Consider the following 108,510-nt stretch of genomic DNA (forward strand, 5'->3'; position numbering starts at 1 on the left):
ACTGGTTACGGTAGCAGTTGCGGCAAGTTCGGCTGCACTTGTAGTATATGCCTTGAAAAAGAAACAAGCAAATAAAAAGAAAATAGCCATTCATTTCATTTAAGTATTGTGAAACATGAAGCTTCAAACGATTAAACTGACGAAGCTTTAACAACACACTCGCTTAAACAAATAAAAGGAATAAATACCTTTAGTATATTAACTTGTATTTAAAATATACAAAATACAAAAGAGCCTCGTTCAAATTGAACGAGGCTCTTTTGCTATACTACCCATAAAGTATCTGTAAATGATTGGCAGATACTGAATAATCATTAATTTTCACTAGAAATAGTTGAGGAGATAAACCTCGATTCGTTTTTTTGTATCTTTGAGCCGATTTAGGTCTAAGATATTTTATAGCTTTGGTGTAGTGTGAACCTATACGTTCATCCATAGAGGACAGACAGATAGGTCTCTCCCTGCGAATCGAAACATAGCAATATAGATATCTCACATAACTTATATGAACTAAACGTTGTTTATGAACAAAAAACAGATTCCTTTAATACTACTTATTATATTATTAGGACTTATTGCCCTCATTATATATCTTCTTAAATCGGAGACGAAAGCAGAAGAACGCACCATTGTATCTCATGCAATTGTAGTGCAGCAAATAGAGGAAATGGGTAAACTGGAAGTTGTAAAATACAACATTCAAGATATGATGGAATACGAAAAGGTTCGCAAATGGCTTCCCAATTCCAGAGCAACACTAAAAATTGTAGGTGAAGTGATAGGTTGTGTAGACCTCACTCTGATAAACGAAAACGACATTGTAACGAAAGGCGACTCGGTAAGCCTCATGTTACCTATGCCCGAAATATGCCATTACAAAATAGACCATTCGAGATCGCGCATATACAATATGGAGTATGGTTTGTGGGAAACATCGGAACTGGTAGAGGACGCCTACAAAAAAGCCGAAGATCAAATCTATCAGCAAGCACAAAGCATGGGGATAGAAAAAGAAAGTCGCGAGAATACAATAAAGGTACTTACACCTATACTCAGAGGAATGGGTTTTACCAAGATATACATCGGATTTAAATCGCCCGACGGACGTTCTAATTCCGAGCAATCAAAAATAAGACTCAACTAAAGTATCAAATCCGTTTCTGAGTTAAGCCATTAAATAATATAAACAGTGTTGCTTCTCACGGTTATAACAATCTCTTATTGTTAGACTTGACAAAGTAACAAGAAGGTCTCGGACCTTAAATAAGTTTCGCCCGATATATGCTGCAAATAACATTCCCCGCATGGGACAGAGAACTCTTTCTCTACCTCAACAGTAAACATACACCATGGCTCGACCCCATTATGTATCTAATAAGCACATACACAGTATGGGCACTCGTGTGTATATCTATTATTGTATTCATGGTATACCGAGACCGTATAATGGGACAACGTGCAGCCGTGTTTATGCTTATGGGAATTGCCATTAACAGCATTACCAACAATATAATTAAGGTGCTGATTATGCGTCCGCGCCCATCACACGAGTTAGATCTCCAAGATATCATTCATCAATTGGGCGATCCCGATAATCATTACAGCTTCTTTTCGGCTCATTCATCCAATTCTATATGTCTGGCATTATTTTCGACCCTATATTTCAAGAATAAGTATTACGGAATCGTTATTTTTGCGTGGGCAATGACCGTTGCATATAGCCGTATCTATATAGGCAAACATTATCCTATTGATATTGTATGCGGAATATTATTCGGGCTGCTCAGCGGATGGTTCTCTGATTGGTTATATCAGAAATACCGCCACAAAAAACTTAATGGGGCTAATATCGTATAATGAAGAAAACTTTGACTCTCTTTTATTTACTCCTTATAGTTGCTTGCGTTAACGCTCAAAGCAATTATAAATATGCTGTGGTAAATAAAAAAGGCGAAGTTATAGTTCCTCTGGGCTACGAAAAGATAGACGTTTTCAAAAACAGACTTGCCAAAGTAACCAAGAAAGATAAAGTAGGAATCATCAATACTAAGGGTAAAGAAGTTGTACCCTGTCTGTATGATGAGATTAAAGACTTTGAGGATGGAATGGCAATAGTATCGAAAGGAAATCGCTTTGGAGTTATAAATACAGCCAATGACACCATTATACCCATCAAGCAAATTTCGGTAACCAACTACTATAAAGGAACTTTTTTGGTATACGACAATTACCTCTTTGGCGTTATAGACTCTACCGGAAAAGTAACCGTCCCCTTCACCAAATCCATAGGCTTGCCCTATTCTGGCGGAAAAGGCTATATCATAACCACTCGAATGGATAAGAGCGAGCAAAAGATTATTGACCGACACAACAACGAAATATACTCCTTTCCAGGTCACAGAGTGCGCGATATGAACGATGGCTACCTTGGCATCTGGGAGAAAAAAGCAACCGATCAGGCATCCATATACCTCAACCTCAAATCGCCGACACCATACGTTACCTATAAAATAGTAGACATAGAGGGAAACGTAATAAACCCATCACTTACGATAGAACAAAATCAATTCTTCAACGGAGGCTTTTCCAGAATATCGGAAGATCGCAAAGTAGGAGTCATAGACATACAAGGTCGTCTGAGAGTACCTTGCCTATACAGTCGCATCTTCGATTTTAAAGATGGTTATGCAAAAGTAAAGCAGGATACTACCTTCTTATACGGATTGAATAGATACGGAATAGTAAACGACAGAGGAGATATTATCGTACCATGTATATACGATGGCTTAGGCGAACTGAAGGAAAACCGAATGGTAGCATTTCTCAATCAAAAATATGGCTTCTTGAACAGACAAGGGCAAGCAGTTATACCTTTTAATTTCGATCTGGCTCAAGATTTCGAAAATGGATACGCCATTGTCTCTAAGAACAACAAATACGGGGTAATTGGTATAGATGGCAAAATAGTAATTCCACTTATCTACGAACAAATAAAAAGGATCGACAATGCTCTTTTCGCAGCAAGCAAAAATCTCAAATGGGGTATTATAGATACAAAGGGACAAACTCAAGTAGAGTTTACATATAAGTCAATCATGCAACTATCCGATTCGGAATACGTAGCAGTTCAACAAGATAATTATTGGGGAGTAATAAACAAACAAGGACAACAAATTCTACCCATTACTTACAACGAAATAGTATCCTACTCGGAAGGTATGTTTGTAGTAAGCTTCTATCCATCTAATTTTAAGGAAGAATAAGTAAAAACACTAAACCTCCAAAATGGGGTAATAACCCCATAAGTGCCCACTTTTCTCACATTTAACTCTTATTCTCAGCTATTTCTCTAAAAAGTGAACTTTTTCCTGAACTTTTATTTTCGAGTTGTGTTTATAACTTAAACAATAAGTTATCGTATATTTTAAATAAAAGAATTGAAGAAAATGAAAAAGATTTATGTATTAGCAATTGCATTGGCAACAACATTATCATTCGTTGCTTGTGACGGAGCTAAAAAAGATGCTGACAAAGCAGGCGCTGATGTTGAAAACTCACTAGAATCGGCAGGAAATACTATCCAAACGAAAGCTGACAGTTTGAGAGATGCAACTGATGCATCGATAAACAAAGCGGGTGAAAAAATAGAAGAAGGCACTGAGCAAGCTAAAGATAAAGCTGGCAACATCATAGACAAAGCTAAAGATGAAACCGGAAAAGCTGTTGACAAAACTAAAGAAGCAGTTAAAGACGGTGCTGACAAAACAAAAGAAGCTGTAAAAGATGCTAAGAAAGATGTAAAAAAAGAAGCATCTAAATTAGAAAACAAATTGAAATAAAGTTCTCTAACACTTCAAGATAGAATAAAAGCCTTCGAGGAATTATCCTTTAAGGCTTTTATTTTTTACGATCTATTGTTAAAATTCTTTGTAAACAATTGCGGCAAATGCGTTGTTTATATAAGAAATGAGTATATTTGAATTTAGTAAACCGATTAGTATTAACACGATAAAAGAATAAAAACTATGAGGAATTTTTTATTAGGATTAGTTATAGGTGCAGGCGCTGTATATGTTGCAGCTAAACTAATAGACGACGAGAAAAGAAAAGAATTGTACGACGAGTTTGAAAAAGCTACTGACGAAGCTAAAGAAAAAGTTAGACATGGTGTCAGATATGGTAGAGGAAAAGCTCTACGCATGGGTGTACGTGCAAGACAAGAGGTAAGAACCGGCAAAAAGAAATTGAGCCAAGCTGCAGGTGATATTGCAGGCAAACTATCGGATGAATTAAGTGAGTTTGAAGAAAAAGCAAGAGCCAATTCTTAAAACTCGGTAATACTACAGATACAGAAAAAATGCAAGACGGGAAATCCATCTTGCATTTTCTGCATAACACAATCTATTTACTTCAATACACCTACTATGATACTATCTATATTAATTGGGTGCTCTTCATCAAACACCATTGTTATTATCTATTAGCGTGGCATCGCACCTTGATAAAAAAGGTATTCGCGCACAGCAGACAGCGGTATGGAATCACTAACGCTACATGACAACGATCGATAATACTTTGCCTGATTGCCCGCAACTGTGAGACCAAACATGGTATCCTGATTTATAACGAGCTGTCTTTTGGTGGTTTGTTTCTTATTCAGAAATAATATTCTACGGCGTCCTTCGCCTTGCATTTCCTGTTTCGCAAGAATAGGAACTTCGGTCATATAGTCACGGCTATCAGTATACAAGTTTATTTGATACCTATATTCATAAACCGGATATCTTTTATTTGTCTCGATCATAGGATCTGAAGAGTGAGTGACCATGAATGATGAGTTATCCACATAATAGCCCTCAACAGCTATATAGGCATTTCCTTTCATCAACGATAAGAGATCTGTTAAACTTTGCTGATGTTTCTCCTGACAAAAAGCACTTAAACCAAATAAACAAAAGAGTGCTACAAATAATACTTTACGCATGATTTTCCTTGATTAAATATGTAAACGGTTAAATAATATCTATGAATAAGTTAGTTAGGGTGTTTGATTTTCATTTTATTATTTAGTAGATAGAGTAAAAATAGAGAAAGATTCCATAAATTATTCACAAAACTGATCAAATTTTACACAATTTAACTCTAAAAGGAGAGAAAATCATTATAAAAAAATGAGCCTCCACACGGAGGCTCATTTAACTTATAGATAATATTTATTTTAACGATTACTTCACAGATGGAGCAAAAGCAAATGCCAATGCGGCTTGATCGGCAGGTAATCCCTTAGGAACCGACACTTCTATACCCTTAGCTGTTTTTTTCCAGCTCACAGGTTTACCTGTTTCTAAAAATATTACTTTAGATCCCTTTACAGGCTCATTTGCACTCCATACAATTGTTTTAGGTAGAGGTTTGCCTTCTTCTAAGCAAGCAATGGCATATATTGTCTTACCATCTTTACTTTGCGTAAACCAAGTAGACTCGTCACGATAATTGGGAGTTATGCGTGTATTATAAATAGCTTCGCCATTCTTAGTAGTCCACGCACCTATCTTCACCAAACGTTGAGAAACCTCATCAGGAAGCGTACCATCAGGTTTGGGTCCTATTCCCAGCAAAAGGTTTCCGCCTTTGGCAACAATCTCTACCAATGTATGAATAACCTTTGCAGGTGTTTTATACTGATCGGTAGGAGTATAACCCCAATCCCAACCTAAAGTAATACAACTTTCCCATGGGTTATTGAGCTGCATATCTGGAATACCACGTTCGGGAGTCTGATAATTCTCAAATTCTCCGGGAACAGTACGATCTACAACCAACAAACCGGGTTGATAACTGCGAGCCATAGCCGCAATCTTAGGCATATCTATATCCTGCGATCCTTTGTATGCACGTCCTTGACGTTCGGCATCCGATGGACGAGCGGGACGTACCCAACCTCCATCGAGCCAAAGAATATCAATATTTCCATAATCGCCATTCATCAATTCCTGAATCTGGTTATACGAGAACTCTTTAAACTTATTCCAACGCCATTTATTATTCTCTATATTATAATTAACGTTTCTGGTTGGTGTAGCATATGTGTCCCACCAATAATATTGGCAATGCCAGTCGGGCTTAGAATAATATGCACCAATCATATAACCCTCGTTGCGAAATGCATTGAATACTTCTTTTGCGACATTGCGACGCGGATCGTTCTTGAAAGCACCATTGGCTATCGAAAAATCGGTCTGTTTAGTATCAAACATATTGAATCCATCGTGATGCTTAGTTGTAAACACGGCATACTTCATCCCCGCTTGTTTACCATATTTTGCCCACGAAGCCGGATCGAGTTTATCTGGTTTAAACTCATTTATAGTATTCCAGTACTTGCGTTTGTAAGCATCATAAGTAATGGTACTGTCACGAGGAATCCAATCTTCTTCCTCAGCACATATCGACCACGATTCTACAATTCCCATCTGAGAATACAAACCGTAATGTATAAGCATACCAAATTTTTGATCTTGCCACTTGTCCAATTTCTCAAGGACTTTTTCGTCAGTAGGAGCCGTATAAGTCTCCGATCTGCCATGAGCATACGTCTGGGCAGATGCCGTTGATACCGTCAGTGCCGACAGTAAGAAGAGCGATAATACTTTGTTTTTCATCAATAGAGTATATTATACTTATTATATAATGATTATTAGTTTCGAGAGGATATACAACAAAAATAACGATATATATCTTTTAGCACAAGTCCTAAACCCTAAGCAGACTATTATCAATCAATGTATTTAGAACATATACAGTCTCTTATCAAAAATAAATAGAATTATTATTTTACAACATCTATGTATACCTATTATATAGGAGTAACGGCAAATGCTAATGCAGGCTGATCAGCAGGCAAACCGCTTGGAACTGATACTTCAATACCTTTAGCAGTCTTTTTCCAGTTCACAGGTTTTCCGGTCTGTACAAATACAACCTTGCTACCCTTTGCCGGTTCGTTTCCCTTCCAAACAATTGTCTTGGGTAAAGCCTTACCCTCTTCCAAACAATGTATAGCATATATCGTTTTACCATCTTTACTTTGGGTAAACCATGTTGTACCGTCATTATATATAGGAGTGATTCGCGTATTATATATTGCCTCTCCATTTTTAGAAGTCCACTCCCCTATTTTACTCAAACTTGTGGCAGCACCTTCGGGCAAAGTTCCATCGGGAGCAGGTCCTACTCCTAATAAAAGATTACCACCTTTAGCCACAATCTCACTCAAAATAGCTATAACCTTGTAAGCACTCTTGTATCTGTCATTTTTCACAAAGCCCCATGCACCACCCAAAGTGATACAACTTTCCCAAGGATTGCTCAATTGCTCTTTAGGAATACCATTCTCGGGTGTTTGATAATTTTCGTACTCTCCAGCCACAGTTCTATCAACCACCAACAACCCGGGCTGATAACTGCGAGCCATTGCTGCAATCTTAGGCATATCTATATCTTGCGATCCTTTATAAAAATCGCCTTCGAGACCTTTATCTCCTTTTTTCGATGGACGAACCCATCCACCATCAAGCCACAAAATATCCATACTACCATAATCGCCGTTCATCAATTCCTGAATCTGATTGTAGGTATATTCTTTGAATTTATTCCAACGCCATTTATTTGCATCTAAGTCGTAACTCGGGTTACGATCGGGCGTAGAATATCTGTCCCACCAATAATATTGTGAATGCCAATCGGGTTTAGAATAATATGTACCTATCATAAAGCCCTCGTTCCGAAATGCACCGAAAACTTCTTTGGCAACATTACGTCGCTCATCATTTCTAAAAGGACCTTTAGCAATAGAGAAATCACTATACTTCGTATCAAACATATTGAAACCATCGTGATGCTTGGTTGTAAATATAGCATATTTCATTCCTGCAAGCTTTCCATACTTCGCCCATGAAGCAGGGTCTAACTTAGTTGGATTAAACTTATCCATAGTTGCCCAATAGCGACGTTTGTACTCATCGTAAGTTACTGTCGAATCGCGATTGATCCACTCCTCGTTACATAATGTCCACGACTCTACAATACCCAATTCGGAATAAAGACCAAAATGAATAAGCATACCAAACTTCTGATCCTGCCATTTATCGAGTTTCTCTAAAACCTTAGAATCTTGCGGATATGTGTAAGTTTCAGACTTTCCATGCACAAACGTTTGTGCTGATGCTGGCAAAAGCACTGACAACGAGAATAAAAAAGGGAGTAAAATTTTGTTTTTCATTTAATTTATAAAAATATTTAAAATTAGAGGTCCAAGATTAGGCATATGTAGCCAAACAAATATACTTATATATATTATTTATTGCAAATAGCCTATTGAAAAACAAACAAATTAATTGATTATAAACAAATTACCCCACAAAACAGAGTGGGTAATTTATTTGTTATATTTTTTTCACAAAATAGTTGATCTTTCTTAGTTTTTTATATTACATTTGCAGTCGAAAAGGTAATTATTCACGGATTTTTGTCAAAAAACAAAAGAAAAAAAAATGAAAAAGATTGTTATGATCGCTTTTGTTGCTGCAGCTACTCTATCGTTTGCTGCTTGTAACACTAAAACTGAAGGTGCTCAAGGTACTGACGCTGATTCAATTAAAGTAGAAACTCCTGCTATCGAAGAAGTTGTTGCTGATACTACAGCTCTAGGTCAATTCGAAGCATTAGTAAACCAAGCTCTTCCTTTAGCTGAAAAAGTACAAAAAGGTGATGCTGCTGCTACTGAAGAATATGCTAAAGTTTCTGCTGAAGTAGCTGCTTTAGGTCAAGAACTTCAAAAAGGTCTTGCATCTATGACTCCTGAGCAAGCTGCTAAATTTGCTGAACTAGGCAAAAAATTCTCTGAAGCTGCTCCAGTTGCTGCTGCTAAATAATATAGCAACCGCTGCTTAGTCATTCAAAAGCGAAGCAAAAAGACAAACCCTTTAGTAATCCTAGAGGGTTTTTATTTTGTCTATTTCTCATAATTTTTATTTATCAAGTAGACAAAAAAATAGCCACTGCATTGCAGTAGCTATTTTTTTATTTCTAAAACCTGAAGTTTTTTTCTTCGATTAGAATTTGAATCCATAACCAAGAGCAACAACCATACAATCAGCATCACCGAAAGTATATTTGATCTCTAAGTTAGCAAAACGATTACCGCCTAATTCATATCCTGCACCAGCTCCTAAGTTGAAACCCCAATCAGTAAAGCCATTAGAGCCTCCTGAACCTGCATTTCCTGAATAACGATTGTTTTGCATAGCAATACCCGCTAATGGATAAACTGATAATTTCTCATCTACATTAAATACATAATGTACGTTCACGTTAATATCAAGTCCTGTAACTTTGTCTTTTGGAAAAAAAAACATAACGTCCGGAGCTAAACGAATGTTTTCGGCGATAACATATCTACCTTGAACACCCAACATGAAACGCTCTGCATTACTTTGATAACCGATATTTCCGATAAGAGATTTCTCGCCTTTTTCACTTTGAGCAAATGCGCCTAATGTACTGGCTACAAATGCTACTGCTAATAATAGTTTTTTCATAAGAATTCAATATTTTTGTAAAAATTGATACGGCAAAGCTATGTAAAATATGTGAAAAAGCAACACATCCTGATAATAACCGAGTAAATTATATAGCTAAAAATGTTAAAAGAAGCTCAATCTCATTCTGTTAACATCTAAAAAAAATGTTACATTTGCTTTTAAACTACCTAAAACCTCAAACTTATTAAGAGAATACTCCTCTTTACAATAATTGCAACACTATTTACAGCATGCGATAATGACGATAACGATAATTGACACACTACTTATAAATTAAAAACCTATTAATAAGACATTTACTTTATGATATACAAAAGCGCCTCCAAAGAGACACTTTTGTAGTATTCATAATTATTAATTGAAGGACTTAGTAAGTAATAAGCAATTCAGATCGGCACAGGACACCAGGCAAATAAAAAATCCTAAAACCTTATACTTTTCTGATCAGCTTTAGCTTTGTTTTGTTTCTCCCCGTAGGATCGTAGCCTTCAACAGCAGCTACGTAATATAGGTCTCCGTTCAGTTTTACTAATTTAGTGCCATCCATCTGCTCATACTCATCGGGATTGAGGTAACACTCCACATATGTATAGTTACTATCATCGGTAGCAATAATACTAAAGTAAGTATTTAATATAGAATTGGGATTATCATAATAATCGAGATTCAGAACATCTTGTTTATTTAATGTATTCTCTAACTGGGGCAGCATCAATTCTATTTTCTTATCGGTATTCTCCCATACTATACCTACATTATCAGGAGTATCGTTCTTATACCAAAAACGTTGTGAATAATTAGTATAAAGTTTCTTCATCATTTCCTTATCATCCTTACCATCATCTGTTGCCCAAATCTCCTTGTGGCTGATTACTGGAAGCTTTAAAGGTACAGTACTAGTGCGGGTTACAATATTTCCTTCGGCATTCTTTACCTTTGTTTCAATCACACGCGTTATATCTTTAAACCAATTATAGGAAAAGTTAGAAGTTTGAGTAACCACTTGTCCATCGATATTCCCAGTGATAAAACTTCCTCCCCCATCTTTATTACCCTCTGATTTAACGTAGCCTTCTTCTTCCTTATTTATTTTAAAACCGAGTTGAAATTCAGAAGGCAATCCCAATGGTTGATTGGTTCTTTGTGCAATGCTTGCTTTTCCATCCAAATCAATCACAGAGGCTGCAGATGCAGTCGATCGAGTTTGTTTTACATTCAGTTCAAACTTACCATCTTTGGGCTGCGTCAATTCCAAATTAAAGGCTGTACAAAAATTATCTAACCACTCATCGATCTTTTGTTCTGATGGCAGAAATTTGACCAGATTTATTATATCTGTTTTAAAGTCTGAAGACTCGTCCCATTTCATTTCCTTAGTACCCGTACCATTATTATCGACCGTTATCCAATCATAATTACTTTTAAAGGGCTGTACTTCCAGTGTAAAATCAATATCATGTACCATCCAACCATGATCAGCACCCTTAGAACGATGACCTTGATCGCTTACTGTCACAAGCGAAAGGTGTTCTCCTTTTTCTAACCATATTATCTGATTAAGGTATCCCGTACCTTTATTATTATCCGTATTGGTTATAAAGTTAGGGTTTTCTGTTTTTAATAACTCAACTGCAAATTTCTTTGATTTTCCCCATTCTCTATTGGTAGTTTTCGCCTCAACACCTGTCTCAGCATCATACTCTTCTCCTATGAATTTAGCATAGCCATCAGCATTTATAGCTGAATAGATTTTATTCTTTTGCGAATATTTTTTATCCCAGCTCCATCCATTCTTTATTGCTAAAATCCGACTATATGCTGGATAAGGACTATCGAATCGTCCTTCAGCTAAATTAAAAATAGAATCTACGATGAATCTTGTTTGACTACCTTGACTACCAAGCTGTTTTACTGTATAGGCAGTATCTCCCCACCTAAAACCTCCGATTAGTAATTCGTTCTGCAGAGGATCTATCATTTGTACACAGCGTTCACTTGGCATCGGAAAATAGAGTGAGTTATTCTGATTCATCTCCTGAGGCAGATTGTTCTTATAAAGAACTCCATCAAGTTTAACATCAGTTATATCAATACCTTCACCAAAATCTCTTAATAATTTCACTTCGTACCTACTATTTGTGAAATTATTCATCTTAGCTTTTCCTGGTCCTTTGTCTAAATGATTATTTTCACCTATAACATACACATTACCATCGTCTTTTTTCACATCCTGATCTGACATTCGTAGAGTAAGAGCCACATCCAAATTAATTTTATATAGCCCCGATTGTGGTATAGTTATATGAATATTCTTTTTGTTTGAATCTGTTGTTTTGAAGCTTATAACGTTTGTACCATGATCTTTTATACTCAGATTATCCAACATAGAGCTTTGTAATAAATTTGCTGTATAGATATCCCAACGCGACTCCTCTCCATCTCGATTTTCATTCCTATAGAAGTACTTCTCAAAGTAGTCCGTATCCTCTATTCTTTTATAATTAGTCCATGAACCTCCGATCTTAAAATGTCCCAAGTGTCCCCAATTCCATTCCTGCTGATAAGTTGTCGGGTTTTGATACGACATATATAGATTCTTCAGACGATCATCTTCAAAAGCACTACCTCCTATATTAGAAGAATCATTTGTATTATTTTTGAATATCCTCTTGATTGTTTCAAGACAATTGATAGATGGAGGAAAATCTTCAATACCTAAGCGCACGTATTTATCCCAGATCGTTTTTCCTGAAACCGTACCTTTATCATCCGACTCCACTTTGGGTAATAAGCCATACAACGGAAGAGGAAAAATACAATCGGGAATATCCTTATCAGTGTTATACTTATTCAGCATTTCAACCATACTTAATGGGTTATTGGGATTGGAGGGATCGCTAACATCCAATTCCCAAGCACCTTCTATCTCGCTCATTTTCTTTTCTCCAAAAATTTCCTTTATGGTTTTCTTGGCAGGAACTACCAGATTTCCCTTATAATTTCCATCAGAATCTATTTCACTGAGTTTAAATCGACCATCGAATATCCGAATACTATCAACATAAAGCTGTGCTGTATAATTGTGATTAAATTTGTTCTTAACTTCTTCTACATTAGCATATCCAAAGATGGCATCATTAGATGATGTAGCAGGAATGGTGATCGAATAACTGTATTGTGCATCTTTCGTAGTAATTTCGGCAGGATTGATAAGTACTCTATTGAGGCGCACACCCAACTTGTCGGGACTTTGTATATCGCAAAGTTTCTTATCTATGTAAAGTTCTATATTAGTCATAATGTATTTGTTTTTCTTTTGGCAACAACCTTACTTTATCTGAGTATTATATGTGTCTGTATAGTGATATTTCATTTCTACCTGATACAAATCGTCAGTTGTATTGTATTTGAGAGTCATATCATCTACTATTATGTAGCGTTTCGTTTTAAGCTCGTATACAGCACGTGAAGCACTCATTTCGCGCAGCCAATCTACAATATCGCTCGTAATGGGTGAAGTTTGTACCACTTTCTGTTCTTGCACACTTTTCATAGCTACCGATTCTATTTCGGTTCGAAGATTAGGATCGGGCTGTAATGTTTTATAGATAGTTGATCCTGCGGTTTTAAATTCGGAAGAGAAGCCTCCACCGAAATTCATTGTATCCCATCCTCCCAATCGATTGAGAAAAGCAAAGTCGTTGACCTCATTGATATCTTCCGGTAGAATACGGAACGAAAGCGGCGTTGATATAATCACTTCGGATTCGTTTAAGCCCAAAAATGTACTTTTGTGCCATCTGCATAAATAAACATCTATACGCCCCACTGTCTTACCGTTATATATGGGCAAAAACTGATCGAGTTGAAGCAAGCCCGTATTCACTTGGCTAAAATTACTTTCTTCTTGACCTTTAGATGTATATTCTCCTATAAATCCACCCATTTGAGTATACAGTTTATAACGTAATCCTAAGGACGGAACCAAATTGTCTGTTCCTCCAACCCTCAAAGTAGTCCACTGATAATTATGTATGAAATTGAAATATTGCTTCTGCCCTTTAATATGTGTACGAGTGAACCTATTTGTCAACGGTTTTATTTTCGTAAACTCCCTCATATAAAAGTCTTGTGAAAAATCGATAGTGTAAGAGTTACCGGTATCATCCACTCCCAATGTCGAAGGATTCAGAGTATAATCATACCCATTGAGGATATACAAAGGAGAGGAGTAATAAAATGGCTGATTAATTTTTCCGTCAGTACGTTTGGCTATAAACCGATAATTGGTCATCGTTTCAGCATTGCTCCAAAGTTGAAACTCTTCCTCTTCAGGCTCGAGTTCCAATTCGGAAAGAAAAGTAGGCGAATAGTTTACCTTCTTACTCAGCAATGTACTTAAGTCGAACCATAATGGTTTTCCGAAATAAGACTTTGAAAGCGTAGTTAAGTATTTTCCCATATAGTTTAAAGAATCTTTACTGCCAGGTAGAACCTCATGATCAGTATATACATCCAATTCAATCTGGTACTCTCCAGTTCCATAATCGATAGTATCAGAAGACGAAGAAACACTTACTGAAGATGTTATAAAAGAGTGCTCATCTTCGGGAAGTTTACTGAACAAACCAAAATCTGAGCTAAATGATACTTCATAAGGAAAAAATGCCTCAGCAAATTCTCCATAAGACAACTCTATATACCCCTTTTTAGTATTTAGAACAACATTGAAGATCTGAAAAAATGGAAAATAATTTGAAAGAAAAACAGCTAGGCTTGCTAACGTCTTTTGGTTGCATTCATCCCAAGACAAACCTGTTTCTTGTGGTCTGTATACCACTATAACCTTCTTTTGATCAACCTTTTCATCAAAAAAAGCACCTTTCAAAGTTGGGGAAACAATAGTTCCTGTTATAGGGAGGGTATAAAAGTAACTTACAATATCAAGCTCTATCATCTCATCAGTAAAACCCGTAATATCTACTCTTATTATATGATCTGGAACCTTGCCTGAAACGTGCCTTTTTCCATGCTCTATCGAAAAGTCATAAAGGCTGCCTGTTCCTTTAGATAAGATTTCTATCTGATGCCCAGGTTTTACAACATTCTCATTAACTTCAAGATCGAATATAGTAATCTCAAAATTATTCTTAAAAAACGGATTTTGCATGAAGCACTCTTTGAGGTTTGATGCTGTAATAGCTAATGCCTCATCTTTAGATAAAACGTTTCCATCCAACATCTCGCCCTCTCGTGCAACATAAAAAGTTTTACTATCTACTTTAATACGATCATAAGTTCCTTGAAAAGAATAGGTATCAATCGAAGAATTACTTCCCGTTATCTCCAGATATAATAATTCTTGCGCTAAAATTTCCAATTTATCAATAGCAGTCTGCGAGCCATCAAAGTCTGCTCCAAAAGCCGTTTCTTTAATTTCGATCACAGCCCTCATTTTTTGATCTCTGTCCTTATTTCCTTTACTGCTGAACACTACAAAGTTCGGATTATTAGCCAGAGTTATCGAATTGGGCTCAACTACCGAAGCAATCTCTTTATTAGAATAATATGCCATGCTCTATCTTTTATTTGATAGATAAAAAAGGGCAAAGTCACAGCTTTTTCCTACTAAATAGAGTAGTATAGAACCACTAAGCAATTACATATCAAAAAAAAAAGGAGCATCCCTAAAAAGAGACACTCCCTGTAACAGTGAATATAGGTCTAAGACCTCTAAAACAGAAAACCACATATCAATCCTTATGCAGCTTTTCTTTCTTTTGTTCTACCAAATAAGCTATCAGCAAGCCCAATCCACCGAAAAGAGAAACACTTGCCAAATAAATAATTGCAACCGAATCTTTGATATTATCTCTTACGGCATAGTCATAGCTTGCAAATTCGGGGCTTAAAGAATTTGTCAAAGCCAACTCGAGAAAGAAAGCTACCAGTAAACCCAAGCCTACACCCACCAATAACAGACTGGCTCTAAGAGGCCAAGAGGAAGACAGTTTTACTTGTGGCTGTCCGCCTAATATGGGTAGGCTAAACTTATTGGCAAAGACCGACGGATCGACATTGCTTTGCAGCTTTTCGATAATAGCCATTCTTTCGTTGCGACGAACAAACAACTCAAACAAACGGTATATACCTAAGGTAATAATACCGATAATACAAATGGGAACTAATACTTGTTGCATATCTTATACTTTTAAATTCGTTAAACATTTTCTTGTTTGCTTATTTTGACGCAGCATATAATGAAAGGTTACAAAAATAGTAGAATTATTTTTTCTGAAAATTTTCTGATTACATTTGTAACCTATGTGACACTGATACGTCATACAAGCATGACAAGTTTTGATGACATATATTATGTCCGTTTAATCAAGGATGGTGATACAAATGCCTTTGTTCATATTGTACGCCGATATCAGAGAATGGTATTTACCATTGTCAGCAAAATTGTCACCAATACACAGGATGCGGAAGACATCACTCAGGAGATCTTTATCAAAATATATCAATCACTCAGTAAATTCAGAGGAGATTCAGAGTTTTCAACGTGGCTCTACCGTATAGCCTACAATACAGCGATTACGGAGGTGAGGAAAACCAAACGAGAATTTATATCTTTTGATGATATGGCAGAAAAACTTCCCGATGCTGAGCTATCCGATAATCTGGATGAGTTGCATACCGAAGAAAGGCTTCAATATCTAGACGAGGTATTAAAACGCCTCAACCCAGAGGATGCTTTATTGATTACCCTCTTTTATCTTAACAACCATAGTGTACAAGATATAAGCACGATAAGCAACCTGAGCCAAGCCAATGTAAAAGTAAAGTTACACCGTATACGAAAATTTATGAATTCAGAAATAAATAAACTCATATCAAAATGAAAAAGCAAGAAACAGATCGCCTAAGGAGCTTATTTCAAGATATGGAATTGAGCAACCCTTCTACTAGTTTCGAAGACCGTTTGATGCAACAAATACATCAAGTAGCTTCTGAAGCCAAGACTAAGAATGCACTTAGAAGCAAAATATATACAGCCATTTCAATAGCGGGAGGAATAGCCGCCATAGTAGCTCTGCCAATTATCGTATTTTATTTTACGATGGGAGATACTGCGATGCAATTACCTTCGATGGAGGTAGATTTCAGTATGCCTCATTTCTGGAAGATGGATCTCAATCCGCTAACTGTATTACTACCATTTGTAGTTTTGGCACTCTTGATGGGTGATACACTTATCAGAAAACATCTATCGGACAAGAGGCATCACAACACATAATAGCTCAAACCCCAAAGAACTAATACGTCCCGAATCTATAAGCAAAGGCTTTAGGGATGCAGGATTTCACAAATTTGACTTTGGAGTCATCGGAGGTGTTGGTGTAGAATACAATCAATACCTTTTGAATATAAACTACGAGGCTGGTCTATTGAATCTTATGAGTGGTTTATATGACGGAGGTAATCCTTCTTAGAAAAACCAAAACATCACAATATCCGTAGGCTATTTTTTCAAAAAAATAACACACATTCAATCTAAAAGAGTATCAACACCTTAGAGAGTATAATTAATTCTGGGGTAATGCAAAGAAGCTATCCAGATGAGTATTTGTTAGTGTAATATATTCAGGATTGTCAAAAACAGTACGCTTTTCGGCTTTGTTAGTTGCTAAAGAGGTAATTATACCCTCTTGTGTGTAAATTTTCTCAGTTTGTCTTATGTAATCTATTGTAGATAAAAGTTCCAGAGCAAAAGATGAATAGAATCCTGATAAAAACTCTTTTGTTCTCTTACTTATATCTTTATATACCTTATTGTCTGCTAAGTTCAAATACTCTGTCACGTTTTTCTCGGTAGACATGTGCAAATTTAACTCTTGAAACGGAGTGTCCATTAACGAATTATATTCGCCAATATAACTACCATTGAGGTACTTAAATACATGCTTTACTTTTCCTGAATACGGACCATAATAATCGTTGCAAAAATCGAGTTGAAATTGATCAAAAGCACCAAAGCGTTGCAAGAAATAGACAATCTTTTCTGCCGCAAATTCAGAGATAAATTCTCCCTCCTTCACCATATCAAAAAGTACGTCTAACATCATTGCCCTTGCAGGAGTCAATTTAGCACGTTCCTTATCAAGAACTTGTTTTACCTCTTCATTGGGTTGATATACAACTACCTCGCAATCTACATCCGACAAATATTCTTCTATCAGATCCTTTACTTTACTCCACTGCAAACCACCATTGCCTGCACCTAAGGGAGGAACACTTATCGACTCTAGTCTGCGTTCCTTTATTAGTTTAGTCAATTCAATAAGCCCCAAACGGATATAATTATACTCGGAAGGATTTCTCCAATGATCTTTCGTTGGAAAATTGATGATTATTTTTCGCCCAATTTGAAGATGTTCTTCTTCACAAACCAAAAGTGTACCAATTGTTAAAGTCTTGTTATCACATGCGTTTTTGTAAATTTTGAAATTATTCGGAAAGTACTTCTTAAACTGTAAGGCAATCCCTTTCCCCATTACCCCCACAGTGTTGACAGTGTTAACTATCGCTTGAGATTTACTCTCAAACATGTTTCCGTATACATATTTAATCATATATCAAAAATAATATCCTGGCTCCACTCGTATCTTGTTGTCGTCAATTCCCGATACAAATAGTTTGTCCTTAATACTAGGACTATAAACTACATATTCGGTAATACAAGTAGCGGGAATATCTGCACCGACCAAAAATTCGGCTTCCTTTCTCCTCCTCAAGTCGGTGTTTTCACTTCCCCCCCAGCCGTTGTCTGTTATCGCATCCCAATCCAATAACCCTCTAATCTTGCGAATCCTAGTACTATCATAGAAATTGCTTAATCTACTGAAAGCATGCCCATTGGTAAACCAAAATTCTAATTCGGCATCTATTATCTGCTGTACTGTTGATATGCAGTAAACGATGCGTCTCGGATCAACAATTTCGGTTCCATATCCTTTCTGTATTGCATAGAGCATAGGCATTCTAGGTGCAAAATGAAAAGGAATATAATCAGTCAAAGGACGTCCACTCGGAAGCAGACGTTCTTTGCGTTTATCAATAATAGCATTATTACCTATAGGCACATAATTTTCATTACTGTCCGGAGACGAAATATGCGTTATTCCTTTTTCTGCAATATGCTGAATATTATCAAAATGTGTGACCCTAAACAATGGAGTCTTATCTAATCTTAAACGAGCCAACTTTATTATTATTACTTTGACAGCAAAGATAAATCAATTTTATATAATTATTATCTCTTTAATTCTCAAAATTGAACTCGTTTCATTCAAAATACAATTCACCGAAAAACTGAGGTTGATGGAAACTTGGGCTTGGTGTATCGATAGTTGTCCAGGAAACAAAATGAGGCACAGTAAGCTTATCGCCACATTTAAAGAAATTTCCTTTTACCTTTAAACCATCGAAAGTAGTTATGTTGCTTTTCCAAAAAGCTGAAGAAGGAATAACAAGTGTCAATGTCCAATCGAAACTACCTATCTCCTTCTCTCTATTGGCAGTCCCCAAACTGGGAAGCCTCAAAATAGATTGCATAACCTCCGTATGTGCATGCTCGGCATGTCCTCCAAATACTCTGTAACCCAGCAAAGCTTTGCCAATACAAGTAAACTCGGCATTGTAGTAATGCTTATTGTCGAACGAAATGAACATTTCCACACACGAATCGGTCCACACCTCTCCATTATCGGCCGTTACAGCCGCCAATATTTCGTTTTCTTTAACTCTATATTGCAGCAATATATTGTTGCTATTGTGTGCAATGGTAAAAGCAACATCGGGTTTTGATGGATATGTATCGGGCCAATTAATAGTCTCTATTTTATTTATCGGCAAGCTTGCCATCTGCTTAGCTACCGCCTCTATATCAGACGCATCAATAGATTGCTTTGGTATTTTTATCTTATTCATCTTCAAATATTATAGTCAATAATAATTCAGTAAACCTGTAAAGATAGTCTCTCTGAAACTGTCTTTACAGGCTACCATTTTAGTTAGATTCTTATTTTCTAAGAGCCGCTAGCTCAGAATTTACAATCTCACACATCTTATTGTAGTTTTCGTCCAACGATTGCAATAGCTTGTATTGACCGCGTGCACGAACCAGATTGTGAGTATCATTCTTCACCTTGTAATAATTATCACCATCGATATAATCCATCAAGAAGCGAAGCACTTGTTCGAAAGTGATATACTTAGCCGAGAATGCAACATTTTCTGCTTCAGCAGGAGTTAGAAAACTAACCGTTTCTGCCAGATAGCCTTTAGTATAAGCTTCAAATATATCCATATCAACATATACTTTGCTTAAGTCCTCTTCGTCCTCAAAACCCGCAGCATTAGTATATGAACGGATGGCATCGCCATAATCGTTCAAACAAATACTATTCAATACCGTATCGAGGTCTATTACACAAAGCACCTTTTCGTTCTTGTCGAACAAGATATTGCTGATCTTAGTATCGTTATGAGTTACACGAGTAGGAAGTTCGCCCGATTCGGCTTTTGCCCAGAATGCAAGCATTTCTTCTCTGCGGCTTTCAATCCATGCCACCTCTTTCTCAACTTTAGCTTTACGTCCTACGGGATCTTTTGCTATTACCTCATCCCATTGTTTGAAACGGAATCGCATATTGTGAAACCCTGGTAGAATATCTGTCAAAGGCTCTTTCATATCCGAAAGCATGGCTTGGAACTGACCAATACCGCGTCCGCCCTGCTCAGCCAATATAGTAGAATCAGCCTTCTGATAAGTTATCGTGTCTTCTATAAACAGACATGCAGCCCAATACTCGTCCTGCTCATCGTGATAATATAGTTTACCGTCTTTTGTAAGGGTCACAGTAAGAGCTTCACGCATTGGATCGCCGCCTTGAGCTACTATTTTTTTCTTCAGATGTGTAGTTACCTTATGGATGTTCTCCATCATGGCAGGTATATTCTGAAAGATATTTTTGTTTTTGCACTGCAAAATATAATTGGGACTCGATCCCTCTGTTTCTACGAAAAAGGTATCATTAATGAGACCTTCTCCCAAGGAACGGATTTCTTTAACTGTTCCTTCAAAAGCGAATTTTTCTCCAATAGCAGAAAGGTTTGTCTTCATACGAATAAGATTTAAGTTTTAATTGATTCGAGCCATAAATATACATATTTTTTAAAGATGGACTGATCATATTACTTATCTCAATCGTTAAAAAACACTTCGATTTCCCTAATTATAGCCTCAAACAACTCATCTGCCCACTCATTTTCGAACGATTTTTCTATCTCCTCTTCCAGCATAGCCAAAATAGGTCGGGGAGCCATTCCCTGCTTTCTTATCGTCTCGGCAATAGCATACAAAACATCATTGGTGGCAGGTATTCCCTTGCGTAGTGCCCAGTCTCTTAAGTCCGATATGGGAGGGGCAACTGCCGAATCGGGCTTCCTCCCGTTTTCTATGTAATCAACATAATCATTGAAGATAATTCTAAAAACAGGATTGCCCGAAGTCTCAACCGTACATCTAGCCTCGTCCTTCAATGCACTATTTTTCAATCCGTTTTCGTCTAAAATAAGATGAACAAGCGAAAGAATATCTTCGGCAATACTATTCAGTACCTTTACTATTGCCTCATTCATCGTTTAGACGTTTTAAGATCAAATACGGGTAGTTTATTTATAAATGTTTCGCAGGTATTGGCAGTTTTCACATCAAAGCTGTTTAAGATGCCCTCTGCTTCGAAGTCTTTCAAAACATCGAATTGTTCTTCAATCAAACACAAGTCCTGCATATTACGTTGAACAAAATCAACCGTAAAACGGCATCCGCAAGCATTGTTATCGTAATAGTTCCGAAGAGTAAGGTATGACCACGTAGGAAGTATAGAAACGGGAACAGCATTGTCGTACTTAATGCGTTCCAAGATATTAAGCCCAATAGAGAAAGCCAGATTTTGCAAGTTGGCAATCTCGCTATCATCCTTCGGCACAAAAAGTATAGAGAAGTTTGCCGTATTCGAAAAAGTATTTGCATTATTGCGACCCGTCAACGGATCTTCGAGCCAGAAAAGCGGATGTGCCTCATTGCCCGACCCTATTTCGTAATTACGATTGTAGTAAAATGAACGGATTGTTTTGTGTTCACGTGCTTGTCGACGAAACATTTCGATAATACTGTTAATCATATAAGTAGTTTTATTGAATAGATAAATCTGACGGATATTGTTATCTTTAGACCTTATTTCATGTAATTTCGATTCAGATGCACACCAACACACAGCAACCTCTACCGAAACCTTATTATTTTGATGTATTAGACGGACTAAGAGGTACGGCTGCCATTGTTATTTTGGTTTTCCACTATCTGGAAATGATTTACCCCAACAAGGCTGACAATATTTTAGGACATGGCTTTTTGGCTGTCGATTTTTTCTTTTGTCTGTCGGGCTTCATTATCGGTTTTGCATATGATAAACGACTGCCACAAATAGGTGTGAAAAACTTCTACATCAATCGCCTCATACGTTTGCATCCACTTGTTATTCTTGGTACAGTAATCGGAGCGATCGGTTATATCTTCAACCCTTTTGGAGATGGAGGCTATATTCTCGAATGGAAGCTTATCATTCCTGCATTCGTTGGGTCTTTACTCATCATCCCCACCCCTTTCCTTACGGGTAGAGCAGGAGCCTTGTTTCCTTACAACACCCCTGCATGGTCGTTATTTCTAGAATATCTAGCCAACATAGTATATGCACTTGTATTGATTCGCCTCAGCAAAAAATGGTTACTTGCTTTAGCAGCAGTCAGTACCATCTGGTTACTGCATACAGCACGCTCGGCGGGTTGGCTCATCAATGGATGGGACGGGTCAACGTTTCTCGATGGGTTTCCCCGAGTAAGCTTTTCGTTCATAGCAGGCTTATTGATATTTCGCTTCAATCTGATCTGGAAAAACAAGTTCGGTTTCCTACTCCCCTGCGTTTTACTCGTCGGTGCATTCCTATATCCGCATTCGCTAAACGATTGGTTTAAGGAGTCACTACTAGTAATCGTAGCCTTTCCACTTATAATCAGCATTGGTGCAGGAGCCAGAGTTAAAGGGCGGATGCAAAGCTTTTGCAAGCTCATCGGGCGTCTGTCCTACCCTATTTATATGACGCATGTTACAACCGTCTGGATATTTACCAATTATTACAACAAATACTCTCCCACGGGAACCAAACTTGCTGTTATAGTTTCGGCATTCATTATTTTCAATTTAATATTTGCCTATATCATTGTCCGATTCTATGACGAACCGATACGTGCATGGCTTACCAATAAACGAAAACATAAGAGTATCAAGCCTTAAACACCATCTCTTATTTCAACCTTTTACTGACAATTGTTTAAAACTGGCTGTCAAACCCGAAAAATTTATATATTTGTAGAATTAAAATTAGTGTATGTATACTATTTCAATACTAAAGAAGGAGTCCGTTTCGTAAACAATCTGTATCTCATTTACAGGTTGTCCTTTCGTTTATTCCCGAATAATCTTTTGGGAATAGTTCATTCTATTTAATTATCAAAACTGATGTTTCGTATCATGCCAGGCTGTTATCAGAGCCTTTTGGCATAATATGAATAAAAACGAAAAATTATGAATAACGAAAATAAATCAATTCACGAATTCGACTTCAACTTAATCTGCGAATATTTCTCCAATGTAGAACGCCAAGGACCCGGAAGTCCCGAAATAACCATAAAAGCTTTAAGCTTTATAGATAATCTCACATCAGAATCGCGTATAGCCGACATCGGCTGCGGAACGGGTGGACAAACAATGGTGCTGGCACAACATACATCGGGAGAGATTACGGCTATCGACATCTTCCCTAAGTTTATAGAACAGTTCAACATCAATGCCACTCAATTGGGTTTCAACAACAGAGTGAAAGGCATAGTTGGTTCGATGGACACTCTTCACTTCAAGGATGAAGAGTTAGACCTGATTTGGTCGGAGGGAGCAATCTACAATGTAGGATTTGAACAAGGTATAAACCAATGGCACAAACTCTTGAAAAAGGGAGGCTATTTAGCAGTTACGGAAGCATCGTGGTTCACTGACGAACGCCCCACTGAGATTAACGATTTTTGGAACGATGCTTATCCCGAAATAGATACAATTCCTAACAAAGTAGCACAGATGCAGAAAGCAGGATATATTCCCGTTGCCACATTTATACTACCCGAAAATTGTTGGACAGAACATTTCTACATGCCGCAAGCCTCTGCACAGGAAATCTTCCTGAAGAAGCACGCAGGCAATAAAACAGCTGAAGATTTTATTACCAATCAACGGCACGAGATGAAGTTATATAATAAATACAAGGCTTATTACGGCTATGTATTTTATATAGGTAAGAAAATCTGAACCATTTAACAGAGGGATTGTTTCTTTCATGGAAACAATCCTTTCTTAAGTAAAACTATTTATCGAGACACCTCAATATGAACTATCTGGCACATGCATATTTATCGTTTAATAATCCTGAACTACTTGTCGGAAATCTCATTGCCGATTGTGTAAAAGGTAAACAGATAAACGATTTTACGGAAGGCATTCAACAAGGCATACACCTTCATCGGAAGATAGATGAATACACCGATGCACATCCCGTTATCAAAGAAATACAGAAACTATACACCCATTCGGCAGGAAGATACAATGGAGTCTTTCTGGATGTAACATTCGACCATTTTCTGGCAATAGATTCTCTCAACGAACCGTCCGAAGGCTGGCAAAAATTCAGCGAATGGTGCTATCTTCAAATAGATAATAATATTGACGAAACACCACACATTTTTCAGCGCTTGTTTTCGTACATGAAAAAAGAAGACTGGCTCTATAACTATCGTCATAAATGGATGATGCAGCGAAGTTTTGAACGCCTCACTCAGCGAGCCAAATTCTTACCCGAAGATGCCAATATATACGCTGCTTTCGAGCAGAATTACAAGGAACTTCAAGCAGGGTACAACACATTTTTTCCCGAACTAAAGCAATTTGTAGAAAAAGAACTTTAAGCTATTTATCTATCAAGCGGACATATTTTTTGAAGCACGGATACTTTCGGAGTGCGAAGCGTGAATAGACTCGATGAAGTCTATACGATTTGAGGCAACCGAGCGAAATTGAGTATATCGTTGGTCCACAACCCGTTATTGCTCTATTGAAACATCAATAACCCGGCAAATAACCCAACAAACAGCCCACTTATCGAACTGATAAGAAAGCATTTAAACAAAACTATATCCTAACAACAAATGAAAAAATAACTCTCGGCTAACCTAGCGGTAACCCAAACTTTAAGAAAGAAAAGAAAGAGGAAGAAAGAAATACTATTTCCCCCTATAATCCCCCAAAGGGATAAGTTTTCGTTATTGAAAAATAGCATCAGCTTGCCAATGGTTTATCAACAGCCGATTGGCTCAGAAAAAAGAAACGCCTTGCATCAACATCGAGCAAAGCGTTTATCTGGTGTAGTATTAAGAATTAGTTAGTTATCTAAAATTTTCTTCTTTTCTTTTTCATACTCCTCAGCAGTAATGATATTGTCATCCAAAAGCAGTTTGAGACTTCTCAATTCTTCTGCTTTTGTTTGGCTTACAGCACCCGTATCTTTTTTAACTTCCTCTAGTTTTGTACCACTCAGAGGAACCATTTCGTAAGTACGTTCGGGTTTGTATTTCATAGTCCACAAGAACGGAACCAATACAAATACACCCCCAATAATAGCACCTACATCAGCTTTTTCACTTCTCGAAAATCCGGCATAAAAAGGCTCATAACCTTCTTTTTCTAATTTAACAGAGGTAGATGAACCTACAATTTTAGTATCAGTGTAATGATATGGAGTTGTTCCCACAGCTTCGCCATTTAGAAAAACTTTAGCTCCCGATGGTGATGAGTTGATTACAGTGGTACTGGAACAACTTGCTAACAGTAAAGAACCTGCTAAGATAAGAGACATTACTCCTACGTTGTGTTTTTTCATTTGCTACAATTTAAGTGTGATTACATTCTATACGAGATGGCAAATATATCAATTATTTTAACTATTTATCTCTCTTTTTTATTTTCGCTGAAATAATTCTCAATAATTTCTAAACCAAATGTAAAAACCAACCAAACAGCTCACTAAAAACTACCATAAACAATTAATCAACAATATATTACAAACATCCAAACTCTCCACTATCGAAACTTTTATTTCACAACCCTTAAACCTTAACCCGATAGAATGGTCTATATTTGTAACAAGCAACATAATAACCATTAACAACTTTCGAATCATGAAAACAGACCTGTACACCAAAATCGTACTTACAGTAATTGCCCTATGTCTCACCGTAAGCCTGCTAAAAGAGTTCGAAATCATATCCTCAGCCAAAGCAGATGTAGCAATAACCGCCCCCAATCCCATTCCAACATCTACACAAAGTAGCGTGATCGATGTGAACATTGTTCAAGTAGCTGGTTATGGAGTACGTTCGGAACCCTTACCCGTTAAAATAAGAAATTAACAGATAGTTAGTAGCTATCTGCCGAGCAGCATTAGTCTTTCGATTGATGCTGTTTTGTTTTAGAGCCTCAAACCCTCATTAGTGCCATTTTATCTATAAGAGAAAAGAAATATGGCAGGTTCTAGAGAATTTAAAATAAAGATAGATGGTATTGACAAAACCATAACCGATATTAAAACGCTTCGGGAAGAACTCGATAAAAACTTAGCTGCATCAAACATAGAGGAACTAGAGCATAATCTCAAAGTTCTCGAAGAAGCTTACAAATCGCTCAACCAAACGGAACGCGATTCGGCTATAGGTACGCAACTATTAGGTGATATTCAGCGATACAATACAGCCCTTCAAGAATCGACAATAGCCTTAAATGATCACAAGGAAAAACTGAAAACCTTCACAATCAAAATTGACGGTGTAGACAAAACGATAACCGATATCACTACACTTCGCGAAGAACTCGATAAGAGCGCCAATTCGTCGAGTGTAGCAGATTTAACCCATAACTTAAAGACTCTCGAAGAAGCTTATAACTCGTTAGACCGAGCTGCACAAGAAGGAGATACCGGTCAGAAGCTATTACAGGATATAGAAGAATACCAATCGACCCTAAGAGCTTCAACCTTTGCCCTAAGAGAACAAAACGAAGAAGTTGAAAAAACATTTGCCCTACGCGAAACCGAACAAGGTAGTATAGAGCAACTAAAACTGTTAATAAAACAACTTACCGAAGAATACGAGGGATTAAGCGAAGCTGAAAGAAAGGTTAGCGGTACAGAACTTATTAGCCGCATACAAATGCTACAAGAAGAGCTATCGAACCTCGAAACAATGAGTAAAAGCCATTTAGCAATATTCGGTTCTTTGGGTGAGACTTTAAACACTATCTCCGAAGGATTCACCAATGCAAACAGCACAATCAGTTCCTTTTCGAGTATTCTTTCGTCTAGTTCCGACGTTCTTAAGTTATTCGGAGTAGAGAGTCGCACACTTACCCAAGCAGTAGAAAAACTCGGCGAAATTACCAAAACCGTCAGCACCATTCAGTCTCTTTACACTCAACTTGTATCAAAAGACTCTATTGTAATGAAAGCCGCTGCGGTAGCAAAAAATCTCTTTACAAAAAGTACACAAGGTAGTAGCGTTGCCCTTAAAGGATTCAAGGCTGCCCTGATCTCTACCGGAGTCGGAGCTTTCATTGTATTATTAGGATATCTTATTGCCAACTTCGACGACATCAAAAAACAAATTGGAGGGGCTACCGGGGGCATGGACAGGTTTGATGCCATTATGCGAAAAATAGAACCCGTTATCGCCGGAGTAGGAAATGTACTAGTACAGTTTTTATTGAACCCTATCAAACATATTATCAATGCAGTAGAGGGTCTGATTAATATAATTGACATTTTCAAAGAACAAGGTACAGCAGGTTTCAAAGACGCTTTTAAAGAGATTGGCAATACTGTTGAAAGAGGCGCCAAGATACAGATGGATTCTATGAATGTTGTGAAAAATTATGAAGAGGCAGCCACCAAAAGCAGAATAGAATCAGCAAAAGAGAGTACTAGAAAGATCTTAAAGATGCATTCAGATACCACGCATATGTATATCGAAAATATGGAAGCTCAAAAGGGCGCCGATTGGAAATATACTAAAGATGGTATAACTATGTATGATAGCTACTTCGACTCGTGCCTTGCCATGTACGAAAAAGATTCGGAGGATTACAGAAAAATTCAACTCCAAAAATGGAATTTTTTCAGAGAGGTGGAAGAGCGAAAAAACAAACCAAAAGCATCAGCCCAACCTAAAAGAGAAGAGCCTGACACTTATCTCGATGACTTGAAAAAAGTACAAAAAGAAACAGAAGCGATCTATAAGTCAACAGAAGAAAAGCAGATTGAGCATTACAAAAACATGGCTGCCAACACCAATACGAGTGATGCTATTGGTTTTATGGAAGAGGCTGCAAAAAAAGAGTCTGCTCTCCAATTGAAAAAGAATCAGGAGGAAATAGATGCTTTGACTGAGCATCACCAGGAAATGCAGAAAAAGTATAGAGGGAATGCCGAGAGACTTGCCGAAATAAACGAATCTTTTGCTTTGCAAGAAAGAGCTTTGAAGGAAAGGCAGTCAAAGCAGAATTTAGAGCTAGCCAAAAAACAAGGTGAAGAGCTAAGAGCTATAAAAGAAAAAGTGGAGAGTGCTGCCATACAAGGCGAACTAGAAAGAAACGACCTACTGATTGCAGCCCAAAACAAATTTATTGAAGACAAGAAAAAAGGAAATGAAGACCTTCACAAAGATCAGGTAAAGCGCAACAAACTTGGGCTCATAGATGTAAGTGCAACAAAGGAAAACTATGCTAAAGCATTAGCTGCTGACCAACAATATCTTTCGGATCTGAATATAAGCCATCTGGCTAAAATGAAATTACTAAAAGAAGAACAAGATTTAGTAAAAGAAAACAGCAAAGAGTGGAAAGACATACAAGATAAAATGTCTGCCGAACACAAAAACTATGCAGACGAAAAGAAAGAAACCGAAGATAGGATAACCGACAATACCGAGAAATCAACAAATCTTCAAAAAGAGTTCTACAAAGAGTTGCATGATAAAATGACCGAAACATGGGGCAGTATAAACGAAGCTCTGACTTCGGCTTGTGAAATTGCCAATTCGATCATTCAACAACAAATAGACGAAGCCAAAGTAAAGCTAGAGGAGGTCACCAAACAGTACGATGCCGTTGTTGAAAAACGAAAGGAATGTCAGGACAAGATAAAAAGTCTCGAAGAGGAAGCCTCATCTGCTTCGGGAGGACGTGCCATTGTTATTCAAGAACAGATTGCCCGCCAGATGGAAGCCAATCAAGAATTAGCTAAACAAGAGCAAGACTTGGCTAAGCAAAAAGAAAAGCTGGAGAAAGACATTGCCAAGAAAGAAAAGCAGGCAAAAAAGATAGAACTAGGTCAAAAACTTGTGCAAAGTATTGCAAACACAGCTTTTGCCGTAGTTCAGGCAATGGGGGCAGGACCTTTTATCGGACAAATAATGGCTGCATTAACAGCAGCTGCCGGTGCAGTGCAAGTTGCCATTATCACACGTCAGATGTCGAAACTCGAAGATGGAGGTTTGCTTAACGGTAAACGTCACTCACAGGGAGGAATGCGCATCGAAGGAACTAACATAGAAGTAGAAGGCGATGAATTTGTAGTCAATCGAGTATCTACACGTAAAAATCTGGGATTGATTGACTATATCAATAAGCAACGCAGAGAGCTATCGCCCGACGATCTGAGTACCTACTTCAATCGTACAGGAAAAAGCAGTTCGCCGCTACAACATAGCATGAAACACATGTATGAACAAGGCGGACAGCTCACGAATCTCGAAGTAGTAGATTCGGCAACGGCTCCCGACAACAGTAAAATTCTGGAAGCAATTTCGCAAATCAATTTCCAACCCGTAGTTTCGGTCGTCGATATTGCCAGTGCACAGAGCAATATAACTCATGTAAAAGATATAGCAGGGGTATAAAACAACCTTACAGTTTATCCACTAAAAAAGACAAAAGGAGGCAGCTTTCAATAAGCTGTCTCCTTTTCTTATATTCTTTATTTAGAAATTATCTTCTATATATAACTATGCTACGGGTCTGAGGCGGATATACTGATCGAGCCCTGCATAGTTGCCCTCGGCAGCCCAATAATCTCTGTTACTCAAAACAGCCATATAGAGATAACTATCGGTACTCCAATACATTTTGTCGTTACCCAACGGTATCCAATTTTTGATGTACATACCTATCATAGGGTCAATGTAGCGTCTATTGCTCACCTCATACAAGTCTATATATGCAGCCCCTTCGAACGAGTCTACATCTACACTGACAATGTATCTTTCGTCAGCCGACAGATAAGGAAAATTGGCAAAAGTCTGCACCGTGCGTCCACCGTTCTTATCTACAAAGAAATAATTCCAGTCTTCCCAGTAAATACCCGATATAAGATAAGCATTGAGTGCTTTAACCTGCCCTACATAGCTATACTCTTTATGATGCTCACCATCCGAAAGATTATCGGTAAGAGTAACAAACGCCCCATTGTTACAAGGCAAGCGTAAGATTCCTTTCGACTTCTGAATGGAAGTTGTATCGAGTGTGAAATACTGAACGGCCGAACCTTTGTTTTTCAGAAAAGTATCTTTGTCGATTAGCTCGATCACAAAAAAGTCAGCCAACTGCGTACCCCCATCATAATCGGTGTACAAATCTTTTTCAGTCAGAATATGTTTTTTGATAAATTGAATGGCTTGATCTTCGTCAACCGTCTGTGGAACGGTATCAATAACCACTACTGTATCGGCGGGTATATTTTGCACCTGCTCGGCATTATTCGAAGGATTTTTACAACCTACCATCACAAGCGTTACCGCAACAACTAAAACCTTAGTCCTCATAGCTTTATTTTGCAAATTTTTGCATTACTATATAACCTAAAATATCCTACTAATCTCACTACCAAATACTGATTTATAAAATCGCCACAAAGATAGTGAAGTTCACTTCACTTAGCACACTTTAACATAAAGATTTTCAAAGAATAAAAACACTTTATAAAGAGACGGTTCTGTTAAACAGAACCACAAAGCTATCAATCTATATAACCCTTTACCGTTAATGCATTTACTACTACTCTATCAATTTGATTACTTATCAGGCTATCAAGAGTATACTTATCTATACTACCGTTAAACATAGAGGGTAATACTTTTTGAAGCACCAAAGCGGGATTGTCTGGAGAAAAAAGCATTTTGCCGAAGTTACCGGCTTTACTAAAATACAAGAAAGACATCTCTTCGCTCTCGGGAAAACTAACTCCAAAGAAGAAATAAAAACCGCTCAACGACCTTAACATTCCCGTACCTATCTTTTCTACAAAATTGGCATAACCATACTTAGTCAGTATCTGTGGCAGAGTCATTATAGCCTCCTCTTCCTTTTCGCTGAATATTTCGAACAAACCGTCGCCAATTTTAAATGCTCCATGATTACACAACAAATCGACAAGAGCATCGGGTACTCCTGCTTCATCCTTTTCCTCAAATTCGGTTATATAGCGTTTCGATACCTTTCCCGTAGGACGATACGCATACGCATTGTTTTCTGCAAAGCGGTACGAATACTCTTTCTTCGAAAAATAACTCTTCATCTCTGCTTCACGAAACCGTAAGAACCTGTCGATAGCTTGTTGCCATGTTTCGTTTTTGGTTCCTAAAAAAATTCTATAATCTTCCATTTCCCAAAATTCATCTGTTATATTAAAACTATAACAAACAAAACCTCTTTTTGTTAATCAAGATTTTGAGGTATTACACCTTTTTACTATTTAAGTAAGTATCAACCGAGTTGCAACTCTTAATCAGACCATTTATATAAGCGATTAATTACTCATTATCTTCTTTTTGCTGTTCATCGAGAAGAAGTTTTCCCCAATCATTCAAAGCCCAAAGTATATCGACCAAAGGCTTGGCTATATCCGTCAGACTATACTCTACACGAGGAGGCAGTTCATTAAAAACCTCTCTCTTAAGAAGTCCATCGGCTTCCATCTCTTTCAACTGTTCACTCAGTACACGCCTGTCTACTTGCCCTATTCCTTTCACAAATTCGCTGGGACGTTTTTTGCCTTGACTGAGTTGCCAAAAGATCGGTATTTTCCATTTTCCGCTGATTGCATTTACAGCAATTTCCAACGTACACACTTTTTCTTCTATCGTAGGTTTCTTTGTTTTCATAAGATTGACTTTTTTATCCCTATGCCATAAAAATATCCCGTATTGCAGACCACTCTTTTAATTCGCAGTTTTGCAACGAAATAATATAGAACAGAAATGATAAATTTAAATAATCTTCTCCACAATCTAAAACTTCAGCTATCGGCACAATTGCCCGAAGCCATAAATACAGCATTTGAAGAATCGATCCACGATCTGAAAAAGCAGAGAATAGGCGAATCGGCACATAAGCCGGGAGATACCCTCCCCTCTTTTACACTGCCAAATACGAAAGGCGAATTAATCAATTCTGATCAATTACTATTAGAGAATGATAAACTAATTATTGCATTTTTCAGAGGAGGATGGTGCCCCTATTGCAATCTCGAACTGAAAGCTCTGCACGATGTGTTGCCTCAAATAAAGGCTAAGAAAGCAGCTTTAGTGGCTATTTCGCCTCAACTGATCGAAAAAAGTGTAAGTATGTCTGCTGATAACCCTTTCACATTCGATATACTTTGGGATAAGAATAACAAATACGCTAAGGAGTTGAATATAGCCTTCGACCTACAAGCATCTGTCGTGCGTTACTATCAACAATTGGGTATCCATTTAGGAGAATATAATGGGAATGAGGAAAACAGCCTCCCGATACCCGCAGTATTTGTGATGGATAAAAACAAAACCGTTACATTCTCTTTTATAGATGCTGATTATACCGAGAGAGTAAATATAGAGGAACTGTTGAATAGCTTATAAACTATCAATCCTTTTTTACTACTTTAGTCAAAAAGTTACATTTTAGAAATTCTTTCTTTTATATAATTACATGGAACAAAAACGAAAGGGAGCCAGATCGTTCAACGATTTATCGCAGGAAATACTCAATCAACTGAATAGTGGAGAGATAGAAAGTGCAAACCTCACCGAATGGCTGGCTGTAAATCAAACCCTATTATTACAGAATCTGCTTCAACAACATAATAAAATAGATTATCTAGAGCCTATACTTGCCGAAATAGCCAAACTAAAGAAGCAAACTACCAACACTCTAAATGAAACGATAGGTGTAGGCTTATTAAATGAAACGTCTAAAAAGAATGATTCTCAATTCTTAAAAGATATATCTTCGCACACCTCCGACACTGTACGTTGTTGGATTACTTATACCATTGGGCTAAATTCAGAACTATCTCTATCCGAAAAACTAGAGCAGATACAACCTTTTGCAGCCGATACGCATTTTGGAGTAAGGGAGATTTCGTGGATGACTGTTCGACAATCTATTATTGCCAATCTGGAAGAAAGCTTGCAAATATTTACCAAATGGACATCTTCGGAGAATGAAAATGTAAGGCGATTTACCACCGAAGCCACTCGACCTCGTGGTGTGTGGTGCGAGCATATAGAAGCGCTGAAACAGAATCCCGAATTGGCTCTGCCCATTTTAGAGCCACTAAGGTCTGACTCATCCAAATACGTTTGCGACAGTGTTGGCAACTGGCTCAACGATGCAAGCAAAACTCAGCCTCAGTTTGTTATCGATCTTTGTAAGAAATGGGAGAACGAAAGTCCCACCAAAGCAACCGCTTATATTGTAAAGAAAGCAATGAGAACTCTTAATAAATAAAACAACTCCGTTTACTCAATATTCACCGTCCATCCCTTTTGCGTTGCAATCGCTTTATCGCAAGTAGCATCGCCCGCATTATTACTCAGCGTAATAGTTCGAGTATCGGACTTAGCTGGTGGCAATTGCTGAAACATTGCATTGAGTGCCGTTGCCGATAACAACGGATTATTGGATAAAGAAATAGTATTTAATATAGCATTATTATCTAATGTAATACGAGATAAGCTATCGCATTGCGAGATTGTAAAATTCTCCATTGCAGGCAGATTGCTGAAATTTACATTTTTCAGACCCGATGTAGTTATATTTACCGATTTCAACACTTGTCCCACACTCGAAAATTCTTTCAAATGGCGGCAATTAGTCAACCTCAATTGGTTGATAGGCTGCCCTACACTATCTATCGAAATATCTAACCTCGTAATTTTAATCGCTCTGAAATTGACCGTATAATTACCTGTCGAAGCAAAAGTATATCTCAGCGGTTTCAATGGCGGTGCATCTACCACAGCCGAATCTCTATTTACAAATTCTGTAATCTTGCTTCCATCGCCCCAATTCACAATCATCTGACTGGCATGCACGATAGGTGTAAAAACCAAATTTCCCGAAAGAGCAACCTCTACATCTGTCTCTACGATTTGAGCATCGTGATCGAGAATGTATAAGAATGGCGAATAGTTATTTTGCTCACAAGATGTAACCAAAACAACCAACAGAAATAAGTAAATTATCTTATGCATAAATCATCATTTTTTGAACACCAAATATACGGCAGCAATCAGAAATAGAAAAGCCAGAATATGATTCCACTTAAAAGCCTCGTTCTTGAATACTATAGTTGTAAATACCATAAATACTGTAAGACTGACTACTTCTTGAATAATTTTTAGCTGAATCAGCGAAAAAGGACCTCCGTTTTCCTGATAACCAATCCGATTGGCAGGTACTTGAAAACAATACTCAAAAAAGGCAATTCCCCAACTGATTAAGATTACTCCCAACAGGGGCAATGCAGCAAACCACGAAAAATCTTTCATCTTCAAATGCCCATACCAAGCAATAGTCATAAAAACATTAGAAGCAATAAGCAATAGAACCGTATAAACTGATGACATTCTTTTTATTATAAATACCAACTAACTAAAATTATCGGAGCAAAAGTAAGTAATAGGAATTAGAAGTAAGTGTTTTATGCACAAATTTATTTACAATAAAACTTATCTTTGCGGCAAGATATAAGATCTAAATAAAAATATGAAAAAGATAATCTCACTACTTATTATATTATACTGCTTTGGATATACCGTAAAGGCGGCGGCTGACACTAAAGCTTTTGAATTGGTCACTCCTACTAATCTCATGGTAGACAACAGTCTATATAATAAAATTGAGTTTATCGACAGTCGATCTTTTAATGATTATCTGGGCTTTGTACAAACGTCCATATTCAATTATCAAACTCCTGTTGTTGAAGAAACGTCCTTAGAAAAACAATTAAAAAATGTATTCCAACAAATCACAACACAAAACGCTCAAAAAAGAACACTCCTCTTTCAACTAAGGCGATTATATTTCAGCGAAATTACCAAAAGTGCCAGCGAAACCGGCTATTGCCACATACGCTACAATCTATACGAGAAAAAGGACAACAGATATTACTTTATCAGCATGCTCGATACATTGGTAACCGTAAAAGCAATAGATGTTACGAGCAAATTACTCAACAAAGCATCTAATACAATAGTTTCACAGATAGCAAACAGCCTTACTCAAGAAGCTAATCCTAATCAATCGTACTCTATGGTTGATGTGCTTAACATCAATTACTTCGAAAAAGGAAACCTCAAATTATACGGTATCCATCAACTAAAGGACGGGCTTTACAAAGACTTTAAATCCTTTGCAAACCAAACACCTAAAGAGGTTGCAATAGAACCTTATTTTGAAGATAGCCTTTTAGTATCGTTCAAAGCAACAGATATTAAGACTAACAAACAGATCAAGTTTAAAACAGACGAGGTGTATGCTATTGTTATAAACGGGCAGGCATATGTATCGAATTACAAATGCTATGTACCTATTTTTAAGAAAGATGGAGAGTACCAATTTATAAACAAAGGAACGATAAGAAACAGTACCTTTTTTCATACTGTTGGAATACCAAATCCGAATAAGAAATTTAATTTCGGAAAATACTTAACAACACCTATGTATCTGGAAAAAAATCGTATAGCAGATGAGCCCATCATCATGACAGTAGATCACTTAAGCGGCGAATTTATACCAACTCCCGAAAATGCGAGTTTTTATTATTATTTTAAGTAACTAAAATTAAAACGATAAGCAATCGTCCTACATAAGCTGATGACATTCTTTTTATCACAAATAGCAACACTAACTTTACTTATTGGAGAAAAAGCAAGTAATTGACTCTAAAAAACACACCTTAAATAGCCAATAAAAAATTATATCTATAAGAAATAGATAGTAAAAGACTTCATATTTGACTAAAATATCAACCGCGGAATTTTATATAAAATTAAACAAACATCCCCAATTTTACATAAAACTAAGAAAGCAAGACTCAAAAACTTAAAAACAAACACTTTAGGTTCGAATATCTAAATTAGAACCCACTCATTTTTCTAGGTTAAAAACATATAAAACCGAAAAATAAAAACACTAAAGCCATTAACTATAAACAGCTTGCAATAACGAGAATCGTCAATTGCTATTTTGGGACTTTATTTTGCGGCATTAAGAAGTTACTATGTTTAGGTTTACCATACTTTTGCCCTGACAACGAAATATGAGATATGCTTATTATGATCTAACTCTTCATATAATCGAATAGTCTATTTTTATTATAAAACCCTATTAAAGTATTTTTTATGAAATTTCGTACACTACTAACAATCTCGGGAATTTGCTTATGTTCAACTCCCATTATTAATGCACAAGAGGCTCAGTCACCATGGACATTCGGAGTTAAAGCCGGAGTTAACTTATCAACCTTCAAGTCCGACGGAACGACTTTAAGTAGTATGGATGGAACAACCGGTTTTAATGGAGGTGTAACCGTGGAGTATGCTTTGCGTAATAATTTCTTTCTGCACTCAGGATTGGAGTTTACAACAAAAGGAGCTGATTATTACACAGCAGGTCCTTTGAATTCTATTCTTCCCGAAAATGGAGATCCTTATTGGACTTATCGCTCTATCAGTGACTCGCGAAGATTCAAATATCTTCAATTACCATTAACCTTAGGATATAGACTTCCAGTATCTAAAGATGTAAATATAGCCTTTAATGCTGGAGCTTATTTGGCAATCGGACTTTCAGGAAAAGGCACACAACAAACATGGGTAACTAATATATATGCTGATGGTGAAACAAACACCACTTATGAAGAAGGTAAAACAAGCAAAAAGGGTGATGCTGATTATGGCTTAATAGGGGGAATTGGACTAGAATACAAGAAATTCTCACTAAATGCAAATTACGAATACGGATTATCTAGCCTTGCTACCGCACGAAATTCGGAAGGTATTAATATGGGAGAAACATGGAGAAACAGAAACCTAACATTCTCAGTTGGATATAAATTTTAAATAAACTATTTCGTTTCTTACCAAAGTTGCATCTATATCGGTGCAACTTTTTCATTTTAGAAAATTGGTCAAATCAATTGGTCTTTTGTAGCTCAAACCAATTTGTTGGGTCTCCTTCGTAATCAAATACTCCTGTAAATTTAAATCCTAACTTTTTCAAAACATTTATTGAGCCATCATTCTCAGTATGGGCAGTGGCATATATAATATCAAGACCTAAGTTTTCAAAGCCATATTTCACTATCGAAGTGGCAGCTTCTGTAACGTAGCCCTTCCCCCAATGCTTCTTTTTTAAACGATAACCCAATTCATAAAAATCGGAGTGATTATTCAATGGCTCGCTGAAATACTTCAAGCCAGCCCATCCAATACACTCACCCGATTGCTTATCTACAACCGCCCAACGAGCTATACCATTCTTTTTGTATTGTGCTCGAAGCATTTCTATTACTTCTACAATTTGCTCTTTAGACTTTACAGGTTTATTATCTATGTATTTATGCACCTCGGGATCAGAGTCCATTTCGAACAAGTCATATACATACTGAGAATCAATTTCCCTTAAATACAATCTTTCGGTCTCTAATATATACTTCATTTATTCCTATTTATCAATATAATACTACTTATTCTCTCACGCTTAAACCATCACAAACCACGCTAATATGGCTCGTCTCTTCGCTTTTGGAAAAGCTAAATAAAATCGGCAAAGTATACTTAAGATCAGCAACCTTTCCGTCGACCTCCCCCGGAGACCATTTAGGCATGATAGAAATAATTCTCACTGCTTCCTGATCACAACTTGGGCTTAGACCCCTCACCACTTTGATACTCTGAACATTTCCTTCTTTTGAAACAATAAACTGAACTACAACCCGACCCTCTATTTTCTTCTTAAGTGCATCTTTAGGGTAGATTAAAAACTTTTCTATAAATTTCATCATTTCATCAGTACCCGTTGGATAAGCAGGCATTTTAACAACTTGGGGAGGATGCTCTATTCCTCGCATTACATCCAACCTATAAGCTTGTGCTTGCAACTGAATTGCAGTAAAGAATAGCATTATTAAAAATAATAGCAAGTACTTTAGTTTTTTCATCTCTTTCTGTTAGTTTAGTTAGTTTGACAAATATATACTAAAATATTTTCTTTCCCCGAAAAATAAGTTTTGGTTTTATCTATAAGTAAAATCAAGCACTTATGAACATACCCGTTTACAACTGTCTGATAGACGAAAACACAGAAGATCAAAGCGGTATCTATGCCATTTCGTTTGTAGATGTACCCGCCAACGAAATAGACTTCATTACATTAGCCAAACAGCCTAAAGAGGAAAAGCTAAATCGTGATTCTAAAAAGCAAATACTCACAGGAGCAGTACTCCGTCCCGATCAGTTAATATATCGCAACGACAACAGAGGCGAATATTACATCCAGTTTTCGGCAGATCAAATCGAAAAAATTGCACAAAAAATGATGCGTACAGGCATCGCTTTACACAATACTACACACCAACACCAAAACCCTCTGGAAGGAAATTATCTGACCGAACTGTGGATTGTTGAAAATCCGAAACATGACAAATCTCAAGCTCTCGGCTTTACCGACTTACCGAAAGGCACACTTATGTGTAGCTATAAAATCGCTGACAAAAATTATTGGGATACGCAAGTGATGACAGGAAACGTCAGAGGATTTTCTTTAGAGGGTTTCTTCTTTCAGGAAATAAAGAAAAACAAAATTAATAAATCAGTTACTAATCAAAATCGAAATGAAAAAATGAATCAAAGAAACAAGAAATCGGGAACATTACTATCTCGTATCTCACAGTTCTTTCTCGACATTCAGGCAGTAGAAAAAGCCGATGCTACAACAAGCGGAGTAGCTTACGTAATTTTCACCCTAGCCGATGGCAAAGAAGTATATATCGATGCCGACGGATTTGCAACACTCAATGAAGAACAACTTCCGGCTGGCGAACATCCTTTGGCTGACGGAAATATACTGATAGTTGACGAGCAGGGGCAATTTCTCGAAACCAAAGAAGCGTCTGCCGAAACTTCGGATCCAGCACAAGCAATAGCTCCCGAAGCATTAAGAAGAGCGTTCAGACAAAAATTCGAAGACAAAGCCATCGCCAAACCACAAGGAACAGTATCAGAAGGTACTGAATCAACAGAAATTTTGAAACAGAAAATTGCAGATCTCGAAGCTAAACTATCAGAACTTGCCGGATTGGCCAAAGAAGCAAACACAGAGGTGCAAAAGCTTCGCAGTCAAACACCAAGCAGCATGCCTGCCACAGCAATGGCCGCCTGCCGCAAATTGTCTGAGTTGAAACGCTACGAACAAATGGCACAAGCTCTTTCTATGACAATCAAAAACCGTAAATAAGGTATTCTCTATTGCTTTGTTGAGCGCAAATGCTTTAGACTGTTTATAAAACAAATTTAACAAACACATTACAAAACTTCAATTTAAAACAATATGGCAAATATGTATAATATTTCACCTCTTAGCTATCAGCCAAGTACCAATATGGATTGGTTTACGAAAGCACTATTCGGAGGTCGTTTGATCGAAAACGGTAAAATCGATGTCATCACAGGTGTAAAAGAAAGCACATTTCTTAACCTATTAAACTTCGAACATACTCTATTACAACCCGATGGTCGCGATTGTGCTTGGACTCCCGAACAAGTATTCAAGTTGAGCGAAAAGGAAGTAAAAATCAAAACATACAAAATCAACCTTGAGCAATGCATTGACGACTTAGAACGCAAACGTATCAATATCATGCTTAAACCGGGTGCAAAAAACACCGAATTGCCCGATGCTCTTGAAGAAGCTACGATGCAAATGCTTGCTGCCGAACTTAGCTCTGAGATAGAGTCTAAAATATTCACAGGAGACAGCTCAGTAGACGTTAACGATTTTGATGGTGCAGTAACCGTTCTATCAGCAAGCACTGAAGCTGTTAAGATTACAGGTTCGGCTCTTACAAAAGCAAACGTAATCAGCGAAATTGAGAAAGTATATGATGCCATTCCTGAAAATGTATTGGTAAAAGGCTTAGAATTCGACACAGTGAAAATATATGTTGCATACGAAACACTACAACGTCTAAAGATGGCTCTAGCCTCTGTAAGCAATCAAGTGATAGCAACTGCCTTTACTATCGAAACCGAAGTACTTCGCTATCTTGGAGTAGAAATAGTTCCTGTTAAAGGTTTGAATAACAAAACTATGATTGCTGCCGACATTACCAACTTCTTATTGGCTACAGACTTGTTGAGCGACACCGAAGAAATCCGCATCGGACAATTCCCCGCTCCTCACGACAGCAAAATCTTCATCGACGGACGCTTACGTCTAGGCTTTGTAATTCCATTCGAAGACGAAGTAGTATTCTACAATTAAGGTCTGTACCTATTTTCAATAAAGTTCATTAAACAAAACTAGTATACACAAACAAATACACATAAATTATGTCTTGTAAATTAACAGCAAACATTACAAAAGAAAACTGCCAATATCAAGTAGCAGGTATCAAATCAGTATATTTAATCAATTTGGATGCAAACCCAACATTCGAGTTTAAGAAAAATCCTGACGGAACTACAGCCGATAACAAAATTATCAGTAAGATTACTCTTGATGCATCGGAGTCTATCTACAAAGTAAATTTCGTGGAAGGCACAGCTTCATTCTCTGACGACTTAGCAGTAAACGGAAACGGTGGAAAATACCGCACTCACACCGTTAACTTCACAGTAAGCGAATACGACTACAATACCATGAATCAAGGTGATGCACTAAGCTTAGGCAGATTTATTGCTATCATTGTAGACAAATCGGGTCGTTCAATCGTATTAGGTCGCAACAACGGACTAAGTGCAACTTCATTCAACTACGCTTCGGGTGCCGGAGATGCCGACGCTAACGGATGGACTACTGTACTTGCAGGAACTGAATTGGAGATTGCAAAATTATTGGAAGATGAATCGGTTATCACTCCAGTTGCTCCAACAGTAGTTGTTACTCCTTGATAAACAAACGGAGTTTAATTCTATAACAAACAAAGGAGCTGTCCGAATGGGACAGCTCCTTATTTTATATATATCGATCAGATTTTTTATTTCTTGATCATCTTATGTGTATATGATTTATCTCCAATTTGAAGTTTCAATACATAAGTTCCGCTTGCTAAATGACCAACATTGATAGATGAACCAACATTAGCTTGTTTTAACACCATCTTTCCATTTGTACTGTAAACCTGAACTTCTGAAATAGATGCTCCAGACTCCAGATAAAGAATATCTGTTACAGGATTTGGATAGATACTTACTGGGCTGTTATCCAACTCTGGAGTTGCAACTTGCAAACTTCTTGTTGAAGGAACTAAGTCTACACCTATATCATTATGAGGTTGGTAAACACCTTGTTCATTATAGATAGGTGCCCATAACAAAGGATTAAATTGTGCAATGTAAACTATATCATCCACTGATTTTACGGTTCTTCCTCCATTAGGAGTTTCAATAAAATGCTGAACATATAATCCACGAATCAAGCCATTTGGCAATTCGCTATATCCTTCGGGAGCAGCTTCATTTAAACCTAATTTAATTATATCTAGTTTTAAATAGTCTCTTATGATAGTCTTAGCATCTAGTTCTGGATGTAAATTCGCCGTTTTCCAAATACATTTAACAATATAATCATCCGAATTCTTTACTGTTCCATAAGGGCTTACTCCTTGATAATTAACTCTATTAATATAGAGTTTATAACCTAGTTCCTCATTTGTCAATCGTCTTGTCAAACGTACAGTCGACCAATGATTTACTTTTATGTAATGCATTTGTGGAGCTTCAGCAATATCAAGGCCGCTCATACTTAAATTGAACGCAGCTTTTTGATTTAGTCCGTTAAAATCACCCGCTACTACCGGAATATCCTCTTGATCATCTTTCCCATCATGGTTAAGGTGCATCACACCTGGTCCATTAAATCGCGATCCATTAGGAAGAAGATTAAATCCGTATTTATTAGTATTATTGGGATCGAAGCCGTTAGTCTCATAATTCTTATCCAAAAAGTTTACTGTATTACCATAAGAATGGTAAAACCAATCGAAATAGTTTTTGGGTTGAATAACAACAGGTGGATTATTTCCGTTTGAATTATATCCGTACGAAAGGTATTGTTTAACTTCATCTTTTGATACATTTCCACACATACCAATTAGTTGTAATCCTCCAGTGATCCATGCATCTCCCCAGCTTGTTGCTGTAATTGAAGTTACTCCATTTACAGACTCTTGCATTTTGGCATTATACAAAATATATTCATAAGCTCCACGACTATAGTATTGCCCATAATATTTATTAAAATCTGATACGCTTACTAAATCTGTATAAAGAGGGTCTCCATGGTATTGGAACATTCTGTACCATGTATGAGAGTTATTGATGTCATCAGCTGTTACTTGCTTGCCATCTACCGGTTTATAAATATTTCTATCCATCCAATAGTACTCGCCAACTCTCACACCTGTGTAATGTGTAGTATCTGAGTTTAAGTTAAAAACTAAATCAACTTTATTAGGTATAAGACTATATTTAAAAGTTACTGTTTGACAATCATTACTCAACATAATACTTACTCTCTGTTCCTTTATAGAACTAGGTTTGTATTTACCTACAGGATATACCTCTGTGATAGTGTAATCACCCTGAGGCAGGTTCTCTAATTTAAGACCATCAGCTGTTAGAATATACTCTTCTTGAATACTATCTCCTTTTATGCTGTACTTTCCACCAATAAGCTGATTGTTAGAGTTACTATCAATAGCTTCAATGGTCAGACAACCCGCAACAACTTCTTCTGGTTCACCTAAGACTACCGACAATGGCAAACGATCTACCAAAAACGATTTATCAGTCAAACGCTCTACATACACATTATTTCCGTCTATAACTTGATAAGGAATCAGATTATATTTTGCATCAGCTAAGGCGGTTGGAACTTTACATGTAAAGATATTTCCTTCCACCGATTTCGTTACATCACTTACCAATAAACCCGTTGTTGGATCAAACAAACCAATTTTAATATCTGTGGCTAGGCTTGTTGCATATCTCACTAATACTTTAAAGCTTTTATTGGTAGCTATTTCTAATAGGTCTTCTTGTCCCGTACTTATTTGAAGATGATTATTCAGTTCTGCTGTTACACCTGTAAATGGAGATCCTGCCCAATTGTTTTTTACTGTTATTAGTAAACGATCAATTATATGTGATCCAGCCTTACGCGAGATTGCTTTTACTTCACCTTTCTCTAAAATATAAGGTTGGATTAAATAGCTTCCGCTAAGTAAGTTTGTTGATACTTGGCAAGTATATCTATTATTACTTTTATTACTTACAATATCCTCTATAAAGGTTCCATTACTAGCATTAAACAAACCTAAGCGAACTTCAGACATGAAGTTAGCATAGACATCGACAGTAAATTTCTCTCCTGTTTTTACTTGATAAAGGTTTTCTTCTGTTGATTTTTGGAATACCAAATTATCAATAAGAGATACTTTATATTCTTCAATTAAAAAATCTTTCCATTGTGCTGCTGCTTGGTATAATTCAACACTACCTGTAGGCACATAAAGTGTGCACGCTACTTTATCTACACCTGTAAATACATTTGCTCCTAATGCAGGAGGTGTAGGGTTTAAAGACACAAGAGTCTCCAATTTTGTGCAGTTATAAAGTCCATTGTTTCCAATTAAGCTAAGAGAATCAGGAAAAAAAAGATTTGTAACCTGGGCTCCTGAAAAGGCAGAAGCTCCGATCGTTTCTAAAACGGGGGGGAGATCAACAGTACCTAAGAACCAAATAAAGGTTCCATCATTTATTTTTTTCAGATTTAAAGGAAGAATAACATGTAAGGTGCTTTGGTAAAAACATTCTACACCAAAGTTCACTAATGAACTACATTGCGATAAATCAACACCATTCGTTATTTTACTTCGCTTAAAAACCTCACGTCCCATTGTCTCCAGTTGACTACACGAAGACAAGTCTAAACGATTAAAGATGGAACTATTAAAAGCAAAAGAATCAATCGTTTTCAGACTGGAAGGTAATATTAGCTCGACCATATTAGCTCCGGAAAAGGCAGAAGCTCCGATCGTTTCTAAAACGGGGGGGAGATCAACAGTACCTAAGAAATAAATAAAGGTTCCATCATTTATTTTTTTTAGATTTAAAGGAAGAATAACATGTAAGGTGCTTTGGTAAAAACATTCTACACCAAAGTTCACTAATGAACTACATTGCGATAAATCAACACCATTCGTTATTTTACTTCGCTTAAAAACCTCACGTCCCATTGTCTCCAGTTGATTACACGAAGACAAGTCTAAACGATTAAAACTGGAACTAGCAAAAGCAAAAGAATCAATCGTTTTCAGACTGGAAGGTAATATTAGCTCGACCATATTAGCTCCGGAAAAGGCATAAGCTGGAATAGTAGCGTTTACAATTTCCACTCCAGACATATCTAATACCTTAAGTACAGACATTTGCTTGATTGTTGTAAAGTCGGCATCATTAATTGTACCAGTAATGGTAAGATCGGTTACTTTTGTTTTATCATCTCCCAAGGAAACAGATAATGTTCCGGGAGTAGAGACATCAATTGTTTTTAACAATTGAGCATGTGAATACGTTAAACTCAGAAAGATACTGAGTAATGTTAAAAAAAGTTTGTTGTTCATCTTTTTTTGTTAGTTAATAAAATAGGAATGAGTTATTAATAGAGTTTTTTCAGCCTAAAGAGTAAAAATAAACAACAAACAAGGGGAAATTCGTAAAGTTAAAATAATTATTGAAACGCGACCTTTTTGTGTTAATTTTATGCAAATATAACATTTAAATCTAGAAAAACGCTCTTTTCCTTCTCCTTTAAAATTCAAAAAGCATAAATAGTTATGAAAAAGAACAACTTATTTATAATATAAATCTCTACTTTTGCAGTAATAAACATTAAATACAGATAAGATGGAATTACCTAGATTTTTGATCGCCGACAACGAGGAGTATCCCGAAAATACTTATGTGCTACATACCGAAAAACCTCGTTTTATTCTAGATGTAGATAGTGAAGAGTTTGAGATTCTTGATGGATCGGAAGTTGAAGAAGAAGCTATGCAGGATTTGATAGAACAAGCTTTAGGCTTTTATGAGGCTGAGCTAGACAAATACGACGAAGAGGACGAAGATTAATGCCTTAGACTCTTTTTTGCTCAAAATACAAAAGACCTTCTACTCTAAAGGTAAAAGGTCTTTTTTATTGTATATAAGTTGAGTTTATTGGTTAGATTCTTTATGCCAGATATAGATTGCCAAAATACAGTTCCATTCATAGAGGACTGATTGAACCATAAAAATATAATTACCCGACATCAGATTTAACACAAACCAAATAACATTGGAGGTAAGCCACATATACCATGCCCAAGGTTTCCGCAAAATCATTATCATTTGAGACAAAATTCCCACTACAAAGGCAAGGATATTTAGATAGAGAAGTAATGGCTGATCTTGACTAATTAAGCCCCATTGCGAACCATATAGATACAAACAAACACAACCAACTATACCCGATATGATAGTAAAAATGACGAACCCTTGATTAGTCGCTGTTGTTTTCACCCTCCCTTCTTCATCCTGATTCTCTTTTTTAGTCCATGTAATAAGTCCTACAACATGAAAAAGCAGATAATATCCTGCACTAAATACTAATCCTATATTGCGGAATTGAAGTTGAGAATACATTTCGCCCAGATTGGCGGTTATACCCAAAACATTTCCTGATATTGGCTTACGAAAGGCTAAGGAAACTACTGACAGATATCCCAAGAGAGCGGTTATAGAATATATAGCAACATTAGAAACCGTATCTTCACCTCTAGCCAATATACCATAAGCTGTATATGAGGTAAGAATAACAGCAATAGCAAACCATATTTGAGTATGCCTTACGCTTCCTTTGCCTGTCACATAATCGAGAAATACTACGATTCGTCTCATCTCGTTTTATTATATATTCAGAATTTACTTTTTGCTGATATAATCCTGCAAGGCTTGTACATACGAATTAAAAGCTGCAATACCATTTTTGGTTATTTTACAAACAGTACGAGGTCTTTTACCATCTATAAATTTGCGGACTTCAATGTATTTGGCTTCACTTAGCTTCTCGATCTGCACGCTCAGGTTACCTGCTGTTGCCCCCGTCTTTTCCCGAATGAAGACAAAATCGGCTTCCTCAACCGACAATAGTAATGATACTATTGCCAATCGTAATTGAGAATGCAATAACGGATCGAGTTCTTTAAACATTAGATTCTGCTTTTCGATTTAGAATATGTCCGGGAATAACAAAACCTAAAATCATGGATACTGATAATATAATAAACTCAAAATCAATATTCTTGATGAATGAGTATTGTAAAACGCATAAAACTGCTCCCAACCAAAAGATACAAGCTCCATAGAAATAAGGTTTGAAGCGGTACACTTTTGCTGTAACAAATAGAGCCAACCCAACCATAATCATTATTATAGGAGTAATAAACAGGTATGGAATATATGTATTCCAATTAATGGCAATAAAAAATATAGAGCAGATAAATAATAGGTTCGATATAAAGAAACCTAACCAGATAAAGCCTACAACCCTATCGAGATGGGTAATCACAAGTGCTTCTTTAGCTTTTCGAGACTCATTCCAATAATTACCAATAAACACAGGTATTGTTATAAGCCATACATAATTAGCATAATAAGCGGGCTCTAGAACTTGCAGAAGAATAAAATCTGATATTGCCAATATAGCAATTACGTATCCCCACAATATAAAGCTGTTTCCTGCTCCTTTTCTAAAATTATTGCGTGCCTGAGTAATCATTTCATTGATTAACTTCAAGCTATCTTGTTCATTAAAGTTATTTTCCATTGTTTGTATATAAGTAATTTCGTCTCTTTACTACAACTTTTTACAGCTATGACAATAGCTTATTACTGTGCTTACCAAAGCTATAAAAAGTCTCAGACTTTAATAATGTATAAAGATATATATTTTTGAATAGTGTAAGATAGGTTTATAATCTTATTGACACTTTGTGAGTAGCATTGTCAGAAAATTCTTTCCCCAATGAATTTCGCTTGTTAAGTTTTTCTTTTCATTGTAAAGGGCTTCCGATTTCTTTAATTCTCCACAATAATCTTTACCCGATTGCAAAAACGAAGGTAAGTTTTGCTCAAAAAAGGCGAGTAAAAAAACAGGGCGGGGATTACTGGCATCCAATTCTATTGCTTTCTTGTAGTTAGACATTACATCGTTATAATACTTTGCACCGTTTGTTGCAGGGTCTGTCACAATCAAAGCACTATAATAGTATCCCCATAAGGTACTTAGTTCCGATTTGTTTACACCTTTGAGCTTTTCCAACTGATTTAATCGCTCTTTAGCCTCAACTAACAAATTAAGATTATCTTCTGATTGGGGATTAAGGTATATCATTTCCAGATTATTATAAGCCACATAATAAATAGGTAACCATTGGTCGGAATACTTTTGAGCAATACGATCAAATTGATTACGGACTTGTTTTATTGAACGAATAGTTTTTGCTGTATCCATTTTAGTAATGGCATTCTCCAGACCTTTAGTATATACTTCATCTGTAGATTGAGCAGATAGAGATATAGTAAGCAAAGTGAAAAAGAACAATAAACTGATTTTTAAACTTTTCATAATTAAGTGTTTTTGTTTGATTTAATTCAATCATGTTTTTATTTATACGATAATACAGAGGTCTTGAACCTCAGAATGTAGATGGGTCATAAGCCGTTTTCCCTCCAAGCGTTATAAAAAGACCGATTACAAAGAATTGGTTTCTATCCGATTGTATAGCTACTCTATCGAATTTTCCGGAACTATTTTTTTGAGATGAATAATTATATCCAAATACATTGGAACGATTCAAGACATTAGAAGCCGATGCATACACAATCACCTTTTTATGGGCCAGATAGGTTACACAAAAATCGAGACTATTATAAGGCGAAGTTTCAGAATTCATAATTCCCGCTTTATTAGGATTGTGATAGGGGCGTCCACTTGCAAACCGATTAGTTACTGCCCATATCGTTTTATATTTAAATAGGTTATATTTCAAGGTAATAGAAGCATTATGCTGAGTCACATATTCGGGTGTAACTTTCTCGGTATATTTCAGAAAGCTACGTTTCGAATTATTATACGAATAAGCAAGTGTATATTGCCAGTTCTTCAGGAATTGAGTATCGCTAAAAAACAAATCTACACCGTTGCTAAAACCTTTACCTGAAGCTTTGTAGTTGTAATTACTTCCAGTCACTAGGTTATCGTATGTTTTGTGATAAAGCTCAGCTCGATATACTTTGTTTTTAGATTGATGATGTACTCCAAAAAGAAAATGCTGACAAATTTCAGTCTTCAACTCATTATTATACAGGAGATAATCTCGATCTGCTAACTGTTGATATTTACCATAAGTAGCCAAGATAGTATAATCATTGTAAGCATAGCTAAGAGATATTCGGGGAAGTACATTCCATGATTTATTTATAGAAGTATATTCTAATCGGGACGATATGTTCAAAAACAGATCAGAGGCTAGTATAAAATCATTCATCACATATAGTCCGTTTATAGAATGGTCGATATCCGAACTAAAGGTTGCAGTGTCGGCATAAGAAAAGTTGTATGCTCTTATCATCGACTCAGCTCCAACACCCAATTTATAGGTATCGCTAAAGCGTTTAGAGATTTTTGTTTTTAAATGTAATTCCGATTCTTTCATCCCTACCCTGTCTTCGGCAACCAATCCGCCCATTATTCTTTTATCATTTACAGAAAGTGCTGCTCCTGAGAAGAAATTGAATCCTGATTTTGATTTCGTTCTAAATGTTGTATTCAAATAGGTATTGTCTTCATTGAAATTAAGATTTCGTTCATTGGTCGAAAAGTTATTCTTTGTGACTCTTTCAAATCGGGTTTTATCATAAGCGAAATAAGTTTTAAGAACCGAATTTTCTCCTATATTGAATCTTAACTGATTTTGTGCCGATAATGTAGAGTAAGGTTTAATCCATTCCCCACGACCTCTTGAATACAGAAAATTCTCATAAGGTCCCAAATTGGTATAATCCACATTAAAAGAGGCTGAAGATTGTGCCCACGATTTAGTTCCTCCTGCGCCTGCACCCACATTTAATATACTAGCTCCTAGTTTTGAAACACGACTTTCGTCCTTAGTTGATAATGGTAGAATACTAGACAGACCTTGAGAATATTCGGAAGAATAACCTCCTAGTTGAAAGCTGATTCCATCAAATAAGAAAGGTGAATAGCGACCTCTGGCAGCCGTATTTTCGGGTGTCGAAGAATATGGATTCAACACATGCATATCATCTATGTAGGTTTGCGACTCTCGGCTTTCCCCTCCCCGTACAAGCAATTTACCATCTGTTCCTGCCGCCTGTACTCCAGGCAAAACAGACATTGCTTTATACAAATCGCCATCTGATCCGGCAACAGTAACCAACTCAACTGCACTTTTGAGATTATCGGGAGAGCCTCCCTTTAATTGAAAGCTACTTGCTGAAACTACAACTTCTGATAATACTTTAGCGTTTGGTTTCAATACTATTATAAGTTTATCTTGTTGTGGTATGTTTATTTCTTTGCTATAATCTTCATACCCGAGTAAGGTTGCCTTTAAAATGACTGTTCCAAACGCTGATGTTTCTAATTCAAACATTCCATCTTCTTCGGAACTTGTTCCATCTATAGTTCCTGCTATTGACACATTCACAAATGCGAGTGGAGCATTATTCTCATCACTGATTAACCCTTTGACTGTATTTTCTTGTCCGTATAAACTCATATAGGCACTAATAAAAATTAATTGTACGAGGCAGATATAAATTATTTTCATTGCTTGTTTTTCAATTTCACTCCACAAATATAAATAAGTTTACATTATAAACTATATTAATATGTAAATAATTTTACACACCACATATCAAAAACAAATGAATTTATCTATACAATAAAAAGATGGCCTATAAATTGACAAAAGGTATCGATAATGTTCCAGAATATAATTTAGGGGGAATATCAAATATTTGGCTACTTAACATAGACGATTTTAAGGCATATCAGTTTCGAGATGATAGCTTATATAATTCAGGCTATGTAGATGAAGTCTATAAAAGCAATCCCTTTATCGAATTGGGGCGTGTAGACGAAACCAATCTAAAAGAAACAATAGGAAACGGAATATACAAACAAGAACTCAACACTTTTGTTCGCACGTTGAGCGAAGAGACTTTGAACTGGCTTCAATATGCTATGCAGGGAAGATACTTGGTTATTTTCCGAACAATGCACGATCGCTTTTTCACTTTTGGATCAGATGGAGGGGCAAAACTTTCCTACTCAGCACAAACCGGACAAATGGGTGATGTAAATGGAACAACGATCAAACTAGAAAAGAACTCTATCTATCCCATGTTCGAAGTTAATGGTGATACTTTAAAGACAAAGGTGCTAGGCAGTGAGTTTCTTTCGTATATAACTACCGAAAAAAGCGATATCATAAATACAAATTACTTAATAGAAATTCCATGAGTAACAATCTTCGAATTATTAAAATCAGCGATCTGCCAGACAGCAGAAGCGTAGAATCAACGTACTTTTTCGGATACGACTCCGACCCCAACAAACCTTTAAATGAACAATCTGTCAAAATTCCATTTTCGGCTGTTGCCAAAGCTTCGAATGAAAGACGGATAGGTATTGTTATGGAGACCAATGAGCAAGTCATTCCTATTGGCGAAAAAATGAAAATAACAGAAGCCAGAGGCAATAATCTGGGCAGCTTAAAAATTAAAGCAAATAATTCTTCTACTAATTGGACTCCAGTCCCACTAAAGGATAATACTATAAGCATAGACCTCAGCAGTTATGTAGATGCTGGGGTTGATGCTTTGATTCAGATAGAAAGAACTAGTACTGATAACACAGCTACTGTTTATTTATTCACTAAAATATTAGAATAACAATTATGATTTACGAAGTAAAACAAGCAAAAAAAACATACAAAATCGATGACCTAAAGCCGTTCAATCAACAATCGCAAGAATTTCAGTCCGCTTTTCATGAAGCCGAGAAAATAACAGCTGATGGAATTTTCATGGTCGAATTTGACAATGCAACAGCATCGCTATTCACCAAATCAAATAGAGTATTAATATCATTAAATGAAATAGAAAATGAAAACATTTGATTGGAAAGATAGTTATGTAACAAATGGAGGAGCAAATATAGCTGGTTATGCTAAATATATTTCAATACTTGGTACCCAAACGGGAACAGGAACTAGGGAAAATCCGTATCCAGCAAATAAATCACTAATTAATAGCGACGCTAATATGGTATTAAGCAATGGCTTATTTCAAAATTTATATTTATATGCTATTCCGTATATCGTTGGTCAATCAATAGAATCAACTATAATAGATCCATTTAAAACAACAGATAATCAACTACATGGAATAAATTTAACATGGAAATCAGTTACAACAACTAACCCTAGCAACTTAAAGATGAGTGTTTACGGAAAGAATTGCATCTATGATAATTTGCGAGTATTATCTAGTTCTGGTAACCCCATTCCACAATCACCAGCAGAAAAAGCTGTTATTAACTGTATACAAAAAGGCAAAGCATATGTAAGAAATATAATTGGCAATCCTGTCAACTTTCTATTCTGTGTACAAAATACTTTCGTTGATTGTGTTATGGCAGAAGAAAGTTATTATGCAATATTAACTGGAAGTTCCTTATTTAACAGGTGTACTTTTAATATCGACCAAACATCTTTAGTAGCAACTACTACAATAGCTCAATATAATGGATTTAATAACTGTTTATTTAAAATTGGAAATGAAACAAATGCAACATCATTAACAGGTAATACAGAAAGTGAATTAAGAGCGAATTTTGTTGCTCGCTGTGTTTCTCAAGGATTAGAAGTACCAACTATAAATGATTTTGGAACTGACATAGCTGCTGGTCGCTGGATTTTCAGCAAGACATCCGTATCGGGAGACTATATTACTATAAAAGATAGTGAAATAGATAAATTCTCCAAAACAAGAGGTATATATCTTGGACATTCAGATATAGCCCAAAGAGTTATCCCTATAACTACAGCCTTAAACATACCAGCTTCTATAAGTGCTGAAATGCCAAAAGAAAACGTAGTAATTCAAAATGACTCTATTTCTTTAAATATAGCCGATGTAACACAGAGAACAGAAGCTTACGTTGATAGCAAAATTATTTGGCTTGGAGGATTATGCAAATTAAAGGACTTAAACATTATACATAATCTACCTGAGTTCGCAGGGATATCACCAGATAGCTCTTATGGACTTGCTAAAGACCCTACCGAAAAAAATAAGTTACAACCCAGTACTCATTATATTGTAAGATCAAAAAGTGGATATAATGCAATTAGTTCTATAAGATACAATAACGTAGTATATTCATCTTCCGTATTATTACGAAAAAATGTCTTTTTAACCAGTAATATAACACAACAACCTGCATATACGGATGAGAGTGGACAACCAGAAGTATTTCAGGTGCTTGATATGTCAAATCAAAAAAGTATTCAGGCTCGCTTAATGCGTGAACTTCCTACTGCCACAATTACATCTGGCAATTTACAAAAAGATTATTGGTATTTCGTAGAACCCACAAATTTGAACGACTTAACAGGGTATGTTACCTACAAGCAAACTAAAAGACCAGCATTAGATTCTTTCTTGGCTGACTCAACAGCAACTTTTGAAACGACAGCCAATGTTCGCTTGCGAAGATGCTGGAAACAAGATTATAATCACAGCACCGAAACTACAGACAAAGCCTTTTGGGAAAATAAACAAAAGCCTTATTATTTCGATATTGCGAGTAATGATCTTAGATGCTTGTTAAAAGATAGTAATCCACTTTCTGTTGAAATGGCAGTAGGTGAGGATGGGAAATATATTGCATCTGGTCATGTTGAGTTTTATAATGCAATAACAGGAGCAAGTGGTATAAAAATACCTCCATATGATATCATTGTAGGATCATTCTTACAATTAAGAATACCAATAACAACTATAAACCCTATGTAATATGGCAGACTTCGACAATGGTTTACCCCCTCTAAACACGGATCTGACAGGTAAAAGAATCTCTAATATAACCTTAGATAGTTCTGAATATAAAGCAGCAGAGAGTCAGAGGATACAAACCATAAGTATAGATACTGATGAACCTAAAGAGCTAGAACCACAATCGATAGAGTCTATTACTATAAATACAGAAAAGGTAGAAGGCAATGTAAAACCATACTCTATTAATAATATAGTACTCGCTACCGAGCCTGAAGGTAAAAACATCGTTCTATTTTACTTATAAATATAAAGACTTCAGGTTAAAGATCCATTGCAGAATAAATCATAAACTTGTCTGCAACCTCAATTAAAAACTGTGTCGAAGTAAATTACTCTTCTCGGCACAGTTTTTTCGTTAAAAAAGGCGTAAGGCCACACCCCTATTTTATCTATAAGGTAGAAATATAAACCTATATAAATATGACACAACTTTTAATTAATTCATTTCTGAACAAGGATTATGAAGTACTAACTATCAAACTAGAACTAGTTATCATTATGTGGGTAGTTGTACTCATAGCCATTATCATAGACCTCATATCGGGACTACGCAAAGCTACTCTTTTGGGAGAGATACATACTTCATATGGATTTCGTCGTACGGTAAGTAAAATGGTACAATATTATGGACTATTATGCTTTGCTTTTATGTTCGATGTACTAGCATCCTTAGTATTACCACTATCTTATTTTTCGATGTTAGCTAGTTTCTTTCTGGTATTTATAGAAGCAAAATCGGTATTGGAAAAAGCTCAGGATAAAGACAGACGAAAAATAAATGAAAGCATAAAAGACCTAGTAATACTCATCGAAAATAAAGACAATCTACTGAAAGGAGTATCAGAAATACTCAAGAATTCGGAAAACCATCAAACAGAACAACATGATACTAACTAACGATCAACTAAAGAAGATGTATCCATTCTCGACTGAGAAAAACAGGTTGAAATATTTACCTTACCTCAATCAATTCATGCCACTCTTCGAAATCAATACACAAGCCAGAGCAGCTGCATTCTTAGCACAAATTGGGCACGAATCGGGACAGCTTTTCTATAACGAAGAGATAGCTTCGGGCAAAGCTTACGAAGGCAGGCTTGATCTTGGAAATACAGAAAAGGGTGATGGCATAAAGTTTAAAGGCAGAGGGTTGATTCAGATAACAGGAAGAGCCAACTATCAAAAGCTAACAAACGAAATAAGAGGACTACCCTTAGGTGTCGATTTTGTAGACCAACCCGATCTACTCAAAGAACCCGAGTATGCTGTAAAATCGGCTTGCTGGTGGTGGCACAATCGTAAGCTAAACGAGTTAGCAGATGGTGATTCTGAAGCCAACTTTAAACGAATCACACGCATTATTAACGGAGGTTATAACGGATACACAGACAGATATAAAATATGGCAACGAGCAAAACAGATTCTAAACCAATGAAAAAGCAAACTCTATACATAATATACGCACTCATCGGTTTCATATCCGGATTTATAATTGGTAGACAAACCTCGCAATCAGAAGAATCTATTAAATACATAAAAGGGGAGACGATAGAGAAACTAGTAGAAATACCAATACCCTACGAAATAGAAATACCTTCAAAACCCATTTATTTATACAAACAGTCGGATACAGTATTCAACACTATTACAACAGAAGTAGATACCAACGCAATATTAAACGATTGGATAATAAAACGAAGCTACAAAAAAAATCTTTTTGACAATCAACATGGAACTTTAGCGATAGATGCTTCCATACAATACAATCAATTACAATCACTTAAATACGAGTTCACCCCTATACAAAAAGAAATATCAATCAGAAAAGAGCAAGTGTGGATGCCTTATACAAGCATATCGTACAGCACATTGAACTATATAGGTATGGGCGGAGGTATTTTTTATCACAATCTGGGCTTAGGAGCCAAGTATGTAACAGACTTTAAGCAGAAAGGCGTAGAGTTTGAACTAAAATATAAGTTCTAAAAAGTCTACAACTGTAACTGAATAAACTGTGTCAGCAAGCTATAAGTATTAACTATAGTTTACTGACACATATTTTATGCGCGAATTTAATTCAGAGAAACACTGCAAAAACATGTAACCTTTTTAATCTATTGCGTCTTATTTAGAAAGAGAACTAATTAACTGATATTTGCAATGAAGAAACAAATTATACTATCGCTGATTGTCTTAACCATCGTTTCTTGCGCCTCAAATATTGCTTATGGACAAGATAAAAAAAGTGAAACCTTAATTCATGAATCTATTCGACTTGAAACTGATAAGATTTTAGACAAGTTAATTGAAATTAGAAGAGATTTTCACAAATACCCGGAAGTTTCGAGTGAAGAAAAGAGAACACAAGAAGTTATAAAAAAACATCTATTAGAATTAGGTTTTCAAGTTGAAACAGACATCTACGGGTATGCCATTGTAGGCATTCTAGAAGGAGATAAAAAAGGAAAAAAGATTGCTTGGCGAGCTGATATGGATGCTTTACCGGATAATTCTCCTGATAATGTTGATTTCAAATCTATAATACAAGGTGCTAAACATAGTTGTGGGCACGATGTGCATCTGGCAATTGCATTAGGAATAGCAGAGGTTCTTTCAAAAAACAAAAGCTCTTTACAAGGAACAGTCTATTTTATTTTTCAGCCGGAAGAGGAAACCTTTGAAGGTGCAAAAGGTATGCTTGACAATAAATTGCTCACTAAATTTGAGATTGACGAGATTTACGGACTTCATATAATACCATTACAAGTGGGACAAATAATGGTAAAGCCAAACGAAATGTATGCCTACCAAAAAGAAGTAAGAATAGAACTTAAAAATACGCTATCCCAAGAAGAAACAAAAGAACTTGCAACAAAGATCCGCAATTCATTAGTTAGAGCAAAGGATGGAAGTAAGCCCTGGGAACTCCAATTGCTTGTTGACCCTGAGATTGGATTGGCAAGCCCGAACTCTATTTTCAAGGACTTTCTGATTGCAGAAGAAAATTTTAGAATTCATTCTGAAAATGACAAAATACAGATTGATGCTCAATTATATGAAACAGATTCAGCCAGATTACAGAATATCATTCCTATTATAAAACAAGTAATTAAAGACCAAAAGTATTCTTCTCAATTACTTTCTGTTTCATTTATAAGAGGAAATCCAATTGTTATAAACGACCCTAAACTGACAAATGCTTCCATAGATATACTCAGCAATATTTATGGAAAACAGATTGTTGCAACGTGCTATGGACAAGTGCCTTATTCCAATGACGACTTCGCCTATTTTCAACAAAAAATACCCGGAGTTTACTTCTTCCTCGGAGGTTCTAATTTCGAAAAAGGAATTATATCAATGCCCCATTTTCCTAACTATGGAGTGGATGAAGAGTGTATCAAAATTGGAGTCAAAACATTTTCGTCTTTGATATTCGAGAGACTGCAATAAGAGGCAGTCTTATATCTATCTCACAAAATACAAACAGCAATTCAAATAGTATCAATACAGTATAAGTATCAATTTTGTCTCAACAGCCTTCAATAAAAAGACATATATGAACAAAAATAATTACACCATAAGCTACACTAAAAGCTTTGATAGAGTAAGAAGTATCTCTATTTCTTATCTGAAATGTCTTTTTTTACTGTTCCTCTTAGTATCATTCAATGAAGTAAAAGCACAATCGCCAGAGATGATTACTGAAAATATCAGCTTTAATAGTGAGGGAGTCACATTGGTTGGCACAATCTACAAACCTCAGCATTCGCATGCAGCCGTAGTTATTGTACATGGGTCTGGTCAGGAATCTCGCACGAAGGGTTTTGCATCACTTTTGGCTAAAAATGGAATTTCGGTGTTAACCTATGACAAACGTGGAGTTGGCGAATCGGGAGGAATTTATGCAGGTCCCGAAGTAGGCACCAATAACATCGATTCGGCTAACCTCACCCTATTAGCTAAAGATGCAAGCGCCGCCATAAATGTACTTCATCAGCAAAACAAGGATGTACCTATTGGTTTAGTTGGTTTTAGTCAGGCAGGGTGGATTATTCCTATTGCCGCAAACAACAATTCGCTTGTAGATTTTATGGTATTGTTTAGTGGATCTCTGGTCCCAACTCTTGAACAACTTCGATTCCAGTTTTTCACGGAAGGAAAGCCTAATTTTTGGGACAACCATACCGAAGCTGAGGTACGCGAACATGTACGGGATGATGCCGATCGTTATCAATTTGCAAACACCGATCCTTGCGATGCCCTCTGCACACTTTCTATTCCGGGGCTTTGGCTTTTTGGTAACAAGGATGTGCAAATACCAGTCGGATTATCAATGGAGCGTCTCAACGCACTCAAGGCGCAGGGGAAGCCTTACGAATACTGCTTATTTTCAACATTAGGTCATAACCTTACATTTTCTGACTCTACTGAACCTATTAACATTGCTATTCATTGGATTAAAAATAGACGGCATTACATAAAAAACAAGTAACAGTAGAAACTAGAAAGTCAACTTTCCTTATTTATCCAATATAAACCTTTGTTCTTTCACAAACAAAGGTTCTCAGCTAAAACGATTTAGAAAACAATCAATTACAAACTAGCACAAGAGTTAAATCAGTATATTTCTTTGGTGATTCGAATTATTTATTTACATTTGTTAAGGTTTAGGATTTATCATATTTGAGCTATGAAGCAACTTATTATCATCGTGTTATTTTTCTGCTGCATAACAGGCATTTCTGTTGGTGGGAATTATCATGGCTCTCCTCATCCTGAATTCTTGAATCCTACTTCTAAGGATGGTAATAGGTATTCCTATGTTATATCCACCACGAGCGAAGCTATTCTTATTTCTTCTATTCCAGAGGGTTCGCATATATGGGTATTTAATCCTTCGGGACAAAACATCTACAATAAAGTAGCAAAAGAAAGTTTTGTTACAGTGCCTATACGCTCGAAAGGTGTTTTCATTATCAGAATAAAATCCTCTAAAGAAATCTATACAACTAAGGTTATTGTAAAATAAGAGAAGTTATAAACGTCATCTACTTTTTAACTTTTTAGTAACCTTATTTTCATTTTTAAGTGAAATTCTTAACTTTTTAGGCTGTTATTTTTCAAGATAGCCTCCCTTCCTTTTGTGTCTTTTTTCATAACTTTACATGAGATTAAACGACGCATAGTTTCTCGTTTTTTATTAAAAAAATAAAAGCTTTTAAAGCCTGAAACCTCGCATCTATCATTATACGAAAAAAGCATAAAACAATGAATGTGAAAAAATTTCTTACATTTCCTCTCTTGTTGGCAACCTTCTCTATTTTTGCCCAATCGGGAAATCAGACTCAAGTAAACCGTCCCAAATTAGTAGTTGGTATTGTAGTAGATCAAATGCGTTGGGATTACCTCTACCGATACTATGACAGATACAGTAACAATGGTTTTAAACGTATGCTGAACGAAGGTTTCACGTGCGAAAACACCATGCTCAATTATGTACCATCCTATACGGCAATCGGGCATAGTACTATTTACACAGGCTCGGTTCCTGCTATACATGGCATAGCAGGCAACGATTTTATAGTACAGGCTACGGGGCAATCGCTATATTGCACACAAGACGATAATGTAAACAGTGTAGGCACTAAAGACAAGAATGCAACTGCCGGAAAAATGTCGCCCTTTAATCTGAAAGCCAGCACCATAACAGACGAATTGAAACTTGCTACCAATTTTCGTTCCAAAGTAGTAGGTGTTTCTATTAAAGACAGAGGAAGTATACTTCCTGCAGGACATGCTGCCAACGCTGCTTATTGGTTCGATGGAGAATCGGGGAACTGGATTACAAGTACATGGTACATGGACGATCTACCCAAATGGTTGAAAGAATTCAACAGCAAAGAAGTAGCTAAAAAATATCTCGATCAAAATTGGAATACCCTCTACCCTATTGATACTTATGTACAAAGCACAAGCGATGATAATATCTATGAGGAAACATTCAAAGGCATCGATAAAGTAAAGTTCCCAATTAAAACATCCGATCTGGTAAAAAAGAATGGCTTGGGACTTATCCGCACCACTCCTTATGGCAATACATTGACTTTGGATGTTGCCAAATTAGTAATCGAAAACGAACAAATGGGCAACAATCAAGTTACCGACTTTCTCGCTGTCAGCCTATCGTCACCCGATTATATTGGACATCAGTTTGGACCCAACTCGGTAAAGGTGGAAGACAACTATCTACGTCTGGATAAAGACTTAGGTGACTTTTTTGCATACTTAGATCAGAAAGTAGGAAAGGGCAATTATACTGTATTCCTTACTGCCGACCACGGTGGTGCACATAACGGACAATTCCTTAGGGATAATAAAATTCCCGCAGGAAACTGGGATGTAAAAACAATCAATAATGGATTGAATAAATTTCTGGCAGAAAAATTTGGTGTAGATAATCTAGTCTATAATTTATACAATTATCAGGTAAACTATAATTACAAGCAAATCAACTCATCTATCGATATGGAAGATTTGCGTGAAGCGTCTATCCAATATCTGCAAAAAGTTGAAGGTGTGGCTTATGTAGTAGAAACCGCTAAGGTATCGGAAGCAACTATTCCTGCCGTTATCAAAGAAAAGATAGTAAACGGATATAACAGAGATCTTTGTGGCGAAATACAAATTATCCTAAAACCGGGATGGTACAGCGACAGCGATTTAAAAGGTGCTACACATGGCACATGGAATCCTTACGATACACACATACCATTGGTGTGGATGGGTTGGGGAATTAAACAAGGATCGTCGAACACCGAGGTTTACATGACAGATATAGCTCCAACAGTTGCTGCACTGCTACATATACAAATGCCAAGCGGATGTATAGGTAAGCCTATCACCGACTTGTGGAAGTAAAATCGAAGAAAACAAATAGTAAATGAACTATATAGAAAATCTTGAAATTGGCGGTTTTAATTTCATCCATAGAGAAAACCCTCGAGATTTACCTGCTGAAATACTCAAACGATACCAGAATATTCCAGAGGATTACTTGATTTTTCTGAAACAGTTTGAGCTAATAGCCACAGACGACGATACAACATGGTTCAACTCAATTGAAGATTTTAATGGTGAATCTGAAAATGTATTTACATGGAACGATTTTGAATTGCAAAGTCTCGAAATTTATCACACAGGTGAGAAGGAATCTGAAAATGTACGGAAATTCTGGAACAACCATCTCCCGATTGTATTATCGGTGAAAGGCGAATATCAATATTTGGCTATTTGCTTGGAAAACGATCGACATGGAGAGATAGTTTATGGTCTTGAACCCGAATTTGAAGAAGTTACAAAAGTTTGTGATAACTTTGAACAGTTAATGGTATTGATAAGAAATCCGTTGAGTAACGAAACTCTCAAGTATTTTGTATGACATCAGACTATTAGATGAAGAAGACAAGACACTAAATAACAAAATAGGTATAAAACAATAAGACCAGATGCTTAATATTATATTATCGACATTTATCTTTCTTTCCCCTTTCTTCCCGAATGACAATGTAGGAAACAGTCTTCAAGACGGAGATCTTATATTTCAGGAATCTTGTAACGGAGATATGGGCGATGCCATAAAAGATGTAACATCAGGCATAGAGGGCTATAATTTCACACATGTGGGCATTGTATATATTGATGCTACAACCAATGTGGTGTATGTTATTGAAGCCACACACCCTAAAGTGCGTATAACACCCTTGCAGGAATATATACACCCAGAGGATGCCAAATGTGCTCCAAAATCGGTTGTCGGACGTTTAAAGCCTCAGTTCAGAGCTTTAATACCACAAGCTTTGGAAGAAGCAAAGAAACTGGTAGGCAAAGATTACGACGATGCTTTCGACCTCAGCAACGATCAATATTATTGCTCGGAACTTATTTATGACATTCTACTCAAGGCAAATAATAATGTACCCATATTTCCATTGAATGTAATGACTTTCAAATCGAAGGAAACGGGTGAATATTCGCCCAATTGGGTCACACATTTCAAGAAGCTGGGCATACCTATACCCGAAGGCGAAAAGGGTATAAATCCCGGAGCAATGTCTCAACAATCGGATATCATCGATATAATAAACTAACAACCAAAAGAGTAGAAATTGAACTTCTACTCTTTTATTTTTTTTATTACTTTTGTTAGCGTTAAAAAACACATCACACTATGCTAAAGAGAATCTCTGTTACAATTTTCACACTACTAGTCCTATATTCTGGAGCCAAAGCTCAGAACATGAAAGAGGACATAAAAAAATACATAGAAAGTATTCAAAGTATTGAGGACGCCCGCGATAAACTGGACGAACAAATAAAAGCTATCGATTTTATAGAAAGCATGCATAGCCTGCAAAGTATAAAACTTATGTCGGCAGACGAGGATGAGGAAGATAGTAACGAGGATGAGGATTACAAGCCAGCCATTTCTATTCCTACCCATATAAATGGTGATAGTATAAAAGCCAAACTTGCAAATTATTTTCAGAAAATATCCTTCACTCAAAACTTAACACCTCCAACGTCTGAGTTTAGAAGTGGTTATGATGCTTCCGACCTTGCACTTATTTTTGGTATCCCCCTATCCAACCCAGATGCTCTGATTAATCTTACAGCTCATAAAATATATTACGCAGATGGTACAATTGAAAGTCCCGAGAAAGAATTATTCCTAAAGCAATATCAGGAATTTGACCACGCCCGATTTATTGACAGTATGCAAGTAAAGATGGTGCTACATTATCCTACGGCTGTACAAAAGATATCCTTATCGGCAGAGCAGACGTCTGTTGAAGACAGCACTATACAAATGACCTCTATCCAAAACCGAGAAGCCAGCCTTACATTATCCGAAAAAGTTTATAACAATCTGATAGTAATACAAGGTATCGACAATAATGGTAAGGCATTAGACCATACCTCTAAAAGCACATCTTCTAATTATTCACCATCCACAAGTATCTATTTTCAAGAAGTAGCTAAAGAAAGTCAGGTAATAATTGACAATATAGACAATAAGAAATACGCTTCGTTTGACGATCTAAAAAAAGACATGCTTCAGAGACTATCGTCTATTGAAGCCCCCGAAGAAAGTCAACACTATACAGCATGGGTACAATTCAAGAGAAAAATCAAAGGCGTTGATATATATTATACAACACAACAAGATAGTATAGAGATATCTGAAACAATTTCCAATAGAGATTTATCTAGGTCTTCAAAAAAAGGTTTTCATCTAGCCAGTGACTCTGAAACCTACAAGTATGGTGTTGTAGACAATACGGGTAATTGGATTATCGAACCTCAATTCCTTTGGTTGAAACATTTCAACGACCTCTTTTTTGAAGGAGAGAAAGATGAGAACGATCAAGACTATAAAACTTATAAACTGGATATTGAAAAACGAATACTTGCACCCTATAAATACCAAATAGCAGATACCATATCGGGCAAGTATTATGTGGTTTATGAAGGTGAATCTTCGGATAAAACAGGACTGATGGATAGAGACGAAAAGATAATAATACCTCTCGAAAAATATTCTATTTACTCTCCTCTGAAAAATCTGTTCATTGTGAAAGCTAGTAATGGAGAAACTATTAAAACCGGTTTGTACAACGAATTGGGTGAAGTAATACTACCTGAGATATACTATCCGATAAATGTTGGAGAAGATGGCTATATATACGCCTCCATCTATGATAATGAGAGGCTATTAACTACCATATTTGATACTGATATCAAACAAATAACAAAGGATAAATGGAGTGCACAAAATCAATTCACCCCTCACTCCGATCTGGTATTAATTGAGGATGAAAACGGGAGTAAGTTCTATATCAATAAACAAGCAGAGATAGTAATTCCACAATCAAACGACTATGAGTTCGACAATGAGTTCTGGTTTGGAATGACAGTTGTTGAGCAAAAAGACCCCGAAACGGAAGAATATAAATACGGGTATATTGATACAAAAGGTAAGCTAACAATTCCCATTGAATATGACAGAGCCCTACCCTTTCAGGGCGAATACGCTTATGTAGAGAAAGATGGCAAAGCCATGCTTATTGATAAAAACAACAATATCTATAAAGCATTACCACTTATTATTGGCAGTTGGGGATATGTATTAGATATCGACCCCACTTATACCCAATATCGCTTGGATGACGATAGTGTACTTGACGGGTACGGAAACTTTGTTAAGAATATGTGATAAGTTTAACAGTTATCACACATAATATATCTCTATAAATAACAGAAGCCTCTGATTGATCAAAGGCTTCTATTATTTTATATGAAAGAATTAATTTTACTTTGACACTACAAGTTGATGAAGACGCTCAAGCAATTCTGCTATCTGAGCTTGCTGCTCCTTATTTTGCTCTAACAGCTCATCAATCTGTACTTGTTGTTCTTGAACGGCTTTTACTAATGGCACTACAAAAGTTGAATAGTTTAATCCATACACATCTTGGTCATTCTGAGGAACGGATACACCATCAAAATCATAGTTCACAGTTTGAGCAGCCTCTTCTACCTCCTGAGCGATAAAACCAGTTCGTACAACTTTCTCTTGCTCTATCTCAGTTTTTCGATCTCTGATACTATCGGCAGTACCTTGTATCGAAGAAAGAGACTCATAATCATAATGATAAGTAACCGGTCTTAGTTTTTTGATAAATTCCAAACCGGGAACATCGCTTTCTATATCTTTTTTGATTCGTTTATCTGAATTGACGGTAACCGTACCTGTACCAATTTTCATAGCATACGCCACATTGGGGTTTCCCATTACTATTGTATTTGGGGTAGATACTTTAACATTGTTACCAATAACAATACTATTGGTTGATCCTGCCAATGCCTGAGAACCCGAGCCTATTACTATACCAAAATCTTCATAAGCATATGTCCCATAGCCAAGCATTGTAGTATTGTTTACATCCTTATAGGCTGTTGTAGATGGTATTGCACCAATAACAACATTGCGAGAACCTATAACATTACTAATAAAAGCCCTGTAACCAATTGCAATATTATACTCGCCTGTAGTATTGTTTTGCGAGGCACTATTCCCAATAGCCACGTTATTGAGTCCCGTAGTATTGGCATACAATGCACTTCCACCAAGAGCCAGATTATCTCTCCCCGAAACGTTCATATTTAGTGCATAACTCCCAAGAGCTACATTATTAAAACCTGCCGTATTTTTTTCTAATGCATGATAGCCAACAGCAGTATTACGTGCACCATCAATATTAGAAGCTAAGGCATATGCTCCTAAAGACATGTTTGCATAGCCGGTAGTATTAGCAGCAAGAGAAGAAATTCCAATAGCTACATTCTCGTATCCCGTAGTATTAGCCATAAGAGAAGAAGAACCCAGAGCTACATTAGCACTACCCGTAGTATTATTATAAAGAGACTGAGTGCCGGCAGCAAAATTGTTGGATCCTGCGGTATTACTATATAAAGAAGTGTATCCCAAAGCAACGTTGGCACTACCTGTAACATTAGAGGTGAGAGCCTGATAACCCAGTGCCACATTACGAGCACCTGATGTATTTGTTTTAAGAGACTGAAAACCAACTGCCGTATTGCCCGAACCTCCATTGTTGGCTAAAAGAGAAGAAGAGCCGATTGCAGTATTGCCCGAACCTCCAATATTAGTACGAAGGGCTGAGAAACCAACCGCCGTATTATCAGATCCTGTGCTATTAGAAAACAAAGATTCCGAGCCTATAGCTGTATTGCCTGCACCAACGCTGTTGGTACGCAACGAAGAAGAACCTATCGCTGTATTATTTGAACCAGTAGTTCCAGCAAGAAGAGAGGATGATCCCATTGCCGTATTAGAAGATCCTGTTGTATTGGAAAAGAGCGAGTACGACCCCACTGCGGTGTTAGAAATCCCCTGTGAGTTTCGACCCAGAGCGGAAAAACCCAAGGCTACCGAAGCCGCATTATTTGCTGCTCCCCGCCCTACCGTTACTCCATTGATAAGAGCATCGCCGCCAGTTACAGTCAAAGCAGCATCGCCACCATTCACTTTTCCTATTGATACACCATTTACCACCACTTTACCACTTTGATATATATCGTCAGTATTATTATTGGAAGGTAATTGTGAGCCTATTTTATTCCATGCCTCTACTACAAACGGATGCCATACTGCACCATCAAAATAATAGTACCCCACGCCTGTTATATTCACCGTTTTGGGTGTTATTACTCCCGATAAATCTGTTACATAAACAATAGTAGCCTTATGTGTTTGATTGTAAAGAGCATCTTTCGAAATTAACTGTTCTCTTGTAAGGTAAGGAAGTATTGCTCCTTCTACGGTGGCATTACCTGTTGTTGAAGGTGCAATATCTAAAGTTGCCTTTGGCGATTCGGTATTAACTCCTACTTGCGAAAAAACGCTTATTGTAGAAGTAAAAAATAATGATAATAACAAAAATCTCATGCTATTGTATAATTCGTTTATAAAACTATGATCGTCAAATCAACTATAGAAAGCGCATAAAAAGCTTTTTATAGTTTAATAAAATTTGATGGTTATAGGTTTAGTATGGGTAGTGAAGGGCAAAAAAACATTGTCGTTGTTATTCTTCCATACTTATAATCAGGCACAAAGGTATAAATATAATTGAGACCGAACGATTTCAACCAGTCAGCTGAAATCTTATTTATTTCTTTTTAACATACATAAACACCGATTTTAAAACCTAAATAAAGACTCTAAAAATTCATTTAGTTGCTTGAAAATTAAGCTATCAATAGAAATTTATATATAAAATCAGCCGATAAGAACCACACTTATCGGCTGAATTACAAAATTAGAAACTATATAAATTCAAATATTTATTACTGTATCGTATCGAGGCTATAAAAAGTTTGCGTCAACTTTATTTATTTAACAGATCGTCGTACAACGATTTGAGTCGCAGGCGTAAGTGAAGCACTGCATATCGTTTTCTCGAAATCAAAGTATTGACAGCAATCCCTGTCGTTTCCGATATTTCCTTAAAGGGTAACCCTTGCAGCTCAGTCCATTCGAATACTTCTTTTTGTTCCTGCGGTAATTCTTCGAGAGCAGCTTCCAGCTCAGTCCAAACTAACGAACGTAAGTAAACATCCTCGGGACTTGATGACTCTTCATCAAACAGAAAACTCGAAATCTCGTTCATAAACACCTCATCACTATCACTAGCCGTAATGTAAGGCATCTCTTCCTCCTTGCGTTTTCTCTTCCAGTCAATAATCTGGTTACGAGCAACAGCATACAACCATGCTGTCATTTCCTCTATCGGGTTAATTAGTGAATCTGTTTTGAGGAGCTGATAAAATACATTCTGTAAAATATCCTCGCCATCCTCTTTAGAAGTTACACGTTTATTGATGTAGCCTTTTAACTGAGCCTGATACTTTTTAAAAACATCTGATATTTTATTTTTTGATGGCTCATTGTTGGTCATCCCGATCTACTTTTTTATCGAAATTATCAAAATCATCCAGCATCTCTTCCCAAAGGATATGCTGATTGTGTAATCTGTCATGAAAAAACTCGCGACGTTCGTCTTTCGTCATCGATTTCATTTTGTCTCTCATTCTATGAAAAGGGTCTCCGCCACGTCTGTCGAAACGTTCGTTACCGTCTAACATAAAATCAAAACCACCTCGTCCAAAACGACCATTGCCTCCTCGTTTACCACATCCGTGATGATGGCGATGACGCCTGAAACGGTGCATTCCTCCGCCACGTCCAAAACCACCAAATAGAAGGCGTCCCAATACAAGTAAGCCCAAAGCTTGCCAATAGGTTATGGTTACAATACCAAATATAGCTGGTAGTAAAGCATTCCACAACAACATGGTAGCCCAAACGAGTAAAGCAAATATAGCGATGAATAAGGGAATTCCCCACAGTTTTTTAAATTTCTTATTTTTCATTATTTTCTATTTTTCTATTAGTTATTCCGAATAATTTTAATGATCAGCATGTCTCTACAATTGAAGACGAACAAGTCAGAAATATATTTTAAAATTTTTCAAAAAAAATGATCTTTCGCAATATTTTTTCTACCAACAAAAATATAAAACACTAATTATGGACAACTTAAACATTCCATTTTTTTTCATAAAAGCAAGAAAGACGACAATGATTATAACATCAATTGCCGCCTTCTCTATATTATATTTGTTTCTTCTTAGTTAGATAAATGTGTATCTATAGATATGAGACATTACTTACGGGTAAGATCAGTAATCAATAGAGGATTGTCTTTTCTAAGCTCATCCAACAAAGCTTTAACCTCTGTTTTTGTAGGATTAGCTTTTAATCGTTCAAGCTCGGCAGAGGTTATACCCACCATCTGCAAGAACGAGACTTTACCGTTAGGTGTACTTATTGTTCCCAACTCAGGGTCTAAAGCAAATGCCACACCTACTATATCTATTTCAGCCTTAGTATTGGTGCGAATAGGTCCGTTAGCAGGAACAAAGTGATTCTCGTCAAACCAATTTCCACTTTCGAATACATATCGAGCCAAATTATTCATGACCTCAATAATCCATACGGGATCTTCTTCGTCTTCCTCGAAAGGTTTCAAACGGAAAGTAAACTCGAATCCCCATCTGCTGAATTCGCTTTCTACCGCATCTTCGTTATAATACAACTCCGACATTCCATAACTCACAAAATGACGGTGAAATTCTTGCTTCTCAGAATCGTAGATACTTGTTCCATCCAAAGGATCATTTCCTCCGAGTACATAACGCAGCACAGATGCATAATGACGAGGATTTTGAGTACCGTAAACTTCCTCCACCTTTTTATCTATAGCCAACCAGCCTACTGCCTCCTCTTCGTCAAACGTCTCTCTATATTCTTTCTTAGTCATAGCCAATCAAATTATTCAACTACAAAAATATAATTAATTATTAGAACAGAATATAGCGTAAATAGAAAACCTCTATTATCAAATCAAACAAAAAAGGCTCTGATTCAGAGATTCCGAATCAAAAGCCTTTCTCGATGAGCCTTATCAGTATTACTTCAATGCAGCCAAAAGCTGAGGCATAAGTTCCCAGATAGAACCTTCGCATTGAGCAGTATATAGATTTTGATCTACCGTTGCTTTATCATCTGTAGCAACACCGCTCTGAATGGCTGGCTTTCCATAAGGATGTACAGCTACTTTTTTGCCTGCTGTGATTCCTGCTTTTTCGAAGATTACGGCAGCAGCACAATGTCCTGCGATAAGTTTTCCCTGATCGTTGAATTTTTTCAAAACCTCAAACATATCTTTATAATATTGTTTGTCAGCATTGTCCCCAAACGTCATCATAGCATCACCGCAAGAGAAAACGAGTGCATCGTATTCCGATTCGTGACCTTTGAGGTTTGCGATTACATCATCCAAAGTAATAGTTATACCCGAATTGGTTTTGATTTCTTTGGTGCTATCAATAGCAAATGTTTTGTATTGAATTTTGTTTTCGAAGAATGCCTCCAAGTATTGAAATAAACCCATTCCGTTTACCGGACTAAATGCTATTACAGCTACTTTTTTTCCCATAAGATTATATTTTTAAAATTTGACAATAGTTACTTTTAAGAACTTTATTACTTTTGTGCATGTAAATATAGACATGAAGATCTATATAAACAAGAAGGCACATGATAATAAGATACTTACATGGAGATAACTAATACAGAGAAAGAGATACTTATGAGTGAAGAAAAAATAGTAAATAATATAATAGAAGGTATTTGTCCTATTCGCGATATAATTGCGAGCCTTAGCGACAAGTGGTCTCTATTGGTTATATACACCCTCAGCCAGAATCCGAAGATGAGATTTGGAGAGATTCACAAATCGATACCTGATATTTCGCAACGAATGCTTACTGTTACGCTTCGTTCGCTGGAAGCTGACGGTTTGGTGAGCCGACAAGTTTTCCCGGAAGTACCTCCTCGTGTAGAGTATCAATTGACCGATCTGGGATATAGTTTATTAGAGCCGTTGAGAGGATTAGTAAACTGGGCACTAAAAAATACGGAGGTTATACAAGAATCGCGAGAAAGTTATCAGCAATAAAGGTCTAAGACCTTTTTATAGTTGTGAAGGTTCTAAAGATATTTGTTTGCTTTCATTGGGAAACGTAGCAAATGCCCTTCAAGTAAATGTATTTTCAGCCATTGTTAATTAACATTGCAAGAATACCGACTACCGAAAGTATAAGGAATGCGAAAAAAATACGAATCGCACGTTTCAAACCTTCATTCTTTGTCTTTATGTAACCAAATATTGCTATAGCAATCAGAGGTATAGTAATGTACCAATAGTAGACCAATACTAAAAAGAGAGGTACAAAAAACGATAAGAAACCATTTATAATATCCATTGTAAATACTATTGTTAGAAATTAAGTAACTGAAAGCTCTTAGACCTTATCAACCAGCCATTCCGATATTCTTAAAAACAACTTTACCATTCTCATAAGAAAAGACCCACCAAACGGCATACTCTTCTTCTGACATGTAATCGGAGAATATCGTTCCAAAGTCTTCCATAAGATCAGAATGTGCCATATAATTGTATTCTAAAGTAATACCTTCACTAGATACGGAAAAAGAATAGCGCATCTTCACATACCCATTGTCTACTTCCACTCTGTGTAAAGCATTGTTTTTGTACCAATTGACATCATCAAAATTCATACGTACAAGTACCGCTTTTAAATAGTCTATCGATGCCTCTTCGGCATAAGGTGAACTTACGAAGATTCTCTTCAACTCAGCATCATTTCCGTTTACAGCCAACTGTTTAAACCCTTTAAAGTAAGTAAGAATAACCAGCCTTTCATCTTCACGAGCCTTGCGACGATCTTGCAACAACTTTACATTTTGCTCCTCAACAGTAGATAACTTCACCAGACTATTGTCTGCTAAAGGCTTGTACCACTCAAACCCCTGAAAATAATCTTGATAGCGCTCATTCGAAAACTTATATCCCTTACGGGCATAAATTTCATTGGTAAACAACCGAAGCTCATCCACACTCAAAGTATCTATATCCTGAGCTTTCAAAAGGGTTGTACTGCAAGTACTACAATCAGTTATACCTTGCGAATGCATCGAAACACTGCCACTGAGCAAAATAAAGAACAATGCAAATAGTCGTATAAACATAAAAATCAGTTTTCGGAATAAGGAAACAAAGAAACAAAATTGAATCAGAATTATTTGTTTTTTCAGCCAGTATTAAGGTCAGACTTTCATTTTTCTCATTCTATTGCCGCTACCCCGAATATCAAAAGCAAAAAAGCTTTAAAAATAGATTAAATATCAATATATTATCACCCCTATTTCTTATATTGCAAAAGGATATCCCCTTTAATGAAAAACATATAAATTTAAGTCATGTATTTTTTATTTTTGTTTAGTCTATGCCAGATTATATCTTTGTGAAAGATTGTAGCTGTTTTTCACATTATTTGCGCAAACCTAAACAGTAACAGCATTATATTTTATTAAACCTCAAATAATACTTATACGATGAAAAACTGCATTTTAACACTATGCTTTTTGCTGAGCTTTACAACCTACGCTCAGAAAAAAGACACATCTCCCGAATCGGATCGAGCCTATTGGGCAAACCTCTGCTACAAAATTTCGGCTCCTGTATTGAGCAATATGAGCAAAGGCGAACTCAAAAAAAACATGACCGTTGAGCTAAGCCCTCAATGGGATAAAAGAGACATCAGCGTTACTTACATGGAGGCATTCGGACGCTTAATGGCGGGAGTAGCACCTTGGCTGAATCTGCCTGACGACAATACCACCGAAGGTAAACAAAGAAAACAATTACGCGAGTGGGCACTCAAAAGCTATGCGCATTCGGTTGATCCCAGCAGTCCCGATTATTTGGGATGGAAAGGTCCCAGCCAAGCACTTGTTGATGCGGCTTATATAGCTACAAGCTTTATACGTGCGCCTAAAACGCTGTGGGAGCCTTTAGATCAGACTACTAAAGATAGATACATCAAAGAATTTAAAAGCCTTCGCACCATACAACCTCCTTACAATAATTGGATACTGTTCAGAGGTATAATAGAAGCCTTTTTGGTTAGCATAGATGAAGATGCCGATGGTTTTGCATTGCGATTGGCTGTACAAAAGATGGAAGAATGGTATTTGGGAGACGGATGGTATTCGGATGGTCCTGAGTATTCGCTCGACTATTACAATGGCTATGTGATGCACCCGATGTTGGTGGAAATAACCGAGATATTGGAAAGCAAGAAAATGTACACCGCTATCAGTTCCGATTTGGCAATCAGACGTATGCAACGTTACAATCAATTGATAGAAAGGTTGATTTCTCCAGAAGGAACATTTCCTGCCGTAGGTCGTTCTATGACCTATCGTATGGGATCGTTTCAGCCACTGGCTCTGGCTGTATGGAAATACGGATTACCTAAAACCCTCACCAATGGGCAGGTACGAAGTGCATTGACAACGGTGATGAAAAACATGTTTTCGGTTGAAGGCAACTTCGGAAAAGACGACTTTCTTCAATTAGGTTTCGTTGGGCATCAACCCGAATTGGCTGATTACTATACCAACAACGGAAGCTTATACCTTACCTCATTGGTATTTTTACCTTTGGGATTACCTGCCGATGCTCCTTTCTGGACTGCTCCTGCTGAGGAATGGACTTCTAAAAGGGCTTGGAGTGGAAAATCGTTCCCGAAGGATTACCATGAATCAATTAAAAAATAAAGTAGAAAGTTCTACTTACAATATCATTAATCATAACATACAAAGACAATTATAAAATACATCTATAAATATTACCTCAATACTTAATAACTATGAAAATTTTCAAAAACAAACTCCTGCCACTTTCCATTGTGGGAATAATGGCTTTCTCATGTACCCCGAAGGCGGAAAAAGTAAAAGCCGAATTTATCGATCAGAATGTAGCATTTGCATCTGCCCAAACTCTTAAGATGCTCGAAAGTGTGGGTGAGCCAACAGGCAAAAACTATCCTCGTACGCTCGATCCCGAAGGCAAATTGGTAGTCACCAATATGTATGACTGGACTCCCGGCTTCTTCCCCGGATCGCTTTGGTATCTGTACGAACTTACGGGCGACAGCACATGGCGCAATCAGGCTGCAAAATGGACTGAAAGCCTAGAGCCTCTTAAAACTTTTACAGGTCATCACGATTTGGGTTTTATGATGTATTGCAGTTATGGAAATGCCGAACGTTTGGCTCCTAAACCCGAATACAAAGATATTTTGATTCAGAGTGCACAATCGTTATCGTCACGTTATAGCGATGTTACCAAATGTATAAAATCGTGGAATTATCGCAAGGCTTGGAACGATACTACCGAATGGTTCTATCCTGTTATTATAGATAATATGATGAATCTGGAAATGTTGTTTTATGCTTCTAAAGTGAGTGGCGACAAACGTTACTACGATATTGCAGTGAGCCATGCCAACACAACATTGAAGAATCATTTCAGAGACGATTTCAGTACCTATCACGTGGTAGATTACGATACTATAACGGGAGTAGTAAAAGATCAGGCAACTTGTCAGGGTTACAGCGACAATTCAACTTGGTCGCGCGGACAAGCTTGGGCTATTTATGGCTATACAATGATGTATCGCGAAACAAAAGACTCTTCCTATCTTAATGCAGCTATCAAAGCAACAGACTTTTATTTGAAGAACTTACCCGAAGATCTTGTACCTCTTTGGGATTTCAATGTGGGACAAGAAGGTTTTACACCTGAAGGAAAATCGTATGCAGTAGAATTCAAAGAGAAACTAAGAGATGCTTCGGCTGCGGCAGTAGTATGTTCGGGATTGTTTGAATTGGGTCAGCTCACAAATAACAAAGCCTATATCGATTCGGCAACAAAGATGTTGAAAAGCTTAGCATCACCCAATTACAGAGCAACATTGGGTAGAAATGGCAACTTCATTTTGATGCACAGTGTAGGAAGTATTCCTCACAAAAACGAAATTGATGTGCCTCTTACCTATGCCGATTATTATTTCTTAGAAGCTTTGACCAGATATAAAAAGTTGAAAGACTAAAGACTCAGATCTTATAATTGAATAGCAATAAGGATAGAGCAAAACTCTATCCTTATATTCAAAAAAGAATCTCAATATTACTCATTCATATAATAATTAAAATAAGACATGATAAAAAAACTATTTTCCATATGCTGTATACTGGCAGTGGGGATGTCGTTAGGAGCTCAGGAGAAACTTCCTTTCTGGCGTGACATGAATGTTTTGTCGGTAAACAAAGAAAAACCACGAACGAGCTTTATGTCGTACGACAGCAAAGCCGAAGCTTTAACGGGAAAATACGAAAGCAGTAAATACTACGAGCTACTGAACGGTACTTGGAAATTTTACTATGCCGACACTTACAAAAAACTACCTGCCAATGTAACGGATGCCAACACCAATACCTCAACTTGGAGCGACATAAAAGTTCCGGGCAACTGGGAAGTACAAGGCTTTGGACTACCTATTTATATAAATCACGGATACGAGTTTCAACCTCGCAACCCTACCCCTCCGCTTTTGCCGGATGATAATGAGGTGGGTGTATATCGCCGTGATATAAACATTCCTGCCGATTGGATGGACAGAGATATTTACCTGCACATTGCCGGAGCAAAATCGGGGGTATATGTATATATCAACGGGAAAGAAATAGGTTACAGCGAGGATTCGAAGAACCCTGCTGAATTTCTTCTGAACAAGTATGTTCAACCCGGCAAGAACTCATTAGCGATCAAGATTTTCAGATGGAGTACAGGCTCGTATCTTGAGTGTCAGGATTTCTGGCGTATCAGTGGTATAGAAAGAGATGTATTCTTATGGTCGCAACCCAAAACAGCGGTAAACGATTTCAGAGTAGTATCTACATTAGACGACAGTTACAAGAACGGAATATTCAAACTGGGTATTGATGTGAAGAACACAAGTTCGGCTGCATCGCCCGTAAATATTAGCTACGAACTGATTGACGATAAAGGCAAAATTGTGGCAACCTCATCAAGCACCTTAAACATAGATGCCAACAGTATGAAGACTGCCAACTTTGATGCAATTCTGAATAATGTGGCTACTTGGACTTCTGAATATCCTAATCTATACAAACTGGTTATGACTGTTCAGAAAGGAAACCAAACAGCTGAGGTTGTACCCTTTCAAGTTGGATTCCGCAAGATCGAAATCAAAGAAAGTGATTATATAGTGAATGGTAAAAAACAAAACCTTTTCTATGTAAACGGACAGCCCATCAAACTAAAGGGAACTAATATTCACGAAGTCAGCCAATACACAGGACACTATGTTACACCCGAAGAAATGCGTAAGAACTTCGAATTGATGAAGCTAAACAACATCAACACAGTTCGTTTGAGCCATTATCCTCAAGATCGTAAATTCTACGAAATGTGCGACGAATTTGGTTTGTACGTATACGATGAGGCAAATATAGAGTCGCATGGTATGTACTACAATCTGAGCAAAGGCAAATCGTTGGGTAACAATCCCGATTGGTTGGCTAATCACATATACAGAACCGAAAACATGTTCGAAAGAAACAAAAACTATCCATCGGTAACCATCTGGTCGTTAGGAAACGAAGCCGGAAACGGATACAACTTCTATCAAACCTATCTGTGGGTAAAGGAGCATGACAAGGATTTGATGAACCGTCCCGTATGTTACGAACGTGCATTGTGGGAATGGAATACCGATATGTATGTACCTCAATATCCTTCGGCTGCATGGTTAGAGGAGATAGGTAAAGAAGGTAGCGACCGCCCCGTAGTACCATCGGAATATGCTCATGCAATGGGTAATTCGACAGGCGATTTCCACGGACAATGGAATGCTATCTACAAATATCCGAACTTACAAGGCGGCTATGTATGGGAATGGATAGATCATGCTTTGTTGGCTTACGACAAGGATGGTAAACCTTACTGGACTTATGGTGGCGATTATGGAAAAAATATGCCTTCGGACGGAAACTTTGTGGCTGACGGACTGATAGGTCCCGATCAACGCCCTCACCCTGCTATGGCAGAAGTGAAATACAACCTTCAGAATATAGCATTCGAAGCAGTAGACTTGTCGGCAGGTACAGTAAAAGTTACCAACAGATTCTATTTTACCGATCTATCTAAATATCAGATCAAGTATAGAATCTATAAAAACGGTACTTCTATAAAAGAAGGCAATCTTCCTTTATCGCTTGCTCCGCAGACTTCTAAGACGGTAAACATTCCGGTGACGGGTCTAAAACCTGAAGCCGGCATTGAATACTTCGTTAATTTTGAGGTAACAACCAAAGTACCCGAACCTCTTATTCCCGTAGGTCATATCATAGCTTACGATCAGTTTCAACTACCTATTGCAGCCGACAAGAAAGAATACAAATCGCCTAATGCTCCTGCTTTGAATATTGCTGAGCAAAGCGGACTTGTTACTGTTTCGTCTTCTAAGGTGAATTTTACTTTAGACAGATCGAAAGGCATTGTAACTTCATACAAAGTAGATGGTCAGGAGTATTTCAAAGATGGTTTTGGTATTCAGCCTAACTTCTGGAGAGCACCTACCGACAACGATTATGGCAACAGAGCGCCAAGTCGTTTACAGATATGGAAAGAATCGAGCAAAGATTTCAAGATTGCAGATCTTAAAACGAGCAAAGAGGGTGATAATGTATTGCTAAGTGTAGATTATCTACTTGCAGCAGGAAACCACTATATAATCGATTATAAGATTTATCCATCGGGTGTAGTCAATATATCGTCTCGCTTTACAGCACTCAAAGAGGCTAAAGAAGCAAGCGTTGCTAAATCGGAAGCCGAAGAAATGGCAACTTATACACCTAAAGCCAAAGCAGAAGCTAAAGCCAAGAACAATGTATTGGAAGTGCCACGTATAGGTGTAAGATTCAGAGTTCCGGTGGGAATGAATAACATCGAATATTTTGGACGCGGACCTGAGGAAAACTATGTGGATCGTTTCATGGGTACAATGGTAGGGCAGTATAAAGCAACAGCAGAAGACCTATACTATCCTTACGTACGTCCACAGGAAAACGGACATCATACCGATACCCGTTGGTTAACTGCTACCCAAAGCACTGGCAAGGGGTTACTGATTCAGGCAGAAAAAACAATCGGATTCAATGCACTGAGAAACTCGGTAGAAGATTTCGATTCGGAAGAAGCTGATGCTGAATACCAATGGAACAATTTCTCAGCAGCAGAAATTGCAAACAAAGATATGAAGAAAGCCCGCAATATTTTGCCTAAGCATACACACATCAACGACATTACGCCTCGTGACTTTGTTGAGATTTGTGTAGACTTTAAGCAACAAGGTGTAGCCGGTTACGACAGTTGGGGATCGCGCCCAATACCCGAAGCTACTATCTATTCGGATGAAGATTACGACTGGGCATTTACCTTGATACCCGTATCGAGCACTAAAGATGCAGCATCTAAAGCGGGATTGAAATATTAAATATCTCATTCTACAAATACCAAATAAGAGGTAATATCCGCAAAGGTTTTACCTCTTATTTTATTCTTTATGTTTACTAATACCTTAACTATAAAAGCTGGTTTCTGCACCTCTTAGCCAATCACAACATTCGCTAATTTGTAAAGTGTGATATACAAATTGGATATTTTTTGCTATCTTAGCACGTAGAAAAACAGCATAATTTATTAACTCTATTATAATTAATTAAAATGAAAACAAGTATAGAAGAACGCTGGGGGACGCATCCTGATGATGTCAAAAAATATGACACAGCACAGTTGCGTAAAGAATTTTTAGTTGAAAAGCTTTTCGATGCTGATTCGGTATTGATGACTTATACTCACAACGACCGTCTGATTATTGGTGGTGCACTACCTGTAAAAGAAGCATTGAAGTTGGAGACTGTTGATTTGATCCGCTCAGAGTATTTCTGTGAACGTCGCGAATTGGGTATCATCTGTATCGAAGGCGAAGGCTCTGTTACGGTAGATGGTACTGAATATAAGTTAGCATTTAAAGACGCTGTTTATGTAGGTCGTGGTTCAAAAGAAGTTATCTTCAAAAGTAACGATAGCAGTAAACCTGCTAAATTTTACTTTGCATCATCGCCTGCACACAAAGCATATCCTACTGCGCAAATTACATCCGAAATGCGTCGTACAAGAGACTTAGGAGTTAAAGCAACTTCTAACGAACGTCTGTTGAACCAAATTATTCTAAGCGAAATAGTACCTTGCTGTCAATTGCAAATGGGTATGACCGAGATCAAAGAAGGTAGCGTATGGAACACCATGCCTCCTCACACACACTCGCGTCGTATGGAAGCATATTTCTACTTCAAAGTACCTGAACAACAAGCAGTATGTCATTTTATGGGACAGCCTCAGGAAACTCGTCATATTTTTATGGCTAACGAGCAAGCGGTTATCTCTCCATCGTGGTCTATTCACTCGGCAGCAGGCACAAGCAACTATACCTTTATATGGGCTATGTGTGGCGAGAATCTTGATTATGATGATATGGATACTTTCACAGCAGATAAGCTAAGATAACATAATTGATTCTAAGCAATTAACTATAAAAGACAACAGCTCTTTGGATTTATACCAAAGAGCTGTTATTTTTATTATTTACAGCGTAAAATTTATAATGACCTTTATATATCTTTACAAAAAAATATAGACAGAACTAATCGATCTATTTCAAACTATGAATACAAAGACCGGTATATTTTGGGCATTTATCATTGCAAAATTTATCATTCAGTATTTCCTCATTAGTCCCGAATACGATTTGCATAGAGATGAGTATCTACACATCGATCAGGCATATCATCTAGCTTGGGGATATGCATCCGTTCCACCACTTACATCGTGGCTTTCTTCTATTATTTTATTATTGGGCAAAAGCGAATTTGTTGTCAAACTTTTCCCTGCTCTCTTTGGAGCTTTAACCATAGCAGTGGTATGGAAAACGATTGAAGAACTCAAAGGCAATTTATTTGCATTGGTATTGGGAGCCACTGCCATTTTATTCTCTTCGCTCCTTCGCATCAATACACTTTATCAGCCTAACTCGCTCGATATATTAATCTGGACTTCTTGCTATTTTGTTATTCTAAAATATATAAATACTAAAGAGAATAAATACCTCTATTCTCTGGCAATACTGTTTACTATTGGTTTTCTGAATAAATACAATATTGTTTTTCTAATATTGGGATTATTGCCTGCTCTCTTGCTTACCGAATTAAGGAAAGTATATACCAACAAGCATCTTTATTTTTCGGCAATTTTAGCATTGGTATTGATTCTGCCCAATTTAATATGGCAATACCAGAACGATTTTCCTGTTTTCAAGCATTTAGAAGAACTTACAAAAACTCAATTAGAAAACTCCAGCCGATTTACTTTTCTAAGCGAACAAATCATGTTCTTTCTAGGTTCTCTTTTTGTAATTCTGGCTGCTTTTGCTGCATTTTTCATATACGAACCTTTCCGTAAATATCAGGTTTTCTTCTGGTCATTTTTATTTACACTCGTAGTATTCACATACTTCAAAGCCAAAGGATATTATGCTATTGGCTTATATCCTATCCTTATCGCATTCGGTTCGGTTTATCTGTCGGTGTTGCTCAGCAAGGGATGGAGAAGATATTTGCAACCCGTTGCTATTATTATTCCCATACTTTTATTTATTCCTACATTAAGTTTCCTTTATCCCAATGTACCGCCATCGGTGCTTGAAGAACGATATAAGGAAATGGGGCAGCCTCGTTGGGAAGATGGAAAAGAACATCCCATACCTCAGGATTTTTCGGATATGCTTGGGTGGAAAGAAATGGCTCACAAGGTAGACAGTGCCTTAAATACTATTCAAGACAAAGAGCATACCCTCATCTTATGCAGTAATTACGGAGAAGCGGGAGCTTTTAATTTCTATACAAAGAATAAGACTCATCAAGCAGTTTCTTTTAATGCCGATTATATCAACTGGTTTGATTTGAGTAAAGAAATAAAGAATATAATTATGGTACACGATCTGACGGATAACGATCTGGATAGAGATAAAGAAAGACCATTGTTCGAAACAGTGGAGTATTTTGATGAGATAAAAACTCCCCTTGCTCGAGAGAGAGGAACAAGAATACATATTATGAGAGATGCTAAAACCGATATTAATAAATTGGTCTTACAAGAAATTGAAGAGAGGAGGTAATGGAGGATTAATGCGACTTCTCACACCCAAAACATACAGATACAAAAAAGGATTCAACATTGCTGTTGAATCCTTTTTTATTCAGATGAAAATATATCTTAGTTTTTCGTTCCAACAAAAGTTGTCTTAGTACCAGCTATTCTCATTGTTTTTTCGGTCTTAGAATAAAGCAACTGAGTAAGAGACCCTTCAGTAGCAGCTATCATATCCTCGCCGTATGCTTTCAGATTGATTGTAATAGCTTCTCTTGAAACTAATGCAGCAGGACTTGTAAATTCAACTTTTACAGTATTCTCACTTACGCTTGTTACTTTTATTGTAGAAGCACCTTCAAAAAGAAGATCCACATCCACAGATTCGCCACTGTATGTACCTACAAGTTCTTTAGCAAGGTTAGTTGCGATTTCATTATCCTTGTCGTCATCATCTCCACAACTGTTGAACGACAATGAGATAGTTGCTAAAAGAAGCATAGCAAACCACATGTTCAAATTTTTCAATCTTTTCATAATCTATAAATCCAGTTTAAATAAGTATATAATTGAGTGTTAAGGCGGCAAATATATAACAAAGAAGTTAAGTTAAAAGAACTATAATCCAAATGTATTTTTTAACAAACAAACACAACATAACCTTTAAGTAAAAAGAGACTATAACAAAGGAAAAAGAGAGAAAACAGCCTAAAATAAAACAGATAAATCAACCTAATTTTTCAACGGTGGATACATTATCCGAAGAAAGCAAATCGTTACAAACAAACATATTAGTATTTGTATTTGATTGTAAAATACATTTATACTGAAAGAAAAATCTCTTTTATTTTATTCTGAAGAAACAATCAAATAGACGTAAACTATAACATATCTATAATATTTATACTGTATATTTCATCGAAATTCGTGTTTTTATTAACATTATGCCACCGAATCTATGTTTTTTTGCTCCTTTTTCACTATATTTGCTTGAAAGCAGTCTAACTTAAAGACAAACGCCAAAAAAGAAATAAAAACTCTATGTCGCATCTTCCACCATTAGTAAGTGATTTAGCTCTTATTCTGATTACAGCCGGAATAGTAACTATTTTATTTAAACTCTTAAAACAGCCTGTTGTACTAGGCTATATTGTTGCCGGATTTTTGATAAGTCCCCACTTTGTACTTTTCCCATCGGTAGCCGATATAGGAAATATAAGCACCTGGGCAGAAATTGGAGTTATATTCCTCCTCTTTGCTCTCGGACTCGAATTTAGTTTCAAGAAACTCATCGATGTCGGAGGAACCGCCTCCATTGCCACCCTCATAAATATGGGGTCGATGATAGCCATCGGTTATGTCATTGGGCAATTGATGGGTTGGACTCAAATGGAAAGTGTATTCCTCGGAGGAATGCTCTCCATGTCGTCCACCACGATAATAATAAAGGCATTCAACGATATGAAATTGCAAAAGAAAAAGTTTGCAAACATCGTATTCGGGATGCTCATAGTCGAAGATCTCGCTGCCATACTCATGATGGTACTCCTATCAACCGTGGCAGGAAGCAGCGATATTGAAGGTGCAGGCTTGCTCGAAAACGTGCTTAAGCTTGTATTCTTTATGATGATTTGGTTTGTAGTAGGTATTTACCTTATCCCTACTTTCCTTAAGAAATTAAAGAAACATCTGAATGACGAAACTCTGGTTATTGTAGCCGTAGGATTATGTCTCGGTATGGTACTATTTGCCGATACAGTTGGTTTCTCGGCAGCACTAGGAGCCTTTATTATGGGATCGATACTTGCAGAAACCATAGAATCGAAACACATTGAGCATCTTATAGAACCTATCAAAAACCTGTTTGGAGCAGTCTTTTTTGTTTCGGTAGGTATGATGATCGTTCCAAGCATAGTAATAGAATACGCAATACCCATTTTGCTCCTCACCGTAGTAGTTCTTGTAGGGCGTGTAATCTTTGCCTCCCTCGGAGTTCTAGCTTCGGGTGAAGGTATGAAAGTATCTATACAAGCAGGTTTCAGTTTGGCGCAGATTGGCGAATTCTCATTTATCATAGCTACCCTCGGTATGCAACTGGGTGTTATCAGCAACTTTATTTATCCTATAATAGTAGCGGTGTCGGTAGTCACTACATTTACGACTCCCTACTTCATCAAAGTATCAACCCCCGTATATGAGGCTATTGAAAAAAGAATACCTCCGAAATGGGAAAAGTTGATTACGGGTTATGCCTCATCTAATCGCAAAACTGTCAACAGACAAAATGATTGGAATGTTTTACTTAAGAAAGTAATCACCACAGTAGCCATTTATTTTGTATTATCGCTTGCTATATTTTTCACTTGTAGAGAATTATTATACTGGCCTGTAATGAGCTATATTCCCAATCTGGGTGGGCGCATTACTGCAGCAATAATAACACTCCTACTTATGGGGCCGTTTATGCGTGCCATTATGAAGAATAATAGCAAAACAGAAGAGCACGAAAGATTGTGGAAAGACAACCATTTCAACAAAGGGGCACTTATTGCTCTCAATCTGTTGAGAATAGCACTCTGCGTAACTCTTATCCTCATGGTACTTATACCTTTGTTCCCAAGAGCTACGGGGCTTCTGTTAGTTACCTCGGTGGTGATAGCCATAGCTATTACTTTCTTTCAAGGCTTTAAAAAGCAAACCAATAAAATGGAGAAACAGTTTCTTGAAAACCTCAACGACAAAGAATTGGCTGAGGATTTAGAGGGTACCATCAATCAACAAGTAAAAAACGATCTATTGAATAAGAATATCCATCTGGAAGAGATTGAAGTTCCACAAAACTCGCCTCGCATAGGTAAAACTTTGGCAGAACTCAATTTCAGACAAACTACGGGAGTGGATGTTGTTAGTATCATACGAGGTGATCTCAAAATAAACATACCCGATCCTAACGAGTATATTTATCCCTTTGATAAACTTATTGTAGCAGGAACCGACGAAGAGTTACAAACATTTATGTCTACCCTTGAAGAAAAGAGATTGGAACAACATACCGATACTCAATATCAGATTCGCCTCACACAATTTGAGTTAGAAGAAGGCTGTTCATTAATCGGCAAAAAGATTAAAGATTCTCAGATCAGAGAGAAAACAGACACTATGATTATTGGTATAGATCGGAATGATGAATCGATCACCGATATTTCGGCAGATACCATCTTAGAAGAGGGCGATATATTATGGCTTGCAGGTGAGCAGGATAAGCTAGATCACTTCGATAAAAACATCAATTCATAAGAATTACATAAAATATCAGATAAGAATGGGCTGTCTACTTATAGGCAGCCCTTTTTAGTCAATCGACACAACATTGTAAACCTAAATTGAAGAAATCCTTTTTAGAAAAGTGGTTGTGCAAAAATGATTGATTGTTTATAATAACCTATTTTACATGTTCAATTGTAAAGAATGATTTTGAACCTCCAACCAGAGTTACTGATAATAAAGGAACTTTAGCTCCAAATGTTATAACATCTCCTTTTGCTAGCTTCACTAAACGCTGCACATTACGAGTTGGGGGCGAAACACCAACACCAATACCTAACACATTAATACTAACATTTAGATACGACTCTTGTGCCAACATGGTATAAGTACTCGCTCCGAAAGCTTTCTTGAAGATGGCTACGCCTACTTCTCCCGCCGTTACCACCCCCGTAGTTTCGAGTTGAACGTAGATGTTATATATTCCAGCTTGTGGAGCAGTAAATTCGTAGGTAGTAGTATTATTGTAATCGTTATGCTCATCAAACTCTTCAGTAGAGAAGGGGATCTTATTCCATCCACTTAATAAAACCAAATCCAATAATGTGATGGCTGTAGCTCCCGTAGCTTCAACAAAAGACTTTGTAGAAAGTCCTAACAAAGCTGTATTTTGATGAACTACATTATTACCATCGAGTACTAATACGCTTGAAGATGTATTATCGACCACAACTGTCCGAACTTTAAGATCGCCATTAACGTCTAAACTTGCTTGAGGATCCTCAGTGTTTATACCAACTTGTGATAAAACAGGGCTAATTGCCAACGCAACGGCAATTAAAAAAAACAATGCTTTTTTTATCATATTTTGTGTATTAAGAATGCAAAGAATGTGTGTTTTATAAACACTAATTAAGCGCAAAAGTTCACTAAATAGACAGAAATTATTTAATTGACAGATCATTAAGTAAGCCAAACATAGATATAGACACAATTACGATAGTTTTAGAATCAATAAAAAAAGTTTGTTTTTATTGATTCATATACATTAGTTCACATATCGACGAATATATTTTGACACCATTATCTCTGTTTTTAATTCTTTTATCTATACTAAAAAGCATAAATAATCTTAGCATGAAGAATAAAAAGCAAATGGGATATTCCGTTATCAATCTGTCGGCAAACGTTGCTACTTATCCAACCTTCACTCGTAATACACGAGGGTGGATCAATTATGGACAGGATAACAATCTTCCTCAACGCATTATTGATTTGAATAACGAATCGGCTGTTAATAAATCGATTATCGAGAACAAGGTTACCTACATCTGCGGAGCTGGCATAGACGACACTCTATATTGCGGTCAGCCCAACACCAATGAAGACTGGGATACGCTAATCGAAAAAATTGCCAAAGACTACACTACTTTTGGTGGCTTTTGTTTTCAGATTGTACTCAACAAAAACGGGGCGAATGTAAGCTTATTTCATACCGATTTCAGTAAAATACGTGTAGGCGAAACTAACGAATATGGTATTCCTCTCAGCTTTTATATCTCTAATGACTGGCGAAAAACCAGTGGACAATATGCTCCAAACCAGATAAAAGCATACGCTTCGGAAGAGCTTCAACAGGGTGTGCCTTACTTATATTACTACAAGGACTATGAACCAAGTCTCGATTATTACCCTGTACCTCATTACTTTTCGGCACTCAATTATGTGGAGGCTGACGGACTCTTAGGTAGGTTTTACCGTAATTCTATCAATAATGGTTTTGCACCCTCTGTTATTATTACAATTCCGAGTAATCCGAGTGAAGAGGCTAAACAGCAATTCAACAAAGACATGACGGCATCTTTTGCGGGAACTAACGGTGCCAATTCTATTGTTGTATTATATGGCGAGAGTCAGGATATTAAACCCGATGTTACACCTTTCTCTGCAAGTGGAAATGCCGATTTGTATAACAATGTAAATGAGGTTATTTTTCAGAAAATCATATCAGCTCACCGACTATCCTCTCCTACTCTAGCTGGTATTTCGGGTTCTGGAAATTTAAGCGGAAATGCAAGTGAAATCATCAACTCTTTTATTCTATACAATTATACGGTTATTCATAAACTGAGACGTAAGATTTTGGATACACTCAATATTTTTGCAATAAACAACGGATACAACAAACTAGCCATAAAGGAATTGGAAGTAATTCCACAAATAAAAGAATACGAGAATAAAGATAGTCAGGCTTCCTCAAACACCGAACCAACTCAAAGTATTTAAGCAGTAAACCGATCTGCAACCTTTAAACAAAATTACAAACCGATGTATACACCGATAACATTAATAAACGAAGAGCTTTTTAAGCTACACTCTCCCATCACGGGGAATACCGATCTCACAGAGTTTGTTCCTTACCTTTCTATTGCTCAAGAACTGTATATCGCACCGATATTGGGCGAATCCCTGATGAGTGAATTGAAAGAGCAGATTGCTCAAAACTCGCTAACGGAAATCAATGGAGACTTAATCGTGAAAATTGCTCCTGCCCTATCGTTCTTTTCTATCTATCAGGGATTGCCTTTTCATTGGGCCACCATCGTGAATAAAGGGATAACAATTCGCGAAAGTGAAAATAGCAAAGGCATAGACATTAAGGATGTGGCTCAGCTCCGCCGTTGGATTCGTGATGATGCTGAAATTTTTGTTGGCTTACTTGCTGACTTTTTATGCTCGTGCAAGGATAGTTATCCTCTTTGGAAACCCGATAGAGATTATTGCTCTTCGTGCAATCAGCAATCCACTCATTTCGATAGTGGATTTTATTTCCCAAAGCCTTAAAACAAAACAAGCACAAGTAAACAGTTTACTTGTGCTTGTTTCTTCTGAATTAGAGATTCTACACCTTTAAATTCAGTTCATTCCAATATGGTACGATTAGAAAGCCCAGAACGATTGTATGTTCCGGAATCCCTACAATATTTCAATTCCAATATGGTGCAATTAGAAGTTACTTAATTCGGTCAGAAGCGACAATAATCCGCAATTTTAATTCCATTAGGTACAACTAAGTAGGGAGACAAAGAAGCCAAAGTAATCCAAAATACGGTATTCCAATTCCATACGGTTCAATTAATAGCCGTTTTAAATGGCAAGAAAGATATTTGATTATCAAAGATATACAAATAAAAAAATCAGATATTTTAAAGGCAAAAGTTGTTGATGACTAAAAGGAAGAAAATACCCGAGGATCGACAACACAGATAATATACTCTTATTCAACAAATCAAAGACCTCACACCTAAAATTACAAGCCCATTCATCACATTAATTGTGGTAATAGACAACTTCCTAAAACAGAAATAAGGAACATTCAATTATCATTCAAACGATTCGATAATAATATTATTTTTTCTGCTATTTAAAGCTTGTGATTATCTAAGCGTCGTATTTTCAAATTTAACCATTTTGATTTAGATTCACCTATTTTTAGAAAACTAAAATTTTTGATCCAAACAAAATCATTATCTTTGCACCGCTCTAATTATAAAGCGTATTAGTTGCAACGTTTTTATAATTATAATGATTTTGGCTTTTAAGAGCATTGGCCAAAACAAAAAAATAGGTCTTAGACCTTAATTTAGAAATAGTACAATGTTTATTCTACGTCCTTACACAATGTTGCTTATATAGCTAACAAATTCTATTCCTTCCTCTTCAAAATATCTTTTGGAGAACTTTTTCCCTCTTTTTTAGTTTATAAACTCAGACTTACTCTCTCTTCCAATGAAAGAGTTGTTTGCTATCAATAAAAATATTCCCAATGAATAATAATTGGAAAAAAACATTCGCTATAATATGGAGTGGTCAATTATTCTCGACCCTCACAAGTTCTATCGTAGGTTATGCAGTCGTATTTTGGCTGAGCCTACAAACCGGTTCTGCCGAAGTATTGGCTTATGCAATGATCGCTACCCTTCTGCCACAATTGGTACTGGGACTCTTCACCGGCGTTTTTGTAGATCGCTGGAACAGAAAGCGAACCATGATCTTCGCCGATAGCTTTATAGCTATTTGTACAGCCGTTATGTGTATCATGTTTTACTTCGATACTGTTACCATCTGGCAAATATACATACTGTTGATTCTACGTTCGGCAGGAAGTGCGTTCCATACACCTGCTATGCAGGCTAGTGTGCCATTATTGGCTCCCGAATCGGAGTTGATGCGAGTGGCAGGTGTCAATCAGATCATTTTCTCCATCAGTAATATTGCAGGCCCTGCATTGGCTGCATTACTTATCAACCTGATGGAAATGACATACGTTTTATCTCTTGATATTATTGGGGCAGTTATAGCATGTACCTCTCTGTTATTTGTAACAATACCCAATCCAGAGAAGAAAGACACAGAACGAACTCCCAATATTATTGCCGAAATAAAGGAAGGTCTACACGCCATATTCAGTACACAAGGTCTTAAATGGGTACTTATATGCGATGTAGTTATGCTGTTCTTTATAATCCCCATTTCAGCACTATTCCCACTTATTACCTTGAAACATTTCTTGGGCGATACGTACGACATGAGTATCGTAGAAGCATCGTGGGGTGTAGGTATATTTATCGGAGGAGTACTTATAGGTATGAAGAAAATAAAGATGATGAATAAAATAGTACTTATCGGTATTGCAAGTATTCTCATCGGGTTAACTTCGCTCATATCGGGCTTATTACCTGCAAGTGGGCTTATATGGTTTATTGCCTTAACGGGAATAAGTGGTATTGGGGGTACTATCTGGAATAGTTCGTTTACGGTAATACTTCAAACGAAAATAGATCCCTCAGTATTGGGTAGAGCATTCTCAACATACGATAGTATGATGCTTTTGCCATCTATTCCGGGATTACTTGCTACGGGTTTTGTTGCCGATGCAATTGGTATAACCAACGTATTTGTGATTGCAGGAATCGCAATATCTTTGATCGGATGTTTATTCTTTATCATACCCTCAGTAGTTAGTTTAGGAAAGTCTACTGTGGGCAAATACGAGTAAAACACCCTTAATAAATAAATGAACGGACGTCTCAGCTCTCTGAGGCGTCCGTTTTACTTGTTAAATTATTTTTCCTTACCTTCGCACCCCGCTAATTATAAAAGCGAGTAAACTAACTAACTACAATTTATGAAAAAATTATCTCTACGCGTGTTATTCTCAGCAATGGTATTTGCATTAACACTATCTTTTACTGCCTGCGATTTTCTTACAAGCAGTTACGATTTTACAAGCCAAGAGGCTGTAGACAAGGCTAAAGAAAAGATCTCGAAAGAAATCCCCAATGATGCTTTAATTGCCGGCATTAAATTTATGACACAATCATCTAACGAATTTTCTAAAGAATACGGCATCTTCCAAATTGATTTTTATGAAGCTAATTCAACTGATCTGAAAAGATCTCTTATCTACATTAGCAACAATGAAACAAAGGACAGAACGCACACTTTAATAGATCGTGATACAGAAAACTATAGTTCTGAAAATGCTGTTCCTCTTTCGAGTATCGATTTTTCTAAGATTGCAGAGAATATCAACAAAGCATCTGACCTTGTTATAGCTGAAGGACTTGCATTCTCGGGATTAGGTGATTATGCTATCTCTACGGATAAAAACTCTAAAGATATTGTGCATTTATTCTCTATTCACAGTGAGGCTGATAGCAAGAGCAAACTCAAAGGAGGCAAATTTGTAACCGAAACACAGTACTACTCTATTGACTTTGTTGCTAAAAACGGTGGTGATGTTACTTTAGTAGCAGACGCTGAGGTTGAAAACGAAAACGGAGCTGAAACTGAATAAGGCTTGCAAAAGCATATATAACAAAAAGGCGACTATTTTTTATAGTCGCCTTTTTATTTATGAATCCTTATTATTTATATAAAATCTCTGCAAGAATATTGCTTACCTCCCTACTTCTTTTCAACACCAGTAAATGATCGCCACCATCAACAGCATAAACATCCTTTAGTAATTTAAAAGGAAACATCTGATCTTTCGTGCCATGTATATGATATAAGTTGGGACACGCAAAATTTGAATGCCAATAGAGAATCTGATTTAAACACCATTTGGTATAAACAGGATCGGTGTACGATACATATTTTGCCATATCTGCGGGAGTAGCACGATAAACAAAGCGGGCAAAGAAGTCTGAGATCAGATCGTTTGTTTTAAAGAAACGAGACGGTAAATACTCGGAAAATCCAATTTTTCGTCCTAATCTAAACAAAGCTGGAATCTCATTCTCAGCTTTCATCGAAGCTATTATAATAGTCTTTAGAGGATTTAGAAACCGATTCATTTCCTGCACTATAACTCCTCCAAACGAATAGCCAACCAACACATAAGGCTTAGAAGTATCTATATCAAGAGATATTCGATGTGTATATTCGTCTAATGTCTCTTTCTCAAAGGGAATAAGCCACTCGATATACTGCTTATCGAAACCTTCAGGCAATTCAATAGCATCAAACACCTTACAATTTGCCGACATTCCCGATATAAAATAAACATTCATTGTATGCATCTTTTAATTACACATGTATTGATATTATAAATACTCGCCCTACTATCCTTATATCTAAAACCTTACGAATTTAATTCTAAATTATTAATTATCACAAAAAATTACATTAAATATATTTCTCGCAATTCAGAAGAAATTATATCTAAGTGTTAATTAAGATTTGAAGCTAATATTCGTAACCTATTTTTCATATCTTTAAAAATTGAATCTATTTAATAAAATTTTTTACTAATGAAAACATTGCAGAAAACTATCTTTAGCCTATTAGCGTCATTGCTATTAGTGGGATGTGCAGACAAGCCAAAAATAGAGGCAGACTACACGGTAATCCCTCTTCCTCAGGAAATAACGAAGTCTGACGGAGAATTATTCACCTTAAACAACAGTACTAAAATTGTTTATCCAAACGGAAACGATGTTCAAAAACAAACCGCAGAGTTTCTGTCTGAATACATTAAATTGAGCACAGGTCTTAATTTGAAAGTTACAGATCAAGAATCAACAGACAACGTAATTATCTTAAAAGCTGATTATAAGAGCGAAAAAGCCGAATCGTATAATCTGACTGTAAACGGAAAACAAATAGTAATAAACGGATCGGATGAAGCGGGTACATTCTATGGTGTACAAACTCTACGTAAATCGATGCCTGCCGATGCTACACAAAACACAGTAGTATTTCCGGCAGTAGAGATCAAAGATTATCCTCGTTTCCAATATCGTGGACAACATCTTGACGTAAGTCGTCACTTTTTCCCCGCCGAATTTATCAAAAAATACATTGATATCTTAGCATTACATAATATCAACCGTTTTCACTGGCACATTACTGACGATCAGGGTTGGAGAATCGAAATCAAGAAACATCCAGAACTTACAAAAATAGGTTCGCAACGCGAGCAAACCGTAATCGGGCGCAACTCTGGCGAATTCGACGGCAAACCCTATGGTGGCTTCTATACACAAGAAGAAATCAAAGACATAGTAGCTTATGCTCAAAAGAAATTTATTACAATCATACCCGAAGTAGACCTTCCAGGGCATATGTTAGCAGCTTTAGCAACTTATCCAAATCTTGGATGTACCGGTGGCCCATATAAAGTAACCGGCGAATGGGGTGTATTTGACGATGTACTTTGTGCAGGTAACGACAGCATATACACTTTCTTAGAGGATGTGTACACAGAAGTTATCGAACTATTCCCATCAAAATATATCCATATCGGAGGTGACGAATGCCCTAAAACTCGTTGGAAAGCATGTCCTAAATGTCAAGCTAAAATAAAAGCTGAGGGCTTGAAAGCTGATGCACATCACTCTGCAGAGGACAAACTTCAAAGCTATGTAATCTCTCGCATCGAAAAATTCTTAAACGACAAAGGTCGTCAGATCATCGGTTGGGACGAGATTCTTGAAGGTGGCTTAGCACCCAACGCAGCAGTTATGTCGTGGAGAGGAATGGAAGGCGGAATAGAAGCTGCTAAACAAAAACATGAGGTAATAATGACTCCTAACAGTCATCTGTATTTTGATGCTTATCAAACACGTGATATTCAAGACGAACCTTTGGCAATCGGAGGATATACTCCTATCGAAAAAGTGTATGCTTTTGAACCAGTTCCATCTCAATTGAGTGCAGACGAACAAAAATACATCATCGGTACTCAAGCCAACCTATGGGCTGAATATATTGACAATACTGATCAAGTTGAGTATATGGTATTGCCTCGTATGGCTGCTCTTGCAGAAGTACAATGGACTGAACCTGCAAAGAAAGACTTCAACACATTTTTACCTCGCTTAAACAGAATGTTGAAATTGTACGATCGTTTAGGATACAATTATGCTAAACACATTTTCAACATATCAAGCAAGATAGAGCCTAGCTCAGACAAAAAAACAATAACAGTAACTCTAGCTACTGCCGATAATGCACCCATCTATTATACACTTGATGGCACCGCACCAACGGACAAGAGTACAAAATATACTCAACCCATTGAAATAACTGCAAGTGCTGAGTTAAAAGCCGTAGCAATAAGAGAGGGAAATCCGAGCAAGATATATACTGAAACTTTCAGCTTCAACAAAGCTACTTTGAAAAAAGTAACTCTTGAAACCGAATCTCATGACCAATACACATACAATGGCGCTATTACGCTTGTTGACGGAAAAAGAGGAAACAACTCATTTGGAAGCGGCGAATGGCTAGGATTCAATAAAAAAGGTCTTATCGCTGTTGTAGACTTAGATGAGCCTACCGAAATATCTACAGTTAGCGTAGGTACACTAATCAGTGCTGGTTCTTGGATCTTTAATGCAAGAGAATTTACTGTACTTGTTTCGGACGATAATAAAACTTTCAAACAAGTAGCTAACGAAGCATATCCTGCTCTTACTAAAGACGAAGCCAAATTAGTTGATCTTACATTAACTTTTGCTCCTGCGAAAGCTCGATATGTAAAAGTTATCGTTAAGAACGAGCAATCTATTCCGGCTTGGCACGCAGGTAAAGGAAGTTCTGCTTTTATATTTGTTGATGAAATAATTATTAATTAAGATTACAGACCTTACTGATATACAGAGGAGCAATATATTATTTATATTGCTCCTCTTTTACTGTTATTATAAGCCACTTCTAAAGTTAAGAAGAACTTTATTCAGGTTGTAATCTAATCCTTTTATTTTATCACATCAAAGTAAACATTTTGAACATAAATATGAATAAACACGAATAAGCAAAACAGCAACATAAAAAGTCCATCTTGAAGATAGTATATATACAACAAGAGCATTTCAGTACTGAAATGCTCTTGTTGATTTTATCTGAGTAACCTTTAAAATGGTTAGTTTTGTTTCTTTACAATAACTTTAGTATTACCCTGAGGTCGTTGTGTTTTATTTGGATTACGCTCTTGGTGACCGCTTCTACTTTGATTTCTATTACCGCTACCACCTTTTGTCAATTCAGGTTTTGGACCTAAAGACGGACGTGTCTGAGATGGTAAGAAACCATGCTCTTCTACTACGGGAATATTCTTTTTGATCAGCTTATGAATATCTTTCAATAATGGAAGTTCTTCGCGATCGCAGAAAGCGATTGCAACTCCACTACGTCCCGCACGTCCTGTTCTTCCGATACGGTGAACATAAGTCTCCGGAACATTCGGCAAATCGAAATTAAATACGTGAGAAAGATGGTCTACATCTATACCACGTGCTGCAATATCGGTAGCTATAAGTACACGTGTGGTTTTATCCTTGAAACTCTTCAATGCATTTTGACGGGCATTTTGAGATTTATTTCCATGTATAGCTTCTGTTTTAACGCCTGCTTTGTTAAGAGCTTTCGCTACTTTATCAGAGCCATGTTTAGTACGTGCAAATACTAAAACAGATTCCAGATCTTTACTTTTAAGAAGATCGATAAGCAAATCTACTTTATCTTTCTTATCTACATAATATAGTGATTGGTCTATCTTATCGACAGTAGAAGAAGCCGGAGTTACCTCTACTCGTGTAGGATTATGTAAAATGGTATTTGCCAATTTTGCTATTTCAACGGGCATTGTTGCCGAGAAGAAGAGCGATTGTCGTTGCTTTGGCAGCAATGGCAATATTTTCTTTATATCGTGTATAAAACCCATATCGAGCATTTGGTCGGCTTCATCCAACACAAAAAACTCCAGAGTTTTTAAACTTACATATTTCTGACTGATAAGGTCTAAAAGTCTTCCGGGTGTTGCAATCAGAATATCTATTCCTGCTCGCAAAGCATCGGTTTGCTTCTTTTGTGGAACACCTCCGTAAATTACGGTGTGTCTTAAAGATGTATATTTACTATATTCCTTTACGTTTTCCTCAATCTGTATAGCTAGTTCTCGGGTAGGAGTCAATACTAGGGCTTTTATTCCTTTTCTGCCACCATGAGAATTTTCTTTATACAATTGTTGAATAATAGGAATAGAGAATGCTGCCGTTTTACCGGTTCCTGTTTGAGCCACACCTAATAAATCGTTTCCCTCCAACAGGGTTGGTATCGCTTCAGCTTGTATAGGGGTTGGAGTTGTATAGTTTTGGTCTTTAAGAGCCTTTAATATTGGCTCTATGAGGTTTAATTGTTCAAATGTCATACTTTGCATGTACCGTTCACACGGTATAAATCGTTTTTAGTGAGATGCAAAGATACAATATTTTTGCGTATTTGTCTCACTACTCCAATTTATATATGAAGCTGAATTTTGTAAACTTGATAAATTAATTTCTTTTAGCTATATTTGTGCCTGAAAAATAGCTCTTTATAACAAAAATGTCTCAAAGTTTAACAAACGTATTCATATTTAATGATCTAAATTTTAACTATTTAGGTTTGGATGTTTGCGTCGAAATGTTAGAGAGAGAGAGAGAGAGAGAGAGAGAGAGAGAGAGAGAGAGAGAGAGAGATAACTAATACCTCTCCACACTTTAATAAATACTCATTTCCCCAATTTCCTGACAGAACTTTCTGTCTTTTGTTATCATTGCGTCTAAAAAACACCATCATCTATAATTTACAGTATTTCCCCAATAACTATATTCATAGTTGTTTCGGTAAACACTTTTGTGTAACCGATTTGTTTTTTTGTTGTCGTTCAAAATCGGCACAAATCAACTGTTTACCTATGGCACAACTATGTCCGGCAGCAGCATGTAGCGATTACACGTTGCTGCTCTTTTCCCGACAACATTTATATAAATCAACAACAAAATCAAACACATATAAACAATTAAGACAATGAAAAAAAAGGTTTTATTTTCCGTCTGCCTTATTGTAACAGCTACATTACAGGCTCAGGTTGGAATCAACAATTCCACACCCAAAGCGTCCCTTCACATCACACCACAAAATACAGATGGTACTACAGCTGAGGGAATCATAGCACCCAATCTTACACGTGCTCAACTAATTGGAAAAGATGTACGCTATAATACAGAGCAAAGAGGAGCAATAATCTATGTAACTACCCTAGATGACACTCCTTCTGCTAAAACAACTCATGTAACGGCAACTGGTTATTATTATTTTGATGGTACTGTTTGGCAACCTTTTACTCAGCCAAGCTCTATTATTCCTACTGAACCTTGGCAAGTGCAAGGATCAACAACTGCCGCTACTGCGAATGCTCAGAATATCTATCAAACAGGAAGTGTGGGAATCGGGGCTATGACAGCCGTACCTTCTGCCTATATGTTTCAGGTAACGGGCTCCAGCAATGTAACCGCAAATTCGCGAGTAGCTAGTTCTACGGTTGTGGGCAACCAAACGGTTGGCGGCACCCTCATTGTAACAGGTGCTACTACTCTGAATAATGCCTTGACTGTTACCGGCACAACTACGACTAACGCAACCAACATACAGGGATTGATGAAATATACCAGCACAACTCCCGTTGTAGGACAATACCTAAGAGCTTCTAATGTTGATGGAAGCGTGGCTTGGGCTACCTTGCCTGCAGCTACTGTAACTACAGCCAACAATGGTCTTGCAATGAGTGGTACAACTACTCAATTGGGAGGTGCATTAACAAAGGCTACGAGTATTACAGGAACAAGTCTATTAACGTTGGCAACACCAACCACTGTGTCGGGAGCACTTCAAATAAGCAGCGGGACTCCGGCAGCAGGTAAGTTTTTAACTTCCGATGCAGCTGGTAATGCAACTTGGGGTACTTTACCGGTAGTTGCTGTAACTACGGCTAATAATGGTCTTGCAATGAGTGGTACAGCTACTCAATTAGGCGGAGCATTAACAAAGGCTACGAATATTACGGGTACGAGTCGACTAACATTGGCAACACCAACCACTGTTTCGGGAGCACTTCAAATAAGCAGCGGGACTCCGGCAGCAGGTAAGTTCTTGACTTCCGATGCATCGGGTAATGCAACTTGGGGCACTCTACCGGCAGTTGCTGTAACTACGGCTAATAACGGTATTGCCATGAGTGGCACAACTACTCAATTGGGAGGGGCTTTAACAAAGGCCACAAGTATTACAGGATCAGCAACTAATACTCTAACAATAGCAGCACCTACTACTGTTGGTACTACAGCTGCAAATAGTAATCTTACGGTGAATGGTAATGAAATAGTGACCGGTAGTGTAGGAATAGGAATTGCAAGTCCTAGTCAGAAATTGCACGTTGTAGGTAATGAGTATATCACAGGATTGAGTAAGGTTGGAGGAAACACCACATATAATGCATCAGCTCAATTAGAACTATCAGATGTCAACAAAGGGTTTCTTCCCAATCGTGTTGCTTTAACTAGCCCTACCGTTAAAGCACCGGTTGCTAATGCTGTGAATGGAATGTTAGTTTATAACACGGCAACAGTAGGTCTTTTGAAACCGGGATTTTATTATTGGAACAATACTCACTGGCAAGCTTTTGTTACAGAGATACCCGAAAACAAGGTTACTGGTTATGATTTGACTGCCAGCGTTAATTCAACAGCTACAAATCCAGCTTCTTCTCAAGGAGGAACATTAATGTCTTTTGGTGATATTGGTACAACAACTAAATATTTCACAATTAAAGATGGCGGATCTTATGCATTTGCAATCAGAGTATATGGTATAGGTAATCTTCAAGCAGGAAAAACAATGGGTAGATCGTGCGTATATTTTACATTGATGATAAATGGTGTAAAAATAGATGTACAGGAGGTGAATTGGGCTTTAGTGGATCCAGCTATAGTAGGTGCTCAAAACCGATTGGGTGGTACTGTAATGTTGACAGGTAATAATCTAAAAGTAGGCGATAAAGTAGAATTTAGACTTGCTCATTATAATGTTGGCTGGTCTCAACAAGTCACCATGTCTGCCAACCCTGGATTAACAGCCGATAAAACATCGCTTGTATTCTGGAAACTTTAAGGTTTGAAACTTAAGAAAAATAAAAGCGGCATATCTCTTTTGGAGATATGCCGCTTTTTATATTGTGAGCTATTTATTGAGCTATTTTCAGTGTCCAAGCCGAACGACCCGGTATTTCTGTAAATTTGATAGAAGTCATATCAACAATAAGTTGTCCATTTTCGTACTTCCAAGGAAGATTACCTTCGCGTCCAAGAAGCGATATGGTTGCATTATCGGCAGGTTTGTCGATATTCAACACACATTTATCATCTTGCCATTCAAGAAGTATAGCATAAATATTATTTCCCTTTTGAGTATAAGCTACATACGTTTTCATTGAACCATAAGTCGCATTCAGACCATGCTGAGTACCTGTATTATCGGTATACAATGCTGCGTAAGGAATTACTTCTTCGGCTTGCGATTTTGATGCCCACTTCACTTGAATTGAAGCATTTTGAACGTCTTCGAAATACTCTACTTTGATTGGGTATTTTTGCCCTTTCTTCAATTTAATACTACTCTTGTGAGTTGCTGAGGTTTGAGCACCTTGTACAAAGCCATCCTGAGTTTGATCTTGTTTGTTCCACTGATCGATAATCAATTTTCCATCTATCCAAACACGTACACCATCGTCCGCTTTAGCTGTGAATGTATATTCTTCGCTAAAATTAGGGCTGATATAACCAGTCCATTCTCCGGTAAAGTGGTCTACACGAATGCGTGGATCGGGAGAGTTACGCACCCAATTGAAATCTATTGTAGAATCGATACGAGTAATATAGATTTGCTTTTCTTCGATATGCTTTTTATAGGCTCTCGTTCCATAAATAGCATCTCCGTTTATTTTCAACCACTGTCCAAGTTGCATAAGTCTTTCTTGTTGAAGCAATGGTATCTGACCGTCTCCGGCAGGTCCCACATTCAGCGTCAACCCTCCCCCATTAGCTACAAGTGTAGCAAAATGATGAATAAGATCGTCTTCTGTAAGGTAATTTTCAAGAGGCTCATTTCTGTTTAAGCCGAAAGAACGCCCTATTCCTCTAACTTCTGCCCAAGGGCGATCAGTCATTGTAATACCAGCACTATATTCGGGAGTTTTAAATCCATAATCAGCACCTCCACCCCAGCGGTCATTTACAATAGCCTCAGGTCCTACTAAGTTGTAATACCAAGCAATCAATTCACGAGCATGCCATTGTTCGGCACTATTCCACCACTCTCCATCTGTAAAGATCAGAGAAGGACGGTATTTAGTTACTAATTCCTTAAACTGAGGAATCATATGTGTATCTACATATTTTGCAATAGAATCATTAGGATCTATCTCCCAATAATGAAGTGGGTTAGACCACTCAGGAAGTGAGTAATACAATCCCATTTTCAAACCATCATTTTCTACGGCAGTAGTAAGTTCTCCTACAATATCTCTTTTAGGACCTGTTTCCATAGAATTCCATCCCGGAGCATATTTACTAGGCCACATGGCATATCCATCGTGGTGTTTTGAAACTAAAACTACGTATTTAGCTCCTGAATTTTTAAAAAGGTCAGCCCATTCTTGTGGATTAAATAATTCGGCTTTGAATAGATCTTTAAAATTTTCGTATTTAAAATCTTGTCCGTACACATTCTTAGCAAAATCAACAGCAGTCGATTTTCCGTCTCTCCATCCTTTATAAGACCATTCGGAATATCCTTCCTTTTTAGTCCATGATGGAACCGAGTACAATCCCCAATGGATAAATATACCTAGTTTAGCGTCGTTAAACCACTCGGGATAACCTCGTTCTTTGATCGACTCCCAAGTTGGTTCTACTTTAGCTGTTTGAGCTTGCAGCGCAAAAGCAGACAGAAGTAGTAAACATGTTAATGTAAAGAAATTTTTCTTCATAATATTTTAGTGATGTTTTTATGGTATCACAAATATAGGAAAATAGCACTAAAGGGCGAAATTGATTTCTATCGATTACCGAATATTTAAGGTAAGAAGCTTTTTATTAATTTAACTGATCTGATAGCTGAAATATTTACCACCATCTAAACATTCATATAGGGAAAGAACATAAGATTACTTTTATTTATATATTTTAGCACTTCGTAAACTATTTATTAGAAAACTATGAGAAATATCATTTTCACACTACTAACTATACTCTTCTTTTCGGCTTGTGAATACGACAGCGATAATATCCATTATAAGGATATTGAGAAGCCAAAGGACATTCAAATAGGCGTTGATCTCGCCGGAGTGAATCCTGATGACACTATTTATATCTATGCGAATACGCAGCTACATTATTCATTAGACACTCAAGGAAAAGAAATTTTAAATCAAAATTTTTTCCTTGATGGAAGGAATATATATTTATCAAATGGTTACTTGAATATAAATCCTTATTTTTCAGATGGAGAAAATCACAAATTAGATATAAACATCGAGCTTAAATCTAATAGCGGAAGTATGGCTGATGCCCTTGGTTACGAGAAATACATAGGACAGATATCTTATAACCTAAAATTCATCACAGGTTTACCTCTTCAATTAAATATAAAACAAGAACAAGACCCCGAAGGTTATTTAAAACTAGTTTGGAATAAACCTGAGTTGAAAGGGTTAGAAGTCGAAAAATATGAAATATCATATAAAAACGGTGATGGAGAGGAAATAAAGTTGACAACAATAAGCAATCCAAATACAACCTATATTGTTGATAAGAGCTATGTATATGGATATCGGACTTATACAATTAAAACTGTTTTTGAGAATGGAAGGATGCAAACTTGGACAGACCTGCATACTGCTGAGTATTCGACAATAACAGGTGATAATTTTACATTTGAAGATACTCCTGATATAGATAAAATAAAAATATCATGGAACAATAAATTCCCATCTCGCTTTGTACTTAAATGGATAGATAATAAGATTATACCCATTGAAGATGGAAAATCAAGTATTATAGTACAACGTCCCTATTTTTCGACCGAGGCTACACACTTTCAATTGTATATTTTACCAGATAATCAGAATAAAGATAATTACGAAGGAGCCCATTATATTAGTGCCGATTATGCTTTCCCTCGTTTCAAAAATTACTCGTACGACATTGCGTATAATGCTAAGCAAAAGCAATTACTAGGAGTAACGTTTAATAAGATGTATATTTATAATGCTAAGAATATGGAATTTATAGGTGAGCAATCACTCATTAAATACAATAACGGCACTACAGGAGACAAGGTGAGATGCTCTCCTACAAATGGAATGATAGCTTACAGTAGTTATCAGAAAATATATTTAGTCAAAAACAATGATTTTAAATCACCAATTCTTATAGAATCTGAGGATAATTATCTTTACGACTTTTTGTTAACAGATGATAGGCTGATTATAAAATACCTAAACTATAAAGAGGGTGGCTATGTAGTTCATATATATAATGCTAATAATGGACAATTCTTATATAAGTTTGCCGAACAGTCGGAATATTTCTCTATGACCATATCTTCAACTGGAAAATACTTTTGTTATTACACCACTACCAAACTCAAAATATATGAATTGGGGGAAGCTCAGCAAAAATTAATTCTAGAACAGGATAATTCCGTAGATAAAAATTATTTCTGCCGCTTCGACCCTATTAATTCAAATGAATTAATACTTAGTAATGGCAAAATATTTTATAAATTAAATGTCCAAACTTTAACTAAATCAAAAGAAGCAATAGGGTATTTAGAGGCTATAGATCCTGTCACAGGGAATATGCTATACAGCATTAAAACTGAGACTATTGCAAGGTTATCTGTTTTGAATTCACAGATGACCAGTACTATTTTTGAAATAGCTTATAATGCCAACTCTTCGTTTGCTGATCTCCGTTTTATTAATGGCTTTATAATTAAAGAATCTGCTTATATGGACGTCTCTAAATATCTAAAAAAATGAAAAAAACAACTATTATATTATTCTGTATATTAATGTGCTTACAGGCTAAAGCACAATTTTCAATAAGTTATTCATTTGGATATGGTACATATAAAATGGGTGATATGAAAAACATCTTAAAGTCGGCTGAAGAAATAATTAATTCACAATATCCCGGATTAGATGCTCAGATTGTCGACAATTTTCCAGGCTATATCACTCATACCCTAGATGTAGGATATAGAATACAACAAAATGAATTTGGGCAAAAAGCTACTTTCCTAACAACCGGAGGAAAACTTTCGCGAGCCGATTATTCAGGTGAATATGAAGAAAAAATAACGCTTTCTGCATATCGGCAAGGCGTCTTTTATAGGAACTATTTCTACACTAGCAATATGAACAATAATAGAAGTTTATCTTTATTTGGAGAAATATCGCCCAGTCTTATATTTACAAAAATGAAAACTGAAGGGCATATCTCAATTGGAAATGAAACTCAGCATATGGATCAAATACATCTAAATAGTACAAGTTTTACCATATTACCTCAAATAGGGCTAAAATTTAATTTGAATCCCCATATTGGCTTTCTTCTAAGTTCGGGCTATGATTTTAATTTTGGCTCAGGGATTGATAAACTTGGAGGTAACAAAATCGATTGGTCAGGTTTCAGAGTTAGTCTTGGAGCTTCTTATACTTTTAATCAATGAGTAGTCGTCTAATTATTTTTCTTTGTATTCTTTGCAATCTTTTAATAGGGAATAGTATAGTGTACTTTTGGTCTTCGCCCTCTACAAACTGGGATTTGATGATAGGTATGTCCTTATCTTGTATATTATGCTACCTGTTTATCTTTAAATATATCAATCTCAAAAGTTGGAATATAATTAAACTAATGTTCTTCTCTATTTTTGCTTGCGTTGTTATCGAATTAATTGGTTGCTCTCTTGCCTCGGTTGTTACTGGACTAAAAAGAGAAGAATCGGATTATTTTTTTGACACCTTGAAAGGACTGAGTATTGGACTTTTTTTGGGAATACTGGGTAATATACTTATGTTCCCTATAACAATAACGATGGGAGTTTTAAATTTAATCTGGTTTCGAAAGTTTCAAAAATCTTTAACTTTAGAATATTAACCAATACATAAATTCTATGAGAAAAATAATAGCCTTTTCGTTCCTTATATGCCTCCTTACAAGCTGTGCATCAATAATAGGAAGAGCTAAGACTGAAGAAATTCGTCTGGGAATGAGTAAAGAGGAAGTTCGCACACTTCTAAAATCGGCTCATGGGACAGCTAAAACGGCAAGTGCCCGACAATTACAGGATGGTGCATTAGAAGAATCTATTGAGCTAACCGAAGGTTACAATAAATATACTTTCATATTTATAGATGGCTACTTAAACGAATGGTACACGATAGATGTTCGTACAATTATTCCTCCTGCACCCATCATTCATAATGACGCAAATTAATAGATTTTGAATATTCACATCAAATATTTATCTCTGCTACTGTTGGTAGGTTTGGCATCATTAAACTCATGCTCAACCTACTATGGCTCTACTATGAATACTAAAGACCCATATACTATAAAGAATGAATATGGCGAATTTTTGGTAGAGGGAGATAGCTTGGATGTTATTTACAATTTCTATGGCGAAAATGCACCCATAGCAGTGAGCGTAGTCAACAAAATGTCTAAGCCACTGTATATAAACTGGCGAAAGTCGGGCATAATGATAGACGATATCCCCTCCCCTTATCAAGATCCCAATGTACACGAGATTGACGATGAGGCTATCGTTAACTTTAGCTCATTCTTAGACGATCCCGATGGATTGGGTTACGTAAAACCTTATTCGAGATTAAACAAACAGATTCTGGAACTGACTAATTTTAATTTCGACAAAATACCTGATACTCTTTTTCTTAAATGGAACACAGAGGCTGATAGCCGAGGAGACAATAAAAAATACAATGCGATTAGATATATTGCATCTAATTCGCCCATATATTTGAGAACATTCCTTACCATATACGAAGATTCTATGGAGGCAGGCGAAGCTTTTTTCTACGAAAACGATTTCTACATGTCTGAATTAATCAAAGGAAGTGGGTCTCTTAATAAACTTGAAGCTTACAGAAACTGGCGTGGCGACTTCTTCTATGTTAAACCTCAGAAAGAGAAAAAGCCCAAGACTGAAAAGAAAGCCCCTTCTATTCTCGAAAAAGTAGCTCACGTTACAGGACAGATTTTACTGTGGGCGGTTGAGGGCAGTAGTGGACACGATATTAATCAGCAATCAGAATAAAAAAGTGAGCACATTTTCATGCACTCACTTCTCTTATATACTATTTGTTAGTCTAATTTACTTATTGACCTATGAAAGTATTGTATGCTTCTACAACACCTCTATAATTGCTCATGGCAGACGAATATAAGTTATTTAGACGATCTGATTTTGGATTTGTTTCCAGTTCAAGATTCAGAGCATCCATCGCTTTTAGAGCCTCTTCGCTTTTTCTGTAAAAGTTTTGAAACACTTCTTTATAATAAACATCACTCAACTTTTTCACATCCTTAGTTGATATGTCTTTATTCTGAGCTATTGATTTTGATGCCGCCGATATTCCAGCTTTTACCAGTTCGCTATCGATAGCTTCTTGATTAAATAATTCCAAGATAGCCTCCAATGCATTCAGATCCGATTTCATAGGGATGATAAACTCAGCAATTTTGCTTTTTTGAAGCAATATAAGCTCGGCATCGTTACCTGCTTTAGATGCTAATCTAGAAGCTTCTGACCAGCCAGTATATCCTTTTTGAAAATAAAAGGCAAGACTGTCCTGCATAGCAGGATATTTTGCAAATTCAGTATCAGTAAGGTATTCCTTTTCTGAGAAATAGTCACTCATTGCTGTTGCCCATTTAACCGCATTTGCGATATTTTTATCTGCCAGAGTAATTGCATTGGCAATCTCTTTCTTTTCGGCAAACTCAGGAGCACCTTTATAAGCTGCAGCATATTCTTTTTGATCGCCAAAACAAGCTTCAAAATTCTTATAGTTCACAAAGAAAGGTTGAACGTTAGGATTTCTTTTCAGCTTCGAAAGATTACTTTCGGCTGTTGATAGCATCGATTTGTAGTTGTCGGCGCTAGTTCTGTTTTTGTTACTCAACTCAATAACACTATTGCATAATCTTATTATATTGGACGCATCCAACTCGGCTTTAGTGTACGTTTTTTGTTGTGACATTGCCATTAATGACATCAGCAACATCGAGACCATGAATGTAAGTTTAATTCTCATTTTATTTAAATTATAATTAGTGTGCCATAGGTCTTTAGACCTGTTTTTCTTTCAATTTCATTCGCTGTAACTCCCAACGAATTCTTAATTTATAAATACGATTACCACGATGGCTCTACATGAATAAGCACATCTGCTATTTCGGGCATCTTTTCTTTCAATCTATTTTTTAAATCATGAGCAATATCGTGCCCTTCTTTTACCGTAATATTTTTATCTACAATTATATGCAAATCAACATAAAAGGTCATACCCGTTTTTCTAACATGGCATTTCTCTGTATCCTGCACACCCTCTATGGTTTTAGCAAAATCGCAAACATCGTTAACCATATCGGGATATATATCCTTATCCATAATCTCGCCTAAAGCAGGTTTGAGAATCTTATAACTATTGTAGAGTATAATGAATGAAGCTAATAATGCCGCCCAATCGTCAGCCGCTTCATAGCCTTTGCCCATCACCAAAGCAATCGAGATCCCAATAAAAGCAGCAACCGAAGTTATAGCATCGCTACGATGATGCCATGCATCTGCAACCAAGGATGTACTTTTGGTTAATCGAGCCTTTCTTATTACTAATTGATACGAAATTTCTTTCCAAATAATAATTCCACCCAAAACAATCAAAGTAAATGGCTTAGGAGGCTCATGCGGCTCGTTTATATTCTGAATACTTTCGTAAGCAATAATAGTTGCCGATATAATAAGAAAACCCACTACACCGAATGTTACCAAAGGCTCTATACGCCCATGTCCGTAAGGATGTTTCTCATCGGCAGGTTTATTCGAATATTTAATACCACATAGTACAGCTATCGAAGAGAATATGTCGGCTGTTGATTCTATTGCATCTGCAATAAGTGCATAGGAATTTCCGAAATATCCGGCTAACCACTTTATTATAGCCAAAGTTGTATTGCCTATTATACTAAAATACGAAGCTTTTATTGCTGTCTGTTCTTTACTCATGAGTAGAGTTGGGATATGAAATATTGATGCCGCAAAGGTACGGTTTATTGCCGAAAATCATAACCTTTGAAAGATTAATAGAGAAAAAAGCGCCTATCTTTAAAAGACAGACGCTATGTATTTACTGAGAATTAATCTATTAACGAGGGGCTCGCTGCAATGTTTTTCGGAACAAGAATGCCCATAGCAAACCGCTTAAAGCTCCAGCTAAATGACCCTCCCACGAAATATGGCTTTCGGTTGGGAATATTCCCCAGATCAAACCCGAATAGAGAATAACGACAAGGATAGAAACCAGAATTAACTTCCAGTTCTTGCTTAGGATACCTCCAAAGACTAAGAAAGAAGCCAAACCATAGATAATACCACTAGCTCCTATATGTGAGGCATAGCGCCCAATAAGCCAGGTTATAATACCGGTAGTGATCCAGATCATGAATAGGTAAAGTGATGCTTTTTTCTCATAAAAGATGAAGAGCAAGCAACTCAGGAAAAAGAACGGGAGAGTATTTGCTATCAAATGCTCAAAATTGCCATGAATTAAAGGTGCTGTAATAATACCCAACAATCCGTCTACCGAACGAGGCAAAATACCTAAACCTGCAAGAGTGTTACCCGTAAGATATTTAATCACTTGAATCACCCAAAAGATAGCTACAAATGCGAAAGAGTATTCGACAGCCTTTTTAATTTTCCCCGATTTCTTATTCATGATTCCAAGAGTTTTATAAAGTGTTATATATTAAGACATACTATTTCTCCGTAAGCGGGCACTGTATCGAATGCATTTTCGAGAGTAGAATCGCCTGTATATACTTTCGCACAGTTGATAACACCCCCATGAGTAAATATGGCTACATTCTTATAATCCTCCTTTTTTATTTCATCCAAAAGAGAGGCTACTCTATCATATAACATCTTGAATGACTCTCCTCCTGTAGCAGGTTGATGTATCCAGTTTTCATACCAACTTTCTATATTTTCATCATCAATATGGTCCCAGTTCATCATCTCCCATTCTCCGAAGTACATTTCTTTAAGACGATCTATCCATTGTACATCGCCCTGAAATCCGCAGTATCTTGCCAATTTACGGCAACGGCTCAAGGGGCTCGAATAAACGGCATCAAACTCAATGCCTTTCAGTTTTTGTTTTACAACCTCTGCTTCTTCTTCAAAAGTGGACTTCAACGGAACGTTAGATTGCCCGTAACATGTACCTTGTGGTACATCTACTGAGGTATGTCGTATCAAATATAATTTCATATTTCTGTTTTTAAGGTTTTACACCTTCTTATTAGTTCGGCAATTACAGCCTGCTATGATTCTAAAATAAAGTACTTAATAAGTTATACACAGCCACGATTCCCAGATAGAACGAAAGTTCGCACATTAAAAACAATGCTCCGCAACAATCGCCTGTATATCCCTGTATTTTTTTATTCATCAACGATGTCAACAATAAAAAAGCCAGAATCGGGAGAATAACAGCCAGCCAATACTCCTTGGGCAGCAAACCGAAAAACGGTACTAATCCAAACAATGCAGAGAGGATAAATGTTCGCAAAACCATCGTTTTATAAACCATTTTAGCCTTACTTGTTTCCTCGTTGCGAGCGTAAGGCAAGCGCAATGTTATAAGTGAACCTATAAACTTACAGAGGGGATCTCCTGCCAAAACTACCAAGCATGCAATATGCAGAGGCAGCGAGGTGAGCAAGAAAAACAGAAGCAAGAAATAAAAGATAAGGCTAACCACTCCGTACGTTCCAATATGAGAATCTTTCATTATAGCCAGAATCCGCTCCTTAGAAGTTCCACCGCCAAAGCCATCAAAGAAATCTGCCAGGCCATCTTCATGCAAAGCACCTGTTATAAGCAAACGGCTCAATATAGCTAGTACAACAGCTATGTGGATAGGAAATACAAAGGAGGTAGCCCACAACACCAATGCCATAATCGAGCCAGTGAGCCAACCAACTACCGACCAATAATTAATGACCTGTTTGAAATATTCATTAGGCACATTAAAAATCCGCCAAAACGGTAAGCGGGTAAAAAAGATCAGCGCAGCTCCAATATTATTCATCTGATGAGGTATTTCTGATAAGGTCTGAGACCTTTTGTTCTCTAATTAAATGCAATTTAGAATTATTACTGAGGAAGGCAACAGTAAATAATTCAGCTAATTTAATCATTTTGCTCGATTCGATCTATCTAAAATCTCGTTTTAGTTATAGTTTAAGCACTTAAATCAAAATCCGTTTAATCGAAGTATTTAGTGACCTCAATTGCCTTAAAAGAATTCATTTCATTAATCATTCTCACTGCCGAATCTAGAATGGGATAAGCGCACAAAGCACCTGTACCCTCCCCTAGTCGCAAATCGAGATGAAGTATAGGTTTCACTTTCAAGAAATCTAGTAATGTTTTATGTCCTGCTTCATCGCCTTGATGTCCGAATATTGCGTAATGCAAAACATCCCGATTGATTCGTGCAGCAGCCAATATGCATGAAGTCATTATAAAGCCATCTACTAGAATAATCATACCCAATTCGGCAGCCTTAAGCATACCACCAACAGTCATCACCATTTCGTAACCTCCAAAGTGGCGCATTACATCGGCGGTGGTTCCATCGCCCTGATAATTATCCGTAGCTTGCCTAAGAACTTTATATTTATGTTCCAATATTTTACCTGCATGATCTGAGCCTGCTCCAACACAATCGCGAAGAAGAATTCCCGTAAATGTATTCATCCAAATAGCCGATGATGAGGTATTGGTTATACCCATTTCGCCAAAGCAGATAACATTAGAACCTTCGTCATAAGATTGCTGCACCACTTCGGCTCCGACCTCGATAGCCTGATCAAACTCGTCCATCAACATCGCAGGCTGATATAAGTAACTGCGGGTTGCTTTACGAATCTTACGATGTATGATTCGATCATCCGTAAGATCGAAATCATAGTTCACACCTCCATCCACAACTTTCAGACCGAAACCATGTTGACGTGCTAAGAAGTTTACACCTGCTCCTCCTTCGAGAAAGTTAAAAACCATTTGTCTGGTTACTTCCTGAGGTGATGGGCTTACACCTTCTTCTGCAATTCCATGATCGGCTGCAAATACTATATGAACGGGCTTCGTAAGTGATGGACTTGTGGTTTGCTGAATCCATCCGATTTGTAGTGCTAATTCTTCGAGGATTCCTAAAGAGCCTTTCGGTTTGGTCAGATTATCTATTTTCTCTTGAATTTGAGGTATAATTCCTTCGTCAGGCTTTCTTATATTAAACTGGAGCATAAGTTATATTGATCAATATTAATTTAAAGTCTCAGATTTATGAAATGTTTCAGCAAGTATAAAAGCACAGCATCTCATAAGTTACAAGTATTTAATGATGGGCTTTTGCCTCTTTATTTTTCCCAAGGACAAAGGTATTATTTTAGTCTAAAAGCAGAAGCCAAACTATTTGAAATTATGAATAGAAAACAACAATAATACCTTATATATATAATACTATAACTTTGCTAACACAAAAGAATTATACTTAA

Annotated in this window: 99 protein-coding genes; 54 read left to right on the forward strand and 45 right to left on the reverse strand. The window is 36.8% G+C overall.

All coding sequences use genetic code 11. The features are described 5' to 3' along the window. Positions 1-523 precede the first annotated feature (523 nt). The 5 genes from HGC4_RS11070 (at position 524) to HGC4_RS11090 (ending at position 4,328) form a co-directional block, all read left to right on the forward strand. Positions 524-1,144, forward strand: a complete 621-nt coding sequence (locus HGC4_RS11070) for a DUF4230 domain-containing protein (RefSeq protein WP_050710198.1) — start codon at positions 524-526, stop codon at positions 1,142-1,144. A gap of 137 nt (positions 1,145-1,281) precedes the next feature. Then, entirely contained in the window at positions 1,282-1,857 is a 576-nt protein-coding gene (locus HGC4_RS11075) for a phosphatase PAP2 family protein (RefSeq protein WP_082204154.1), read from the forward strand. After that, on the forward strand, positions 1,857-3,263 hold the full coding sequence (locus tag HGC4_RS11080; RefSeq protein WP_050710200.1) for a WG repeat-containing protein: 1,407 nt from the start codon (positions 1,857-1,859) through the stop codon (positions 3,261-3,263). The genes HGC4_RS11075 and HGC4_RS11080 overlap by 1 nt, the downstream gene beginning before the upstream one ends. 183 nt (positions 3,264-3,446) lie before the next feature. Beyond that, positions 3,447-3,839 (forward strand): hypothetical protein, encoded by a 393-nt coding sequence (locus HGC4_RS11085; RefSeq protein ID WP_050710201.1) that lies wholly within the window; start codon positions 3,447-3,449, stop codon positions 3,837-3,839. 186 nt (positions 3,840-4,025) lie between these two features. Then, positions 4,026-4,328 (forward strand): hypothetical protein, encoded by a 303-nt coding sequence (locus HGC4_RS11090; RefSeq protein ID WP_050710202.1) that lies wholly within the window; start codon positions 4,026-4,028, stop codon positions 4,326-4,328. A gap of 152 nt (positions 4,329-4,480) precedes the next feature. Here HGC4_RS11090 and HGC4_RS11095 read toward each other — a convergent pair whose 3' ends face one another. The 3 genes from HGC4_RS11095 to HGC4_RS11105 form a co-directional block, all read right to left on the reverse strand. Further along, a complete protein-coding gene (locus tag HGC4_RS11095) occupies positions 4,481-4,984 on the reverse strand; it encodes a hypothetical protein (protein ID WP_050710203.1) in 504 nt (167 codons plus the stop codon). Positions 4,985-5,225: 241 nt separating this feature from the next. After that, the gene (locus HGC4_RS11100; RefSeq protein ID WP_050710204.1) at positions 5,226-6,662 is read right to left on the reverse strand and encodes an alpha-L-fucosidase; all 1,437 of its coding nucleotides are present in this window, start codon (positions 6,660-6,662) and stop codon (positions 5,226-5,228) included. Between the two features lie 194 nt (positions 6,663-6,856). Next, entirely contained in the window at positions 6,857-8,281 is a 1,425-nt protein-coding gene (locus HGC4_RS11105) for an alpha-L-fucosidase (RefSeq protein ID WP_050710205.1), read from the reverse strand. 271 nt (positions 8,282-8,552) lie between these two features. On the opposite strand from HGC4_RS11105, the gene HGC4_RS11110 reads away from it, so the two are divergent. Beyond that, positions 8,553-8,933, forward strand: a complete 381-nt coding sequence (locus HGC4_RS11110) for a hypothetical protein (protein WP_050710206.1) — start codon at positions 8,553-8,555, stop codon at positions 8,931-8,933. A 180-nt stretch (positions 8,934-9,113) separates the two neighbouring features. Here the strand turns inward: HGC4_RS11110 and HGC4_RS11115 are convergent, their stop codons facing one another. The 4 genes from HGC4_RS11115 to HGC4_RS11130 form a co-directional block, all read right to left on the reverse strand. After that, the gene (locus HGC4_RS11115; protein WP_050710207.1) at positions 9,114-9,599 is read right to left on the reverse strand and encodes an outer membrane beta-barrel protein; all 486 of its coding nucleotides are present in this window, start codon (positions 9,597-9,599) and stop codon (positions 9,114-9,116) included. 433 nt (positions 9,600-10,032) lie between these two features. Further along, positions 10,033-12,900, reverse strand: coding sequence for a hypothetical protein (locus HGC4_RS11120; RefSeq protein ID WP_050710208.1), 2,868 nt, complete (start codon positions 12,898-12,900; stop codon positions 10,033-10,035). Positions 12,901-12,930: 30 nt separating this feature from the next. Further along, positions 12,931-15,177 carry a hypothetical protein gene (locus HGC4_RS11125; protein WP_050710209.1) on the reverse strand — a complete coding sequence of 749 codons (2,247 nt, stop codon included), beginning with the start codon at positions 15,175-15,177 and terminating at the stop codon, positions 12,931-12,933. A gap of 178 nt (positions 15,178-15,355) precedes the next feature. Further along, positions 15,356-15,802 (reverse strand): DUF6249 domain-containing protein, encoded by a 447-nt coding sequence (locus HGC4_RS11130; protein WP_050710210.1) that lies wholly within the window; start codon positions 15,800-15,802, stop codon positions 15,356-15,358. A 60-nt stretch (positions 15,803-15,862) separates the two neighbouring features. Between HGC4_RS11130 and HGC4_RS11135 the strand changes: the two genes are divergently transcribed. The 3 genes from HGC4_RS11135 to HGC4_RS18680 are packed head-to-tail and all read left to right on the forward strand — an operon-like array spanning position 15,863 to position 17,098. Beyond that, positions 15,863-16,507: an RNA polymerase sigma factor gene (locus HGC4_RS11135; RefSeq protein WP_242047089.1), complete on the forward strand. Its 645-nt coding sequence runs from the start codon at positions 15,863-15,865 to the stop codon at positions 16,505-16,507. Next, positions 16,504-16,902, forward strand: coding sequence for a G protein-coupled receptor family protein (locus HGC4_RS11140; RefSeq protein ID WP_050710211.1), 399 nt, complete (start codon positions 16,504-16,506; stop codon positions 16,900-16,902). The genes HGC4_RS11135 and HGC4_RS11140 overlap by 4 nt, the downstream gene beginning before the upstream one ends. Further along, positions 16,850-17,098, forward strand: a complete 249-nt coding sequence (locus HGC4_RS18680) for a hypothetical protein (RefSeq protein WP_157258242.1) — start codon at positions 16,850-16,852, stop codon at positions 17,096-17,098. Before HGC4_RS11140 ends, HGC4_RS18680 begins: the two co-directional genes overlap by 53 nt. A 93-nt stretch (positions 17,099-17,191) precedes the next feature. Here HGC4_RS18680 and HGC4_RS11145 read toward each other — a convergent pair whose 3' ends face one another. From HGC4_RS11145 to HGC4_RS11170, 6 genes are all read right to left on the reverse strand, one after another. Then, the gene (locus tag HGC4_RS11145; RefSeq protein WP_050710212.1) at positions 17,192-18,238 is read right to left on the reverse strand and encodes a type II toxin-antitoxin system antitoxin DNA ADP-ribosyl glycohydrolase DarG; all 1,047 of its coding nucleotides are present in this window, start codon (positions 18,236-18,238) and stop codon (positions 17,192-17,194) included. 3 nt (positions 18,239-18,241) lie between these two features. Next, entirely contained in the window at positions 18,242-18,868 is a 627-nt protein-coding gene (locus HGC4_RS11150; protein ID WP_050710213.1) for a type II toxin-antitoxin system toxin DNA ADP-ribosyl transferase DarT, read from the reverse strand. Positions 18,869-18,950: 82 nt separating this feature from the next. Next, positions 18,951-19,595, reverse strand: a complete 645-nt coding sequence (locus tag HGC4_RS11155) for a carbohydrate-binding family 9-like protein (RefSeq protein WP_050710214.1) — start codon at positions 19,593-19,595, stop codon at positions 18,951-18,953. A gap of 91 nt (positions 19,596-19,686) precedes the next feature. Further along, the gene (locus HGC4_RS11160; protein ID WP_050710215.1) at positions 19,687-20,790 is read right to left on the reverse strand and encodes a phosphotransferase enzyme family protein; all 1,104 of its coding nucleotides are present in this window, start codon (positions 20,788-20,790) and stop codon (positions 19,687-19,689) included. An 80-nt stretch (positions 20,791-20,870) separates the two neighbouring features. Further along, on the reverse strand, positions 20,871-21,308 hold the full coding sequence (locus tag HGC4_RS11165) for a hypothetical protein (RefSeq protein ID WP_050710216.1): 438 nt from the start codon (positions 21,306-21,308) through the stop codon (positions 20,871-20,873). After that, positions 21,305-21,853, reverse strand: coding sequence for a hypothetical protein (locus HGC4_RS11170; RefSeq protein WP_050710217.1), 549 nt, complete (start codon positions 21,851-21,853; stop codon positions 21,305-21,307). Before HGC4_RS11170 ends, HGC4_RS11165 begins: the two co-directional genes overlap by 4 nt. 77 nt (positions 21,854-21,930) lie before the next feature. Here HGC4_RS11170 and HGC4_RS11175 point away from each other — a divergent pair, with 77 nt between their 5' ends. The 3 genes from HGC4_RS11175 (at position 21,931) to HGC4_RS11185 (ending at position 24,740) form a co-directional block, all read left to right on the forward strand. Further along, positions 21,931-23,022 carry an acyltransferase family protein gene (locus tag HGC4_RS11175; protein WP_050710218.1) on the forward strand — a complete coding sequence of 364 codons (1,092 nt, stop codon included), beginning with the start codon at positions 21,931-21,933 and terminating at the stop codon, positions 23,020-23,022. A gap of 291 nt (positions 23,023-23,313) precedes the next feature. Continuing rightward, complete coding sequence (locus tag HGC4_RS11180) at positions 23,314-24,087, forward strand: class I SAM-dependent methyltransferase (protein ID WP_050710219.1); 774 nt, start codon at positions 23,314-23,316, stop codon at positions 24,085-24,087. Positions 24,088-24,164: 77 nt separating this feature from the next. Continuing rightward, positions 24,165-24,740 carry an acyl carrier protein phosphodiesterase gene (locus HGC4_RS11185; RefSeq protein ID WP_050710220.1) on the forward strand — a complete coding sequence of 192 codons (576 nt, stop codon included), beginning with the start codon at positions 24,165-24,167 and terminating at the stop codon, positions 24,738-24,740. A gap of 473 nt (positions 24,741-25,213) precedes the next feature. Here HGC4_RS11185 and HGC4_RS11190 read toward each other — a convergent pair whose 3' ends face one another. Then, positions 25,214-25,711: a PEGA domain-containing protein gene (locus HGC4_RS11190; protein ID WP_050710221.1), complete on the reverse strand. Its 498-nt coding sequence runs from the start codon at positions 25,709-25,711 to the stop codon at positions 25,214-25,216. A 298-nt stretch (positions 25,712-26,009) separates the two neighbouring features. On the opposite strand from HGC4_RS11190, the gene HGC4_RS11195 reads away from it, so the two are divergent. Beyond that, the gene (locus tag HGC4_RS11195; RefSeq protein WP_050710222.1) at positions 26,010-26,240 is read left to right on the forward strand and encodes a hypothetical protein; all 231 of its coding nucleotides are present in this window, start codon (positions 26,010-26,012) and stop codon (positions 26,238-26,240) included. 111 nt (positions 26,241-26,351) lie between these two features. Further along, complete coding sequence (locus HGC4_RS11200; protein WP_050710223.1) at positions 26,352-29,777, forward strand: coiled-coil domain-containing protein; 3,426 nt, start codon at positions 26,352-26,354, stop codon at positions 29,775-29,777. Between the two features lie 105 nt (positions 29,778-29,882). On the opposite strand, the gene HGC4_RS11205 is transcribed toward HGC4_RS11200, so the two are convergent. The 3 genes from HGC4_RS11205 to HGC4_RS11215 all read right to left on the reverse strand — a co-directional run bounded on the left by HGC4_RS11205 (position 29,883) and on the right by HGC4_RS11215 (position 32,036). Continuing rightward, positions 29,883-30,698, reverse strand: coding sequence for a hypothetical protein (locus HGC4_RS11205; protein WP_050710224.1), 816 nt, complete (start codon positions 30,696-30,698; stop codon positions 29,883-29,885). 194 nt (positions 30,699-30,892) lie between these two features. Beyond that, positions 30,893-31,537 carry a hypothetical protein gene (locus HGC4_RS11210; RefSeq protein ID WP_050710225.1) on the reverse strand — a complete coding sequence of 215 codons (645 nt, stop codon included), beginning with the start codon at positions 31,535-31,537 and terminating at the stop codon, positions 30,893-30,895. A 148-nt stretch (positions 31,538-31,685) separates the two neighbouring features. Beyond that, entirely contained in the window at positions 31,686-32,036 is a 351-nt protein-coding gene (locus tag HGC4_RS11215) for a winged helix-turn-helix transcriptional regulator (RefSeq protein ID WP_050710226.1), read from the reverse strand. Between the two features lie 96 nt (positions 32,037-32,132). Between HGC4_RS11215 and HGC4_RS11220 the strand changes: the two genes are divergently transcribed. Further along, positions 32,133-32,774, forward strand: coding sequence for a peroxiredoxin-like family protein (locus HGC4_RS11220; RefSeq protein ID WP_082204156.1), 642 nt, complete (start codon positions 32,133-32,135; stop codon positions 32,772-32,774). Positions 32,775-32,844: 70 nt separating this feature from the next. Next, the gene (locus HGC4_RS11225; RefSeq protein WP_050710227.1) at positions 32,845-33,645 is read left to right on the forward strand and encodes a DNA alkylation repair protein; all 801 of its coding nucleotides are present in this window, start codon (positions 32,845-32,847) and stop codon (positions 33,643-33,645) included. Between the two features lie 11 nt (positions 33,646-33,656). On the opposite strand, the gene HGC4_RS11230 is transcribed toward HGC4_RS11225, so the two are convergent. Both HGC4_RS11230 and HGC4_RS11235 read right to left on the reverse strand, forming a co-directional pair. Further along, positions 33,657-34,391 carry a hypothetical protein gene (locus HGC4_RS11230; protein ID WP_050710228.1) on the reverse strand — a complete coding sequence of 245 codons (735 nt, stop codon included), beginning with the start codon at positions 34,389-34,391 and terminating at the stop codon, positions 33,657-33,659. Positions 34,392-34,397: 6 nt separating this feature from the next. Continuing rightward, a complete protein-coding gene (locus HGC4_RS11235) occupies positions 34,398-34,766 on the reverse strand; it encodes a DMT family protein (protein ID WP_050710229.1) in 369 nt (122 codons plus the stop codon). Positions 34,767-34,905: 139 nt separating this feature from the next. Here HGC4_RS11235 and HGC4_RS11240 point away from each other — a divergent pair, with 139 nt between their 5' ends. Together HGC4_RS11240 and HGC4_RS11245 are read left to right on the forward strand one after the other, a co-directional pair. Next, positions 34,906-35,976, forward strand: coding sequence for a hypothetical protein (locus HGC4_RS11240; protein WP_050710230.1), 1,071 nt, complete (start codon positions 34,906-34,908; stop codon positions 35,974-35,976). Positions 35,977-36,542: 566 nt separating this feature from the next. After that, positions 36,543-37,262 carry a porin family protein gene (locus tag HGC4_RS11245; protein ID WP_050710231.1) on the forward strand — a complete coding sequence of 240 codons (720 nt, stop codon included), beginning with the start codon at positions 36,543-36,545 and terminating at the stop codon, positions 37,260-37,262. 73 nt (positions 37,263-37,335) lie between these two features. On the opposite strand, the gene HGC4_RS11250 is transcribed toward HGC4_RS11245, so the two are convergent. Together HGC4_RS11250 and HGC4_RS11255 are read right to left on the reverse strand one after the other, a co-directional pair. Then, a complete protein-coding gene (locus HGC4_RS11250; RefSeq protein WP_050710232.1) occupies positions 37,336-37,860 on the reverse strand; it encodes a GNAT family N-acetyltransferase in 525 nt (174 codons plus the stop codon). Positions 37,861-37,888: 28 nt separating this feature from the next. After that, positions 37,889-38,362, reverse strand: a complete 474-nt coding sequence (locus tag HGC4_RS11255; RefSeq protein WP_050710233.1) for an energy transducer TonB — start codon at positions 38,360-38,362, stop codon at positions 37,889-37,891. 101 nt (positions 38,363-38,463) lie between these two features. On the opposite strand from HGC4_RS11255, the gene HGC4_RS11260 reads away from it, so the two are divergent. The 3 genes from HGC4_RS11260 (at position 38,464) to HGC4_RS11270 (ending at position 41,312) form a co-directional block, all read left to right on the forward strand. Continuing rightward, complete coding sequence (locus HGC4_RS11260; RefSeq protein WP_050710234.1) at positions 38,464-39,657, forward strand: XkdF-like putative serine protease domain-containing protein; 1,194 nt, start codon at positions 38,464-38,466, stop codon at positions 39,655-39,657. A gap of 93 nt (positions 39,658-39,750) precedes the next feature. Continuing rightward, positions 39,751-40,683 carry a hypothetical protein gene (locus HGC4_RS11265; RefSeq protein WP_050710235.1) on the forward strand — a complete coding sequence of 311 codons (933 nt, stop codon included), beginning with the start codon at positions 39,751-39,753 and terminating at the stop codon, positions 40,681-40,683. A gap of 68 nt (positions 40,684-40,751) precedes the next feature. Continuing rightward, complete coding sequence (locus HGC4_RS11270) at positions 40,752-41,312, forward strand: hypothetical protein (protein ID WP_050710236.1); 561 nt, start codon at positions 40,752-40,754, stop codon at positions 41,310-41,312. Positions 41,313-41,398: 86 nt separating this feature from the next. On the opposite strand, the gene HGC4_RS11275 is transcribed toward HGC4_RS11270, so the two are convergent. Next, positions 41,399-45,046 (reverse strand): leucine-rich repeat domain-containing protein, encoded by a 3,648-nt coding sequence (locus HGC4_RS11275; RefSeq protein WP_050710237.1) that lies wholly within the window; start codon positions 45,044-45,046, stop codon positions 41,399-41,401. Between the two features lie 283 nt (positions 45,047-45,329). On the opposite strand from HGC4_RS11275, the gene HGC4_RS11280 reads away from it, so the two are divergent. Next, complete coding sequence (locus HGC4_RS11280) at positions 45,330-45,554, forward strand: hypothetical protein (RefSeq protein ID WP_050710238.1); 225 nt, start codon at positions 45,330-45,332, stop codon at positions 45,552-45,554. A gap of 84 nt (positions 45,555-45,638) precedes the next feature. Here the strand turns inward: HGC4_RS11280 and pnuC are convergent, their stop codons facing one another. From pnuC to HGC4_RS11305, 5 genes are all read right to left on the reverse strand, one after another. Next, a complete protein-coding gene (gene pnuC / locus HGC4_RS11285) occupies positions 45,639-46,361 on the reverse strand; it encodes a nicotinamide riboside transporter PnuC (RefSeq protein ID WP_050710239.1) in 723 nt (240 codons plus the stop codon). Between the two features lie 24 nt (positions 46,362-46,385). After that, a complete protein-coding gene (locus HGC4_RS11290) occupies positions 46,386-46,673 on the reverse strand; it encodes a winged helix-turn-helix domain-containing protein (RefSeq protein WP_050710240.1) in 288 nt (95 codons plus the stop codon). Continuing rightward, complete coding sequence (locus HGC4_RS11295) at positions 46,666-47,289, reverse strand: hypothetical protein (RefSeq protein ID WP_050710241.1); 624 nt, start codon at positions 47,287-47,289, stop codon at positions 46,666-46,668. Before HGC4_RS11295 ends, HGC4_RS11290 begins: the two co-directional genes overlap by 8 nt. Before the next feature lie 153 nt (positions 47,290-47,442). Continuing rightward, positions 47,443-48,090, reverse strand: a complete 648-nt coding sequence (locus tag HGC4_RS11300; protein WP_050710242.1) for a hypothetical protein — start codon at positions 48,088-48,090, stop codon at positions 47,443-47,445. Between the two features lie 70 nt (positions 48,091-48,160). Next, on the reverse strand, positions 48,161-50,266 hold the full coding sequence (locus HGC4_RS11305; protein WP_255349832.1) for a TonB-dependent receptor: 2,106 nt from the start codon (positions 50,264-50,266) through the stop codon (positions 48,161-48,163). Between the two features lie 173 nt (positions 50,267-50,439). Here HGC4_RS11305 and HGC4_RS11310 point away from each other — a divergent pair, with 173 nt between their 5' ends. The 15 genes from HGC4_RS11310 to HGC4_RS11380 all read left to right on the forward strand — a co-directional run bounded on the left by HGC4_RS11310 (position 50,440) and on the right by HGC4_RS11380 (position 63,888). Next, positions 50,440-51,012 (forward strand): hypothetical protein, encoded by a 573-nt coding sequence (locus HGC4_RS11310; RefSeq protein WP_050710244.1) that lies wholly within the window; start codon positions 50,440-50,442, stop codon positions 51,010-51,012. Continuing rightward, the gene (locus HGC4_RS11315) at positions 51,009-51,443 is read left to right on the forward strand and encodes a hypothetical protein (RefSeq protein ID WP_050710245.1); all 435 of its coding nucleotides are present in this window, start codon (positions 51,009-51,011) and stop codon (positions 51,441-51,443) included. The genes HGC4_RS11310 and HGC4_RS11315 overlap by 4 nt, the downstream gene beginning before the upstream one ends. A gap of 5 nt (positions 51,444-51,448) precedes the next feature. Then, complete coding sequence (locus tag HGC4_RS11320) at positions 51,449-51,670, forward strand: hypothetical protein (RefSeq protein WP_050710246.1); 222 nt, start codon at positions 51,449-51,451, stop codon at positions 51,668-51,670. Continuing rightward, entirely contained in the window at positions 51,657-53,570 is a 1,914-nt protein-coding gene (locus HGC4_RS11325) for a hypothetical protein (RefSeq protein ID WP_050710247.1), read from the forward strand. Before HGC4_RS11320 ends, HGC4_RS11325 begins: the two co-directional genes overlap by 14 nt. 1 nt (position 53,571) lies before the next feature. Continuing rightward, complete coding sequence (locus tag HGC4_RS11330; protein ID WP_050710248.1) at positions 53,572-53,856, forward strand: hypothetical protein; 285 nt, start codon at positions 53,572-53,574, stop codon at positions 53,854-53,856. A gap of 176 nt (positions 53,857-54,032) precedes the next feature. Beyond that, on the forward strand, positions 54,033-54,509 hold the full coding sequence (locus tag HGC4_RS11335; protein ID WP_050710249.1) for a phage holin family protein: 477 nt from the start codon (positions 54,033-54,035) through the stop codon (positions 54,507-54,509). Next, entirely contained in the window at positions 54,496-55,047 is a 552-nt protein-coding gene (locus tag HGC4_RS11340; RefSeq protein ID WP_050710250.1) for a glycoside hydrolase family 19 protein, read from the forward strand. The genes HGC4_RS11335 and HGC4_RS11340 overlap by 14 nt, the downstream gene beginning before the upstream one ends. Continuing rightward, entirely contained in the window at positions 55,014-55,598 is a 585-nt protein-coding gene (locus HGC4_RS11345; RefSeq protein WP_157258244.1) for a hypothetical protein, read from the forward strand. Before HGC4_RS11340 ends, HGC4_RS11345 begins: the two co-directional genes overlap by 34 nt. A gap of 174 nt (positions 55,599-55,772) precedes the next feature. Then, positions 55,773-57,065: a M20 metallopeptidase family protein gene (locus HGC4_RS11350; protein ID WP_050710252.1), complete on the forward strand. Its 1,293-nt coding sequence runs from the start codon at positions 55,773-55,775 to the stop codon at positions 57,063-57,065. Between the two features lie 106 nt (positions 57,066-57,171). Next, positions 57,172-58,107: an alpha/beta hydrolase family protein gene (locus HGC4_RS11355; protein WP_050710253.1), complete on the forward strand. Its 936-nt coding sequence runs from the start codon at positions 57,172-57,174 to the stop codon at positions 58,105-58,107. Between the two features lie 198 nt (positions 58,108-58,305). Then, positions 58,306-58,644, forward strand: a complete 339-nt coding sequence (locus HGC4_RS11360) for a T9SS type A sorting domain-containing protein (protein ID WP_050710254.1) — start codon at positions 58,306-58,308, stop codon at positions 58,642-58,644. Between the two features lie 239 nt (positions 58,645-58,883). After that, a complete protein-coding gene (gene pafA, locus HGC4_RS11365; protein ID WP_050710255.1) occupies positions 58,884-60,533 on the forward strand; it encodes an alkaline phosphatase PafA in 1,650 nt (549 codons plus the stop codon). Between the two features lie 22 nt (positions 60,534-60,555). After that, the gene (locus HGC4_RS11370; RefSeq protein WP_050710256.1) at positions 60,556-61,053 is read left to right on the forward strand and encodes an SMI1/KNR4 family protein; all 498 of its coding nucleotides are present in this window, start codon (positions 60,556-60,558) and stop codon (positions 61,051-61,053) included. Positions 61,054-61,120: 67 nt separating this feature from the next. Continuing rightward, entirely contained in the window at positions 61,121-61,762 is a 642-nt protein-coding gene (locus HGC4_RS11375) for a YiiX/YebB-like N1pC/P60 family cysteine hydrolase (RefSeq protein ID WP_050710257.1), read from the forward strand. Between the two features lie 80 nt (positions 61,763-61,842). After that, positions 61,843-63,888, forward strand: a complete 2,046-nt coding sequence (locus HGC4_RS11380) for a WG repeat-containing protein (RefSeq protein WP_050710258.1) — start codon at positions 61,843-61,845, stop codon at positions 63,886-63,888. 96 nt (positions 63,889-63,984) lie between these two features. Here HGC4_RS11380 and HGC4_RS11385 read toward each other — a convergent pair whose 3' ends face one another. The 5 genes from HGC4_RS11385 to HGC4_RS11405 all read right to left on the reverse strand — a co-directional run bounded on the left by HGC4_RS11385 (position 63,985) and on the right by HGC4_RS11405 (position 69,259). Further along, positions 63,985-66,144, reverse strand: a complete 2,160-nt coding sequence (locus HGC4_RS11385) for a tail fiber domain-containing protein (protein WP_050710259.1) — start codon at positions 66,142-66,144, stop codon at positions 63,985-63,987. Positions 66,145-66,586: 442 nt separating this feature from the next. Continuing rightward, positions 66,587-67,156, reverse strand: coding sequence for an RNA polymerase sigma factor (locus HGC4_RS11390; RefSeq protein WP_050710260.1), 570 nt, complete (start codon positions 67,154-67,156; stop codon positions 66,587-66,589). After that, positions 67,143-67,631: a hypothetical protein gene (locus HGC4_RS18685; RefSeq protein WP_050710261.1), complete on the reverse strand. Its 489-nt coding sequence runs from the start codon at positions 67,629-67,631 to the stop codon at positions 67,143-67,145. Before HGC4_RS18685 ends, HGC4_RS11390 begins: the two co-directional genes overlap by 14 nt. 293 nt (positions 67,632-67,924) lie before the next feature. Continuing rightward, on the reverse strand, positions 67,925-68,581 hold the full coding sequence (locus HGC4_RS11400) for a suppressor of fused domain protein (RefSeq protein WP_050710262.1): 657 nt from the start codon (positions 68,579-68,581) through the stop codon (positions 67,925-67,927). A gap of 150 nt (positions 68,582-68,731) precedes the next feature. Then, complete coding sequence (locus HGC4_RS11405) at positions 68,732-69,259, reverse strand: DJ-1/PfpI family protein (RefSeq protein ID WP_050710263.1); 528 nt, start codon at positions 69,257-69,259, stop codon at positions 68,732-68,734. Between the two features lie 153 nt (positions 69,260-69,412). Between HGC4_RS11405 and HGC4_RS11410 the strand changes: the two genes are divergently transcribed. Then, positions 69,413-69,781: a winged helix-turn-helix transcriptional regulator gene (locus HGC4_RS11410; protein WP_050710295.1), complete on the forward strand. Its 369-nt coding sequence runs from the start codon at positions 69,413-69,415 to the stop codon at positions 69,779-69,781. Positions 69,782-69,875: 94 nt separating this feature from the next. On the opposite strand, the gene HGC4_RS11415 is transcribed toward HGC4_RS11410, so the two are convergent. Both HGC4_RS11415 and HGC4_RS11420 read right to left on the reverse strand, forming a co-directional pair. Then, positions 69,876-70,088: a hypothetical protein gene (locus tag HGC4_RS11415; RefSeq protein WP_050710264.1), complete on the reverse strand. Its 213-nt coding sequence runs from the start codon at positions 70,086-70,088 to the stop codon at positions 69,876-69,878. Positions 70,089-70,137: 49 nt separating this feature from the next. After that, a complete protein-coding gene (locus HGC4_RS11420) occupies positions 70,138-70,875 on the reverse strand; it encodes a YARHG domain-containing protein (protein ID WP_050710265.1) in 738 nt (245 codons plus the stop codon). 366 nt (positions 70,876-71,241) lie between these two features. On the opposite strand from HGC4_RS11420, the gene HGC4_RS11425 reads away from it, so the two are divergent. From HGC4_RS11425 to HGC4_RS11445, 5 genes are all read left to right on the forward strand, one after another. Further along, a complete protein-coding gene (locus HGC4_RS11425) occupies positions 71,242-72,468 on the forward strand; it encodes a DUF2264 domain-containing protein (protein ID WP_050710266.1) in 1,227 nt (408 codons plus the stop codon). Positions 72,469-72,560: 92 nt separating this feature from the next. Continuing rightward, positions 72,561-73,805, forward strand: a complete 1,245-nt coding sequence (locus HGC4_RS11430) for a glycoside hydrolase family 88 protein (RefSeq protein WP_050710267.1) — start codon at positions 72,561-72,563, stop codon at positions 73,803-73,805. Between the two features lie 153 nt (positions 73,806-73,958). Continuing rightward, positions 73,959-77,273 carry a glycoside hydrolase family 2 TIM barrel-domain containing protein gene (locus HGC4_RS11435; protein ID WP_082204158.1) on the forward strand — a complete coding sequence of 1,105 codons (3,315 nt, stop codon included), beginning with the start codon at positions 73,959-73,961 and terminating at the stop codon, positions 77,271-77,273. A 230-nt stretch (positions 77,274-77,503) separates the two neighbouring features. Beyond that, on the forward strand, positions 77,504-78,346 hold the full coding sequence (kduI, locus tag HGC4_RS11440) for a 5-dehydro-4-deoxy-D-glucuronate isomerase (RefSeq protein WP_050710269.1): 843 nt from the start codon (positions 77,504-77,506) through the stop codon (positions 78,344-78,346). A gap of 157 nt (positions 78,347-78,503) precedes the next feature. Then, positions 78,504-80,012, forward strand: a complete 1,509-nt coding sequence (locus tag HGC4_RS11445) for a glycosyltransferase family 39 protein (protein ID WP_050710270.1) — start codon at positions 78,504-78,506, stop codon at positions 80,010-80,012. 98 nt (positions 80,013-80,110) lie between these two features. Here HGC4_RS11445 and HGC4_RS11450 read toward each other — a convergent pair whose 3' ends face one another. Next, positions 80,111-80,521 carry a hypothetical protein gene (locus tag HGC4_RS11450; RefSeq protein ID WP_157258246.1) on the reverse strand — a complete coding sequence of 137 codons (411 nt, stop codon included), beginning with the start codon at positions 80,519-80,521 and terminating at the stop codon, positions 80,111-80,113. Between the two features lie 504 nt (positions 80,522-81,025). On the opposite strand from HGC4_RS11450, the gene HGC4_RS11455 reads away from it, so the two are divergent. Further along, a complete protein-coding gene (locus tag HGC4_RS11455; protein ID WP_050710272.1) occupies positions 81,026-83,281 on the forward strand; it encodes a monovalent cation:proton antiporter family protein in 2,256 nt (751 codons plus the stop codon). 145 nt (positions 83,282-83,426) lie between these two features. Here the strand turns inward: HGC4_RS11455 and HGC4_RS11460 are convergent, their stop codons facing one another. Next, positions 83,427-84,113 carry a hypothetical protein gene (locus tag HGC4_RS11460; protein WP_050710273.1) on the reverse strand — a complete coding sequence of 229 codons (687 nt, stop codon included), beginning with the start codon at positions 84,111-84,113 and terminating at the stop codon, positions 83,427-83,429. 272 nt (positions 84,114-84,385) lie between these two features. Between HGC4_RS11460 and HGC4_RS11465 the strand changes: the two genes are divergently transcribed. The 4 genes from HGC4_RS11465 to HGC4_RS11480 all read left to right on the forward strand — a co-directional run bounded on the left by HGC4_RS11465 (position 84,386) and on the right by HGC4_RS11480 (position 89,108). Next, entirely contained in the window at positions 84,386-85,534 is a 1,149-nt protein-coding gene (locus HGC4_RS11465; protein ID WP_050710274.1) for a phage portal family protein, read from the forward strand. 42 nt (positions 85,535-85,576) lie between these two features. Next, positions 85,577-86,092, forward strand: coding sequence for a DUF6712 family protein (locus HGC4_RS11470; RefSeq protein ID WP_050710275.1), 516 nt, complete (start codon positions 85,577-85,579; stop codon positions 86,090-86,092). A 982-nt stretch (positions 86,093-87,074) separates the two neighbouring features. Continuing rightward, a complete protein-coding gene (locus tag HGC4_RS11475) occupies positions 87,075-88,307 on the forward strand; it encodes an MFS transporter (RefSeq protein WP_050710276.1) in 1,233 nt (410 codons plus the stop codon). Between the two features lie 129 nt (positions 88,308-88,436). Next, entirely contained in the window at positions 88,437-89,108 is a 672-nt protein-coding gene (locus HGC4_RS11480; protein WP_157258248.1) for a hypothetical protein, read from the forward strand. Between the two features lie 70 nt (positions 89,109-89,178). Here the strand turns inward: HGC4_RS11480 and HGC4_RS11485 are convergent, their stop codons facing one another. Continuing rightward, positions 89,179-89,826: an alpha/beta hydrolase gene (locus HGC4_RS11485; protein ID WP_050710278.1), complete on the reverse strand. Its 648-nt coding sequence runs from the start codon at positions 89,824-89,826 to the stop codon at positions 89,179-89,181. A 240-nt stretch (positions 89,827-90,066) separates the two neighbouring features. Between HGC4_RS11485 and HGC4_RS11490 the strand changes: the two genes are divergently transcribed. Next, positions 90,067-92,394: a glycoside hydrolase family 20 protein gene (locus HGC4_RS11490; RefSeq protein ID WP_050710279.1), complete on the forward strand. Its 2,328-nt coding sequence runs from the start codon at positions 90,067-90,069 to the stop codon at positions 92,392-92,394. Positions 92,395-92,681: 287 nt separating this feature from the next. On the opposite strand, the gene HGC4_RS11495 is transcribed toward HGC4_RS11490, so the two are convergent. Next, positions 92,682-93,968: a DEAD/DEAH box helicase gene (locus tag HGC4_RS11495; RefSeq protein WP_082204160.1), complete on the reverse strand. Its 1,287-nt coding sequence runs from the start codon at positions 93,966-93,968 to the stop codon at positions 92,682-92,684. A 641-nt stretch (positions 93,969-94,609) separates the two neighbouring features. On the opposite strand from HGC4_RS11495, the gene HGC4_RS11500 reads away from it, so the two are divergent. Further along, the gene (locus HGC4_RS11500) at positions 94,610-96,748 is read left to right on the forward strand and encodes an autotransporter outer membrane beta-barrel domain-containing protein (RefSeq protein WP_050710280.1); all 2,139 of its coding nucleotides are present in this window, start codon (positions 94,610-94,612) and stop codon (positions 96,746-96,748) included. 73 nt (positions 96,749-96,821) lie between these two features. On the opposite strand, the gene HGC4_RS11505 is transcribed toward HGC4_RS11500, so the two are convergent. Next, positions 96,822-98,624, reverse strand: a complete 1,803-nt coding sequence (locus HGC4_RS11505; RefSeq protein ID WP_050710281.1) for an alpha-L-fucosidase — start codon at positions 98,622-98,624, stop codon at positions 96,822-96,824. A gap of 228 nt (positions 98,625-98,852) precedes the next feature. Between HGC4_RS11505 and HGC4_RS11510 the strand changes: the two genes are divergently transcribed. The 4 genes from HGC4_RS11510 (at position 98,853) to HGC4_RS11530 (ending at position 102,979) form a co-directional block, all read left to right on the forward strand. Further along, the gene (locus HGC4_RS11510; protein WP_050710282.1) at positions 98,853-100,679 is read left to right on the forward strand and encodes a hypothetical protein; all 1,827 of its coding nucleotides are present in this window, start codon (positions 98,853-98,855) and stop codon (positions 100,677-100,679) included. Continuing rightward, positions 100,676-101,371 carry a hypothetical protein gene (locus tag HGC4_RS11515; protein ID WP_050710283.1) on the forward strand — a complete coding sequence of 232 codons (696 nt, stop codon included), beginning with the start codon at positions 100,676-100,678 and terminating at the stop codon, positions 101,369-101,371. The genes HGC4_RS11510 and HGC4_RS11515 overlap by 4 nt, the downstream gene beginning before the upstream one ends. A gap of 444 nt (positions 101,372-101,815) precedes the next feature. Continuing rightward, positions 101,816-102,139 (forward strand): hypothetical protein, encoded by a 324-nt coding sequence (locus HGC4_RS11525; RefSeq protein ID WP_050710285.1) that lies wholly within the window; start codon positions 101,816-101,818, stop codon positions 102,137-102,139. 93 nt (positions 102,140-102,232) lie between these two features. After that, the gene (locus tag HGC4_RS11530; RefSeq protein ID WP_050710286.1) at positions 102,233-102,979 is read left to right on the forward strand and encodes a hypothetical protein; all 747 of its coding nucleotides are present in this window, start codon (positions 102,233-102,235) and stop codon (positions 102,977-102,979) included. 61 nt (positions 102,980-103,040) lie between these two features. Here HGC4_RS11530 and HGC4_RS11535 read toward each other — a convergent pair whose 3' ends face one another. The 6 genes from HGC4_RS11535 to cobT form a co-directional block, all read right to left on the reverse strand. After that, entirely contained in the window at positions 103,041-103,979 is a 939-nt protein-coding gene (locus HGC4_RS11535) for a hypothetical protein (protein ID WP_157258252.1), read from the reverse strand. A gap of 101 nt (positions 103,980-104,080) precedes the next feature. Then, positions 104,081-104,950 (reverse strand): cation diffusion facilitator family transporter, encoded by an 870-nt coding sequence (locus tag HGC4_RS11540; protein ID WP_050710288.1) that lies wholly within the window; start codon positions 104,948-104,950, stop codon positions 104,081-104,083. A gap of 139 nt (positions 104,951-105,089) precedes the next feature. Further along, on the reverse strand, positions 105,090-105,662 hold the full coding sequence (locus HGC4_RS11545; RefSeq protein WP_050710289.1) for a rhomboid family intramembrane serine protease: 573 nt from the start codon (positions 105,660-105,662) through the stop codon (positions 105,090-105,092). 23 nt (positions 105,663-105,685) lie between these two features. Next, entirely contained in the window at positions 105,686-106,216 is a 531-nt protein-coding gene (gene cobC, locus HGC4_RS11550) for an alpha-ribazole phosphatase (RefSeq protein ID WP_050710290.1), read from the reverse strand. 61 nt (positions 106,217-106,277) lie between these two features. After that, positions 106,278-107,039 carry an adenosylcobinamide-GDP ribazoletransferase gene (gene cobS / locus HGC4_RS11555; protein ID WP_050710291.1) on the reverse strand — a complete coding sequence of 254 codons (762 nt, stop codon included), beginning with the start codon at positions 107,037-107,039 and terminating at the stop codon, positions 106,278-106,280. A 176-nt stretch (positions 107,040-107,215) separates the two neighbouring features. After that, the gene (gene cobT / locus HGC4_RS11560) at positions 107,216-108,259 is read right to left on the reverse strand and encodes a nicotinate-nucleotide--dimethylbenzimidazole phosphoribosyltransferase (protein ID WP_050710292.1); all 1,044 of its coding nucleotides are present in this window, start codon (positions 108,257-108,259) and stop codon (positions 107,216-107,218) included. Positions 108,260-108,510 lie beyond the last annotated feature (251 nt).

It is taken from the genome of Dysgonomonas sp. HGC4, from assembly GCF_001261715.1.
GTDB lineage: Bacteria > Bacteroidota > Bacteroidia > Bacteroidales > Dysgonomonadaceae > Dysgonomonas_A.

Coding starts and splice junctions, on each gene's coding strand:
- HGC4_RS11070 (WP_050710198.1), top strand. CDS start 524: ATGAACAAAAAACAGATTCCTTTAATACTACTTATTATATTATTAGGA.
- HGC4_RS11075 (WP_082204154.1), top strand. CDS start 1,282: ATGCTGCAAATAACATTCCCCGCATGGGACAGAGAACTCTTTCTCTAC.
- HGC4_RS11080 (WP_050710200.1), top strand. CDS start 1,857: ATGAAGAAAACTTTGACTCTCTTTTATTTACTCCTTATAGTTGCTTGC.
- HGC4_RS11085 (WP_050710201.1), top strand. CDS start 3,447: ATGAAAAAGATTTATGTATTAGCAATTGCATTGGCAACAACATTATCA.
- HGC4_RS11090 (WP_050710202.1), top strand. CDS start 4,026: ATGAGGAATTTTTTATTAGGATTAGTTATAGGTGCAGGCGCTGTATAT.
- HGC4_RS11095 (WP_050710203.1), bottom strand. CDS start 4,984: ATGCGTAAAGTATTATTTGTAGCACTCTTTTGTTTATTTGGTTTAAGT.
- HGC4_RS11100 (WP_050710204.1), bottom strand. CDS start 6,662: ATGAAAAACAAAGTATTATCGCTCTTCTTACTGTCGGCACTGACGGTA.
- HGC4_RS11105 (WP_050710205.1), bottom strand. CDS start 8,281: ATGAAAAACAAAATTTTACTCCCTTTTTTATTCTCGTTGTCAGTGCTT.
- HGC4_RS11110 (WP_050710206.1), top strand. CDS start 8,553: ATGAAAAAGATTGTTATGATCGCTTTTGTTGCTGCAGCTACTCTATCG.
- HGC4_RS11115 (WP_050710207.1), bottom strand. CDS start 9,599: ATGAAAAAACTATTATTAGCAGTAGCATTTGTAGCCAGTACATTAGGC.
- HGC4_RS11120 (WP_050710208.1), bottom strand. CDS start 12,900: ATGACTAATATAGAACTTTACATAGATAAGAAACTTTGCGATATACAA.
- HGC4_RS11125 (WP_050710209.1), bottom strand. CDS start 15,177: ATGGCATATTATTCTAATAAAGAGATTGCTTCGGTAGTTGAGCCCAAT.
- HGC4_RS11130 (WP_050710210.1), bottom strand. CDS start 15,802: ATGCAACAAGTATTAGTTCCCATTTGTATTATCGGTATTATTACCTTA.
- HGC4_RS11135 (WP_242047089.1), top strand. CDS start 15,863: ATGAAAGGTTACAAAAATAGTAGAATTATTTTTTCTGAAAATTTTCTG.
- HGC4_RS11140 (WP_050710211.1), top strand. CDS start 16,504: ATGAAAAAGCAAGAAACAGATCGCCTAAGGAGCTTATTTCAAGATATG.
- HGC4_RS11145 (WP_050710212.1), bottom strand. CDS start 18,238: ATGATTAAATATGTATACGGAAACATGTTTGAGAGTAAATCTCAAGCG.
- HGC4_RS11155 (WP_050710214.1), bottom strand. CDS start 19,595: ATGAATAAGATAAAAATACCAAAGCAATCTATTGATGCGTCTGATATA.
- HGC4_RS11160 (WP_050710215.1), bottom strand. CDS start 20,790: ATGAAGACAAACCTTTCTGCTATTGGAGAAAAATTCGCTTTTGAAGGA.
- HGC4_RS11165 (WP_050710216.1), bottom strand. CDS start 21,308: ATGAATGAGGCAATAGTAAAGGTACTGAATAGTATTGCCGAAGATATT.
- HGC4_RS11170 (WP_050710217.1), bottom strand. CDS start 21,853: ATGATTAACAGTATTATCGAAATGTTTCGTCGACAAGCACGTGAACAC.
- HGC4_RS11175 (WP_050710218.1), top strand. CDS start 21,931: ATGCACACCAACACACAGCAACCTCTACCGAAACCTTATTATTTTGAT.
- HGC4_RS11180 (WP_050710219.1), top strand. CDS start 23,314: ATGAATAACGAAAATAAATCAATTCACGAATTCGACTTCAACTTAATC.
- HGC4_RS11185 (WP_050710220.1), top strand. CDS start 24,165: ATGAACTATCTGGCACATGCATATTTATCGTTTAATAATCCTGAACTA.
- HGC4_RS11190 (WP_050710221.1), bottom strand. CDS start 25,711: ATGAAAAAACACAACGTAGGAGTAATGTCTCTTATCTTAGCAGGTTCT.
- HGC4_RS11195 (WP_050710222.1), top strand. CDS start 26,010: ATGAAAACAGACCTGTACACCAAAATCGTACTTACAGTAATTGCCCTA.
- HGC4_RS11200 (WP_050710223.1), top strand. CDS start 26,352: ATGGCAGGTTCTAGAGAATTTAAAATAAAGATAGATGGTATTGACAAA.
- HGC4_RS11205 (WP_050710224.1), bottom strand. CDS start 30,698: ATGAGGACTAAGGTTTTAGTTGTTGCGGTAACGCTTGTGATGGTAGGT.
- HGC4_RS11210 (WP_050710225.1), bottom strand. CDS start 31,537: ATGGAAGATTATAGAATTTTTTTAGGAACCAAAAACGAAACATGGCAA.
- HGC4_RS11215 (WP_050710226.1), bottom strand. CDS start 32,036: ATGAAAACAAAGAAACCTACGATAGAAGAAAAAGTGTGTACGTTGGAA.
- HGC4_RS11220 (WP_082204156.1), top strand. CDS start 32,133: ATGATAAATTTAAATAATCTTCTCCACAATCTAAAACTTCAGCTATCG.
- HGC4_RS11225 (WP_050710227.1), top strand. CDS start 32,845: ATGGAACAAAAACGAAAGGGAGCCAGATCGTTCAACGATTTATCGCAG.
- HGC4_RS11230 (WP_050710228.1), bottom strand. CDS start 34,391: ATGCATAAGATAATTTACTTATTTCTGTTGGTTGTTTTGGTTACATCT.
- HGC4_RS11235 (WP_050710229.1), bottom strand. CDS start 34,766: ATGTCATCAGTTTATACGGTTCTATTGCTTATTGCTTCTAATGTTTTT.
- HGC4_RS11240 (WP_050710230.1), top strand. CDS start 34,906: ATGAAAAAGATAATCTCACTACTTATTATATTATACTGCTTTGGATAT.
- HGC4_RS11245 (WP_050710231.1), top strand. CDS start 36,543: ATGAAATTTCGTACACTACTAACAATCTCGGGAATTTGCTTATGTTCA.
- HGC4_RS11250 (WP_050710232.1), bottom strand. CDS start 37,860: ATGAAGTATATATTAGAGACCGAAAGATTGTATTTAAGGGAAATTGAT.
- HGC4_RS11255 (WP_050710233.1), bottom strand. CDS start 38,362: ATGAAAAAACTAAAGTACTTGCTATTATTTTTAATAATGCTATTCTTT.
- HGC4_RS11260 (WP_050710234.1), top strand. CDS start 38,464: ATGAACATACCCGTTTACAACTGTCTGATAGACGAAAACACAGAAGAT.
- HGC4_RS11265 (WP_050710235.1), top strand. CDS start 39,751: ATGGCAAATATGTATAATATTTCACCTCTTAGCTATCAGCCAAGTACC.
- HGC4_RS11270 (WP_050710236.1), top strand. CDS start 40,752: ATGTCTTGTAAATTAACAGCAAACATTACAAAAGAAAACTGCCAATAT.
- HGC4_RS11275 (WP_050710237.1), bottom strand. CDS start 45,046: ATGAACAACAAACTTTTTTTAACATTACTCAGTATCTTTCTGAGTTTA.
- HGC4_RS11280 (WP_050710238.1), top strand. CDS start 45,330: ATGGAATTACCTAGATTTTTGATCGCCGACAACGAGGAGTATCCCGAA.
- pnuC (WP_050710239.1), bottom strand. CDS start 46,361: ATGAGACGAATCGTAGTATTTCTCGATTATGTGACAGGCAAAGGAAGC.
- HGC4_RS11290 (WP_050710240.1), bottom strand. CDS start 46,673: ATGTTTAAAGAACTCGATCCGTTATTGCATTCTCAATTACGATTGGCA.
- HGC4_RS11295 (WP_050710241.1), bottom strand. CDS start 47,289: ATGGAAAATAACTTTAATGAACAAGATAGCTTGAAGTTAATCAATGAA.
- HGC4_RS11300 (WP_050710242.1), bottom strand. CDS start 48,090: ATGAAAAGTTTAAAAATCAGTTTATTGTTCTTTTTCACTTTGCTTACT.
- HGC4_RS11305 (WP_255349832.1), bottom strand. CDS start 50,266: ATGAGTTTATACGGACAAGAAAATACAGTCAAAGGGTTAATCAGTGAT.
- HGC4_RS11310 (WP_050710244.1), top strand. CDS start 50,440: ATGGCCTATAAATTGACAAAAGGTATCGATAATGTTCCAGAATATAAT.
- HGC4_RS11315 (WP_050710245.1), top strand. CDS start 51,009: ATGAGTAACAATCTTCGAATTATTAAAATCAGCGATCTGCCAGACAGC.
- HGC4_RS11320 (WP_050710246.1), top strand. CDS start 51,449: ATGATTTACGAAGTAAAACAAGCAAAAAAAACATACAAAATCGATGAC.
- HGC4_RS11325 (WP_050710247.1), top strand. CDS start 51,657: ATGAAAACATTTGATTGGAAAGATAGTTATGTAACAAATGGAGGAGCA.
- HGC4_RS11330 (WP_050710248.1), top strand. CDS start 53,572: ATGGCAGACTTCGACAATGGTTTACCCCCTCTAAACACGGATCTGACA.
- HGC4_RS11335 (WP_050710249.1), top strand. CDS start 54,033: ATGACACAACTTTTAATTAATTCATTTCTGAACAAGGATTATGAAGTA.
- HGC4_RS11340 (WP_050710250.1), top strand. CDS start 54,496: ATGATACTAACTAACGATCAACTAAAGAAGATGTATCCATTCTCGACT.
- HGC4_RS11345 (WP_157258244.1), top strand. CDS start 55,014: ATGGCAACGAGCAAAACAGATTCTAAACCAATGAAAAAGCAAACTCTA.
- HGC4_RS11350 (WP_050710252.1), top strand. CDS start 55,773: ATGAAGAAACAAATTATACTATCGCTGATTGTCTTAACCATCGTTTCT.
- HGC4_RS11355 (WP_050710253.1), top strand. CDS start 57,172: ATGAACAAAAATAATTACACCATAAGCTACACTAAAAGCTTTGATAGA.
- HGC4_RS11360 (WP_050710254.1), top strand. CDS start 58,306: ATGAAGCAACTTATTATCATCGTGTTATTTTTCTGCTGCATAACAGGC.
- pafA (WP_050710255.1), top strand. CDS start 58,884: ATGAATGTGAAAAAATTTCTTACATTTCCTCTCTTGTTGGCAACCTTC.
- HGC4_RS11370 (WP_050710256.1), top strand. CDS start 60,556: ATGAACTATATAGAAAATCTTGAAATTGGCGGTTTTAATTTCATCCAT.
- HGC4_RS11375 (WP_050710257.1), top strand. CDS start 61,121: ATGCTTAATATTATATTATCGACATTTATCTTTCTTTCCCCTTTCTTC.
- HGC4_RS11380 (WP_050710258.1), top strand. CDS start 61,843: ATGCTAAAGAGAATCTCTGTTACAATTTTCACACTACTAGTCCTATAT.
- HGC4_RS11385 (WP_050710259.1), bottom strand. CDS start 66,144: ATGAGATTTTTGTTATTATCATTATTTTTTACTTCTACAATAAGCGTT.
- HGC4_RS11390 (WP_050710260.1), bottom strand. CDS start 67,156: ATGACCAACAATGAGCCATCAAAAAATAAAATATCAGATGTTTTTAAA.
- HGC4_RS18685 (WP_050710261.1), bottom strand. CDS start 67,631: ATGAAAAATAAGAAATTTAAAAAACTGTGGGGAATTCCCTTATTCATC.
- HGC4_RS11400 (WP_050710262.1), bottom strand. CDS start 68,581: ATGACTAAGAAAGAATATAGAGAGACGTTTGACGAAGAGGAGGCAGTA.
- HGC4_RS11405 (WP_050710263.1), bottom strand. CDS start 69,259: ATGGGAAAAAAAGTAGCTGTAATAGCATTTAGTCCGGTAAACGGAATG.
- HGC4_RS11410 (WP_050710295.1), top strand. CDS start 69,413: ATGAGTGAAGAAAAAATAGTAAATAATATAATAGAAGGTATTTGTCCT.
- HGC4_RS11415 (WP_050710264.1), bottom strand. CDS start 70,088: ATGGATATTATAAATGGTTTCTTATCGTTTTTTGTACCTCTCTTTTTA.
- HGC4_RS11420 (WP_050710265.1), bottom strand. CDS start 70,875: ATGTTTATACGACTATTTGCATTGTTCTTTATTTTGCTCAGTGGCAGT.
- HGC4_RS11425 (WP_050710266.1), top strand. CDS start 71,242: ATGAAAAACTGCATTTTAACACTATGCTTTTTGCTGAGCTTTACAACC.
- HGC4_RS11430 (WP_050710267.1), top strand. CDS start 72,561: ATGAAAATTTTCAAAAACAAACTCCTGCCACTTTCCATTGTGGGAATA.
- HGC4_RS11435 (WP_082204158.1), top strand. CDS start 73,959: ATGTCGTTAGGAGCTCAGGAGAAACTTCCTTTCTGGCGTGACATGAAT.
- kduI (WP_050710269.1), top strand. CDS start 77,504: ATGAAAACAAGTATAGAAGAACGCTGGGGGACGCATCCTGATGATGTC.
- HGC4_RS11445 (WP_050710270.1), top strand. CDS start 78,504: ATGAATACAAAGACCGGTATATTTTGGGCATTTATCATTGCAAAATTT.
- HGC4_RS11450 (WP_157258246.1), bottom strand. CDS start 80,521: ATGAAAAGATTGAAAAATTTGAACATGTGGTTTGCTATGCTTCTTTTA.
- HGC4_RS11455 (WP_050710272.1), top strand. CDS start 81,026: ATGTCGCATCTTCCACCATTAGTAAGTGATTTAGCTCTTATTCTGATT.
- HGC4_RS11460 (WP_050710273.1), bottom strand. CDS start 84,113: ATGATAAAAAAAGCATTGTTTTTTTTAATTGCCGTTGCGTTGGCAATT.
- HGC4_RS11465 (WP_050710274.1), top strand. CDS start 84,386: ATGAAGAATAAAAAGCAAATGGGATATTCCGTTATCAATCTGTCGGCA.
- HGC4_RS11470 (WP_050710275.1), top strand. CDS start 85,577: ATGTATACACCGATAACATTAATAAACGAAGAGCTTTTTAAGCTACAC.
- HGC4_RS11475 (WP_050710276.1), top strand. CDS start 87,075: ATGAATAATAATTGGAAAAAAACATTCGCTATAATATGGAGTGGTCAA.
- HGC4_RS11480 (WP_157258248.1), top strand. CDS start 88,437: ATGAAAAAATTATCTCTACGCGTGTTATTCTCAGCAATGGTATTTGCA.
- HGC4_RS11485 (WP_050710278.1), bottom strand. CDS start 89,826: ATGAATGTTTATTTTATATCGGGAATGTCGGCAAATTGTAAGGTGTTT.
- HGC4_RS11490 (WP_050710279.1), top strand. CDS start 90,067: ATGAAAACATTGCAGAAAACTATCTTTAGCCTATTAGCGTCATTGCTA.
- HGC4_RS11495 (WP_082204160.1), bottom strand. CDS start 93,968: ATGACATTTGAACAATTAAACCTCATAGAGCCAATATTAAAGGCTCTT.
- HGC4_RS11500 (WP_050710280.1), top strand. CDS start 94,610: ATGAAAAAAAAGGTTTTATTTTCCGTCTGCCTTATTGTAACAGCTACA.
- HGC4_RS11505 (WP_050710281.1), bottom strand. CDS start 98,624: ATGAAGAAAAATTTCTTTACATTAACATGTTTACTACTTCTGTCTGCT.
- HGC4_RS11510 (WP_050710282.1), top strand. CDS start 98,853: ATGAGAAATATCATTTTCACACTACTAACTATACTCTTCTTTTCGGCT.
- HGC4_RS11515 (WP_050710283.1), top strand. CDS start 100,676: ATGAAAAAAACAACTATTATATTATTCTGTATATTAATGTGCTTACAG.
- HGC4_RS11525 (WP_050710285.1), top strand. CDS start 101,816: ATGAGAAAAATAATAGCCTTTTCGTTCCTTATATGCCTCCTTACAAGC.
- HGC4_RS11530 (WP_050710286.1), top strand. CDS start 102,233: ATGAATACTAAAGACCCATATACTATAAAGAATGAATATGGCGAATTT.
- HGC4_RS11535 (WP_157258252.1), bottom strand. CDS start 103,979: ATGAGAATTAAACTTACATTCATGGTCTCGATGTTGCTGATGTCATTA.
- HGC4_RS11540 (WP_050710288.1), bottom strand. CDS start 104,950: ATGAGTAAAGAACAGACAGCAATAAAAGCTTCGTATTTTAGTATAATA.
- HGC4_RS11545 (WP_050710289.1), bottom strand. CDS start 105,662: ATGAATAAGAAATCGGGGAAAATTAAAAAGGCTGTCGAATACTCTTTC.
- cobC (WP_050710290.1), bottom strand. CDS start 106,216: ATGAAATTATATTTGATACGACATACCTCAGTAGATGTACCACAAGGT.
- cobS (WP_050710291.1), bottom strand. CDS start 107,039: ATGAATAATATTGGAGCTGCGCTGATCTTTTTTACCCGCTTACCGTTT.
- cobT (WP_050710292.1), bottom strand. CDS start 108,259: ATGCTCCAGTTTAATATAAGAAAGCCTGACGAAGGAATTATACCTCAA.